The organism is Burkholderia contaminans (assembly GCF_029633825.1).
In the GTDB taxonomy this organism is placed as follows: Bacteria; Pseudomonadota; Gammaproteobacteria; order Burkholderiales; family Burkholderiaceae; genus Burkholderia; species Burkholderia contaminans.
In genome coordinates this window covers 113,059-227,045 of sequence record NZ_CP090640.1, presented here as the reverse complement: position 1 = coordinate 227,045, position 113,987 = coordinate 113,059, and the positions used below count along the sequence as shown (strand labels likewise).

Below are 113,987 nucleotides of genomic sequence, written 5' to 3'. Positions count from 1 at the left end.
CGAACGGCTGGAGCTTCGCGTCTCCGCACGGCGGCTGGGAATATCCGGCGTTCTGGGCTGTCACGCTCGCCGTGCAGGCGCTGCTGGGCGGCGGCGCGTTCGCGCTCGGCGCACGGGAGGCCGCGGTTCAGCGTGCGTAAGGGATAGGTAAGCGTACGCGGAGCGGCGCAACCCGTTCCGGTGACCCCCCGTTTGCCGATATCATCGCTCCCTGTATCCGCAATCGAGCGGCGCCTGCCATGCGGCGGGCGCCGCGCGGCTTTTTCGGGGGAATTCATGACGGTGATCGTGGTGGCGAATCCGAAGGGCGGCGTGGGGAAGAGCACGCTGTCCACCAATCTTGCCGGCTATTTCGCGGCGCAGGGCGCGTGGGTCGCGCTCGCCGACCTGGACCGGCAGCAGTCCGCGCATGCGTGGCTCGACCTGCGGCCGGCCGGATTGCCGCCGATCGAGGCATGGGAACTCGACCCGGACGCGCCGACGAAGCCGCCGCGCGGCCTCGAATACGCGGTGATCGATACGCCGGCCGGCCTGCATGGCAACCGGCTCAACGTCGCGCTGCAACTGGCCGACAAGGTGATCGTGCCGCTGCAGCCGTCGATGTTCGATATCCTGGCCACGCAGCAGTTTCTGGAGCGCCTCGCCGGCGAGAAGGCCGTGCGCAAGGGCAGCGTCGAGGTCGGGATCGTCGGGATGCGGGTCGATGCGCGCACGCGCTCGTCCGACCAGCTTCACCGGTTCGTCGAAGGGCTCGGCCTGCCGGTGCTCGGCTACGTGCGCGACACGCAGAACTACGTGCAGATCGCCGCGCACGGCCTGACGCTGTGGGACGTCGCGAAGAGCCGCGTCGAGAAGGATCTCGAACAGTGGCGGCCGATCGTCGAATGGGCCGAGCGCCGGGCGCCGAAAGCAGAGAAGGCGGAGAAGGCCGCCAAGGCGTCCTGATCCGCGCGGCCGCCGCCGGGGCGGCGCGCGATGAAACGATAAAGGGCCGGATGGCGTCGAGTACGCCATCCGGCCCTTCGGCCACGAGCGGCACGGCCGCTCCCGCGCGCCACGGCACGCGGGCAGGTGGTCAGGTCAGGTCCAGTTCTGCGTCGGCACGTGATCGCGGTGGCCCTTGATCTTGTTGCCGTCGTCGATGAACACGAGCTTCGGCTTCCAGCCGGCCTGCAGCTCGGCTTCGTCGACCATCGCGAAGGCTGCGATGATCACGAGGTCGCCCAGTTGCGCACGACGCGCGGCCGAGCCGTTCAGCGAGATCATCCCGCTGCCGCGCTCACCCTTGATCGCGTACGTCGAGAAGCGCTCGCCGTTGTTGATGTTCCAGATGTCGATCCGTTCGTTCTCGATGATGCCCGATGCTTCGAGCAGGTCTTCGTCGATCGCGCACGAGCCTTCGTAATGCAGCTCGCAGTGCGTGACGGCCGCACGGTGGATCTTCGATTTGAGCATGTGGCGCTGCATGGTGTCTCCGTGATGCGTGAGAGGCGCGGGCGGGGCGGCCCGTCAGATTTCCAGGTTGTCGATGAGGCGCGTCGCGCCGAGCTTCGCGGCGGCGACGACGACGAGCGGTTCGCCGGCTTCGAGCTGGGCCGCGTCCGGCGCGATCAGGTTCGCGCGGCGGCGGATCGAGATGTAGTCGGGCGCCCAGCCGCGGCCGGCCAGATGCGTGCGGGCCATTTCCTCGAGCTTGCCGAGGTCGCGCTCGCCGCCGAGCACGCTTTCGCGGATGCGTTGCAGCGTTTTCGCGAGTTCGGGCGCTTCGCTGCGCTCGTCGGCCGACAGGTAGCGATTGCGCGACGACAGCGCGAGGCCGTCCTCGTCGCGCACGGTTTCGGCGGCGATGATGTCGACCGGCAGCGCGAGCTGCTGGCACATGCGGCGCACGATCATCAGCTGCTGGTAGTCCTTCTTGCCGAACACGGCGACGCGCGGCTGCACGCAGGCCATCAGCTTCGCCACGACCGTGCACACGCCGGTGAAGAAGCCGGGCCGGAATTCCCCTTCGAGGATCCCGCCGAGATCGTCCGGCGGCAGCACGCGGTATTCCTGCGGTTCCGGGTACATGTCGCGCTCGGTCGGCGCGAACAGCACGTAGACGTTTTCCTTCTGCAGCTTCTCGATATCGTCCTGGAGCGTGCGCGGATACTTGTCGAAATCCTCGTTCGGGCCGAATTGCAGCCGGTTGACGAAGATGCTCGCCACGACCGGGTCGCCGTGCTGGCGCGCAAGGCGCATCAGCGACAGGTGCCCTTCGTGCAGGTTGCCCATCGTCGGCACGAACGCCGTGCGGTTCTGGCCGCGCAGCTGGTCGCGCAGTTCATGGATCGAGCTGATGACTTTCATGATCGGGTAGCGGGTTCCTCGCGCTGGCGCGCGTTGGCGCCGCAGCAGCGGCGTCGGGGTCGAAGCGGAGAACGCCGGCGCGCGGGCGGCGCATCGGGCGTCGGCGGATTGTAGAGGATTTGGCTGCCAAACGCATCGAAAAAAGAACGATCGTTCACTTTTTAATCGGGCGTGCCGGCAACCACGCGCGCGGCCGCGCCGGGCTGCGGCGTAGCGGCGAGCGTGCCGGGATGAATCGGGAGAACGGGAAGGGCGGTCGAGGGTGTTACGCGGGCAGGTACGCGAGACGCACGTAGATCGGCGCGAACGGCTCGGCCTGCGTGATCTCGAGGAGCGACTCGCGTGCGAGTTCGAGCATCGCGATGAAATTCACGACGACGACCGGCACGCCGCGCGACGTGTCGAACAGCTCGGCGAACTCCATGAAGCGCGCGTTCTGCAGCCGGCGCAGGATCAGGCTCATGTGCTCGCGCACCGACAGCTCCTCGCGGGAGATCTTGTGGTGCTGGACGAGCTTCGCGCGCTTGAGCACGTCGGCCCAGGCAGCGCGCAGGTCGTCCGAATTCACGTCGGGGAAGCGCGGCGTGACGCTCTGCTCGATGTAGACCTCGGCGCGCAGGAAGTCGCGGCCGAGCTGCGGCAACTGGTCGAGCCGCTGCGCGGCGAGCTTCATCTGCTCGTATTCGAGCAGGCGGCGCACGAGTTCGGCGCGCGGATCCTCGGCTTCCTCGCCGGTATCGGCCTTCTTGACCGGCAGCAGCATCCGCGACTTGATCTCGATCAGCATCGCGGCCATCAGCAGGTACTCGGCCGCCAGCTCGAGGTTCGACGTGCGGATCTGGTCGACGTAACCCAGGTATTGCGCGGTGACCTGCGCCATCGGGATGTCGAGCACGTTGAAGTTCTGCTTGCGGATCAGGTAGAGCAGCAGGTCGAGCGGACCTTCGAAGGTCTCGAGGAAGATCTCGAGCGCATCGGGCGGGATGTAGAGATCCTGCGGCAGCTTGAAGAGCGGCTCGCCGTACAGGCGCGCGAATGCCGCGACACCGTCGACCGTGTCGGGCGTCGAATCGGCGCCCGCGGGCGCGGCGATCGCGTCGTCCTGCCGGGCGGCGCTGGCCTCGTCGGCGGCGCTCACGTCGTCAGAAGTTCTGGTAGTAGACGTACGACGTTTGCTTCACGCGCGATTCCTGCTGCTCGGCGCGCTCTTCGAGGTCGATCGGCTGCTTGTCCCACAGCAGGGAGCGGCCCTTGCGCTGCTCTTCCTCGAGCGTCGGCTTCTGCTGCTTGAGCTGGTTCAGGAACTGCGTGACATCGGACTGGTACGGCATGGCTGGGTTTTCCGTTTCGGGCGGCGCACGATGCGCCGGATTCACGATGGCGGGATTTTACCGCATCGCGGGAACGGCCGGCGTCAATCGCGCGTCGAATCCGCGGGCCGGCATGGGGCCGGCGCCCGGAAGCGCACCGCCACGCATGGCGCTGTGGTTCAGGTGGTTTACAAACATTAAGCTTTGGTGCCGGCACCCTGTGGTCAAATACAGGGTTTTTCCACATCACCGTGACAACCGAGGGCGAGGTCATATTTGGCGGGGCAGTCGAACCAGCAAGCACACACGGCACATGACGCGCGCGCGCGCGTGGAACGCAATCGTGCCGGCGCCGCGGCTCGCGCCGCGCGGGTGGCCCTCGCGGGTTGCCTTGCCGCGTGCTTCGCGCTGCCGGCCCACGCGAAGTACGACGTCGACATCGACGCGCCGCGCTCGGTTCGCAAGCTGCTCAAGTCGCATCTCGATATCGCGCGCTTCGCGAAGCGCGACGACATCAGCGACGACCAGTTCGACTTCCTCGTGACCGCCACGCCGCAGCAGGTGCGCGACCTGACCGCGACGGCCGGCTATTTCTCGCCGGTCGTGCGCACCGACGTGCGCACGCGCGACGGCAAGCGCGACGTGCGCATCGCGGTCGATCCGGGGAAGCAGACCATCGTGTCGAGCGTCGACCTGACGTTCAAGGGGCCCATCGACACCGAGGATCCGAAGCAGGAAGCCGCGACCCGTTTCGCGTTCTCGCTGAAGCCGGGCGATCCGTTTACGCAGTCCGACTGGGATGGCGCGAAGGGCGCGGCGCTCAGGCAACTGCAAGCGCACCGCTATCTCGGCGGGAAGATCGCGTCGTCCGAAGCGCGCATCGACCCGCTCACGCAGCGCGCAATGCTCGCGGTCACGTTCGACAGCGGCCCGACGTTCACGATCGGCAAGGTCGACGTCGACGGCGTGCGGCGCTATCCGGAAAAAATCGTCACGAACGTCAATCCGCTGTCGGAAGGCGAAATCTACGACGTGCAGCGCATCACCGAACTGCAGCGGCAGTTGCAGAACACGCCGTATTACGCGAGCGTCGCGATCGACGTCGGCGACGATACGGCGAAGCCCGAGCGCACGCCCGTGCACGTGAAGGTCAGCGAATTCCCGTACAACAACATCCGCGGCGGCGTCGGCTTTGCCACCGACACCGGGCCGCACGTGCAGGGCTCCTATACGTATCTCGACACGTTCGGCGCGGCTTGGCCGCTGACCGTGTCGGGCCGGCTCGACCAGATCCAGCAATACGGGCAGGTCCAGCTGTCGATGCCGCCGGGCGAGAAGGGCTGGACCAACAGCGTGCTCGCGTCGTACACGAACACCAACGTGTCGGACACGCGCATCTACAGCGCGCGGGTCGGCGCGCAGCGCACGCGCACCGGCCAGTTCATCGACTATTCGTATTCGCTGATGTTCTACCAGGACCGGCTCGACCAGAACGGCGCGGGGCCGACCACGAGCCGCGCGCTCGTGCCGCAATGGGCGTGGACGCGCCGCAACGTCGACGATCCGCTGTTTCCGCGCTCGGGCAACCTGATCCACGCGGAGGCCGGCTTCGCGGTCAAGGGCGTGCTGACCGACCAGTCCTTCATCCGCGGCTACGCGCGCGGCCAGCAGTACCTGCCGATCGGCAAGCGCGACCTGTTCGTGTTCCGCGCGGAGCTCGGCGGCGTGTTCACGAGCGGCAGTTCGACCGGCGTGCCGGCTTCGCTGCTGTTCCGCGCGGGCGGCTCGAACTCGGTGCGCGGCTACGGCTACCAGAGCATCGGTAACAGCGTCGACGGTTCCGTGCTGCCGACCAAGTACCTGATGACGGGCACCGCTGAATACCAGCACTGGTTCAACCGCGACTGGGGCGCGGCGACGTTCTTCGACATCGGCACCGCCACCGATGCGTGGGGCGAGCGTGTGTTCTACCCGGGTGTCGGCATCGGCGCGCGCTGGCGCAGCCCCGTCGGACCCATCAACGTCGACGTCGCGTACGGGTTGCGCAACCATAGCGTGCGCCCGTACCTGACGCTCGGCATCGCTTTCTGACCGTACCGCTTCACCGACGACGAACCGCATGACGAAGGACCCGAACGACACGCCGCCGCCTCACGATCCGGACTCGCCCGACGGCGCGCCCGACACGCCGCCGCGCGCGCCGCGTCGCGGGCCCGTCGCGCGGATCGGGCGGTTCGTCGCGTGGACGCTCGCGACGGTCGTGCTGCTCGTCGTGCTGGCGGTCGGCCTCGTGCTGGCCGCGGTGACGACCGAGCACGGCACGCGGCTCGCGTGGCAGGTGGCCGAGCGTGTGCTCGGCGCGCGACTCGCGGGCACGCTCGACGGCGGCTCGCTCGCGACCGGCGTGCGGTTGCGCGGATTCGCGTGGACGAGCCCCGACGGCTCGGGCACGGAAATCCGCATCGACCGGCTCGACGGCCGCTGGGCGCTGACCCGCGCGCCGTGGCGGCTGTCCATCGCGTATCTGCGTGCCGGCACGATCGACGTGCGGATCGCGCCGGGGCCGTCGACGCCGAGTACGATGCCGCAGGACCTCAGCCTGCCGCTGCAGTTGCGGATCGACGACCTGCGCGTCGATCACCTCGCGATCCACGACGGCGGCTCGACGACGCAGCTCGACCATATCGCGCTGAACGGGCGCAGCGACGGCCGTCACCATGAACTCGTGCTCGACGGCGTCGATACGCCGTACGGCGCGCTGACCGCGCGCGCGAAGCTCGACGGTGTGAAGCCGTTCGCGCTGACGGGTGACGCCACGTATGCAGGCAAGCTGTCCGACGAGCCCGTCGATGCGCGTGCGCGCGTGTCGGGCTCGCTCGAGGCGCTCGTCGCCGAGGTCGACGCGAGCGGGATGAAGCTGAACGGGCGCGCGCACGTGGAGGCCGCGCCGTTCGGCGCGGTGCCGCTCACCCGCGCGTCGCTCGCGTTCGATCACGTGAATCCGCAGGCGCTCGCCCCCGGCGCACCGGCCGCCGATCTCGCGGTGCGCGCGGAACTCGCGCCCGTGACCGCGCCGGCCGGGGCCGAGCCCGCGAAGGGTTTCGCGGTGACGGGCCCGGTGTCGATCGTCAACGCGAAGCCCGGCACGCTCGGCGACCACCTGCTGCCGGTGATCGACGCGCACGCGAACGTGCATCTCGATGCGCACGCACAGCGGATCGACGATCTCGCGCTGAAGCTGATCCGCGACGGCAGCGTGACGGGCAACGGCACGCTGACGGGCGGCAAGGGCCGTTTCGCCCTGAAGGTCGCGAATCTCGACCTCAACGCGTTCGTCGCCGAGTTGCGGCCGATGCGTCTCGCCGGCCCGCTCGGCGTGACGCTCGCGGGCGACGTGACGACCGTCGATTTCAACCTGAACGATCCGAAGCTCGCGCTCGGCGCACGTGCGAAGGTCGCGCTGACGCCGCAGCAGACCGTGCTGACCGACGCGCGCGTGACGGCGGGCAAGGGCCGGATCGACCTGACCGGTGTGTTCCGCCACGATGCGCATTCGAGCTACGACGCGAAGGCGACGCTGACCGCATTCGATCCGCTGCTGCTCGCCGCGGCGAGCGCGCCGAAGGCGGGCGGCGGCAAGGCGCCCGCCAAGGCGGCGAAGGCACCGGCCCGGCGCGGCGAGACGCGCGTGTCGGGCACGCTGACGGCGTCGGGCGCATTCGCGCCGCAGGTATCGACGAAGGCGACCTTCAAGCTCGGCGACAGCCTGTACGACGGCGTGCCGCTGACCGGCGCCGGCGTCGTGCAGCTGGCCGGATCGCGCATCTTGCCGAGCAACGCGAACCTGTCGATCGCGGGCAACCATGTCGACCTGCGCGGCAGCTTCGGCGCGCCCGGCGACCGGCTGCGCTTCGTCGTCGACGCGCCGCAGCTCGACCGGCTCGGCTTCGGCGTGGAAGGGCTCGTGCAGGCGCAGGGCGACCTGACCGGCAGCTTCGCGCACCCGAACGTGACGGCCACCTACAAGGCCGAGCGCGTCGTCGTCGGCTCGAACCGGATCGGTGTCGCGCAGGGCCGCGCGGACATCCGCGACGGCGCGCACGGCGCGCTCGTGTTTACGGCCGACGCGTCCGACATCGCGCTCGGCTCGCTGAAGCTGAAATCGCTGCGCGCGAACCTCGACGGCACGCGCGCGAAGCACACGCTCGACGCGTCGGCGCTCGGGGTGGCCGGCGGCCGCGTGATCGACATGACGCTCGCGGCGAACGGCGGCGTGGTCGAGAATCGCGACGGGATGCGCTGGGACGGCACCGTCACGCGTCTTGCGAACCGCGGCACGCCGGCCATCGCGCTGCAGTCGCCGCTGACCGTGTCGGCCGGCACCGGCCGCGTGACGCTCGGCTCGACGCGGCTCACGCTCGAAGGCGCGGCGATCGACCTGAAATCGTTCGTGTTCGATCACGGCCAGATGCGCTCGGCGGGCTCGGTGACCGGAGCGTCGGTCGCGCGTTTCCTCGAGGTCCGCCAGGAGCTGACGGGCCAGCGGCCGCCGGTGCGCACCGACGTCGTGCTCGATGCCGACTGGGATTTCTCGCTCGGCGCGAACGCGACGGGCTATGTGCAGGTGAAGCGCCGCGGCGGCGACGTGACGATCGAGAGCGGGCGCGGCATCGCATCGCTGGGGCTGACCGACCTGTCCGCGCGCGCGAGCTTCACGCCCGGCAACCGGCTCAACGTGACGGCACTCGCGAAGGCGAACCGGATCGGCACGCTCGATGCGAACGTCGTCGTGCCGTTCGCGCTGCGAGACGGCATGTTCGGCGTGGTCGACGATGGCCCGCTGTCGGGCCGCATCGACGCCGACATCCCGGCGCTGAAGACGACCGGCAACTTGTTCGGGCCCAGCTACCTGCTCGGCGGGCGGGCTGCGCTGAAGCTGACGGTCGCGGGCACGCCGGCGAAGCCGAACCTGTCGGGGATGCTGACGGGCGACGACCTGTCCGCGACGCTCATCGACCAGGGCGTGCAGCTGAAGGACGGCATCGTGCGCGTGAAGTTGTCGGAAAACCTCGTCGAATTCCAGCAGGTCGAGTTCCACGGCGGCGACGGTACGCTGCGCGCACTCGGCCGCGTGCGCCTTGACGGCGAAGCCCCCGACCTGACTGCAAGCATCGTCGCGGACAAGCTCGAGCTGTTCGCGGCGCCGGATCGCAAGCTGTCGCTGTCGGGCAAGGCGACGGTCGCGAACGACGGGCCGCGCGGCGCGCTGTCGATCGACGGCAAGTTCGTCGTCGACCGCGCATTGTTCGACCTGCCCGAGGAATCGGCGCCGCACCTGTCGGACGACGTGGTGATCATGCAGCCGGGCGGCACGGTGCGCGGCGAGACGCCGACCGGTTCCGCGGTCGCGAAGCCGAAGCCGGTCGAGGACAAGCCCGCACCGTCGCTCGCGCCGCGCGCGAACATCGACGTCGGCCTCGGCAACAACTTCCGCTTCAAGGGCCACGGCGCGGATCTCGGGCTGCGCGGCACGATCACCGTGATGAGCGCGCCGGGCGTGCCGCTGCGCGCGGTCGGCAACGTGCGCGTGACGGAAGGGTCGACGTACACGTCGTTCGGCCGCAAGCTCGCGATCGAGAACGGCTTCTTCACGTTCAACGGCCCTGTGTCGAACCCGGGCGTCAACATCCTCGCGATGCGGCGCAACCAGGAGGTCGAGGCCGGCGTGCAGGTGACGGGCACGATCCAGTCGCTGACGGTCAAGCTCGTGTCGGAGCCGAACGTGACCGACAACGAAAAGCTGTCGTGGCTGCTGTTCGGGCACGGCACGGACCAGGGCAACAACGTCGGCCAGCAGGGGGCGATGACGGCGGCGCTCGGCCTGCTCGGCAGCGTGACCGGCAAGCGCGTCGCGCAGACCTTCGGTCTCGACGAAGTCTCGGTCGGCCGCAGCGAAGTCGGCCTGACCGATCCGCAGGTCGTGCTGGTGTCGAAGGCGATCAACGAGCGCTTCGTGCTCGGCTTCGAGCAGGGGCTGCAATCCGCGGCCAACGCGTTCAAGGCGACGATCAACCTGACGCGCTTCTGGTCGGTGTCCGCCTACGGCGGCACGTTCCAGGGCGTCGACCTGAACTACACGCGGCGTTTCGATCGTTGGTTCGGCAGTGACGGCGGACGCGGGCGGCGCGCCGAGCAGCCATGAAAATCTATGGTCAGCCCGATTTTTGCAAGCGAGGCAGTGTTGACCTAAAGTGGACTTGCTCGAATCTATCCGGGGTCGCGGATGGGAAAGATCCCGCCCCATGATGGGAGCCGCGCCGGGCAAACCTCAAAAAGCCCACAGCATTGAGGTGCTGTTTTTTGTGTCAGGTTACTTGCCCGGCCGTTGAGTCGTTTATGCCTTCACGTATCTCGCGTCGCAAAACCAGAGGTGACTACTGAAACTGAAGCCGTAAGCGATAGGAAGCGTCAGACTGAGGGAACAGCCTCGATGCTCCGGTAGTGTGTCCCTTTGGCGAGGATGGCCCAGGCGATCCTCGCCAGTTTGTTGGCCGGGCACAGGCCACCACGTTCGAGTGTCGCCGCGCCAACAGGCTGCGAATCCAGACGCCCAATGCATCCGTGCGGTGCTCGATGCGCTGCATGATGGCCCGCGCACATTGCACCAGCAATCGTCGCAGTTCCTTGTCGCCACGCTTGCTGATGCCCAGTAGCGTTGGTTTGCCGCCGGTGCTGTACTGCCGCGGCACCAGACCAACCGAAGCTGCAAACTGCCTTGCTGAGCCATATTGCTGGGCATCGCCCAACTCAGACATCAACACGCTGGCGGTCATCGGGCCAATGCCAGGAATCTCGAGCAGTCGTTCACTGCGTTCATCCTCGTGTAGCTGGGTAAGCAACTCACGTTCGAGCTGGTGGATCTGCTCGTCCAGATACTTGAAGTGCGCCTGCAAACGTTCGAGCACGACCACCAGCCTCGGCGGCAACGATTCTGCCTCGAGCACGGCAGGCAGTCGCCGGATCACTGCCATGCCGCGCGGCAAGCTGATACCGAACTCCAACAGAAACGCATGAATCTGATTGATCGTGCCGGTGCGGTCACGCACCAGCCGCTCGCGCACACGGTGCAAGGCTGAAACGATTTGCTGGGCTTCGTTGTGCGGGCTCACGAAACGCATGCTCGAACGAGCGGCTGCTTCGCAGATCGCCTGGGCGTCCGCGAAATCGTTCTTGTTGCCTTGCCGGAACGGTTTGACGAATTGCGGAGAAATCAGCTTGGCCTCATGGCCCAGCGCTTGAAGTCGACGTGCGATCCAGTGAGCACCGGCGCAGGCCTCCATGACCACAATGCAACGCGGAAAATTGCCCAGCAGCGTGAACATCTGGCTACGCGTGAGCTTTTTACGGAACACCATCCTGCCTGACGCATCCTGTCCATGCAGGTGGAAGCAGTGCTTGCCGAGATCGATTCCGATCAGCGATACCGTGTCCATGATGGCCCTCCAGAAGGACAAAATCCTCACTCAGCGTAGTCCACTGAGTGAGGATCGGGCTGACCATCCTATTAAGCCCCGCACATCGTGCGGGGCTTTTTTTCGCGCAAGCGGCAGCGCGTTCGGCTTACTTCACGCGCATGCCCGGTTTCGCGCCGCTGTGCGGCTCGAGGATGTAGAGGCCCGGCTCGGCCTTCTCGTCGGCGGCCGACGCGGCGAGCACCATCCCTTCGGACAGGCCGAACTTCATCTTGCGCGGCGCGAGATTCGCGACCATCACGGTCAGCTTGCCGACGAGCTGCTCGGGCTGGTATGCGGACTTGATGCCCGAGAACACGTTGCGGGTCTTTTCCTCGCCGACGTCGAGCGTGAGCTGCAGCAGCTTGTCCGAACCCTCGACGGCCTGGCACGCGACGATCTTCGCGATGCGCAGGTCGATCTTCGCGAAATCGTCGATCGAGATCGGTGCGTCGTCCGCGCCGTTCACGGCAGCCTGCTTCGCGTTCGCCTTGACGTTGCTCTTCGCCTCCTTCGCGGCGTTCGCGCTCGCGGCAGCCGCGCCGGTGGCTTCGGCCTGCAGCGAATCGCGGTTCGCGGCGAGCAGCGCTTCGATCTGCTTCGGGTCGACGCGCGTCATCAGGTGCTGGTACGCCTTGATCGGCTGTTCCGACGACAGCGGCTTCGCGGCATCGGCCCAGGCGAGCGGCGCGATGCCGAAGAACGACTCGACGGCTTCGGCCACGCGCGGCATCACCGGCTTCAGCGCGAGCGACAGCAGGCGGAACGACTCGAGGCTCACGCTGCAGGTTTCGTGCAGCGCGACCGCGTTGGCCGGATCCTTCGCGAGATCCCACGGCTTCGCACCGTCGACGTACGCGTTCACTTCGTCCGCGAGTTCCATCGTGTGGCGCAGCGCGCGGCCGTATTCACGGGCTTCGTAGCTTGCGGCGATCTGCGGAATCGCCTCGCGCAGCTTCGCGACGAGCGGATGGTTCATCGCGCTGTCCTGCACGCGGCCGTCGAAGCGCTTGATCAGGAAGCCTGCCGCGCGGCTCGCGATGTTCACGTACTTGCCGACGAGGTCGCTGTTCACGCGCGCCTGGAAGTCGTCGAGGTTCAGGTCGATGTCTTCCATCGTCGCGTTCAGCTTCGCGGCGAAGTAGTAGCGCAGCCATTCGGGGTTCAGGCCCGTGTCGATGTAGCTCTGCGCGGTGATGAACGTGCCGCGCGACTTCGACATCTTCGCGCCGTCGACGGTCAGGAACCCGTGCGCGAACACGTTGGTCGGCGTGCGGTGGCCCGAGAACTCGAGCATCGCCGGCCAGAACAGCGTGTGGAAGTACAGGATGTCCTTGCCGATGAAGTGATACTGCTCGGCCTTCGAGCCCGGGCGGATCCATGCATCGAAATCGATGCCGTTACGGTCGCACAGGTTCTTGAAGCTCGCGTAGTAGCCGACCGGCGCGTCGAGCCACACGTAGAAATACTTGCCGGGCGCGCCCGGGATCTCGAAGCCGAAGTACGGCGCGTCACGCGAGATGTCCCAGTCGGCGAGCTTGGCTTCGCCGGCATCGCCGAGCCACTCGCGCATCTTGTTGGTCGCTTCGGGCTGCGCGAGGCCGCTCACCCATTCGCGCAGGAACGATTCGCAGCGCGGGTCGGACAGGCGGAAGAAGTAGTGCTTCGAGGTCTTGCGCACCGGCGTCGCGCCCGACACGACCGAATACGGGTTCAGCAGTTCGGTCGGCAGGTACGTCGAGCCGCACACTTCGCAGCTGTCGCCGTACTGGTCCTTCGCGTGGCACTTCGGGCACTCGCCCTTGATGAACCGGTCCGGCAGGAACATTTCCTTGACCGGATCGTAGGCCTGCTCGATTTCGCGTTCGGCGATGAAGCCGGCTTCCTGCAGCGCGAGATAGATCTTCTCGCTCAGCACGCGGTTCTCGTCCGAATCGGTCGAGTAGAAGTTGTCGAACGACACGCCGAAGCTGTCGAAGTCGCGCTTGTGTTCGGTCCACACGCGATCGATCAGCTGCTTCGGCGTCAGGCCTTCCTTCTCCGCGCGCAGCATGACCGGCGTGCCGTGCGTGTCGTCGGCGCCGATGTAGTAGACCTCGTGGCCATGCATTCGCAGCGTCCGCACCCAGATGTCGGTCTGGATGTACTCGACCATGTGGCCGATGTGGATCTGCCCGTTGGCATAGGGCAGTGCGGACGTAACGAGGATCTGGCGGCTGCCTTGCGGCGCCGCAGCCTGCACGGAAGTGAGGTCGGATGCGGACATAGGGTCTGGAGAAGAACAGCGGGAAAAACGACGGGAAACTGCGATTCTAGCAGGGGCGCGGGCCGGCGCGGCGGGCAGGCGCCCCGGGCCGGGCGCCGCAAGGGGCGTGGCCGCACATGCGGCGTGCCCGGCAGCGTTGTGTTGCGGTGCAGCACGAATTCTGCGGGCAAAAAAAACCGGGGCGGATACGGCCCCGGAGCAACAACGACAAGAGGAGAATGGTGACGCGCCGGCAACACCAGCCGCGTACCGTAAATACTGACCACGGCCTGCGACAGAAGTTCGAAAAATTTTTCGATTTGTTACCGGCCCCGACGGAAGCCTTGTCCGGCGGGGCTGCGCGGGCTGAGGGCCCGCGCCTTCCCCTCGTCGAGCGCTTACTGCGCCTGCGCTGCGCGCAGGTAGATTTCGACGCGACGGTTCTGTGCGCGGCCGGCTTCGGTCGCGTTGTCCGCGATCGGGTTCGACGCGCCCATGCCTTGCGCCGACAGGCGGCCGCCGCTCACGCCGCGCTGCGTCAGTGCGTTCACGACGCTTTGCGCGCGGTTCTGCGACAGCGTCTGGTTCAGCTGGGCCGAGCCGGTGCTGTCCGTGTAGCCGACGATCGAGGCCGTCACTTGCGGGTTCTGGTTCAGCGTCGTCGCCAGGTCGTTCAGCAGCGGCGTGAAGGCCGGCGTGATCGCGTACTGGTTCGTCGCGAACGTCACCGAGCTCGGCACGTTCAGCTTCAGCGAGCCGTCCGGCTGCTCGGTCACTTGCGTGCCCGTCTGCGCGGCCGACGGTGCGAGCTTGTTCTTGATCGCCTGCCAGTTGTAACCCGTCACGCCGCCGACCAGTGCGCCGACGCCCGCGCCGATCGCCGCGCCCTTGCCGCCGCCCGCCAGTGCGCCGATGCCTGCGCCCAGCGCCGCACCCGTGCCGGTACCGACGGCCGTATTGTTGCCTTGCTGCGTGGCGCAGCCTGCCAGCAGTGCGCCGGCCAATGCGAAGACGGACAAGCGGGTCGCGATTTTCATGTTCATCTTGGATTCCTCTCTTGGTTGAACGAGTCGACAACGACGACAACAACAGTTACGGCTCCCTGCGCGGGCCGCCCGAAAAAGGAGGGCAGGCCCGTGCTCGCGGCAGCCGCCGAGGTGGCTGCATGCCCTGTCCGTCAGCGTGGCTGTTCGGACAGTGCGACGCGTCAGCCTCTACAATATAGGCGGTAAGTGGCCGATTTGGCCCCATAGCATGCCGCACGCGAAGAGTGCGCCGGGTCGCGCGTTCGCGCAATGGCGTGCAACAGATTCTTTCACTTTTCCCGATTTTCGCGCCTTAATTTGATATTTTTTGACGTTTGCGCGCGAGAAAAACGTTTTCACGGAGTTTCGATGAGCATTGACCGGGCACAAGTCGACGCCGCTTTGGCGGCTGTCGTCGACCCCAATACCGGCCGTCCGTACGCGGCGAACAAGGGCGTGCGCAACGTCGCGATCGACGGCGACGTCGTGGCGCTCGACGTGGTGCTCGGTTATCCGGCGCGCAGCCAGCACGACGACGTGCGCGCGCGCGTCGCCGCGGCGCTCCAGGCCGTGCCGGGCGTGCGCGACGCGCGCATCGCCGTGTCGCAGGAGATCGTCGCGCACACGGTGCAGCGCGGCGTGAAACTGCTGCCGAACGTGAAGAACATCGTCGCGGTTGCGTCGGGCAAGGGCGGCGTCGGCAAGAGCACGACGGCCGTGAACCTCGCGCTCGCGCTTGCCGCGGAAGGCGCGTCGGTCGGCATTCTCGACGCCGACATCTACGGCCCGTCGTTGCCGACGATGCTCGGCATCCACGGCCAGCGCCCCGAGTCGCCGGACAACCAGTCGATGAACCCGCTCGTCGGCCACGGGCTGCAGGCGAACTCGATCGGCTTCCTGATCGAGGAAGACAACCCGATGGTGTGGCGCGGCCCGATGGCGACTTCCGCGCTCGAGCAGTTGCTGCGCCAGACCAACTGGCGCGAGCTCGACTACCTGATCGTCGACATGCCGCCCGGCACGGGCGACATCCAGCTGACGCTCGCGCAGCGCGTGCCCGTGACGGGCGCGGTGATCGTCACGACGCCGCAGGACATCGCGCTGCTCGACGCGAAGAAGGGCCTGAAGATGTTCGAGAAGGTCGGGATTCCGATCCTCGGCATCGTCGAGAACATGAGCATCCATACCTGCTCGAACTGCGGCCACGAGGAGCACATCTTCGGCGCCGGCGGGGCCGAGCGGATGGCGAAGGAGTACGGCGTGAACGTGCTCGGCAGCCTGCCGCTCGACATCGCGATCCGTGAGCGCGCCGACAGCGGCACGCCGACGGTCGTGGCCGATTCCGACGGCGCGCTGGCGCGTCGCTATCGCGAGATTGCACGCGGCGTCGCGCTGGCGATTGCCGAGCGATCGCGCGACATGACGTCGAAGTTCCCGTCGATCGTTGTTCAAAATACGTAAAACCCTTGCGGGGCGGGGCCTCACGCTGTTTACGGCGCCGCGAGGCGCGGTATCATGGCGACTTTTCCCGGGTCCCTTTACCCGCCCGGCGCGGCCGTCGTGTCAAACGGCCGTCAGCCGGCATGAGGATCGAATGAAACAACGACATCACGGCGTGTACGCCGGCCGCGTGCGGTGCGCGCTGCTGGCCGCCGCCGCGCTGGGCCTGCTGGCCGGCTGTACCTCCTTTTCCTCGTCGCACGAAAAACGGGCCGACGCGCAGCTGCAGCCGACGGTCGGTTCGCAGGCGCGCGGCGCGGTGACGTTCGTCGAGCGTCCGGACGGCGTGCAGGTTACCTACAACCTGGCCGGGCTGCCGCCGAACAGCGATCACGCGTTGCAGGTACACGAACGCGGTGACTGCAACTCGGGCGACGGCTCGAGCGCCGGCCAGGTGTTCGCGCCGGCGGCCGACCGGCTGCGGGCGGGCGCCCGCGTCGCCGGCGATCTCGGCAACATTCACGCGGACGCGAATGGCGTCGCGGCCGGCTTCATCGTCGCCCCCGATCTGGCCCTCGATGGCGTGCGCTCGGCGATGAACCGCGCGGCGCTCGTGCATCGCGAGCCGAGCGATCCCGCATTTCCGCAGCATGGCGCGGGGCCTGCGCTTGCCTGCGGCGTGATCCGTTGACGGCTGCCGCATGCGGCGCCCGATGATCGCGTAAAATGGCGGCCTTTCCTGGCCGCTCCCTCGTGCGAGCGGCCCCTCCTGACTGTCACGCAGCGTTTCCTGGCGCCCTGATATGAGCATCAAGTCCGACAAATGGATTCGGCGCATGGCCGAAGAGCACAAGATGATCGAGCCGTTCGTGCCCGATCAGGTCCGCGCGTCCGAGGACGGCCGCCGGATCGTCAGCTACGGCACGTCGAGCTACGGCTACGACATCCGCTGCGCGGACGAATTCAAGATCTTCACGAACATCAACTCGACGATCGTCGATCCGAAGAACTTCGACGAAGGTTCGTTTGTCGATTTCAAGGGCGACGTGTGCATCATCCCGCCGAACTCGTTCGCGCTGGCCCGCACCGTCGAATATTTCCGCATCCCGCGCACCGTGCTGACCGTCTGCCTCGGCAAGTCGACCTACGCGCGCTGCGGGATCATCGTCAACGTGACGCCGTTCGAACCCGAGTGGGAAGGCTACGTCACGCTGGAATTCTCGAATACCACGCCGCTGCCCGCGAAGATCTACGCGAACGAAGGTGTCGCGCAGGTGCTGTTCTTCGAAAGCGACGAAGTGTGCGACGTGTCGTACGCCGATCGCGGCGGCAAGTATCAGGGTCAGCGCGGTGTCACGCTGCCGAAAACCTGATCTGGTTGCATAACGTCTCACCAGTTTCCGGGTGACCGCTGCGCGTGACGCGCCGCGGTCGTTCTTTTTGGAGAATCGCCCATGAAGTTTCGTTTCCCCGTCGTCATCATCGACGAAGATTTCCGCTCCGAGAACATCTCGGGCTCCGGCATCCGGGCGTTGGCCGAAGCGATCGAGAAGGAGGGCGTCGAAGTCCTCGGCCTCACGAGCTACGGCGATCTGACGTCGTTCGCGCAGCAGTCGAGCCGCGCGTCGTGTTTCATCCTGTCGATCGACGACGACGAACTCATGCTCGGCGAGACCGGCCAGGACGGCGATCTGCCCGAACTCGCGACCGCGATCATCGAGCTGCGCGCGTTCGTCACCGAAGTGCGCCGCCGCAACGCGGACATCCCGATCTTCCTGTACGGCGAGACGCGCACGTCGCGCCACCTGCCGAACGACATCCTGCGCGAGCTGCACGGCTTCATCCACATGTTCGAGGACACGCCGGAGTTCGTCGCGCGCCACATCATCCGCGAGGCGAAGGTCTATCTCGACTCGCTCGCGCCGCCGTTCTTCAAGGAGCTCGTGAAGTACGCGGACGAAGGCTCGTACTCGTGGCACTGCCCGGGCCACTCGGGCGGCGTCGCGTTCCTGAAGAACCCGCTCGGCCAGATGTTCCACCAGTTCTTCGGCGAGAACATGCTGCGCGCGGACGTCTGCAACGCGGTGGACGAACTCGGCCAGCTGCTCGACCACACGGGCCCGGTCGCGGCGTCCGAGCGCAACGCGGCGCGCATCTTCAGCGCGGATCACCTGTTCTTCGTGACCAACGGCACGTCGACGTCGAACAAGATCGTCTGGCACGCGACGGTCGCACCCGGCGACATCGTGCTGGTCGACCGCAACTGCCACAAGTCGATCCTGCACGCGATCACGATGACGGGCGCGATTCCCGTGTTCCTCACGCCGACGCGCAACCATTTCGGCATCATCGGGCCGATCCCGCGCGACGAATTCAAGCCGGAGAACATCCGCAAGAAGATCGAGGCGAACCCGTTCGCACGTGAAGCGATGCGCGAGAACCCGGACATGAAGCCGCGCATCCTGACGATCACGCAGAGCACGTACGACGGCGTCGTGTACAACGTCGAGATGATCAAGGACCTGCTCGGCGACCTGCTCGACACGCTGCACTTCGACGAAGCATGGCTGCCGCATGCGACGTTCCACGACTTCTACCGCGACATGCACGCGATCGGCGACGGCCGTCCGCGCACCGGCGCGCTCGTGTTCGCGACGCACTCGACGCACAAGCTGCTCGCGGGCATCTCGCAGGCATCGCAGATCGTCGTGCAGGATTCGGAGAACCGCACGTTCGACAAGCACCGCTTCAATGAGGCGTACCTGATGCACACGTCGACGAGCCCGCAGTACGCGATCATCGCGTCGTGCGACGTCGCGGCCGCGATGATGGAGCCGCCGGGCGGCACCGCGCTCGTCGAGGAATCGATCGCCGAGGCGATCGACTTCCGCCGCGCGATGCGCAAGGTCGACGCCGAATACGGCGACGACTGGTTCTTCAGCGTGTGGGGCCCGGACAACCTGTCGGAAGAGGGCATCGGCTCGCGCGAGGACTGGATGCTGAAGCCGAACGACCACTGGCACGGCTTCGGCCCGCTGGCGGAAGGCTTCAACATGCTCGACCCGATCAAGGCGACGATCATCACGCCGGGGCTCGACGTCGACGGCGAGTTCGGCGAAACCGGCATTCCGGCCGCGATCGTCACGAAGTACCTCGCCGAGCACGGGATCATCGTCGAGAAGACCGGCCTGTACTCGTTCTTCATCATGTTCACGATCGGCATCACGAAGGGCCGCTGGAACTCGATGGTGACCGAGCTGCAGCAGTTCAAGGACGACTACGACAACAACCAGCCGCTGTGGCGCGTGCTGCCGGAATTCGTCGCGCAGCATCCGCGCTACGAGCGTGTCGGCCTGCGCGACCTGTGCACGCAGATCCACGACGTGTACCGCGCGAACGACATCGCCCGCCTGACGACCGAGATGTACCTGTCGGACATGGAGCCGGCGATGAAGCCGTCGGACGCGTTCGCGAAGCTCGCGCACCGCAAGATCGACCGCGTGCCGCTCGACGAGCTCGAAGGCCGCGTGACGAGCATCCTGCTCACGCCGTACCCGCCGGGCATTCCGCTGCTGATCCCGGGCGAGCGCTTCAACAAGACGATCGTGAACTACCTGCGGTTCGCGCGCGACTTCAACGAACGCTTCCCGGGCTTCCACACCGACATCCACGGCCTCGTCGCGGAAGAGGTGAACGGCCGCGTCGAGTACTTCGTCGACTGCGTGCGCGACTGATGGCGACGCACGGACGAATCCAGGCGATGCGTGCGGCGCTGGCCGCGCTCGTCGTCTGGGCGGCAGGATTGACGGGGCTCGCGGGCGCGGGTGTCGCCTATGCGGAAGTCGCGGCGGCCGACCCGATCGACGTCGCGATGCGGCAATGCCTCGCGCGGCGCGACCGGTCGTCGCCGGCCGGCCAGATCCAGTGCATGGGCGAAGCGCAGCAGCAGTGGCAGGCAGTGATGGACGGCGCGTACCAGCGCCTGTTGAAGGACGCACCGGCCGATGCGAAGCGCGGCTGGCAGGACAGCCAGCGCCATTGGCTCACGTGGCGCAAGGATGAAGTGCATCTGCTGACGGCCGTGTACGACACCACGCGCGGCACGTCGTACGCGATGTCGAGTGCCGACCTGCAGCTGCAGCCCGTGCGCGATCGCGCGCTGGCGCTGCGCGCTGCGGCCGATCGCTATGCGCCGGCGCCCGCGGCCGTGCCGGTCGCGGCTACGAGCGGCGCGCAGGGCAGCGCGGGGATGCCCCGAGCGCGGCCCAGGGTGCGGCCAAGCCGAACGGCAAGCCGGCGAACGCGCCGCGCGATCCCGCCGTGCGCCGCGTGCGGCCGTGCGAACAGGACGCCGCGTGCGAACACGCGCTGTTCGACTTGAACCGCTATTACCAGAAGCTGCGCCGCAAGATGCCCGCGCATTCGGCCGCGACGCTCGTCCGCGCACAGCGCGCGTGGGTCGGGTTCCGCGATGCGACGGCGCCGCTCGTCGGCGAGGACGGCCGTGTCGACCTGATCGGCGCGCGCATCGCGACGATGAAGCGGCTGTCGGAGACGGCCGGCAACAAGTAAGCGCAATGGCGATGCCGACGGTTCGGCGAGACGGCAAAAAGCAAAACGGGCACCCAAGGTGCCCGTTTTTCATTTGGCGGCCGCGATTCACGCCGGCCGTTGCTTGTCGAGCTCGCCGAACCACGACGGCACGAGCGCGACCGCGTCGTCGAGCGACGCGAGCACGTGCAGGCTCAGCGCGACGATCTCGGGTGTCGGCGCCTTCAGGTCGGGCACGGTGACGACCGATGCGCCCGCGCCGGCGGCCGATTGTGCGCCGAAGTCGCTGTCCTCGAACGCGACGCAGGCGTGGGCCGGCACGCCGAGACGTTCGGCCGCGAGCCGGTAGACGGCCGGGTCGGGCTTGCCGCGCGAGACTTCGTCGCCGCCTGCGATCGCGCGGAAGAACGGCAGCACGCCGACCGCGTCGAGCCGCGCGCGGATGACCTCGCACGCGGACGACGACGCGACCGCGCACGGAATGCCGGCCTGCGCGAGCGCATCGAGCAGCGCGAACGCGCCGGGCTTCAGCGGAAACTTCGGATGCGGTTCGGGCGCCGCGAGCTGCTCGCGCACGCGGATGCGCACCGCGTCGAACGTATCGGGGTTGCCGATCAGCCGTGCCAGGATGACCTGGCCTTCGGCGAACGAGCGGCCGACGATCTGCAGGTAGTCGGTGGTGGTCAGCGTGACGCCGTGCGCATTCGACACGTCGATCCACGTGTTCATGATGGTCCGCTCGGAATCGACGAGCAGGCCATCCATGTCGAAGAGCGCGGCGGAAAAGGTCATCGGCGGCATTCGGGAAGCAGGGAAGGCGATGGGCAGCGCGACGGCCGCCCCAATGAAAAACGGACGCCGAAGGCGTCCGTCCGGAACAGCGGGCTTACTGGCCGAGCGCGGCGCGCGCAGCCTTGACCGCCGCACGCACCTGGTCGGGCGCGGTGCCGCCCGGGTGGTTGCGGCTCGCGACCGAGCCCTCGAGCGTCAGGTAGCCGAACACGTCTTCGCCGATCAGGTGCGCGACGTTCGGCAGTTCCTGCTTCATCTCGTCGAGCGTCAGGTCGGCCAGGTCGATGCCGCGGTCGTCGCAGATCTTCACCGCGTGCGCGACGGCTTCGTGCGCATCGCGGAACGGCAGGCCGCGCTTCACCAGGTAGTCGGCGAGGTCGGTGGCGGTCGAGAAGCCCTGCAGCGCGGCCGCACGCATCGCGTCCGGCTTCACGGTGATGCCGGCAACCATCTCGGCGAAGATCCGCAGCGTGTCGACAACGGTATCGACCGTGTCGAACAGCGGTTCCTTGTCTTCCTGGTTGTCCTTGTTGTACGCGAGCGGCTGGCCCTTCATCAGCGTCAGCAGCGCCATCAGGTGGCCGTTCACGCGGCCCGTCTTGCCGCGCGCGAGCTCGGGCACGTCCGGGTTCTTCTTCTGCGGCATGATCGAGCTGCCGGTGCAGAAGCGGTCGGCGATGTCGATGAAGCCGACGCGCGGGCTCATCCACAGCACGAGCTCTTCGGAGAAGCGCGACACGTGCGTCATCACGAGCGCGGAGGCGGCCGTGAATTCGATCGCGAAGTCGCGATCCGATACCGCGTCGAGCGAGTTCGCGCAGATGCCATCGAAGCCGAGCGTCTTCGCCACGGCGTGACGATCGATCGGGTAGCTCGTGCCGGCGAGCGCGGCCGCGCCGAGCGGCAGGCGGTTCACGCGGGTGCGGCAGTCGCGCATGCGCTCCGCGTCGCGCGAGAACATCTCGACGTACGCGAGCAGGTGGTGGCCGAACGTGACGGGCTGCGCGACCTGCAGGTGCGTGAAGCCCGGCATGATCGTGTCGGCATTCTGTTCCGCGAGATCGAGCAGCGCGCCGCGCAGGTCGTTCAGCAGGCCGCCGATGCGGTCGATCTCGCCGCGCAGCCACAGGCGGATGTCGGTCGCGACCTGGTCGTTGCGCGAGCGGCCCGTGTGCAGGCGCTTGCCGGCGTCGCCGATCAGTGCGGTCAGGCGCGCCTCGATGTTCAGGTGGACGTCTTCCAGGTCGAGCTGCCATTCGAATTCGCCGCGCTCGATTTCACCCTTGATCTGCGCCATCCCGCGTTCGATCGCAGCCAGGTCGTCGGCGCTGATGATCTTCTGCGCGGCGAGCATGTTCGCGTGCGCGAGCGAGCCGGCGATGTCGACGAGCGCGAGGCGCTTGTCGAAAAACACCGACGACGTGTAGCGCTTGACCAGCTCGGACATCGGTTCCGAGAAGCGGGCCGACCAGGCCTCGCCCTTTTTGTGCAGTTGGGACGTCATGGCGATTCTTCGAAGGGGATGTTTGGGCGGCGTGGGCCGCCGAGGGAATCCCGCGATTCTAACATTCGCGGGCCTGCCCGCCGCGGCGCGCGGCCGTTCGCAGCGGCCTGCCGGACGTAGCCTGCGCAGGCCGGCCCGTTCAGTCGCGCACCAGCACGACCAGCTTCAGGTCCTCGCGGTGCGCGGGCTTCAGCGTGATCTGCTGGTACACGAGGCGGCCGTCGGCCGGATGGTCGAATTCGCGCAGGCCGCCTTCGCGTTCGAACACGTCCTGCGATGCCCAGTACTGCGCGAACGCGTCGCTGCCGGCGGTCAGCGCGTCGATCAGCGCACGCGTGGGCGCATCGGTCAGGTGACGGATCGAATCGGCGCGGAATTCGGCCGCGAGCCGCCGCGCGCGGGTTTCCCAGTCGACGATCAGCGTGCGTGCCGCCGGCGACATGAACGTGAAGCGCAGCAGGTTGCGGTCGTGCTCGCCGTCGAGCCAGCCGGAAAAGAGCGCGGCGGCCGGCGCGTTCCATGCGAGCGCATTCCATTGCCGGTCGAGCACGTACGCGGGCGTCGCGATCGCCGCGACGGTCGCGGCGAGCGTCGGCGGCAGGTCGCCGCCCGCGACGTCGGGCTCGGCCGGGTCGCGTTGCGCGGCCAGCTCGAACAGGTAGGCGCGCTCGGCCTTCGACAGTTGCAGCGCGACGGCGATCCGCGCGAGCGCGTCGGCGGATGCCGAAACCGGGCGGCCCTGTTCGATCCACGTGTACCGAGTCGGGCTGACGCCGCACAGCTGCGCGACTTCCTCGCGTCGCAGCCCCGGCGTGCGGCGGCGCGGGCCGGGCGGCAGGCCGACGGCCTGCGGCGACAGCCGCTCGCGGTGGGCGCGGATGAATTCGCCGAGCGCACGGGCGGGCGTGGCGTCGAGCGGCGGGACGGGAGCGGAGGACGGATGGTTCATGCGGAGACGGCGAAATGGAAACGGGGGCGCGCAACGATCAGACGGGTGTATCGAATACCAGAATAACTGCTTAACTTGTACTGGTACAACCGCAGGCCTATTGTAGCGGCTCGCGCGCTGCCAGGGCAGCGGGCGTCCCACAAACGCGTGCATGGGGCCGGAGCAGATGCCGAGGCGTCTGTCGCACCGGCAACGGTACAAAGGAGCGAACGATGAAACACCACGACCAGGTCGCCGACGCATTCGGCACGACGGCCGCCGCCTATCTGACGAGCACGGTCCACGCGACGGGCGCGGATCTGCAGACGCTCGCGGACGCGGTGCGCGCAACGCCCGATGCCGCGGTGCTCGATCTCGGCTGCGGCGCCGGCCATGCAAGCTTCGCCGTCGCGCCGCACGTGCGCGACGTGGTCGCCTACGATCTCGCCGCGCAGATGCTCGCGACCGTCGACGCCGCCGCGCGCGAACGCGGGCTCGCGAACATCCGTACGCAGCAGGGGCCGGCCGAGCGACTGCCGTTCGAGACGGCGACGTTCGACTGGGTCGTGAGCCGGATGAGCGCGCACCACTGGCACGACATGCGCGCGGCGCTCGCCGAGGTGCGCCGCGTGCTGAAACCGGGCGGCCGCGTGTTGATGATCGATATCGCCGGCAACGACCATCCGCTTCTCGATACGTACCTGCAGGCCGCGGAAGTGCTGCGCGACGCGTCGCACGTGCGCGACTACCGGGCGGACGAATGGCTCGCGATGTTCCGTGAAGCCGGCTTCGACGCGCACGTGCACAGCCGCTGGCGGCTGCCGATCGATTTCGATACGTGGGTCGCGCGCATCCGCACGCCGGCCGACAGCGTCACCGGCATCCGCGCGCTGTGGGCGCATGCGCCGGACGAGGTGCGCGGCTACTACGCGGTGCAGCCGGACGGTTCGTTCGAACACGACGCGTTGCTGATCGACGCGCACTGAGCGCGAGGTGCACCGGCACGGTTTCGCCCGCGCATGAAAAAAGCCGCGATACGCACCATCGCGTATCGCGGCTTCTACGACGTCGGTCGGCGCGGAATCACACCGCGCCGCACGCGGATCAGCCGGTGTTGCGCAGGCCGGCCGCGATCCCGTTGATCGTCAGGTGAATCCCGCGGCGCAGCCGCGCGTTCGTGTCGCCTGCACGGTGGCGCTTGATCAGCTCGACCTGCAGGTGGTTCAGCGGATCGAGATACGGGAAGCGGTTCTTGATCGAGCGCGCGAGCAGCGGGTTGGTCGCGAGGCGGCCTTCGTGCCCGGTGATTTCCGCCAGCGCCTGCGACGTGCGCTCCCATTCCGCGACGATCCGCTCGAATACGTGCTTGCGCAGCTTGCGGTCGGAAACCAGCTGCGCGTAACGCGACGCCACTGCGAGGTCGGTCTTCGCGAGCACCATGTCCATGTTCGACAGCAGGTTCGAGAAGAACGGCCAGGTCTTGTTCATCTTCTTCAGCAGCGCGACGCGCTTCGTGCGTTCGGCGTCGTCCTGCGCGCCGTCGAGATACGCACTCACCGCGCTGCCGAAGCCGTACCAGCCCGTCAGCAGCAGCCGGCACTGGCCCCACGAGAAGCCCCACGGAATCGCGCGCAGGTCCTCGATCTTGCGCTGCTTCGGATCCTGCAGCTTGCGCGAGGCCGGGCGGCTGCCGATGTTCAGCTCGGCGATCTCGGTGATCGGCGTCGACGAGAAGAAGTAGTCGGTGAAGCCCGGGGTTTCATAGACGAGTGCGCGGTACGCGGCCATCGCCGAATCGGACAACGTCTGCATCGCGGCCTCGAACGCGGGCAGTTGCGCGGGCGCGTTGTTCTGCGGCAGAAGCGTTGCTTCGAGCGTCGCGGCAACGACCGTCTCGAGGTTCCGGCGGCCGATCTCCGGGTTCGCGAACTTGCTCGCGATCACCTCGCCCTGTTCGGTCAGGCGGATCTGGCCGTTCACGGTGCCCGGCGGCTGCGACAGAATTGCCTGGTAGGTCGGGCCGCCGCCGCGGCCGACCGTGCCGCCGCGGCCGTGGAACAGGCGCAGCGTGATCTTGCGGTCGCGGAACAGGTCGACGAGCGCGAGTTCCGCGCGATACAGCTCCCAGTTCGACGTGAGGAAGCCGCCGTCCTTGTTGCTGTCCGAATAGCCGAGCATCACTTCCTGCTCGGCGCCCTGGTGCGCGATCAGCGCGTCGATGCCCGGCAGTGCGAAGTATTCGCGCATGATGCGCGCGGCGTCGCGCAGATCGGGAATCGTCTCGAACAGCGGGATCACCATCAGGCTGTTCTTCGCATCGCCGCCCGGGACGCCGAGCGCGCCTTCGAGCAGGCCCGTCTCTTTCTGAAGCAGCAGCACCTCGACGAGGTCGCTGACGGTTTCCGTATGCGAAATGATGTAGTTGCGTACCGCACGTGCGCCGAATTGCGCGCGGACTTCGCGCGCCTTCTCGAACACGCCGAGCTCGCTCTGTGCGAGCGCCGAGTATTCGAAGTACGGCAGGCGCAGCGGACGCGGGTCGGCCAGGGCGGCGAGCAGCACGCGCAGCTTGTCTTCCTCGGCGAGCGCTGCGTAGTCGGCCTCGACGCCCGCGCGGGCGAACAGTTCGGCGACCACGGCTTCGTGGATGTCGGAGCTCTGGCGCAGGTCGATGCTCGCGAGATGGAAGCCGAACACTTCGGCCGCGCGCACCAGAGGCGCGAGGCGCGGTGCGGCGAGCGACGTGCCGTGGTGTTCGTCGAGCGACGCGGTCAGCACCTTCAGGTCGGCAACGAATGCTTCGGAATCCGCGTACGGGACCGCGCGCACGGGCGGCGCGCCGCGGCCCGCGCTGCGCACCGGCACCGTGCCTTCGCCGAGACGCACGCGCGCGCTTGCGGCGAGGCGCGTGTAGATGCCGATCAGCGCGCGGCGGTACGGCTCGTCGACGCGGTGCGGCGACTGGTCGGGCGAAGCTGCCGCGAGCGCCTTCACGGCGTCGTTCGCGCCGACCAGCAGGTTCGACACCGACAGCTCGGCGCCGAGCTTGTGCACCTGTTCCAGGTAGTGCTCGAGGATCACCGCGGCCTGGCGGTTGATCGCTTCGTCGAGCGTCGCCGCCGTCACGTTCGGGTTGCCGTCGCGGTCGCCGCCGATCCAGCTGCCCATCTGGAAGAACGCGGGTACGCGCGCGGACAGGCCGTGCTCGGCGAGCGCGGCCTCGATGTCGCCGTACAGCGCGGGCAGTTCGTCGAGGAACGTCGCGCGGTAGTACGACAGCGCGTTCTCGATCTCGTCGCCGACCGTCAGGCGCGAGTCGCGCAGCATGCGGGTCTGCCACAGCGCGGTCACGCGCGCGCGCAGCATCGATTCGTTGTACTGCCGCTCACGGCTCGTCAGCTCCTGGTCGCGCTCGGCGAGCAGGCGCGCGATGTCGTGCTGCGCGTCGAGGATGCTCTTGCGCTGCACTTCGGTCGGGTGCGCGGTCAGTACCGGCACGATCAGCGCATCGTCGAAGAAGCGCTGCAGCAGGCGCTTCGACGCGTTGCCGGTCGTCTTCAGCTGTTCGAGCGCGTACGCGACCGTGCCGGGCTGCGACGCCGAGCCGGCCAGCGCGTGGATGCGGCGGCGGCGGTTGTGGTGGCGGTCTTCCGCGATGTTCGCGAGGTGCGAGAAATAGCTGAACGCGCGCACGACGCTCACCGTCTGCTCCGGCGTCAGCTTGCGCAGCTTCTTCTCGAGTGTCTGCGCGGCTTCGTTGTCGTCCTCGCGGCGGAACTTGACCGCGGTCTGGCGAATCGTCTCGACGACGTCGAACACGGTGTCGCCTTCCTGCTCGCGCACCACGTCGCCGAGCAGGCGGCCGAGGAAGCGGATGTCGTCGAACAGCGGGCCGTCCTTGTCGTCGCGCGTGCGCGTGCCGGACTTCGGCGCGGCGGCCGGGCGGGTCGCGGTGCGGGCAGCCGGGCCGGCGGCTTTCGTCGTGCGTTTTGTCTGACGTATCGGGTCTTTCGGTTTCGTTGCCGTTTTCGCACGGCCGTTCGCGGCGGTGGCGACGGTGTCCGTCGAGGCGTCGGAGGAGGACAGGGCAGCATTGCGGCGCGCCGTACGCGCCGATCCGGAAGACTTCACGATGGGTTTCCTTGGGAAAGCTCGAGTCAAAAGGAACTGCGGAAACTGCGAAACTGCGGTCAAGCAACCAGCTACGTGCGGCACATCCGCGCATCGGCGCCGCGACCCGCTCGGCGGCAGGCCGGGCGCAGGCTCCGGGCCCGGGCGGGCAGGGGCGTGCGTGCTACCATTGTTCGATCCTCAATCCCGTCCTTCGATGTTCCAGCAATGAATTCCGAGACCCCTGCGGCCGGGCCGCAACAGGCACAGTCGCCCGCGACGTTGACGATTGCTTCGCGCGAGAGCCGCCTGGCGATGTGGCAAGCCGAACATGTGCGTGATGCGCTGCGCAAATTATATCCAGCTTGTGACGTGAAAATCCTCGGGATGACGACGCGCGGCGACCAGATTCTCGACCGTACGCTGTCGAAGGTCGGCGGCAAGGGCCTGTTCGTGAAGGAGCTGGAGGCCGCGCTGGCCGACGGCCGTGCCGATCTCGCCGTGCATTCGCTGAAGGACGTGCCGATGGCGCTGCCCGACGGCTTCTCGCTCGCCGCGATCATGGAGCGCGAAGATCCGCGCGATGCATTCGTGTCGAACGATTACGCGTCGCTCGACGCGCTGCCGGCCGGTGCCGTGGTCGGCACGTCGAGCCTGCGCCGCGAGGCGATGCTGCGCTCGCGCTACCCGCACCTCGACGTGCTGCCGCTGCGCGGCAATCTCGATACGCGCCTGGCGAAGCTCGATCGCGGCGACTACGCGGCGATCATCCTCGCGGCCGCCGGCCTGAAGCGCCTCGGCCTCGAAACGCGGATCCGCGCGCTGCTCGACGTCGAGGCGAGCCCGCCCGCCGCGGGCCAGGGCGCGCTCGGCATCGAGATCGCATCGCACCGCAACGACGTCGCCGCATGGCTCGCGCCGCTGCACGACCCGCAGACCGCGCTCGCGGTCGAGGCCGAGCGGATGGTGTCGCGCGCGCTCGGCGGCAGTTGCGAGGTGCCGCTCGCCGCGCACGCGGTGTGGCGCGCAGGCGAGCTGTACCTGACCGGCCGCGTGTCGACGACCGACGGCAAGCGCGTGCTGACGGCCGAGGAGTGCGGGGCTGTCGTGACCGTCGCCGATGCGCTCGCGCTCGGCCGCGCGGTGTCCGATGCGCTCGAGGCGCAAGGCGCACTCGACATCGTCCAGGCGCTGCTCGCGGGCTCGCCGGCCGCCGGCAAGGGCGACGCCTGATGGCGGGCGGCGCACGCACGTTCACCGCTGTCCTGACGCGCCCGGACGGCCAGTCCGGCGCGCTTGCGTCGCAACTGGCCGAGGCCGGCTGCGACGTACTTGAATTCCCGTTGATCGACATCGCACCGGTCGACGATCCGGCGCCGCTCGACGCGGCATTCGCGGCGCTCGCCGACTACGCGCTGGTGATTTTCGTGTCGCCGAACGCGATCGACCGCGCGCTCGCGCAGTACGGCGCGATCTGGCCGAACGCGCTGCCGGTCGGCGTGGTCGGGCCCGGCAGCGTCGCGGCGCTCGAGCGTCACGGCATCGCGGCGCCCGCGCATCGCGTGATCGCGCCGCAGGCGCCGGCCGACGGTGGCGTACCTCATTACGATTCGGAAAGCCTGTTCGCCTGCATCGACGCCGAGTTCGGCGGCGCGCAGGCGCTGGTGGGCAAGCGCGTGCTGATCGTGCGCGGCGACGGCGGGCGCGAATGGCTCGCCGAGCGATTGCGCGAGGCCGGCGCCGATGTCACGCTCGTCGCCGCGTACCGGCGCGTCGTGCCCGAGCCGCGCGTCGGCGCGTGGGAGCGCGTGCATGCGCTGCTCCACGGCGAACCGCATGCGTGGCTCGTTACGAGCTCGGAAGGCGTGCGCAACCTGCACGAACTCGCGCGGGCGCATCTGAACGATGCCGAGATCGACGCACTGAAGCACGCGCCGCTCGTGACACCGCATCCGCGGATCGAGCAGACCGCGCGTTCATTGGGTTTTGATAGGATTACGCTGACCGGCGCGGGCGATGAGCGCATCGTCCGCGCGTTTCGAACGATGGCCGACGAGGCCGTCCAACCGGCGACAGCCGCACCGGTGACTAAACGCATGACAGATACCAACGATTCCAATAGCGTCGCTTCCCAGCCGGCCGCTGCATCCGCACCGCCGTCCCGCCCCGCCTACATGGGCGCCGAACCGCCCGCGCGCCGCGGCGGCAGCGCGGTGCTGTGGTTCGTCGTCGTCGTGCTCGGCTGCGCGGCGGGTGTCGGCGGCTACGCGCTGAACCGCAAGATCGACCGGCTCGACGGCTCGTTCGTCGCACGCCAGAAGGCGCTCGACGCGCAAGCGGCTGAAACGCGCACGAAGACCGAGCAGGCGCTCGCCAGCACGCACCAGGTCGACACGCAGCTCGCGCAGCTCGACGGCAAGCTCGCCGACGCGCAGAGCGCACAGCAGGCGCTGCAGCAGCAATACCAGGACCTGTCGCGCAACCGCGATGCGTGGATGCTCGAGGAAGTCGACCAGATGCTGTCGAGCGCGAGCCAGCAGCTTCAACTGACCGGCAACACGCAGCTCGCGCTGATCGCGCTGCAGAACGCCGACGCGCGCCTCGCGACGTCGCAGAGCGCGCAGGCGGTCACGGTGCGCAAGGCGCTCGCGCTGGACATCGAGAAGCTGAAGGCCGCACCGGCCGCCGATCTCACGGGCCTCGCGATCAAGCTCGACGATGCGATCGCGAAGATCGACGCGCTGCCGCTGTCCGGCGAGGCGATCGTCCCGCACGAGGCGCCGAAGGCCGCACCGGCCGACGCCGCATCGTCGGCCGTGGCCGGCGAGCCGCGCTGGAAGGTGTGGTGGCATGACTTCTCGGCCGGCCTCGGCCAGCAGTTGAAGGGGCTCGTGCAGGTCCGCCGCATCGACAACGCGGACGCGATGCTCGCGTCGCCCGACCAGGGCTACTTCGTGCGCGAGAACGTGAAGCTGCGCTTGCTGACTGCCCGCCTGTCGCTGCTCGCGCGCAACGACAGCGCAATGAAGGCCGACCTGCACGCTGCGCAGGCGTCGCTCGGGAAGTATTTCGACCAGGCCTCGAAGGACACGCAGACCGTCGAGGATCTGCTCAAGCAGGTTGACGGCGCATCGCTGACGGTTGCGGTGCCGAACCTGAACACGAGCCTGAACGCCGTTCAGCAGTTCAAGAGCCGGGGGTAACGATGACGCTTCGAGGAATCGTCTGGCTCGCGGTCCTGTTCGCGATCGCCGCAGCGCTCGCCACTGTCGGCCGTTTCGACGCCGGGCAGGTGCTGCTCGTCTATCCGCCGTACCGGATCGACGTGTCGCTGAACCTGTTCGTGATCGCCATCGTTGTGCTGTTCATCGTCGTGTATGCGCTGCTGCGCATCGTGCGCAACATCTGGCGCATGCCGCAGCGGGTCGCCGCGTATCGGGCGCGCTCGCGCAACGAGAAGGCGCAGGCATCGCTGCGCGACGCGATCGCGAACCTGTACGCGGGCCGCTTCTCGCGCGCGGAGAAGGCCGCGCGTGAAGCGCTGTCGGTCGATGCGAACCTGGGCGCGGCGAGCCTCGTCGCGGCCACGGCCGCGCACCGGATGCACGAGTACACGCGCCGCGACGACTGGCTGTCGAAGGTCGACGCGCCGGAATGGCAGGACGCACGGCTGCTCGCCGCGGCCGACATGCGCGCGGATGCGCGTGATGCCGACGGCGCGCTTGCCGCGCTGGCCGACTTGCAGGCGGGCGGCAAGCGCATCCATGCGCAGCAGGTTGCACTGCGTGCGCAGCAGCAGCTGAAGAACTGGGCCGAGGTGCTGAAGCTTGCGAAGGCGCTCGAGAAGCGCGAGGCGCTGCATCCGGCTGCAGCCGTGCGGCTGCGCCAGCAGGCCGCGGAAAACCTGCTGCGCGAACGCCGGCACGACCCGGATGCGCTGCTCGAGGTGTGGCAGTCGCTGTCGCCGGTCGAGCGCCAGTCGCCGCGCCTGGCCGATCTCGCCGCGGAGCTGCTCGTGCCGCTCGAGCGCCGCAACGAAGCGCGCCGCATCGTCGAGGATGCGCTCGCGCACAACTGGGATGCCCGCTTGCTGCGCCGTTACCCGGATACGGCCGGCGCCGATGCGCTGCCGCTGATCCAGAAGGCCGAAGGCTGGAAGAAGGATCACCCGGAAGATGCCGACCTGCTGTTCGCGCTCGGTCGCCTCTGCCAGCAGCAGCAACTGTGGGGCAAGGCGCAGTCGTTCCTCGAATCGGCACTGAAGCTGGCCGACAACGAGGCGCTGAAGGTGCGTGCGCATCGCGCGCTCGCGCGGCTGTTCGAGCATCTCGGCGAAACCGACAAGGCCGCGAAGCATTACCGCGAAAGCGCGCTCGCGATCACAGTGGTCTGACGCGCTGCGGCGATTGCTTGCCGTGCGTAAAAAATGCCCCGAACGCCGTCAGGCATTCGGGGCATTTTTCGTTCCGTGTGCGGCGCGGCCGCGCGCGGTCACGGCGGTGCGTTACTTGTCGACCAGCCGCTTCGGCACCGACAGCGCCAGCAGTCCGCCGAGCACGAGGAACCCGGCGAGCATGTACATGCCCGAATCGTTGGCGCCCGTTGCCTGCTTGAGCCAGCCCATCATGTACGGGCTGAGGAAGCCGGCGAGGTTGCCGATCGAGTTGATCATCGCGATGCCGGCCGCGGCCGCCGTGCCGCCGAGGAATGCGGTCGGCAGGCTCCAGAACAGCGGCAGCGTCGTCAGGATGCCGATCGTCGCGAGCGTGAGGCCAAGCATCGCGAGCGCGGTCTGGTGCGCCCAGATCACCGACAGCACGAGCCCGAGCGCGCCGATCGCGGCCGGAATCGCGACGTGCCAGCGGCGTTCGCGGTGCCGGTCCGCGCTGCGTGCGATCAGGATCATCGCGACCACGGCGGCCGCATACGGAATCGCCGACAGCAGGCCGATCATGAACGTGTCGGTCACACCGGTGGCCTTGATGATGGTCGGCAGCCAGAAGCCGACGCCGTAGAGCCCCATCACGAACGAGAAGTAGATCAGCGCCATCAGCCATACGCGCGGGCTCGACATCACGGCGCCGAGCGGCGGGTCTTCCTTGGTGGCTTCCTCAGCATCGACATTGCGCGTGAGGAGCGCCTTTTCGTCGTCGGTCAGCCAGTTCGCCTTCTCGATCCGCTCGTCCAGCTTGAGGAACACGACCACGCCGACCAGCACCGACGGGATGCCCTCGAGCAGGAACAGCCATTGCCAGCCGTGCCATCCGCTGATGCCGTCGAACGCCTTCAGGATGAAGCCCGAAAGCGGTCCGCCGATCACGCCGGACAGCGCGACGGCCGTCATGAAGAACGTCGTCATCCGGCCGCGCCGGTGTGCGGGATACCAGTAGGTGAGGTAGAGGATCACGCCGGGGAAGAAGCCCGCTTCGGCGACGCCGAGCAGGAAGCGCATCACGTAGAACATCGCGGGCGTCGTGACGAACATCGTCAGGATCGAGATCACGCCCCACGTCGCCATGATCCGCGCGATCCACACGCGTGCGCCGACCCTGTGCAGGATGATGTTGCTCGGCACTTCGAAGAGGAAATAGCCGAAGAAGAAGATCCCGGCGCCGAGCCCGTAGACGGTGTCGCTGAGGTTCAGGTCGCTCGCCATCTGCAGCTTCGCGAACCCGACGTTCACGCGGTCGAGATACGCGACCACGTAGCACAGCAGCAGGAGCGGCACGAGCCGCCACGACACCTTGCGGTAGGTTGCTTCCTCGAATGCGCCGGACGAGCCCGGCAGCGACTGCGTCGATGTTGCCATGTTGTCTCCTGTCGATCAAAGTTAGCGCTTCAGCGCTTACTTGGGTCCCATGCTTTGCGGTCGATCAAAGTTAGCGCTTCAGCGCTTACTTGGGTCCCATGCTTCGCGGTCGATCAAAGTTAGCGCTTCAGCGCTTACTTGGGTCCCATGCGCCTCTGTCCTTGTTGTTGGCCGGAGAAGGCGCGGCGGCACCCGATCCGGTTTCGTGCGAAGCAATGCGTGGATGTTCCGGCCGGTGGAAACCGGCTCGGCACGCGAACAGCGCGATGCGGCTAGATGCAGCGTCCGCCGTCGACCTCGAGGCAAACGCCCGTGATGAATTCAGCTTCGTCGGAGGCAAGGTAAAGCGCGGCGTTCGCGATGTCCTGCGGCGTCGAGAAGCGGCCGAGCGGGATCGTCGCGAGGAACCGGCTGCGGTTCTCGGGGGTATCCTCGCAGCCCATGAATTCGGTCATCAGCGCCGTTTCGCCGAGCACCGGGTTGATGCAGTTCACGCGGATGCGATCGGCGCCGAGTTCGGCCGCGAGCGACTTGCTCGCGGTGATCATCGCGCCCTTCGTGCTGTTGTACCAGACGAGGCCGGGCCGCGGCCGCACGCCGGCCGTCGACGCGACGTTCACGAACACGCCGCCGCCCTGTTCGCGGAAGTACGGCACGAAGGTCTGCACGCACCAGAACAGGCTTTTCATGTTGACCGCATACACGCGGTCGAATTCGGCTTCCGTTACGTCGAGCACCGGCTTGTTGCGGTGCGTGGTGCCTGCGTTGTTCACGACGATCTGCACTGCGTGGAAATCGTCGAGCGAGGCCTGCAGCAGCGCGTGCCAGTCGTCCTGCTTCGACACGTCGCCGGCCACCGCGATGGCCTTGCCGCCCGCGAGCGCGATCTCGCTCGCGACGCGCTCGGCTGCCGCCCCGTTCAGGTCGTTGACGACGACGTTCGCGCCTTCGCGCGCATACGTCTTTGCGATGCCTTCGCCGAACCCCGAGCCGCCGCCCGTGACGATGGCCGTCTTGCCGCTCAACCGCATGGTGTGTCTCCTGTGCTGGATATGAGTGTCGTCGTGCTTCGGCACGCGGCCGGGTGCTGCCGGCCGCGTGACAGGTGCTGCGTGCCAAGTGCCGCGTGCGGCGCGGTCAGCCGTGCCGGATCGCGATCGTTTTCAGTGCGGTGAAGCCGTACAGCGCCTCGAAGCCTTTCTCGCGGCCATGCCCCGAGTGGCCGACACCGCCGAACGGCAGCTCGACGCCGCCGCCCGCGCCATAGTTGTTGATGAACACCTGGCCCGCCCGCAGGCGCCGTGCGAGCCGCATCTGGCGTGCGCCGTCGCGCGTCCAGATACCCGCGACGAGGCCGTACGGTGTGCCGTTCGCCAGCGCGACGGCTTCGTCCTCGTCGACGAAACGCATCGCGGCGAGCACGGGGCCGAACACTTCCTCCTGCGCGAGCCGGTGCGACGGCGGCACGTCGCGCAACAGCGCGGGCGCCTGGTAGAAGCCGCTTTCGGGCGCGTCGGCGACGACCTGCCCGTGTGCGGCCATCGGAATGCCGTCGTGCTGTGCGTCGGACAGGAAATCCCACACGCGCTGCTGCTGCTTCGCGTTGATCAGCGGGCCGCAGTCGAGGTCGGCGCGGCTCGGGCCGACGCGCAGCTCGCTGAATGCGGTGGCGAGGCGCTCGACGAGCGGCTCGTACACCGCGCGCTCGATCAGCACGCGGCTGCCGGCCGAGCAGGTCTGCCCGCCGTTCTGCACGATCGCGGACACGAGCACGGGCAGCGCCGCTTCGAGATCGGCGTCGGCGAACACGATCTGCGGCGACTTGCCGCCGAGTTCGAGCGTGACGGGTACGTGGTTCTCGGCCGCCATCTGCGTGACCAGCTTGCCGGTGGCCGGCGACCCCGTGAACGAGATGTGGTCGATGCCGGGATGGCGTGCGAGCGCGGCGCCGGCTTCATGGCCGTAGCCGGTGACGATGTTGAGCGCACCGGCCGGCAACCCGGCCTCGACGGCCAGCTCGGCGACGCGCAGCAACGACAGGCACGCATCCTCGGCCGGCTTGACGACACAGGCGTTGCCGGCCGCGAGCGCGGCGCCGACGCTGCGCCCGAAGATCTGCATCGGGTAGTTCCACGGCACGATGTGGCCCGTGACGCCGTGCGGCTCGCGCACCGTCAGCACCGTGTAGCCGGCTTGATAGGGGAGGGTTTCGCCGTGCAGCTTGTCGGCGGCGCCTGCATAAAACTCGAAGTAGCGCGCGAGCGCGGCCGCGTCGGCGCGTGCCTGTTTCAGCGGCTTGCCGGTATCGCGCGCTTCGATCGCGGCGAGCTCCTCGATCGAGGCGGCGACACGCGCCGACAGGCGCATCAGCACGCGGCCGCGCTCGGCGGCGCTGGCGGCGCCCCACGGGCCCGCGAATGCGTCGCGGGCCGCGGCGACCGCCCGCTCGATGTCGGGCGCCGTGCCGCGGGCGATCGACGCGAACGGCTGGCCGTCGGAGGGATCGACGACCGCGATGGTTTCCAGTTGCGCGGGCAACGCCCATTCGCCCGCGATGAAGTGCTTCGCCTCTTCCATGCCAGCTCCTGTCGACCCGAGTTAGCGCTTTAGCGCTTACTCGGGTCCCATGCTTCGCGGTCGACCCGAGTTAGCGCTTCAGCGCTTACTCGGGTCCCATGCTTCGCGGTCGACCCGGGTTGGCGCTTCAGCGCTTACTCGGGTCCCATGCTTCGCGGTCGACCCGAGTTGGCGCTTCAGCGCTCACCCGAGCCCCATGCTTCGCGGTCGGCCCGAGTTGGCGCTTCAGCGCCCACCCGAGCCCCATGCTTCGCGGTCGCCCCGAATTGGCGCTTCAGCGCTCCCCCAGGCCCCATGCTTTGCGGTCGGCCGGCGCCAGCGCTTCAACCGCCGACACCGATTCCATTTAACGCGGCCGGTGGTTCGATGGCCGGGCATCCGGAACGATTATCGGCCGATCGTCATCCGGACGCCACCGGTCGATTGGCTATAATGGCGCATTCCCTTGCGGGACGCCTGCGGCGATGCATCGGCCGCGGCGCCCTGTCCCGAATTCCCATCGACCTACAGAGAGTGCTCATGAGCTTCAATCATGTTCCGGCCGGCAAGGACCTGCCGCAAGATTTCAACGTGATCATCGAGATTCCCGCGCAAAGCGATCCGGTGAAGTACGAGGCGGACAAGGAGCTGGGCCTTCTCGTCGTCGACCGCTTCATCGGCACGGGCATGCGCTATCCGGTGAACTACGGCTACATTCCGCAGACGCTGTCGGGCGACGGCGATCCGGTCGACGTGCTCGTGATCACGCCGTTCCCGCTGCTGGCAGGCTCGATCGTGCGCTCGCGCGTGCTCGGCATGCTGCAGATGACCGACGAATCGGGTGTCGACGCGAAGCTGGTCGCCGTGCCGCACGACAAGGTGTGCCCGATGACGGCAAACCTGAAGTCGATCGACGACGTGCCCGAGTACCTGAAGGACCAGATCAAGCACTTCTTCGAGCAGTACAAGGCGCTCGAGAAGGGCAAGTGGGTGAAGGTCGAAGGCTGGGCAGGCATCGAAGCCGCGCACAAGGAAATCACCGACGGCGCAGCGAACTACAAGAAGTAAGCGGCGTACCGGCCGACGGCCGGTTCGTGCGAAACGCAAACCGCGCGTGTCTCCTCAGGAGGCCGCGCGGTTTTGTTTTGTGCGTTGGGAGCGCTTGCGTACGGCGGCGGGTACGGCCGCGGGCGACGTGGCGGTGGTCGGCGCGTCCTTCGTGCGCTTCGCGCGGCGAGGGGCGGCGGGAGCCGCGGGCGCTTCGGCGGCTTGGGTGGCAGGCGGGCGGCGGCGGGCCGATGCGGGCGTCGTGTTTTCGCGTCCGTTCGTAACGGGTTTGCCGCTGGCTGCCTGAGCGTTTCTTTTCGACGATGCGGGCGCGGCTGGTTTGTCCTTTTTTACCGGTGTGTCGCGCGATGAAGGCTTTCTTGCGACCGCATCGCTGTCGGGCTTCTTGCGTTTTGCGACCGGGGCAGCTTCTGTCGCCTTGGGAGGCTTGGCGGCTTTTGCGGGCTTGTCGACCTTTTCGGTTTTCCCGGTTTTCCCTGCCTTTCCGGCCTTCTTCGGGCTTTTGCCCGTCTCGACCGCCTTCTCCGCGCTATCGACGTTCTTCGCTTTCTTCCGCCCGCGCGCACCGGCCTTCAACCCGGCCACATCACCGCTCGTATCGACGGCCGCCACGGCCGGCAGCACCGACTCCAGCGTCCGCAACCCGGCCGCCAGTTCCCGCTTCTGCACCGCCGTGAGCCGCTTCACCCAGTACTCGGCGCGCGACGCGCTCGACCGGTCGGGCAGCGGAAACGACGCGAGCACCGCACGCGGCTTGCGCGAGCGCGTATAGCGCGCGCCCTTGCCGGATGCGTGCTCGTCGAAGCGCGCGGCAACGTCGGTCGTGATGCCCGTATAGACGCTGTCGTCGGCGCATTCGATCAGATACAGAAACCAGGACATGGCAGGGCGGCAGGATGCGAAGCCGCCAGTGTCTCAGAAAAAGCGCCCGTCAACGCCAGCGATCGCCGTGCCCGTCGCGGAAGCGGCTCGGCGCCGAGCCAAGTTCGCGCGTGAAGAAGCGCGTGAACGCGCTCGTCGAACGGAAGCCGACCCGCGCGCCGATCTCGCCGATCGGCAGTTGCGTGTTCAGCAGCAGGTCGCGTGCTTCACCGAGCCGCGCCTGCGCGACGAGCGCGTGAAACCCGACCGCTTCGCGATGCAGCCGCCGGCGCAGCGTCCAGCGCGACATCGCGAAGCGCGCGCAGACGTGCTCCATCAGCGTGTCGGACGGCACGTCGGCGTCGTCGGACGTGCGCAGCCAGTCGCGCACGCATTGCTCGACCGACGAGCCGAACGTCGAGCGGGCGCGCACGCGCTCGCGCGCGGCGTCGGCCGCATGACGCTGGATGTCCGCGAGCGGCGCGTTGTAGCGCTCGAACGGCGTGTCGAAGCGCGCTGAGCGCAGCACGACACGGTTGCATGCGGCATCGAACGACACCGTCGCGCCGAGGAGGTCGCGCAACGCGGCCGTCGGCGCGAATGCGCGGCCCGCGAACGCGGCTTCGTCGATCCGCACGTGCGGATCGTACAGGCGCGCAAGCGCGACGAGGATCGCGAAATTCGCGAACGCGCTGCTGGCGGGCCGGCCGTCACCCTCGTTCACGTACTCGAGTGCGATCGCGCCGCCCGTTTCATGCGCGAAAAGCCAGTCGACGTTGCCGATCAGTTCGCGGTAGCGCAGGTAGCCGTGCAGCGCGTCGCGCAGCGTCGCGGCGTTGCAGATGATGCCCGCGAGCTCCGGGAACGGTGCGAGCCACGGCACGACCTGCGGTGGCGGCCGACGCCATGACAATGGCCAGTCGCTCATCAGCCGCATGGCGGCGACGTGCCGATCGCCGGGGATGCGCCGTGCATCGTCGGCGAGATCGGCCGCGCCGATGCCGAGCGTCGCATACAGCGGCGCGACGTCGAAGCCGTTGCGCCGCATGTCGTCGAGCGCCTGTCGGTAGAGCCGGACGGATACCGATTTCTGTCGTAACTCCATGTCTCTCTCCATGACCTTCGGGTTGCCCCCGCTGCGAGAGGTCAGGTATGGCTCCTGCCGGTCTAGCATGGTGACCGGTCGATTTTTTGAACTGGGACGCTGGAGTGTGGTGACAAGTACAACAGATCGATTCAGGCGGATCAATGAAAACTTCGCTGCTCCGGCGTTCGACGATTGCGTCCGCGTGGGCGATCGAGGCGTTGCCGACGACGGTGACGCTCGCCGCGCACCGAGCCGAAGGGGGGATGTGGCATGCAGCGAAGCCGGCCGTGACTTCGTCGCATGCGGGGGCCCTTGATGGCGTTACTCGTGGCCGCGCCGGAACGGATCGTGTTCGCGCAGTTCGTCGACGTACGCGTGGATATGCTCGGTCTCTCGTTCGAGAAAGCGCGCGACTGCGTCCGAGAACGCCGGGTGCGCGAGCCAGTGCGCGGAGTGCGTGACGGTCGGCAGGAAGCCGCGCGCGAGCTTGTGTTCGCCTTGTGCGCCGCCTTCGAACGTATCGAGCCCGGCCTCGATGCAGAATTCGAGCAACTGGTAGTAGGCCGTTTCGAAATGCAGGCAGGGCACGTGTTCGAGCGCGCCCCAATAGCGGCCATACAGCGTGCCGCCGCCGTTTTCGCCGCGCCGGTAGACGGCGAGCGCACTCGCGATCGGCTGGCCGTCGGCTTCCGCGATCACGAGCAGCAGGTTCTCGGGCATCGTCGCGCCGATCGTGCGGAAGAAGTCGAGGTTCAGGTACGGGCTCGAATAGTGTTCGCGATAGGTCTGCCGGTAGCAGCGCGAGAAGAAACGCCAGTCGGCGTCGGTGATCCGGTCGCCGGTGAGCCGCCGGAACGTCACGCCCGCGTCGTGCACCTTGCGCCGCTCGGCACGGATGTTCTTGCGCTTCTTCTGTTCGAGCGTGCCGAGGAAGTCATCGAAGTGGCGGTAGCCGTCGTTGATCCAGTGGAACTGCACGCCTTCGCGCAGCATCATCCCCATCGATTCGAGGAGCGCCGCTTCGTCGGCGGTCGGGAACAGCACGTGCAGCGACGATACGTCGCTCTGCTCGGCGAACGCGAGCAGCGTGGCCGCGAGCCGGCGGCGCGCATCGTCGTCGGCCGCGAGCAGGCGGGTGCCCTGCACGGGCGTGAACGGCACCGCGCACAGCAGCTTCGGGTAGTAGGGCAGGTCGTTGCGCTGGTACGCGTCGGCCCAGGCCCAGTCGAACACGTATTCGCCGTACGAATGCTGTTTCGCGTAGACGGGCGCGGCGGCCGCGAGGCGGCCGGTGCGCGCGTCGGTCAGCGTGACGAAGTGCGGCGACCAGCCGGTATCGTCGACCGCGCAGCGCGCGACGTGCAGCGCGTCGAGGAATTCGTGGCGCAGAAAGGGTGTCGGCTGCGCGTCGCGGGCGAGCAGCGCGTTCCATTCGTCGGCCGGCACTTCCGCTGGGGACGACAGGATGCCCGTGCGATAATCGATGCGTTCGTGTTTCAAGCGTGAATCCGTACCGTTCTGTGTCGCCGGATGCGCGGGCCTGCGCGGCCCGCACCGGGACGATTTCGTCAGCCGTTCAGGGCGCGCCGCCGGGCTGCGCCGATCCCGCCATGAAGACCCGACTCGCTCTCGCCCAGATCAACGTCACCGTCGGCGACTTCGCCGGCAACGTCGCGCGGATCGTCGCGGCCGCACGCGCCGCGCACAACGATGGTGCGCAGCTGATGGTCGCGCCGGAACTCGCGCTGTCCGGCTATCCGCCGGAAGACCTGCTGCTGCGGCCCGCGTTCTACGCGGCGGCCGCCTCGGCACTCGACGCACTCGCCGACGCACTGAAGGCGTTCGACGGGCTCGCGGTGCTGGTCGGCCATCCGCTGCGTGGCGCGCACGAAGGCGCGCACGCGCCAGCCGTCGATGGTAATGCAAACCGCCCGATCGAGCGCGGCCTGCCACCCACCGATACCTATAACGCGGTTTCGCTGATCGTCGGCGGCGAGATCGTCGGCACCTACCGCAAGCAGGATCTGCCCAACACCGAGGTGTTCGACGAGAAGCGCTATTTCGCGACGGACGCCGAGCCGCTCGTGTTCGAGCTGAACGGCGTGAAATACGGCGTGATCATCTGCGAGGACGCGTGGCATGCATCGGCCGCGCAGATCGCGAAGGCGGCCGGGGCACAGGTGCTGCTGATCCCGAACGGTTCGCCGTACCACATGAACAAGGAAGCGGTGCGCATCGACATCCTGCGCGCGCGGATCCGCGAAACCGGGCTGCCGATGGTGTACGTGAACCTCGTCGGCGGCCAGGATGAGCTCGTGTTCGACGGCGGCTCGTTCGTGCTCGACGCGCAGGGCGCGCTCGTCGCGAAGATGCCGCAGTTCGTCGAAGGGCACGCGATCGTCGAATTCGACGGCGCACGGCCGCTGCCGGGCGCGATCGAGCCCGAGCTGCCGACGGACGCGCAGGTATATCGCGCGCTCGTGCTCGGCGTGCGCGACTACATCGGCAAGAACGGGTTTCCGGGCGTGCTGATCGGGCTGTCTGGCGGCGTCGATTCGGCGCTGGTGCTGGCCGTCGCCTGCGATGCACTCGGGCCGGAGCGCGTGCGCGCGGTGATGATGCCGTCGCGCTTCACGGCCGACATCTCGACCACCGATGCGGCGGAAATGGCGCGGCGCGTCGGCGTGCGCTACGACGAGATCGCGATCGCGCCGATGTTCGATGCGTTCCGCGCATCGCTCGCGGGCGAGTTCGCGGGGCGCGCGGAAGACGCGACGGAGGAAAACATCCAGGCGCGCATCCGCGGCACGTTGCTGATGGCGCTGTCGAACAAGTTCGGCTCGATCGTGCTGACGACCGGCAACAAGAGCGAGATGGCGGTCGGCTACTGCACGCTGTACGGCGACATGGCCGGCGGGTTCGCGGTGATCAAGGACATCGCGAAGACGCTCGTGTACCGGCTCTGCCGCTATCGCAACGCAACGGCCGACTACCCGCTGCGCGACGTGATCCCCGAGCGGATCCTCACGCGCGCGCCGTCGGCCGAGCTGCGCGAGAACCAGACCGACCAGGACAGCCTGCCGCCGTACGACGTGCTCGACGCGATCATGCGGATGTACATGGAAGAGGACCGGCCGCTCGCCGAGATCGTCGCGGCCGGTTATGCGCAGGCCGACGTCGAACGCGTGACGCGGCTCATCAAGATCAACGAATACAAGCGCCGCCAGGCGCCGATCGGCATTCGCGTCACGCATCGCGCATTCGGGCGCGACTGGCGCTACCCGATCACGTCACGGTTTACCGAACGCCTCGATTGAGCCGTGCTGGGCCGCATGCGGCTCGCAGGCTTACAATCGGGGTCGCGATTTTTCATCGAAACGAGCATTGGGGGACAACCACCATGAAACGCATTACTGCCATCATCAAGCCGTTCAAGCTGGACGAAGTCCGCGAAGCGCTCGCCGAGGTGGGTCTCACGGGCCTGACCGTGACGGAAGTGAAGGGCTTCGGCCGCCAGAAGGGCCATACCGAGCTGTATCGCGGCGCCGAATACGTCGTCGACTTCCTGCCGAAGATGAAGATCGAGGTGGTCGTCGCGGAAGCGCAGGTCGACCAGGTGATCGATGCGGTGATCGGCGCGGCGCGCACCGGCAAGATCGGCGACGGCAAGATCTTCGTGTCGGACGTCGAGCGCGTGATCCGCATCCGCACCGGCGAAGAGAACGAAGCGGCCGTCTGAGCGCCGTATTCGTGAGCGGGTCGCACAAAGCCGGCCCGCCAATAAAAAACGGTGCGATACCCGGTTGGGTACCGCACCGATACGCGCCTCTCGCAGCAGCGTGGAAAACGTCGTTGAATCGATTCTTTGAGAACGGCGCCTGATCAGAACAGGTGCTGGATACCGGCGTAGACGCCGGTCTGGCTGCCGCCCGGATGCGGGTTGCCGGTCGACACGGCGGTGCCTGCACCGTTCGCGTTCAGACCGAAGTTGGCCGACGAGCTGTTGCGCACCGTCGCGGCCTGCAGGTCGAACAGCGTGCGCTTCGAGATGTTGTACGAACCGCCGATCGTGTAGATGTTCGCGTTGCCGCCGCCGTGGTTCGCGTTCACGTGATACACGGCCGCGATCAGCGCCGCTGCCGGCGTTGCCTGCCACGTCACGCCGCCCCACACCTGCTGGGTGCCCGTCACGCCGGCGTTCACTGCCGGGCCGCCGCTGCCGTCGGCGCGCGATGCCTGGTAGGCTGCCTGCACCTTGAACTGGCCGAGGAACACGTTCACGCCCGCGAAGTATTCACGCGAGTAGTTGAACACGTCCGAGAAGCGGCCGTTGCTGTCGCGCGTTTCGTCGTAGATGCCGCGCAACTGGAACAGCGCGTTCGTGTAGGTGACCTGACCGCCCATTGCACGGCCCGGTTGGCCGGCCGTCGTGTTGCCGTTGAAGCTGGTCGAGTTCGAGAACGAGAACTGGCCGTAGAAGTCGAGGCCGTAGAGCGACGGCGACTGGTACGACACGTTGTTGCTGGTCTTGTTCCAGTTGCGGCCGCGCACCAGCGAGGCCGTCGACCAGGCCGACTGGCCGAACGGGTCGAAGTCCCACACGCCGTTGGCGATCGCGAGCTCGCGACCCAACAGCAGCGTACCGTAGCGGTCGTTCGAGATACCGACGGTCGCGAAACGATCCCAGATCGAGCCGCTGAAGCCGCCCGTCATCGTATTGAACGCGCCTTCGAGGTGGAACAGGACCTTGTTGCCGCCGCCGATGTCCTCGGTGCCCTTCAAGCCCCAGAGGCTCGTGCCCCAGTCGCCGCTTTCCGCGCGCACTTGGTGGCCGTTTTGCAGGCCGTTCAGGTACTCGATGCCGGCATCCAGGCGGCCATACAGCGTGACGCTGCTCTGCGCGTGCGCCGTCACCACCCCAGCAGCCATCAGCGCGGCCGCGACCAAAGCTTTCTTCATCATCTCCTCCATACCCTGTCAAAAAGTCAACCCAGACTGCACGAGATGCCCGGAGCGCGAGCGCCGGGCAAAAGCGGGATAACCAGGGAGACCTCGTGCAGGGCCGGTAAGCGCAGCACGCGGGCAAGCGGACGGAAGACCGTTGAGCATTCCCGCGCAGCCGGGTCGGCCTGCGGGGTCTCCTTGTAGTGTCGTGAAGCTAAACTACATTTCACGAACTTCGTTTTGCTACTTTGGTTACTAATTTAGCAAAAATACAATTTTGTGGCGATGGAAATCGTTGTTTGACTAACACGTGTCGCCAAATTGCCATGCAACACGGTGGGCAACAGGGGTGCCAAGGGTTTGCAATTAACGGAAAACCCTTGTCCCGCAAGGGAGACACGCGTTTTGCAAACGGGGGTCAAGGATTGCCACTATTGACGCTGCGGGGGGCGCAGGCGTAGGCGTCAATGACGAGAAACTGGTAAGTATTTCGTAATGAGCAGGCGACCGCCGGAGATGGCCGTACGCTGCCTGGAACGCTTGTCCGTCAAGGCCCGGCGCGATGTGCCAACGTGTGTCGGTCAGGCGGCGGCGGGCCTCGCGTCGAGCAACTGCGCACGAATCCAGCGATGCGCATCGGTGCGCGCATGCTTCGCATGCGAGTAGACCTTCACGGTGTAGCGCGGGATCTCGAACGGCGCCGGAAAGATGCGGATCGGCGCCGCGTGCCGCAGCGCCTGCGCGGCGCGGTTCGGCACCGTCATCAGCAGCGAGGATTCCGCGATCACGAACGGCGCGGCCAGCACGGTCGGCAACTGCACGGCAACCTGCCGCGCGAGGCCGAGCCGCTCGAGCACGTGGTCGACGACGCCGCGCGACTCGTTCCACGGCGTGACGACCACGTGGCGTGCCGCCAGGTACTGGTCGAGCGTCAGGCGCCGGCGAATCTCCGGGTGCGTGGCGCTCGCGATCACGACGTAGTCGTCGGAGAACCAGTCGAAGTCCTCGATGCCCGGCGCGTCGGCCGCCGATTCCTCGTGGTAGCCGAGCGCGAAATCGATGCGGCCGGCCGCGAGTTCGTCGACGGAAATCTTGCGGTCGGAATGCACGACGCGGATCCGCAACTGCGGCGCGACATGCTGGATGCGGGCGAGAAACGCTGGCAGCACGGCGAATGCCGTGTAGTCGGTCGCCGCGAACACGAACGTGCGGTCGCTTTGTGCGGGATCGAAGCGGCGTGCGCGGGCGAGCCCCTTCGACATCGTGTCGAGCGCGTCGCCGGCCCAGGTGGCGATGTCGTCGGCGCGCACGGTCGGCTGCATCTCGTTGCCGAGGCGCACGAACAGTGCGTCGCCGATCGCGTCGCGCAGCCGCGCGAGCGCGTGGCTCAACGCGGACGGGCTCAACGCGAGCTCGTGCGCGGCCGCGGCGACGGACCGGTGGCGGTACAGCGCATCGAACACGAGCAGCAGGTTCAGGTCGAGGCGGCGCAGATCAGGATGCATCATGTTCAGGTCCGGATGAAGAAACTGCACTTCCTGCAGGAGCTGCATGAACGTAGCATGTTGCTCTGACGGGTGCCAGCGCGGCTGCGCGGCGCCGTTTCCCGTTTCAAGTCCGGGCCGGAGGAGGGCCCCCACCCGTGCAAATCGATATCCGTTCCGCCACCGTCGCCGACGTGCCGCAAATCCTGCGTTTCATTACCGAGCTGGCCATCTACGAGAAGGCGGAACACGAAGTGGTCGCAACGCCCGCGTCGCTTGAGCGCAGCCTGTTCGGCGAGGGATCGCCGGCGCGCGCGCTGATGTGCGAGGTCGACGGCGAGCCGGCCGGCTTCGCCGTGTATTTCTTCTCGTATTCGACGTGGCTTGCCCGGCAGGGGCTGTATCTCGAGGATTTGTACGTGTCGCCGCGCTTTCGCGGCGCGGGTGCCGGGCTGCGGCTCCTGAAGGCGCTCGCGCGGATCGCGGTCGAGTCGGGCTGCGGGCGTTTCGAGTGGAGCGTGCTCGACTGGAACGAGCCGGCGATCCGCTTCTACGAGAGCGTCGGAGCGGCGCCGCAGAGCGAATGGGTGCGCTACCGGCTCGCGGGCGACGAACTGCGTGCGTTTGCCGACGGCGCGCCGGTGAGCGCCGCGTAAACGCAAAACGGGCGCCGCGCGGCGAACCGCGGGCGCCCGCTCGTACGGCGTGCGTTACTTGAGGCTGCCCGACAGGAACCCGCGCAGGCGTTCGCTCTTCGGGTTGGCGAACACCTCGGACGGCACGCCTTCTTCCTCGACGCGGCCCTGGTGCAGGAACATCACGTGGTTCGACACGTTGCGCGCAAAGCCCATCTCGTGCGTGACGACGATCATCGTGCGGCCTTCCTCGGCGAGCTTCTGCATCACCTTCAGCACTTCGCCCACCAGCTCCGGGTCGAGCGCCGACGTCGGCTCGTCGAACAGCATCACGTCCGGATGCATCGCGAGCGCGCGTGCAATCGCCACGCGCTGCTGCTGGCCGCCCGACAGGTGCGACGGATACTGCTTCTCGACGCGCGGCGCGAGGCCGACTTTCTCGAGATACTCGCGCGCGCGCTCCTCGGCTTCCTTCTTCGGGATGCCGAGCACGTTCACCGGCGCTTCCATCACGTTCTCGATCACGTTCATGTGCGACCAGAGGTTGAAGTGCTGGAACACCATCGACAGCTTGGTGCGCACGCGCTGCAGCTGCTTCGAATCGGCCGCGCGCAGCGCGCCCGTCTTGTCGAGCGCGGTGCGCACTTCCTCGCCGTCGACGAAGATGCGGCCCGCGTTCGGCTGCTCGAGGAAGTTGATGCAGCGGAGCATCGTGCTCTTGCCGGAGCCGGACGAGCCGATCACGCTGATCACGTCGCCCGAGTTCGCCTTCAGCGACACGCCCTTGAGCACCTCGTTGTCGCCGTACCGCTTGTGCAGATCGTCGACGAAAAGCTTCTGAGTCTGGGAGTTCATCAATAGTCCTGCGAAAACTTACTTGCCTTGCGGGCGCAGATACGCGAGCCAACGGCGCTCGGCCTGGCGGAACAGCCAGACGAGCGTGAACGAGATCGCGAGGTAGAGCAGGGCGGCGATGCCGAACGCATGGAACGACATGTAGGTCGCCGAGTTCACGTCGCGGGCGATCTTCAGGATGTCCGGCACGGTCGCCGTGAACGCGACGGTGGTCGCGTGCAGCATCAGGATCACTTCGTTGCTGTACAGCGGCAGCGCGCGGCGCAGCGCCGACGGCAGGATCACGCGGCGATACATCGTGAACGTCGACATCCCGTACGCGCGCGCGGCTTCGATCTCGCCGTACGACGTCGCCTTGATCGCACCCGCGAAGATCTCGGTGGTGTACGCGCAGGTGTTCAGCGTGAACGCGAGGAGCGTGCAGTGCATCCCGTCGCGGAAGAACGCGTCGAGCATCGGCGTGCCGCGCACCGCCTGCAGGCTGTAAAGGCCCGTGTAGCAGAGCAGCAGCTGCACGTAGAGCGGCGTGCCGCGGAACACGTACGTGTAGAGCCACACGGCGCCAGACAGCCACTTCTTCTTCGACACGCGCGCGACCGCGAGCGGTATCGACAGGCAGAAGCCGAGGCCGATCGACACGACCAGCAGCCACAACGTGATCGCGACACCGGTTATGCGATAGCCGTCGGTGTAGAGATAGTTGCGCCAGTATTCTTGGATGAGTTCGATCATAGGTCAGCCTTGCGGACGCCGGTCGAGTAGCGCTTTTCGAGCCACATCAGCACGAAGTTCGAGATCGTCGTGATCGCGAGGTAGACGGCACCTGCGATCAGCGTGAAGAAGAAGAACCGCAGCGTGCCCTTGCCGGCGTCCTGCGACGCCTTCACGACGTCGGCCAGGCCGATGATCGACACGAGCGCGGTCGACTTCACGAGCACCTGCCAGTTGTTGCCGATGCCCGGCAGCGCGAAGCGCATCATCTGCGGGAACATGATCCGCGTGAACACCTGCCAGTTCGTCATCCCGTACGCGCTGCCGGCCTCGAGCTGGCCGCGCGGCACCGACAGGAACGCGCCGCGGAACGTCTCGGTGAAGTACGCGCCGTAGATGAAGCCGAGCACGAGCACGCCGGCGAGGAACGGGTCGATGTCGATCTGGTCCCAGCCGAGTGCGTCGGTCGCCATGTTCAGCCAGATCTGCAGGCTGTAGAACAGCAGCAGCATCAGCACGAGGTCGGGCACGCCGCGGATCAGCGTCGTGTAGACGGTGCCGACGCCGTTCGTGAAGCGGTTGCGCGACAGCTTCGCGCCCGCGCCGAGCAGGCCCAGCAGGAACGACAGCGCAAGCGAAAGCACCGCCAGTTTGACGGTTTGCCAGGTGCCAGCGAGGATCAGCGGGCCGTAACCTTGTAGAAACATTGAGTGGTCCCTGGTGTGGTCCCTTAGGGCGCACGCGGTGCGCCGCGAAAGACGCGTTCCGCCCAAGCTGCGCGGAACGCCCCGTGCGTATCATGACCGTCCGCCCCGGCATCGGTGCCGGGCCCGCCCGTCGCGCGAACGGCGGGCAGGAGGCGGGCGGCGCGTGATTGACTGCCTGTACTGACCGGATGCAGGGCCGCCCCCGCATCCGTCGTTTCTTCTATTCGTCGCTCAGCGGGCCGAAGCCGAATAGACGCTGAACGCGAAATACTTGTGCGACAGCCGGTCGTACGTGCCGTCCTTGTGCATGTCGGCCAGCGCCTGGTTGATCTTGAGCTTCAGGTCCGTGTCTTCCTTGCGCAGGCCGATCGCGGTGCCGTCGCCGATCGTCTTCGGATCCTTCACTTCCGGCCCGGCAAACGCGAAGCCCTTGCCGCGCGGCGTGCGCAGGAAGCCGTAGTCGGCCTGCAGTTCGTCCTGCAGCGTCGCGTCGAGACGGCCCGAGCCGAGATCGGCATAGACCTGGTCCTGGTTCTGGTAAGGAATGATCGTCACGCCCTGCGGCTCCCAGTACGCCTTCGCATAGGTCTCCTGCGTCGAGCCCTGCTCGACGCCCACGCGCTTGCCCTTCAGCGACGCGACGGTAGGCAGCAGCGGCGAGCCGGTCTTCGCGATCATCCGCGCCGGTGCGTCATATACCTTGTCGGAGAAGTCGATCTGTTCGCGGCGCTTGTCCGTGACGGTCAGCGACGACACGATGACGTCGTACTTCTTCGCCTTCAGCGCCGGGATGATCCCGTCGAGATCCTGCGCCACCCACACGCATTTCACGTTGATTCGCTTGCAGATTTCCTTGGTGAGATCGACGTCGAAACCGACGATCTCGCCGCTCGGCGCGGTCGACTCGAACGGCGGGTAGCTGGCGTCGACGCCGATCCGCACGGTCTTCCACTCCTTCGCGAAGGCGCTGCCCGCCACGAGGGCGAGGGCGGCGCACAGGGCGGCCTTCTTCATTTCCATCCTTCTGTTGCTGACTTTCCGGGGAGCGCTCGCGGCCGGTCGGACCGGGCGCCGCGGCGTATTCTAGACGGCCAAAAATCGCCGATCGGCGCGTTGGCAATGACGGCCGCCGGAACGGCGAACGCCAAAAGGCCGGTATTTTACCCGAACGCGATACCCGGAAACCGGCAATCCTGGCCGACCGATCGATTCTTCGACGCATTGATCCGGCTGTTGCGATAATCGCCGTATTCACAATGGGTATTGCATCAATTGCATTCGCGGGTGCAACGATGCGGTGCGCAGGTGGCGGATTGTGGCGCGATTGGCACACTCATACAGTGACGGCATGCCAGAACCACGCATCTCATGGAGTGTCCGTCCCATGTTCCAGATCCGCCGCGCCGCCGATCGCGACCAGCGCAGCCAAGGGTGGCACGAATTCCTTCACAGCTTTCCTCGGGCGTCCGGCCGGAGCGGGCCGCCGGCGTTCGGCGCGTTGCGCGAACTGAACGAGGAATGCATCGCGCCGACCCGCGGCTACGGGATGCGGCCGTACCGCGACGCGGAAATCGTCACCTACGTGATCCACGGCGCGCTCGCGCATCGCGACAGCCTCGGCAACGGGGCGATCGTGCGCGCGGGCGGCGTGCAGTGCATGAGCGCCGGCACCGGCGTCATGCTGAGCGAAACCAACGCATCGTGTGACGCGCCGTTGCGCCTGCTGCGGATCTGGCTCGCGCCGGCCGGGGCGGGTGGCCGGCCCGGCTACGGGCAGACGCGCTTTGCCGACGGCGAGAGACGCGGGCGGCTGAGGCTGGTGGCGGCGCCGAACGGTGGCGACGGTGCGCTGCCGCTCGGTGCGGACGCCCGCATCTTCGCGGGGCTGATCGACGGCGACGAGGCGGCAGCGTTCGACGTGCCGGCCGGCCGCCGCGCGTACGTGCACGTGGTGCGCGGCGACCTCGAGGTGAACGGCTGTGCGCTGGCCGCGGGCGACGGCGTGCGGATCGGCGGCGTGGACGCGGTGGCGTTCGCGCGCGGCCGGGCGGCCGAGGTGCTGCTGTTCGACGTCGCCTGAAACGAAAAAAAGGGGACGCGGGCCGGTGCCCGCGTCCCCTTCGATGCCGCTCCGCGGAGCGGCCCGCCGGCTTACTGCGCCGGTGCCGACGCGGCCTTGGCCGCGCGATGCTGCTCCCAGCGCTCCTTCATCTTCTCGTGGCGCTGTTCCATCTTCGCGAACTGCTGCTTGAGCGCCGTGCTGACCATCGTCTTCTGCTGGTCGTTCAGCCCGTTGTAGAACGTGAGCCATGCGGCGGACGTCTGCTCGCGCAGTTGCGCGTTCTGCGCCTCGGCCTGCTGGCGTGCAGAGTGCAGTGCGCTCAGGTCGAGGATCGGCTGGTTCTGCTGCGCCTTGAACTGGTCGCGCATCTGCTCGTGGCTCTTGCGCATCGCGTCACGGTTCTGCTTCATCGTGTTGACGGCCGCCTGCCAATGCTGCTCCTGCGACGCATTGAGCTTCAGCTGGTCGTGCAGTTTCATGATCGCGCCGAACGGGCCGCCTTCATGCCCGCCGTGCATCTGGTGCATGCCGGGGCCGCCCGGAGGCGGCATGTCGTCGGGCTGCGCGGCATGCGCGGTGCCGAATGCGAGAGCGAGCACGGTGGCGGCCGCGATGGCCACGCGGGAAGTCTTCTTATACATTTCAGAAACTCCTTGTATCCAAAGGGTCCGGCGATGCGGTACCGGGAAAACGGGTGCCGCATCCGGTAAGACGCAGGTTAGCGATGCGGGCCGCGGCCGGTGTTACGTGGGGCGGTGGCCGGGTTACCGCGCATTACAGTTCCCTTGCGCGGTAACCCGCAGTAACCCTTTCGTCCCTTTGTTTCGTTCTTCGACTCCGCCCTCGCGCGGTAAACTTCGAGCCATGACTACCCAGATCCTCATCGTCGACGACGACCAAGAACTCCGAGACCTGCTGCGCGACTACCTCGTGCGCCAGGGGATGGAAGTGTCCGTGCTGCACGACGCGGCGACGCTCGAGAAGCGCCTCGAGCGCGAGCGGCCCGACCTGATCGTGCTGGACCTGATGATGCCGGGCGTCGACGGCCTGACCGCGCTGCGCCAGTTGCGCGCGGCCGGCGACGACATCCCCGTGATCATGCTGACCGCGCGTGCGGACGATGTCGACCGCATCGTCGGGCTCGAGCTCGGCGCGGACGACTACCTCGGCAAGCCGTTCAACCCGCGCGAGCTGCTCGCGCGCGTGCAGGCCGTGCTGCGCCGCCGCCGCGCGACGCCGTCGGCCGCGGCGCCCGAACAGCGCGAGCCGTTCGCGTTCGGCCGCTTCGTGCTCGATTTCCAGGCGCGCACGCTGTCGGTCGACGGCAAGCCGGCCACGCTGTCGAGCAGTGAATTCGCGCTGCTGAAGATCTTCGTGAACCATGCGCTGCGCACGCTCACGCGCGAGCGGCTGCTCGAGCTGCTGCACGGGCCCGAGTACGACGGCACCGACCGCGGCATCGACGTCCAGGTGTGGCGCCTGCGCCGCATCCTCGAAACGGATCCGTCGACGCCGCGCTTCATCCAGACGGTTCGCGGGCGCGGCTACGTGTTCGTGCCCGACGGCGAGGCCCATGCGCAAACCCATTGATTCACTGTTCGGGCGGCTGGCGCTACTCGTCATCGGTGTCCTGCTCCTGTCTCACTTCGCGTGGTTTTTCGCGATGCGGCTCGAGCGCAGCCAGATGCAGACGCGTTACGCGGTCGAAGAGGCCGCGTTTCTGGTCGACGCCGTGCGCCAGCACGTCGAGCGCACGCCCGACCAGCCGTTGCCGTCGCGCGTGCGGCTCGTGGCGCCGGACAGCGCCGACGTGCCGAACGGCGATCCGTCGAGCCTGCCGGCGCCGCTCAAGCGGTTCCGCGACGACGTGAGCGAGCGGATGCCGCCCGGCACGCGTGTCGAGATCGGCGCGCCCGGCCATCCGCCGGTGCTGTGGGTGAAGGAGCCGACCGACCGCAACTGGATCGTGGTGCCGGTGCAGCCGCTGCGGCCGCCGCGCTCGCTCGACCGGATGCTGTTGTGGCTCGGCACGATCTTCTCGGCCGGCGTGATCGCCGCGCTGTTCGCGGCCCGGCAGCTGCAGCAGCCGCTGCGTTCGCTGGCACGCGCGGTCGCGCGCTTCGGCCGCGGCCAGCCGGTGCCGCCGCTGCGTGAGCGCGGCCCGCGCGAGCTGCGCCAGCTCACGCATGGCTTCAACCAGATGGTGGAACAGGTGTCGCAGGCCGAGAGCGACCGGGCGGTGATGCTGGCGGGCGTGGCGCACGACCTGCGCACGCCGCTTGCGCGGATGCGGCTGCGGGCGGAAATGATGGACGACGCCCGGTTGCGCGATGGCGTCGTGCGCGACGTCGATTCGATGTCGCACATCGTCGATCAATTCCTGGTGTTTGCGCACGGCGGGTCCGATCGCAGCGAGCCGGTGCCCGTCGATCAGGCGTGCGAGCGGATCGCGCGCAGCTATCGCGCGGTCGCGCCGAACGCGCCGACGGTGCAGACTCGGCTCGAGGCCGATCCGGGCTTCCGGCTGCCGACGGCGACGCTCGACCGGATCCTGTCGAACCTGCTGGACAACGCGCATGCGTACGGTGCGCCGCCCGTGCTCGTCGAGACGGCGCGCACGCCGGCCGGCTATGTGCTGTCCGTCAGCGACAGCGGTGGCGGGATCGCGCCGCGCGACCTCGCTGCTGCCACGCGGCCGTTCGTGCGGCTCGACCCGGCGCGCGGCGGCAACGGCCACAGCGGGCTCGGGCTCGCGATCGTCGAGCGGCTCGTACTCAGGCTGGGCGGGGCGTGCGACATCGGCAACCGTCCCGAAGGCGGCCTGCGCGTCGCGATGACGTTCCCGTTCGAGGTCGTGCCGAAGGACGAACCCCACGCACAGGCCGCATGAGCGGCTGCGGCGCCAACCCGGCCGGGCTGGCGCCGCGCGGCATCATTCGCCGAACAGCGTGCCGAGCGTCTCGGCCGCGTTGCTGTCGATGGTGTTGTAGGTCACGGTGGTGGCCTCGAAGATGTAGACGGTCGTGTACCGGCCGAGGCGCTCCAGGATTTCCTCCTGCAGCGATTCCGGCACGACGTTCATGTTCAGGTACCACGCCGTCGACGACAGCCGCGTCTGGAACGACCCGTACTCCTGCATCAGTTCGTAGAACGCGTCGGCATCCTGATCGCGACAGACGATCACCAAGTTTCCTGCCATTCCCTTTCCTCCCGCTCGTCGATCGATCCCCAGGGCTTGCTGACAGAGGGCACACGCATGCGTGGCCATCGAAACGGCCGCCACAGACCCCAAGGGCCAGCCCTGATCATACCCGCATAGTCGTATCCGGCTGGTGACGTCCGACATGGTTTGCGTGCACGTGCGGCTGGCGGGTTCCCGGGCGGGCCGGATCACGGCATAATTCGGGCCTGCATGCCGGCCGAAAGATTGCGGCCGGGCTGCTCGACCCGCGCACCCGCCAGCCGCCCGCGCGCCAGGCACGATCCGTGCGCCGCCTGCGCCGCTCCCGGACGGTTGTACCTGAAATACAGGTTGGTGTAGTGTCGTGCCGTCGCGGGCCGGCTCGTCCGGCGCGCGGCAGCGCATGCACGCACGGCGCACCGCGCTTGCGCGCGATCGTCAGTCAATCGAATTACCGCACCCGTGCGCTTTGCCATGAATCAACATCGACTGCCGGCTTCGGCCGGCCTTACCGGGGAGGGCGCCTGATGGACGTCGGATTCTTCAATCCGAACCGGACCGCCAACGCGTCCGCGTGGCGCGTCCTGCCGAACCGGTGGGATTTCATCGCGTTTCCGCTGATCATCTGCCTGATCGCGATGGCGGTCGTCGGCTTCCACGAAACGATGGCGCCGATCGGCACCCTGCAGACGCAGAAGATTTCGCTCGACCCGGCGAACCTGCCCGAATACGCGTTGCGCACCACGCTGCGGATGCTCGCCGCGATGGTCGCGTCGCTCACGTTCACGCTGATCTACGGCACGCTCGCCGCGAAAAGCCGGCGTGCCGGCATGGTGCTGATCCCGATCCTCGACATCCTGCAGTCGGTGCCGGTGCTCGGCTTCATCTCGTTTACGGTCACGTTCTTCCTCGCGCTGTTCCCGAGCCGCGTGCTCGGCGCCGAGCTCGCGGCGATCTTCGCGATCTTCACGAGCCAGGCGTGGAACATGACGTTCAGCTTCTACCAGTCGCTGCGCACGGTGCCGCGCGATCTGGACGAAGTGTCGCGGGGCTTTCATCTGACCTCCTGGCAGCGCTTCTGGAAGCTCGAAGTGCCGTTCTCGATGCCGGGGCTGATCTGGAACATGATGATGTCGATGTCGGGCGGCTGGTTCTTCGTCGTCGCGTCGGAGGCCATCACCGTCGGCAACCAGACCATCACGCTGCCGGGAGTCGGCGCGTATCTCGCGCAGGCGATCGCGGACAAGAACCTCGGCGCGGTCGGCTGGGTGATCCTCACGATGTCGGTCGTGATCCTCGCGTACGATCAGTTCCTGTTCCGCCCGCTCGTCGCGTGGGCCGACAAGTTCCGGATGGAGAACACCAGCTCGGGCAACGCGCCGGAGTCGTGGCTGCTCGACCTCGTGCGTCGCACGCGCCTGATTCATCAGCTGCTCGTGCCGGCGGGCTGGTTCTTCGCGAAAGCCGCGCGGATTCCGCTGCGCCTGCCGCTGTCGGGCGCGATGCGTTTTTCGCTGCCGCGTGTCGAGAAGAAGGCGTCACGTACGGTCGACATTGCGTGGGCGATTCTCGTGTTGATCGGCACGGCCTATGTCGTGTGGCGCGTGGTCAGCTTCGTGTCGACCGGCGTGACGCTGGCCGAGGTCGGCCACGTGCTCGTGCTCGGGCTCATCACGCTGCTGCGCGTGGCCGTGCTGATCGCGATTGCGTCGCTGATCTGGGTGCCGGTCGGCGTGTGGATCGGGCTGCGCCCGAGGCTGGCCGAGAAGCTGCAGCCGCTCGCGCAGTTCCTCGCGGCGTTCCCGGCGAACCTGCTGTTCCCGGCGTTCGTGATCGTGATCGCGCGCTTCCACCTGAACGCCGACATCTGGCTGTCGCCGCTGATCGTGCTCGGCACGCAGTGGTATATCCTGTTCAACGTGATTGCTGGCGCGACGTCCTACCCGAACGACTATCGCGAAGCGGCGACGAACTTCCGTATCCGTGGCTGGCAGTGGTGGCGGCAGGCGATCCTGCCCGGCATCTTCCCGTACTACGTGACCGGCGCGATCACCGCCTCGGGCGGCGCTTGGAACGCGAGCATCGTGTCGGAAGCCGTGCAGTGGGGCAATACCAAGATCGAGGCGCACGGCCTCGGTGCCTATATCGCGCAGACCACCGCCGCCGGCGATTTTCCGAAGATCATCCTGGGCATCGCCGTGATGTCCCTGTTCGTCACCCTGTTCAACCGCCTGCTGTGGCGGCCGCTGTATGCCTTCGCCGAAGCGAAGCTGCGGCTCGACTGAGACCGATTGAGAGCGAAACGCGATGCACAATCCGAATGCTGTAAACGCCCCCGTCCAGACGAACCAACCGCCGCGCCTTGGTGAGGAAATCCTGCGCGTCGATCATGTCTGTCGCGGCTTCAACAAGACGCAGGGCGAATTGCTCGTGCTCGACGATGCGAACCTGTCGCTGCGCGAGGGCGAGATCGTCGGCCTGCTCGGCCGTTCCGGCTCGGGCAAGTCGACGCTGTTGCGCATCATCGCAGGGCTGATCGAGCCGACCGGCGGGGAAGTGACCTATCTCGGCAAGCCGCTGACCGGCCCCGCCGAAGGCGTCGCGATGGTGTTCCAGACCTTCGCGCTGTTCCCGTGGCTCACCGTGCTGCAGAACGTGGAAGCGGGCCTCGAGGCGCTCGGCGTCGGCGCGCGCGAGCGCCGCGAGCGCGCGCTGGCCGCGATCGACCTGATCGGTCTCGACGGTTTCGAGAACGCGTACCCGCGCGAGCTGTCGGGCGGCATGCGCCAGCGCGTCGGCTTCGCGCGTGCGCTCGTCGTCGACCCCACGATCCTGCTGATGGACGAGCCGTTCTCCGCACTCGACGTGCTGACGGCCGAGACGCTGCGTACCGACCTGCTCGATCTCTGGACGCAAGGCCGGATGCCGATCAAGTCGGTGCTGATCGTCACGCACAACATCGAGGAAGCGGTGTTCATGTGCGACCGGATTCTCGTGTTGTCGTCGAACCCGGGCCGCGTGATCGCCGAAATCAAGGTGCCGTTCAAGCATCCGCGCAACCGGCTCGACCCGGCGTTCCGCAAGCTCGTCGACGACATCTACGCGAAGATGACGGCCCGCCAGACCGGCGAAGCGACGAAGAAGGGGCTGGAGCTCGGCAGCTGGCTGCCGCAGGTGTCGACCAACCTGATGGCCGGCCTGATCGAGACGCTTGCGATGGCGCCGTACCACGGCCGTGCGGACATGCCGGAAATCGCGCGTACGCTGCATCTGGAAGTCGACGATCTGTTCCCGATCGCCGAAGTGCTGCAGTACCTCGGCTTCGCGGACGTGCGGGAAGGGGACGTGTTCCTGACGCCGCCGGGGCGCGTGTTTGCGGAATTCGGCACGCAGGAGCGCAAGCTGATGTTCGCGGATCACCTGCTGAAGCACGTGCCGCTCGCGGCGCGGATCAAGAAGGTGCTGAACGAGCGCCCGGGCCATCGCGCGCCGCGCGTGCGCTTCGAGCAGGAGCTGGAGGATTTCCTGTCGGACGGCGCCGCCGAGGAGACGCTCGACGCGGTGATCGACTGGGGCCGTTATGGCGAGATCTTCTCGTACAACGACCAGACCGAGATTTTCAGCCTCGAGGACGTCGAGTCCTGATCGACGTGCCGGGCTGTACAGCCCGGCTTGTGCGTATGCGCCGCGCGTCATGCGCGGCGTATCGCACGGTTACTGCAGATTCCCCCACCGGTCGACCGCCGGTTCCGCCGACGCCCACTTCCAGTGCGCGCCCTGCTGGCACGCATTCGCGAAATACCAGTCGGCCTTGTCGCCGTCTTTCACCGAGAACGCAAATTCCTTGCAGATCGCGAGCGCCGACGCGTACGCGCGCGTGACGCGAACTTCGCCTTCGCCGTTTTCCAGCGGCAGCGTGTTCTTCACCTTCCACGGCTTCACTTCGCCGACGGCCAGGCTGCCGGCCGTCTTCGCGATCGCGTCTTGCTGGTTCTGATGGAGCTGCTTCATCGTGCGGTTGACGGCTTCGTCGGTCGCGGCCTGCACGGCAATCCCGACACCCACGCCGACCGCCGGGTTCGCGGTGACGAGGCCCGTCGCCGCGCCGGCGAGCGCGCCGCTCGCCGCGCCGACCGACCCGCAGCCCGACAGCGTGGCCGTCGCCGCGCACAGCGCGCCGATGGCCGCGATACGGAGCGCGATGCTCATTGCAATGCGCCCCAGCGTTCGGTCGCCGGCTCGGCCGACGCCCATTTCCACACGGGGCCGTCGCGGCAGATCGTGGCGACGTAGAACGCCGATTGCGCCGGCTTGTCGGGCTTCGCGGCCGTATCGACCGCGAACACGATTTCCTTGCAGTCGAGCGGGCCGATGCTGATCATCCGGCTGACCGTCACGCGACCCTGCTCATCGTCCTCGATCGGGAACGAGTGGTGCGTCGACCACGGCGCGACGCCGCCCACGTCGAGCGGGCCCGCCGCCTTCGCGATCTGTTCCTGGGTGTAACGGTGCGCGACGCGCTGCGAGTACTGGACGCCCGCCCGCGCGCCGGCGACGGCGCCGAGGCCGATGCCCGTCGCAACGGCGGCGTTGTTGGTGACCTTGGAGGCGATCGCGGCGCCCGCGATACCGGCGCCGGCTGTCGCGCCCTCGCTGTACAGCGAGTTGCAGCCGGACAGCAGTGCGGCCGTGGCGATCACGGCCAGCACGACGCGCGCCGGCGTGGCCCGGCGCGGCGATTCGAAACGAATGTTCATCCCTGAGTGCAAGTCCTGTCTGGGTGAGCGGCGTCGCATGCACGCCGTCATGCCGCGTCATTGTTTCGCAATTGTCATAGGAAAATTGCAAAGCTTTGACAAATCGCCGTGCGGCAGGCCGCGTGCGCGCGGGCGGCGTTATTGTCGAATGGATGAGCGCCGAGGGGTCGAAACGTTACAAATTGAAGGTAATTGTTACCTTCGGATGCGATCAGGCGACCTAGACTGTTTTGCTATGGAATGTTTCTACGACGGCCTCGAGCCGCGCCGCATATGAGACACCCAGCCATGCGCCGTTCGAAACAGTTGTCACACCGGCCGCCTGACGCGGCGGCCGACCATCCGGAAGACCGCCCGCGTCCGCAGGCCGACGCGCCATCGGCACCGCCTGCGGGCGCGCCGGACGAGACGCCGTCGGACGGCGATCACAACCAGGGTGGCGCTCGCCCGGAAGGGCTCGACTATCAACGCGACCTCGGTCAGGAGCAGGACGCCTGATGCGGTCGTCGCCGCATTCCATCGCCGTATTTCATTGCAATTCTCGGAACTGAGTCGCCGCGCGGCCGCCTTCGGGCCGCCGCGCCTGCTTGGGCGCGCGTCGCGCGCCAGCCAATCGAATCGAGGAGGGGAAATCGCATGAGCAGATTGATCGTGGTATCGAATCGTGTCGCCGCCGGCGAGGACACGCGCCCGAGCGCGGGCGGCCTGGCCGTCGGCGTGATGGACGCACTGAAGGAAACGGGCGGCGTCTGGTTCGGCTGGAACGGCGAGATCGTCGACGCACCCGACACCGAGCCCGCAATCCAGCGGGACGGCAACGTCACCTACGCGACGGTCGGGCTGACCCGGCGCGACTACGACCAGTACTATCGCGGCTTCTCGAATGCGACGCTGTGGCCGGTGTTCCATTACCGCGGCGATCTCGCGCGCTTCGACCGCCAGGAGTACGCGGGCTATCTGCGCGTGAACGCGATGCTCGCAAAGCAGCTCGCCGCATTGCTGCGCCCCGACGACCTGATCTGGGTGCACGACTATCACCTGTTGCCGTTCGCGCATTACCTGCGCGAACTCGGCGTGAAGAACCCGATCGGTTTCTTCCTGCACATTCCGTTTCCGTCACCCGACATGCTGCGTCTCGTGCCGCCGCACGAGGAGCTCGTGAAGTTCATGTGCGCGTACGACGTCGCGGGCTTCCAGACCGAGGCCGACAAACAGGCGTTTACCGACTACATCGAGCGGCGCGGGATCGGCGCGGCGAGCGACGACGGGATGCTGCACGCGCATGGCCGCGTCGTGAAGGTCGCCGCTTATCCGATCGGCGTGCATCCCGACGCGATCGCGCAGGCGGCCGTCCAGTACGGCACGCGCAAGCCGGTGAAGATGCTGCGCGAGGCGCTCGACGGCCGCAAGCTGGTGATGAGCGTCGACCGCCTCGATTATTCGAAGGGGCTCGTCGAACGCTTCCAGTCGTTCGAGCGGATGCTCGCGAACGCGCCGGGCTGGCAGGGGCGCGTGTCGCTCCTGCAGATCGCACCGCCGACGCGTTCCGACGTGAAGACCTATCAGGACATTCGCGAAACGCTCGAGGGCGAGGCCGGTCGCATCAACGGCCGCTTCTCGCAGCTCGACTGGACGCCGATCCAGTACCTGAACCGCAAGTACGAGCGCAACCTGCTGATGGCGTTCTTCCGGATGTCGCAGGTGGGCTACGTGACGCCGCTGCGCGACGGGATGAATCTCGTCGCGAAGGAGTACGTCGCGTCGCAGGATCCGGCCGATCCGGGCGTGCTCGTGCTGTCGGAGTTCGCGGGCGCGGCAGCCGAGTTGACCGGCGCGCTCCTCGTCAATCCGTACGACCTGTCGCAGATGGCCGAGGCGCTCGAGCGCGCGCTGTCGATGCCGCTCGCCGAGCGGCAGGCGCGCCACGAGGAAAACCTCGCACGGCTGCGCGCGAACGACCTGTCGGTCTGGCGCGATACGTTCGTCGCCGATTTGCGCAGTGTCGCGGCGGCCGCGTCGGTCACGCGGCGCGCGGGCCGGCGGGTTGCGCATGCGTGAGTTGGGACCGGCGCCCGGCGTGGAGGACGACGCTACCCGCCGCTTCTTCGTCGTGACCGGTGGCCCGGGGTCGGGCAAGAGCACGTTGCTCGACGCGCTCGAGCGCGCCGGTTTCGCGCGCTCGCAGGAAGCAGGGCGCGGAGTGATCCGCGACCAGATGGCGATCGACGGCCAGGCGTTGCCGTGGCGGGACCCGGCGGCGTTCGCCGAGCTGATGCTGAGCTGGGAGATGCGCTCATACGATCTCGCACGCCGCGCGCGCGGGCCCGTGTTCTTCGATCGAGGCGTGCCGGACGTGATCGGCTATCTGCGCCTGACAGGGCTCGCGGTGCCCGCGCATGCGGAAGCCTCGGCTCGCCGTTTCCGCTACCACCGGCGCGTGTTCATCGCGCCGCCGTGGCCGGACATCTACGCGCAGGACACCGAGCGCCGGCAGGATTTCGCGGAAGCCGTGCGCACGTACGACGCGATGGTCGAGTGCTACACGTCATACGGCTATCGGCTGATCGAACTGCCGCGCGAGAGTGTGAAGACGCGCGTGCGCTTCGTGCTGGACGCGCTCGACGCGGCATGATGCCCGGCCACGCACGCGGTGCGCGGCGGCGTCAGGTCGCCGTGTCCGGCTGTGGCGACGTGATGCGCAGCATGCTGACGACCGCGGCCACCGCCGCGAATGCCGCCGCGACATAGAGTGCAATCGTCGGCCCGCGATCGGGCACGAGCCCGAAAATCAATGCGACGAGCGCGGCGCCGAGCGTCTGCCCGGTCAGCCGCGCGGTGCTCAGCATGCCGCCCGCGCCGCCGCTGCGTTCGCGCGGCGCCGACGACAGCATCGCGCGGTTGTTCGGCGACTGGAACAACCCGAAGCCCGCCCCGCACAGCGCCATCCGCCACACGATGTCGACGGTGCCTGGATGCGCGCCGATCGTCGCGAGCGACAGCAGCCCGGCCGCGAACAGCGCGAGCCCGATCCCGCCGAGGATGCCGGCCGAATAGCGATCCGACAGCACGCCCGCGAGCGGCGCGGCGAACACGATCACGAGCGGCCACGGCGTCATGTACAGGCCCGTCTCGACCTGCGAGAAGCCGAGCGAGTTCTGCAGCCAGAACGGCAGCGCGACGAACGCGAGCATCTGCGACGTGAACGACGCCGTCGACGTATAGACCGACAGCGCGAACATCGGGATGCGCATCAGGTCGACCGGCAAGAGCGGCGCCGGCTGCGACAGCTGGCGCTTCACGAAGAAGTAGCCGACGACTAACGCGACGGCCAGCTCGGCCGCGACGTACGCATGGGCCTCGCCGTGGCCGAGCCCGTCCACGGCCGTGATCAGCAGCCCGAACACGCATGCGTTCATCAGCGCGCTCGCGAAATCGTACGGCGCGTCGTGCAGCGGGTTGGCCGGCAGCGCACGCAGGCTGCCGAATACCGCGGCGATACCGATCGGCACGTTGACCGCGAACAGCCACGGCCACGAGGCGAACGACAGGATCGCGGACGCGACCGTCGGCCCGATCGCCGACGACAGCGCCACCACCATCGCATTGATCGACAGCCCGCGCCCGAGCATCGACGACGGGTAGATCATCCGCACGAGCGCCGCGTTGACGCTCATGATGCCGGCCGCGCCGAAGCCCTGGATCACGCGCATCACGGCCAGCATCGGCAGCGAGCCGGCGAGCGCGCAGCCGAGCGACGCCGCGGTGAACAGCGCGAGCCCGGCAATGTAGATGCGGCGATAGCCGATGCGCTCGCCGAGCGACGCGAGCGGCAGCAGCGTGATCGTGACCGCGAGCTGGTACGCGTTGACGATCCAGATCGACGCGGCGTCGGATGCGTGCAGGTCGCGTGCGATCGTCGGCAGCGCGACGTTCGCGATGGCGCCGTCGAGCACGGCGAGCGTGATGCCCAGTGCGACGCAGACGATCGCCCAGTAGCGTTGCGGAAGCGGCAGGCCGGTATCGGCGTTCATGGCGGGAGCAGAGGCGTGGTTGTCCGCGCGCCCGGTTGCCGGTTGCGTGCGCAACCATGCGCAAGGGTGGAGGCGGCGATGAGCGGCCCGGCCGGCGCAACTGCACCGGAGCGGGGCCGATCGAGTGTATCACCGGGCCGCGTCGCGCGATGCCGGCACTCAGCCTTCGAAGTCGAGGCCGCCGAGCCGCACGAGCGGGTCGGCCTGCGTGCGCGACAGGAGATCGATGTCGCGCGCGCTCTGCCATGCACCCAGCTTTTTCGGCAGCGCGGCGAGGTAGTGCTCGAAGCGCTGCGGGCCGTCCGGCTCCATCAGCCGCTCGATTTCGTCGGTGTCCCAGGTGAGCTCGAGGTTCAGCGGATGGTCGAAGCCGCTGACGTGCTCGTGCGGCGCGCTGCGGATCTGCACGCGCGTCGGGTGCCCGTGGCCGCCATACGGGACGACGTCGGTCAGCACGTGTTCGGCGAAGAAGGCGGCGATGGCCTGTGCGATGCGCGGGGCGAATTCGGTATCGAAACGGCGGGCGGTTTCGGGCTGCATGACGGCGTCTCCTGTATGCCGAAAATCGTAGCACGGCGACCGCGTATTTCGATGGGCGTGATGCCGGTAATCGCGCGTTACCACTTGCTGCATCTATTACGGCCGCAAGCCGCCACAATGCATCGCATCCAGTACCACTTCGCGTGGGAGTCCATCATGAAAAAAATTGCCGCAGTGTGTGTCCTTGCCGGTTCGCTTGCCGTGGCAGGCCCGGCGTCCGCGCATGGCCGCGACGGTGGCGCCGTCATCGGCGCCTTGATCGGCGGCGCGGTGCTCGGCGCGATCGTGACGTCCGCGATGAATCCGCCCGTCGCGTACCAGGCGCCCGCGTACCAGGCGCCGGCCTATCAGCCGCCGACGTACTACCAGGCGCCGGCATACCAGCAGCCTGCGTATCCGACCTATCAGCAGGCGCAGTACCAGGACGACGGCCCGAACTATTGCTACGACCGCTACCAGCGCGCGTATGTGTGCGGCGCTCCCGTGTCGGGTGGCTACGCTCAGCCTGCCGGCTGGTGAGCAGGCTGACCAGCGAAGCGTGAGCGGGCGGCGATGGCGCCGTTCGCTTCACCGCACCGAACGACAAAAGGCCCTCGCTTCGTGCGAGGGCCTTCGTCTTTTGTGCGGTCGTCCGTTTTTTTGCACGACGCGTCGGCCGTCGACGGGCACTACGCGGATACAAACGGTTGCAAATGCGCGTCAGTGACGATGGCCGCCGCCTCCGCCACCATCGTTCCAGTCGCCACCGCGGTGTCCGCCGCCGCGCCCCCAGCCGTTGCCGCGGTTGCCGCGGTCGCCGTCCCAGCGATGGTAGTCGCGCCGGCCGCGATCCCAGTCGCGCCCGCCGCCACCGCCCCAGATATTGACCGTGCCGTACACGGGCGATGGCGCGTACGCGTAGCCTGGATCGGAATAGTAGGGCTGCCCGTAACCGTAGCCGTATCCGGCGTCCGGGGCGACGACGCAGCCGGCCAGCAAGGTCGCGACGCCGGCGGCAGCAATGAGCTTCAGCATGATGTTCTCCTTGGTTCCCGTATAAGTACCGCGCAAGGGGATTGCCAGCTGTTTGCAATTGTGTCGTCAAATTACGGCGCCGTAAGCTCATGCGACGGAAGTGTTAGCATCCGGAGCTCATTTTGTTTTTCCAGGAGTACATCGATGAAATTCGCGATCCGGGCCGCACTGGCCGCCTTCTGCGTGACGACAGCCGCCGCCTGCGTGGCGGGGCCCGCTTCCGCGCCCGCCGTGACGGCCGAGTCGATCAAGATGTTTCCGCAGGCAGCGGCCGGCCAGCAGCGCGTCGTGATCGCGCTGCCCGCGCTCGAGAGCGAAGGCGATGCGCGCGTCGAACTGATGATCGGCAAGACGCTGCAGACCGACTGCAACCAGCAATGGTTCGGCGGCGAGCTGACTGCCGAGGACGTGAAGGGCTGGGGCTATACGTACTACCAGCTCACCGACGTGAAGGGGCCGGCATCGACGCTGATGGCATGCCCGGGCCAGGCGCCGCAGCAACGGTTCGTGCAGGTGCGCGGCGACGGCCAGCTGCTGCGCTACAACAGCCGCCTGCCGCTCGTCGTCTATGTGCCGGAAGGCTTCGAGGTGCGCTATCGCGTGTGGCATGCGTCGAAGGACGTGCAGCACGCGGCGAAGCAGTAACGTTGCGGCGCGGCCGCGCGTGGCGGCGTCCTGCCGCTACGCGCCGCTCGCGCCATTCTTGCCGACGAGCGCTGGCCACGCGGCCAGCGCGGCTTGCGCGACGGCCTCCAGATCGCGACGGCTCGCACCGTCGCGTGCCTGGATCGACATTCCCTGCTGGACCGTGACGTAGTACCGCGCGATTGCGTCGAGGTTCGCTTGCGCGGCGATCTCGCCGGTCGCGACCCCTTGCCTGAGGCGCGCGCGCAGGTTCTCCACCGTGCGCTCGCGCATCGCGATCAGCGTTTGCCGGACCGTATCGGAACGCTCGGCCGGATGCAGTGCCGACAGCACGATCAGGCAGCCGGCCGGCTTCGACCGCCGCGTGAACACACGGGCGGTATCCATCAGGTAGCTCCGTACGGCGTCGTGCGCGCTGCCGGCCTGTTCTACGCCCCCCCAGATTTCCCGTCCTTCCGTTGCGCTGTAATGCTCGAGCGCCAGCCGGAACAACGCTTCCTTGCTGCCGAACGCCGCATACAGGCTCGGCGACGCGATGCCCATCGCGGCCGTCAGGTCGGCCATCGACGCGCCTTCGTAGCCGAGGCGCCAGAACACCTCCATTGCGCGATCCAGCGCCGCTTCCTTGTCGAAGCTTCTCGGTCGGCCCCGTTCAGCCATTGCGTCCGTCCCTTCGTCGATTTCTGTATCGATCGATAAATTAAATCAATTGACTGTGTCGCGCAACTTGCCACATTCTGTGTCGGTCGTTACATAAATAAGGAAAGGAACCGACATGAACCGACTTCAGGGCAAGCGTGCACTCATCACGGGCGGCAGCCGCGGCATCGGTGCGGCGATCGCGAAACGGCTGGCGGCCGATGGCGCGGACGTCGCGATTACCTATGAGAAATCGGCGGAGCGGGCGCAGGCCGTCGTCGCCGGCATCGAGGCGCTCGGCCGTCGCGCCGTTGCGATCCAGGCCGACAGCGCCGATCCGGTGGCCGTACGCGACGCGGTCGATCGTGCGGCGGAGGCGTTCGGCGGCCTCGACATTCTCGTCAACAACGCGGGGATTTTCCGGGCCGGCGCGCTGGACGACCTCACGCTCGACGATATCGACGCGACGCTGAACGTGAACGTGCGCGCGGTGATCGTCGCGTCGCAGGCGGCGGCGCGGCATCTCGGGGAGGGCGGGCGCATCGTGTCGACCGGGAGTTGCCTTGCCACGCGCGTGCCCGATGCGGGGATGAGCCTCTATGCGGCGAGCAAGGCCGCGCTGATCGGCTGGACGCAGGGGCTCGCGCGCGATCTCGGTTCGCGCGGCATCACGGTCAATATCGTGCATCCGGGGTCGACGGATACCGACATGAACCCGGCCGACGGCGAACACGCCGGTGCGCAGCGTTCGCGGATGGCGATCCCGCAGTACGGCAAGGCCGAGGACGTCGCGGCGCTCGTCGCGTTCGTCGTCGGGCCGGAAGGGCGGTCGATCAATGGCACCGGGTTGACGATCGATGGTGGTGCGAACGCGTGAGTGCGTGAATGCCGACGCCCGGCGTGATTTCTCGACCGGGCGGTGTTGCGTTCGTTATCGGCAGCCGAGCCGGTGATGTTCGGTTTCGAGATCGGCGCGCTTGTCGTAAGCGCGCAGTTCGTTGCGTGGCTTGCCGTCCGGGCCCATCCCGCGCACGATCTTCTGGCCGCGGTCGGGGGCGTGCTTGACGGCGTCGATCCCGGCGGTCAGTTCACGGCAGTGTGAATCGGGCGAGGGGGGGGCCGCGTGCGGCGCTGCTGCGTTCGTGATGTTGGCGATGCCAGGGCTGACGTAGCGCTGCTTCGCGGGGGCGGTGAGGGTGTCGGCGGCGTTTGCCGAGCCGGTCATGGCTGAAAGCGCGGCGAGTGCCGCGATCGCTCGAATCATTGCGGGAGTCCGGATGCTGAAGAAGGTTCGGAATTCTACGCAATGGGTGGCGCGGGGCCGCGGCGATCGGGCGGGATGCGATCGTGTGTCGCAGGGGGCGTCGGAGGCTGAATGTTCGTCGCTCGGGATGTGATGCTGGCAGGCTTCGAGCACGCAGTAGTGCGTGCGCAAAGCTAGAAGCCCGCTTGCTTTCGCAGAGCGGGCTTCGGTATTGGTTGCGGGGGTAGGATTTGAACCTACGACCTTCGGGTTATGAGCCCGACGAGCTGCCAGACTGCTCCACCCCGCGGCGCGAAGTGTACTAGGGCTGATGTGGAGAGTCAATCGATTGGTGATTTACGTCGAATGGAGTCGGCGGCTCACCGGCAGGCTCGGCACGCTTCGAGAAGGGTGAACTGCCCACGAAAGCCCAAACTTGGCCGATCGACAACGGTGGGTAGATCGTCAACAATCACGAATCGCTCACCACGCCGTGAAGAGCCAGTGTTTGAATGAGAAAAATAACGGAGTAAGTTCGAATGAGTTTTCACACCCAGGTTTGGGTTCATCCGTTCGATGGCGAGCCGTTGAATGTTGCCAGTGTCCGCGAGGAACTCTTGAAGTTTCTTGACGAATATTCGCTAAGCCACGACGTATTGACCAACCTCACCGAAGCATGTGGTTCGGCTCTCCCAACTTCAACTCTGTTCTATCTGAACAGTATGGCGATCGTCATGCTGTTCGACAAATTGGCTTCATGCCTACCGAATGCGTCGTTCGCAGTAAAGGGTTCTGGCGAGGATCACCGCGATATATGGGTGCGAGAGTATGCCGACGGAGTAGCCAATTTTGAAGCCGGACCGTTCGACGAGTAGGCCGGCGGCGGTCCAACATCGTCGCGCTTGGGGCTTGGCTGGTCCCCCCGACAGGAATCGAACCTGTATCTAGCGCTTAGGAGGCGCTTGTTCTATCCATTGAACTACGGGGAGAGCCATGTCCGGGCGACACGCGCGAAAAAACGCGAACCGGACGGCAGTGTGGACAGCGCGCAGAGTATAGCAAACGCGCGGCGCGTCGGCGGGGCGGAATACGCGCCGACGCGCGTGATCGCGCAATCAGCCGCGATCGGAAATCAGCGCGTCAGCGAATCAGAAATCGACGACGACGAAATCTTCCTTGCCCACGTCGCACAACGGGCAGCGCCAGTCGGCGGGAATGTCGGCGAAACGGGTGCCGGGCGCGATGCCTTCGTCGGGCAGCCCTTCCGCTTCGTTGTAGACCCACCCGCAAATCAGGCAGACCCAGCTCTGGTATTCGGTTACTTCGCTCATGTAGCGCTCGGGAAAATGGAAATTCGGTAATGCCGTCCGCAGCCTGGCCGGCGAACGAAAGGCGCAATGGTACCGGAATTTCGTCGAACGGCTCTGCAACGTCGTTTTAAACGTACGCATCGCGAACAACGCAACCGAAACGCGTATGCCGTTCGTGCGGTGTATGCTTCCGAGGCTGTCCAATCATAAGGAGAATGCGATGCTGAACAGAAAGTGGATCGCAGGTGCGCTGTGTGTGGCGGCGATGGCCGTGTCGACGATGGCGCGGGCCGAGGCGCGCGTGTATTTCGAAGCGCCGAGCGAAGGCGCGACGGTGTCGAACCCGGTGCATGTGAAGTTCGGGCTCGAAGGAATGGAGCTTCGACCGGCCGGCGACAACACGCCGAACACTGGCCATCATCACCTGCTGATCGACGGCCGGCCGATTCCGAAGGGCGACGTGATTCCCGCGAGCGAGCGTTCGCTGCACTTCGGCAAGGCGCAGACCGAAACCGACATCAATCTGCCGCCCGGCCAGCACACGCTGACGCTGCAGTTGGGCGACGGCATACACCGCTCGTACGGTCCCGAATTGAGCTCGACGATCACGATCAACGTGAAGTAACTGCGTGTGCCGCGTACGGGCGCCCGAGGCGTCCGGTGCGGGAGGGGCGATCGGCCGGTTGCAGGCATCCGGCCGACGTTGGCCCTTTCGCTCGGAATTCGCGGCCGGCGTCCGCTATCGGAAGCCGGCCGCACCCGGCGCGCCATCGCATCGCGTCGCTTCGCGTCGATGGCCGCCTGCCAGCCGTCAAATGCAGGTTCCAACCCGCCTCCCGACCCGTTTGCCGGCCTTGTCCGTCCGGCCATGCCGGTAACGCCGCCCGCGACCGGTACAATGGGCGCTTCCGATTCCTCTCTTCGCCGTCTCCCCATGTCGCTCTATTCCATATCCGGCGCGCAGCTCGCGTTCGGTCACGTCGCGTTGCTCGATCACGCGGATTTCTCGCTGGAAGCCGGCGAGCGCGTCGGCCTGATCGGCCGAAACGGCGCGGGCAAGTCGTCGCTGCTGAAGATCGTCGCCGGGCTCGCGAAGCCCGACGACGGGCTCGTCACGCGCCAGCAGGAACTCGTGACCGTCTACGTGCCGCAGGAGCCCGAATTCGAGCCGGGCGCGACGGTGTTCGATGCCGTCGCATCGGGGCTTGCGCACACGCGCGAACTGCTCGAAGAGTACGATTCGATCGCGCACCGCCTCGCGGATATCCCCGAAGGCGCCGAACACGATGCGCTGCTCGCGCGGATGAACGCGCTGCAGTCGTCGCTCGATGCGCACGACGCGTGGAGCTGGCGCACGCGCGTGTCGATGACGCTCGCGCAGATCGGCCTGGCGGACGTCGATGCACCCGTCGATGCGTTGTCGGGCGGGATGCAGAAGCGCGTCGCGCTGGCGCGCGCGCTGGTGCTGCAGCCCGACGTGCTGCTGCTCGACGAACCGACCAACCACCTCGACTTCGACGGCATCCGCTGGCTGGAAGAGCTGCTCGTCGCGCAGCGCGCGGGCCTGCTGTTCATCACGCACGATCGCGCGTTCCTCGACCGCGTCGCGACGCGCATCGTCGATCTCGATCGCGGCCGGCTGCTGTCGTACCCGGGCAATTTTTCCGCGTACCAGACGCGCAAGGCCCAGCAGCTCGAAATTGAGCGCGTGGAAAACGAGAAGTTCGACAAGCTGCTCGCGCAGGAAGAAGTGTGGATCCGCAAGGGCGTCGAGGCACGCCGCACGCGCAGCGTCGGCCGCATCGCGCGGCTCGTGCAGATGCGCAACGAACGCGCGGAGCGCCGCAACACGCTGGGCAACGTGAAGCTGGATGTCGCGCAGGGCGAGAAGTCCGGCAAGATCGTCGCGGAACTGACCGACGTGACGAAGCGCTACGGCGGCCGCGCGGTCGTCGATCGTTTCTCGACGACAGTGATGCGTGGCGACAAGATCGGCTTCATCGGCCCGAACGGCGCCGGCAAGACGACGCTGCTCAAGCTGATTCTCGGCGAACTGAAGCCCGACGAAGGCACGGTGCGCATCGGCACGAACCTGCAGGTCGCGTATTTCGACCAGATGCGTGCGCAGCTCGACCAGGAAAAGAGCCTCGCGGATACCATCAGCCCCGGCAGCGAATGGGTCGAGATCGGCGGCGTGCGCAAGCACGTGATGAGCTACCTCGGCGATTTCCTGTTCGCGCCGGAACGTGCGCGTTCGCCGGTGAAGTCGCTGTCGGGCGGCGAACGCAACCGGCTGCTGCTCGCGCGCCTGTTCGCGCGTCCGGCCAACGTGCTGGTGCTCGACGAACCGACCAACGACCTCGACATCCAGACGCTCGAACTGCTCGAGGAACTGCTGGCCGACTACGACGGCACGGTGCTGCTCGTCAGCCACGATCGTGCGTTCCTCGACAACGTCGTGACGTCGGTGATCGCGGCCGAGGGTGACGGCAAGTGGCGCGAATACGTCGGCGGCTTCACCGACTGGCAGATCCAGAGTGCGCGCGCCGATCAGCTCGCGCAGCAGGAAGCCGCGAAGCGCGCGGTCAAGGAAGCCGCGCCCGTCAAGGAAGATTCGGCGAAAAGCGCTGCGGGCCGCAACGCGCAACGCACGGTCAAGCTGTCGTTCAACGAGCAGCGCGAGCTCGATTCGCTGCCGGAGAAGATCGCCGCGCTCGAAGAGGAGCAGAAGACGATCAACGCGCGGCTCGAAGACGGTTCGATTTTCGCGAAGGATCCGCAGGAAGGCACGCGCCTGACCGAGCGGTTCGCGGCGATCGACGACGAATTGCTCGAAGCGCTCGAACGGTGGGAAACGCTCGAGGCGAAGCGCAAGCCCGCGTAAAACGCAGGCGCGTCGCGCGGCCGGCGGCCGCCGCGCGCGATTCCGCGATTGGCGTGCCACGCGGAACCAGTAAAATACCGCGCGTCCCGGGCAGCGCAGCGCACGCCGCGCGCCCGCTTTCGGAGCAGTCCAAGCACACCGTTGTTTCGATTCGCTTTTTTACGGAACTCAACGTTTTGTCCACGACGTTATCCACACCAGGTGTGGACAACGTCCCGATGAATGACGAAATTCAGCGCCTATGTCAACGAAGAAACCCAGCGCGGCCTATAGCGAAGCATCGATCAAGGTGCTAAAGGGTCTCGAGCCGGTCAAGCAGCGCCCCGGCATGTACACCCGTACCGAGAATCCGCTGCACATCATCCAGGAAGTCATCGACAACGCGTCCGACGAGGCGCTCGGCGGCTACGGCAAGCAGATCACGGTCACGCTGCACGCCGACCAGTCGGTCTCGGTCGAGGACGACGGCCGCGGCATCCCGTTCGGCATGCACCCGGAAGAGGGCGTGCCGGTCGTCGAGATCGTATTCACGCGCCTGCACGCGGGCGGCAAGTTCGACAAGGCCGCGGGCGGCGCCTACACGTTCTCGGGCGGCCTGCACGGCGTCGGCGTGTCGGTGACGAACGCGCTCGCGACGCGCCTCGACGTGACGGTCTGGCGCGACGGCAAGATCGCGGAGCTCGGCTTCGCCGAAGGCGATGTCGTCAAGCCGCTCACGACGCAGGGCGCGGGCCGCGGCGAGAAGAAATCCGGCACGCGCGTGCAGGTGTGGCCGAATCCGAAGTATTTCGATTCGCCGAACCTGCCGCTCGGCGAACTGCAGCGCCTGCTGCGCTCGAAGGCCGTGCTGCTGCCGGGCGTCGAGGTCGTGCTCGTCAACGAGAAGTCGGGCGAGCGCCAGACGTGGAAATATGAAGACGGCCTGCGCGGCTACCTGCTCGACGAGATGAACGGCAGCGAGTTGCTGATCCCGCTGTTCGAAGGCGAGCGCTTCGCCGATTCGCGTTCGGGCGACGACACCTTTGCCGAAGGCGAGGGTGCGTCGTGGGTCGTCGCATGGAGCGAGGAAGGCTCGCTCGTGCGCGAGTCGTACGTGAACCTGATCCCGACGCCGGCCGGCGGCACGCACGAATCCGGCCTGCGCGACGGTCTCTACCAGGCGGTGAAAAGCTTCGTCGAACTGCACAACCTGCAGCCGAAGGGCGTGAAGCTGCTCGCGGAAGACGTGTTCGCGCGCGTGTCGTTCGTGCTGTCCGCGAAGGTGCTCGATCCGCAGTTCCAGGGGCAGATCAAGGAACGCCTGAACAGCCGCGACGCGGTGAAGCTCGTGTCGTCGTTCTCGCGCCCTGCGCTCGAGCTGTGGCTGAACCAGCACGTCGAGCACGGCAAGAAGCTCGCCGAGCTCGTGATCAAGCAGGCGCAGGCGCGCACGCGAGCGGGCCAGAAGGTCGAGAAGCGCAAGAGCTCGGGCGTCGCGGTGCTGCCCGGCAAGCTGACCGACTGCGAGACGGAAGATATCGCGCGCAACGAGCTGTTCCTGGTCGAGGGCGACTCGGCAGGCGGCTCCGCGAAGATGGGCCGCGACAAGGAGTACCAGGCGATCCTGCCGCTGCGCGGCAAGGTGCTGAACACGTGGGAAACCGAGCGCGACCGCCTGTTCGCGAACAACGAGGTGCACGACATCTCGGTCGCGATCGGCGTCGATCCGCACAGCCCGGATGAAAGCGTCGACCTGTCGAACCTGCGCTACGGCAAGATCTGCATCCTGTCGGATGCGGACGTCGACGGCTCGCACATCCAGGTGCTGCTGCTCACGCTGTTCTTCAAGCACTTCCCGCAACTGATCGAGCGTGGCCATGTGTGCGTCGCGCGCCCGCCGTTGTTCCGCGTCGACGCGCCCGCGCGCGGCAAGAAGGCCGCGCAGAAGCTCTATGCACTCGACGAAGGCGAACTCGAGGCGATCCTCGACAAGCTGCGCAAGGAAGGCGTGCGCGAGACGCAATGGAGCATCAGCCGCTTCAAGGGTCTCGGCGAAATGAGCGCCGAGCAGCTGTGGGATACGACGATGAACCCCGACACGCGCCGCCTGATGCCGGTGAAGCTCGGCGAGCTCGACTACGAGGCGACCGTCGCACGGATGACGATGCTGATGGGCAAGGGCGAGGCAGCCGCGCGGCGCGGCTGGCTCGAGGAAAAGGGCAACGACGTCGAAGCGGACATCTAAGCCGAACACCTGCGCGGCCGGGCATGACTCCCGGCCCGGCCTCACGCCACTTACGAATACGGATTTCAGATGGACGACAACACTTCCGATCTCTTCGCCAGCTCCGATGCACCGGACGCCGAAGCGCTGACGCTCGGCAACTACGCGGAGCAGGCGTATCTCAGCTACGCGGTCAGCGTCGTGAAGAGCCGCGCGCTGCCCGACGTGTGCGACGGCCAGAAGCCGGTGCAGCGCCGGATTCTCTACGCGATGAACGAAATGGGCCTCGGCCCGGACGCCAAGCCGGTGAAGTCGGCGCGCGTGGTCGGCGACGTGCTCGGTAAATACCACCCGCACGGCGACCAGTCGGCGTACGACGCGCTGGTGCGTCTCGCGCAGGATTTCTCGCTGCGCTACCCGTTGATCGACGGGCAGGGCAACTTCGGCTCGCGCGACGGCGACGGCGCGGCGGCGATGCGATACACCGAAGCCCGCCTCACGCCGATCGCGAAGCTGCTGCTCGACGAGATCGACCAGGGCACGGTCGACTTCATGCCGAACTACGACGGCTCGTTCGAGGAGCCGAAGACGCTGCCGAGCCGCATGCCGTTCGTGCTGCTGAACGGCGCGTCGGGCATCGCGGTCGGCCTCGCGACCGAAATCCCGTCGCACAACCTGCGTGAAGTCGCGGCGGCGGCGGTCGCGCTGATCCGCAATCCGAAGCTCTCGCACGCGGAGCTGATGAACCTGATTCCCGGCCCGGATTTCCCGGGCGGCGGGCAGATCATCTCGAGCGACACCGAAATCGCGACGGCCTATGAAACCGGCCGCGGCAGCCTGAAGGTGCGCGCGCGCTGGAAGATCGAGGATCTCGCGCGCGGCCAGTGGCAGCTCGTCGTGACCGAGCTGCCGCCGAGCACGTCGGGCCAGAAGGTGCTCGAGGAAATCGAGGAACTGACGAACCCGAAGCTCAAGCTCGGCAAGAAGACGCTCACGCCCGAGCAGCTCAACACGAAGAAGGCGATGCTCGACCTGCTCGACGCGGTGCGCGACGAGTCGGGCAAGGAGGCGGCGGTGCGGCTCGTGTTCGAGCCGAAGTCGCGCACGATCGACCAGACGGAATTCGTGAACACACTGCTCGCGTACACGAGCCTCGAATCGAACGCGACGCTGAACCTCGTGATGATCGGCGCCGACGGCCGGCCGGGCCAGAAGGGCCTGCTGACGATCCTCGACGAATGGGTGAAGTTCCGCCAGCTGACGATGACGCGCCGCTGCCGCCATCGTCTCGCGAAGGTCGACGACCGCATCCACATCCTCGAAGGGCGGATGATCGTCTTCCTGAACATCGACGAGGTGATTCGCATCATCCGCGAGTCGGACGAGCCGAAGGCCGCGCTGATGAGCGCGTTCGGCCTCAGTGAACGGCAGGCGGAAGACATCCTCGAAATCCGGCTGCGCCAGCTTGCGCGTCTCGAGAAGATCAAGATCGAGAAGGAACTCGAAGCGCTGCGCGACGAGAAGGCGAAGCTCGAGGAACTGCTCGCGAACGAAAGCGCGATGAAGCGGCTGATGATCAAGGAGATCGAGGCCGATGCGAAGCAGTACGGCGACGATCGCCGCACGCTGATCCAGCAGGAAAAGCGCGCGACGTTCGAGGCGAAGGTGGTCGACGAGCCGGTCACGGTCGTCGTGTCGCAGAAGGGCTGGGTGCGTGCGCTGAAGGGCCACGGGCTCGATCCGGCCAGCTTCTCGTTCAAGGCCGGCGACAGCCTGTACGCGGCGTTCCAGTGCCGCACGCCGGACCGCCTGATCGCGTGGGGCAGCAGCGGCCGCGTGTACTCGGTCGACGTGTCGGTGCTGCCGGGCGGGCGCGGCGACGGCGTGCCCGTCACGTCGCTGATCGAGCTCGAATCGGGCTCGCACCTGATGCATTACTTCGCGGCGCCGGCCGACCAGCAACTGCTGCTCGCGTCGAGCAACGGCTTCGGCTTCCTCGCGAAGGTCGGCGACATGGTGAGCCGCGTGAAGGCCGGCAAGGCGTTCATGACGATCGATGCGGGCGCGGTGCCGCTCGCGCCGATGCCCGTGCTGCCGAACGCGACGCAGGTCGCGTGCCTGTCGAGCGGCGGCCGCCTGCTCGTGTTCGGCATGGACGAGATGAAGACGCTCTCAGGCGGCGGTCGCGGCGTGATCCTGATGGCGCTCGACGACAAGGAAACGCTCGTTCAGGCACTCGCGATCGATCCGGCCGGCGTCGTGCTGATCGGCACCGGCCGCGGCGGCAAGGCGATGGACGAGACGCTGTCGTATGCAGGGCTGGCGCCGCACGTCGGCAAGCGCGCACGCAAGGGCCGAGCGCCCGAGACGAAGCTCAAGGTCGTCAGCGAACTGCGTCCGCTGCTCGGCTGACGCTGCGCACGATCGATCGTCCGGTTCGGCCGCGATCGAAGGCCGCACCTCCGCTTCGGCGGACGTGCGGCCTTTTTCTCTTGGAGGGGGATTCGGGTAAGCAAGCGTGGCGTTGTCACGCGGAACTTGCAAAATAGTGTGAAATCGCGCCTGGGGTCTGAACCGCTCGGCGACAATCCGGTCGAACGTCGCTCGATGCCGCGTGCGACGCGGCCGTTCGCCGCACCCCACTCCTCACAGGATTGCCGTCATGTCCCATGCTGTCTCCGTCGCGCTGTTTCTTCATCTGCTGGCCGTCGCCGTGTGGGTGGGCGGGATGGTCTTCGCCAACTTCTGCCTGCGTCCGGCGCTGTCCGACCTGTCGCCGCAGCTGCGGTTGCCGCTGATCGAAGGCGTGTTCGGCCGCTTCTTCAACTGGGTCTCGGGTTCCGTGATCGTGATCCTGCTGACCGGCGGCTTCCTGTTGGTGGAATTCGGCGGCGCGCACGCAACGTGGTCGCTGCACGCGATGGCGGGGCTCGGCGTCGTGATGATGCTGATCTTCGGGCATATCCGGTTCGCGCTGTTCCCGCGCATCCGCCGTGCGGTGCAGGCGCAGAAGTGGCCGGACGGCGCGCGCGCGGTGAATACGGTGCGCCTGCTCGTCCTCGTGAACCTGGTACTCGGCGTCGTCACGATCGGCGCGGCGGTGTTGTCGCGCGGCTTCTGATTGACCGCGGCCGGCCGGCCCGCGCGCAGCCGCGGGTGCGCCGGCAAGCGCCGCTACGCGGCCAGCATCGCATCGAGCAGCCATGAGCCGACCGGGCCCAGCGGCCGGTTGCGCGACCAGACCGCATCGACCCGCACGCGGCGTGGCCAGCCGCGCGCACGCAGTTCGCACAGGCGATCGCGCGCGAAGTGGTCGACCATCCAGCGCGGCAGTTCCGCCCAGCCGAACCCCAGCACGGCCATCTCCAGCAGCATCAGGTAGCTCGGCGCCAGCCAGTGCTGCGTGCCGACGACGATCCGGTCGTCGGCGCCGCGGCCTTCCGTTTTCACATAGGTATTGAGGCGCAGTTCGCGCACGTCGCGCAGCGCGGCGTGCGGCACGTCGGCATCGCCGTATTCGGCGAGCGCGTGCGTGCGGCCGACGAACAGCCCGATTTCCGACTCCTCCGCAATCGTCGCCGCGCCGATATCGGCCGGGTAGGCCGCGCGCGCGGCCATCAGCCCGAGCTGCGCGCGCCCCTGCTGGATCAGGTCGAGCACGTCTTCGTGCTCGGCGATCTGGCATTCGAGCTCGAGCGCCGGGAAGCGCCGTTCGAGCGCCATCAACGTTTCCTCGTAGCGCTTCGACTGGTAGGTATCGGACACGACGAGCGTCAGCCGCGCTTCCTCGCCACGCGCGAGCCGCGCGGCCGTGCGGTCGATCGCCGCGCCGGCTTCGAGCGCGCGCTGCACCTGCGGCAGCAGCGCGCGCCCGGCGTCGGTCAGCGTCGGTGCGCGTGTCGAGCGGTCGAACAACTGCACGCCGAGATCGATCTCGAGATTCGCGATCGCCTCCGACACGGTCGACTGGCGTTTGCCGAGCTTGCGCGCGGCGGCCGTGAACGAGCCGAGCAACGCGGCTTCGGCGAAGGCGAGCAGGGCTTCGGGGGCGTGGCGCATGCGGCGCTCCTGGTGGCGATATATCGGTGAAACCGATGATATCAAACTGGATTCATACGGTTGCGCCGATCAAAATGGCGGCCATGAATGAAGTGGACGAATCGGAGGGAAACATGAAACAGGTCAACAAAACGGTGACGGAACGGCTGCTGCATGCACTGACGTTCGAACTGGTCGCGATCGCGCTGTGCGCGCCGATCGGCGCGTGGCTGCTCGACATGCCGGTGTCGCACGTCGGCGTGCTGACGGTGATGGTGTCGCTGATCGCGATGGCATGGAACATGGCGTTCAATACGCTGTTCGACCGCTTCGAGCGTCGCGCGGGGCTGACCCGCACGCTCGGGATGCGGATCGCGCATGCGGTCACGTTCGAGCTGGGCCTCGTCGCGATGGTGGTGCCGGTGGCCGCATGGTGGCTGAACGTGAGCCTCGTCGAGGCGCTGCTGCTCGACCTCGGCATCGTGCTGTTCTTCCTGCCTTACACGTTCTGCTTCAACCTCGCTTACGACGCGCTGCGCGCCCGCTGGATCGCGCGCCGGGTCGCGGTGCAGGCAGGTTGAGGACGGGCTGGACGGGAGAGTGCCGGTCGAACCCGGCGGAGCGGCGGCCGCCGCCCGTCAGCGCGCGGCGGCCAGCAGCCACACGCCGCACGCAACCGCGACCGTGCCGTACACGGCATAGACGGGCACCTTGAAGCGCGCAAAGCACAGCGTCGCGAAGGCGCCCGTCAGCCAGTAAACGGGGTCGACCGGTTCCCGGTGCAGGATTCTCACGACGGCGACGACGAGAAAACCCGTGGTCGCCGCACGTAGCAGCCGCATCCCGTGCTCGAAGCGTGAATGGCGCTTGAGTCGGAACAGATGGTTCTGCGCAAACACGACGAGGCATCCCGACGGAATGAACAGTGCGGCCGTCGCGAGCAGCGCGCCGACCCAGCCGTCGGTCAGGTAGCCGAGAAACGGGACGACGTTCAGCAGCGGCCCCGGCGCGACCGGGGACAGCGCGAACGCAAGCGTGAAGTCGTGGTCGGAGATGCCCGTTGCGGGCGTGACGAACAGCGTCTTGAGCACGGGCAGTGCGGAAAAGCCGCCGCCGAACAGCGTCATGCCGGCGCCGGCGAGACGCGGCCACAGCAGCGTCGCCTGGTAGTCGCCGGGCAGCGGCACCGCAAACAGCGTGACGAGCACGCCGAGCAGCACGAGCAGGTTGCGGTCGCGGGTCGACAGCGTGAAATCGACCGCGTCGCGTTGCGGCGGCCCCGTCAGCCAGCCGGCCGCGAATGCGGCGAACAGAATCCCGACGAAGGCGGCCGGATTATGCGCGAATCCGAGCAGAATCGTCGACAACGCGGCGATCAGCTGTTCGTGCCGCGTGCGCGCGAGCGAGCGCAGCTGCTTGACCCACGTGACGCCGATCAGCGCGGCGAGCACCATCCCGAAGTGGTTGATCAGCATCGGCGCGGCCAGCGAGCGCACGAACGGCGTGCGATAGAAGATCGCGAACAGCGTCATCAGCAGGGAGAAGGGCAGCACGCTCGCGATGCCGGCCACCCATGCGCCGACGCGGCCGTGCAGTATCTGGCCGACCTGTATCGCGACATTGCAGCCCACGGGGCCCGGCACCAGCCAGGCAAGTGCGACGAGGTCGCCGAAGACGTTGGGCTCGATGCGCTTCAGCCGCTCCACGTAGTGGCGTTCGAGCTGCGCCATCATCGACAGCCCGCCCCACGAGACCGCCGAAATGCTGGCGACGACCTTGAACAGGTCCCACAGGGACGCCTGCGCCTGTTCGATATCAGCGGTCGCTTCGATTTCGACGGTAGTCATGTTGGTGGTGTGAGCGCGGGGCCCGATCTCTCGCGTGTAGCCATGCCGGCGGCCCGCCGACACGTTGGCCCTCCCGATTGTCCGCCGCGCATCGTGACACTGCCATGCGCGAAAACGCTAGTTCATGAACTAAACGATCGGATCGGAAAACGAAACAATGACGGCGCGCGCAATCGCCGCCCAGGCCGCGGCCGCAGCGTGCTTACGCGCCCGTGCTGCCGGTCGCGCGGTGCGCGATTACGTTCGGCGCGTCGCCACGCACGCCGAAGCGTGCGATCAGCGCGGGAATCGCGTCGGCCGGCACCGGTCGCGAGAACAGGAAGCCTTGCGCCTCGATCTCGCCGAGCGCGGCCAGCCATGTGATCTGCTCCTCGGTTTCCGTGCCTTCGACGACGACGGTCAGGCCGAGCGAACGCGCGAGATGCACGATCGACGACACCATCACGCACACGCTGCGATCGTTCGGGATCGCCTGCACGAACGAGCGGTCGACCTTCAGCGTGTCGACCGAGAAGCGGTGCAGGTACGACAGCGACGAGTAGCCGGTGCCGAAATCGTCGAGCGCGATGCGGATGCCGAGCTTCTTCAACGCGACGATCTTCTCCGACACGAGCTCCGGATATTCCATCATCGCGGTCTCGGTGATCTCGATCTCGAGCCGGTTCGCGTCGATGCCGGTGTCCTGTAGCGCCTGCGAGATCGTCTCGATCAGGTCGCCGCGCCAGAACTGCACGGGCGAAATGTTCACCGCGAGCGTCAGCGTGTCGTGGCCGTCGTCGCGCCAGCGCGCGATCTGCTCGCACGCGGTGCGGATCACGAAGTCGCCGATCGGCACGATCAGGCCGGTGGATTCGGCAATCGAAATGAATTCGTTCGCGGAGATGATCCCGTGCTCGGGGTGATCCCAGCGCGCGAGCGCCTCGAAGCCGGTGATGTGGCGGTGCGTGAGGTCGATCTTCGGCTGGTACGCGAGGAACAGCTGCCCCTCGGCGAGCGCGACGCGCAGTTGCTGCTCCCAGCGCATCAGGTGGTCGGCGCGGTGCGACAGGTGCGGCGCATAGAACTGGTAGCAGTTCTTGCCGGCATCCTTCGCGCTGTACATCGCGAGATCGGCTTTCTTCAGCAGGTCGATCTCGCTCTCGTTCGCGACCGTGTGCAGCGCGATGCCGATGCTCGCATGCAGCACGAACGAGCTGCCGCGCACGTCGAACGGTTCGCCGAACATCCGGATGATCGCTTCCGCGAGCCGCACCGCGCGCCGCTCGACGTCGTCGCCCTTCATCACCACGACGAACTCGTCGCCGCCGATGCGCGCGAGCGAGCCTTCGTCGCCGACCGCATCGGACAGGCGCGACGCGGTCATCTGCAGCACGATGTCGCCGGCGTTGTGGCCGAGCGTGTCGTTGACGGTCTTGAAGTTGTCGAGGTCGATGAACAGCAGCCCGAGCCGCGACAGGCTCGCCGGCATCGACACGTCGTTGCGCAGCCCGCGCAGCGTCGCATAGCGGTTCGCGAGGCCGGTGAGCAGGTCGTATTCGGCGAGCTGCGTCATTTCGCGCTCACGGCCGAGCAGCTTCCCGATCAGGCCCGTCGCGACGCCGAAGAACGCGAGCATCGCGAGCGTGATGAAGCTCGTCATCAGCAGGTAGACGTTACGCGTATGGTAGTAGTCCGCGAATTCCTCGGTTTGCGACAGCCCGACCATCACCGCGAGCGGGTAGCCGTCGAGGTGGCGGTACGACACGATGCGCGTCACGCCGTCGATCGGGTCGATGATCGTGCCCGTCACGCGCTCGGCGATCGGGTAAACACCCGACGCGGAAAACGCGCCGGGCGCGTTGCTGACCGAGCCCGTGCGCCGCGCGAGCACCGTGCCGGTATCCGACACGACCGCGATCACGCCTTCCTTGCCGATCGCCGCGTTGTTGTAGAAGTCGTTGGTGAAGTAGCTCGGGTCTTCCGACACGACGACGATGCCCGCGAAGCTGCCGTCCGGATTGTTCAGGCGCCGCGTCATCTGCAGCGTCCAGTGGCTAGACACGCGGCCGAGTACGGGCTTGCTGATGAACAGGCGGTCGTCGTTGTGCGCGAGGTGGACCTTGAAGTGCTCGCGGTCGGACAGGTTGATCGGCTGCGGATGCAGCTCGGCCGTGTTCGCGAACAGGATGCCCTTCGCGTTGACGAGCGACACCTGGATCAGCGTGTCGCTCGGCACGACGCCTTTCTCGACGGCGCTGGCGAGGTTGAAGCGGGCGGGCGCTTTCTCGAATTCGAACTTGACGAAGCGGGTGATCTGGTCGACCTGGTGGATCGCCTTGACCGTATGCTGCTCGAGCGCGGAGGACAGGATCGCGGCGGAAGCCGCTGCTTCCTTGTACGCGCTGTCCTTTTCCACCGACAGACGCGCGATGATCACGGCCCACAGCAGCGCGAGCGCCAGCATCCCGAGCAGCGGGATCGCAAATAGCGCACGCCGGCGCGATTTGCGCGGCGCGCGTAGCGGCCGGGTCGGCGGCGTGTGGTTGGACCGGGCGGAGCTCATCGAAGAGGGTGGCGTCCTGCTCGCGTGCGTCATCCGTCTGGATGGCTGACTATGGTTGGGATTGTCCCGACGTCTGTTCGTTCGCGGGACACGCAACCATGGACAGACCTCCGAAACAACGGATTAGGCCCGATATTACTGGCTGGAACGTTTTTGCGATAGTTGGGCGAATCGTAGGGGCGCCGGGCGGCCCGGCGCCATCGCACATCGCGAAATGTCAGGCGGGTGACAGGAAGGTGCCGTCGACGACGGTGACGACATGGCCGCCGATCCACGTGGTGCCGTCTTCGTCATAGCTGACGAAGATGCGGCCGTCGCGGCCGATCGCCGTACCCTGGCGGGCCGTGTACGACCGACCGGGGCGGCGCTCCTGCCGCGTCAGCAGCCCGGCGAGCGCGGCGTTTGCGCTGCCGGTGACGGGATCTTCGCCGAAGCCGAAATTGCCGCCCGTCATCAGGCAGCGGATCTCGAACGTCGCGGGGCCGCCTTCGGCGTGCGGCGCGTAGACCGCGACGCCGTCCGTGCCGTAGCGGCGCGTGAGTGCCGCCAGTGCGGCCGGATCGGGCGTCAGGCCGATGCAGGCATCGGCCGACTTCAGCCGCACGACCAGCCATGGCGCGCCGTTGTCGACCGCGCACGGCTCGGCATCGAGATCGAGCGTGTCGCTGCGCAATGCGGCAGCCAGCGCCGCATAGTCCGAACGGTCGAGCGGTGTGACGCGAGCCGGCGGCGCGGCGAACGCCCAGCCGTCGGCCTGCTCGCGCAGCGCGACCCGGCCGACCCCGCACTGCTGGATCAGCCGGCCCGGCGTACGCGGCTGTGCGCCGCTTTCCAGGAACGCATGCGCGGTGCCTAGCGTCGGGTGGCCGGCGAACGGCAGTTCGCCCTCCGTCGTGAAGATCCGGACGCGGTAGTCGGCTTCCGGATCGGTCGGCGTGCAGAGGAACGTCGTTTCCGACAGGTTCGTCCAGCGGGCGATCGCGAGCATGTCGTCGTCGCCGAGCGAATCGGCGTCGAACACCACGGCGAGCGCGTTGCCCTTGAACGGCACCGACGTGAACACGTCGACCTGCCTGAAACGGACGAGACGCCCGGGCATCGTGCTGCGTTCGTTACGCAACTTCGGCGATCAGCTCGATCTCGACGCACGCGCCGAGCGGGATCTGCGCCACGCCGAATGCCGAGCGCGCGTGCTTGCCGGCGTCGCCGAACACTTCCGCGATCAGTTCCGACGCGCCGTTCGTCACGACGTGCTGTTCGGTGAAGTCGAGCGTCGAGTTGACGAGGCTCATCAGCTTGACGATGCGCGTGACCTTGTTCAGGTCGCCGGTGTGCGCGTGCAGCGTCGCGAGCAGGTCGATCGCGATCGAGCGGGCGGCGGCCTTGCCGTCTTCCGTCTGCAGATCCGCGCCGAGCTTGCCGGCCCAGACCTTGCCGTCCTTCTTCGCGATGTGGCCCGACAGGAAGACCGTGTTGCCGGTCTGCGCGCTCATCACGTAGGCGGCGGCCGGTGCGCCGGCGGTCGGGAGCTCGATGCCGAGCGACTTCAGCTTGTCGTAGACGTTAGCCATGGATTCGATTCCTCGTAGAGAGTCGTGACAGGAAAAAGGGGATCAGAGACGTTCGCGCAGCAGCTTGCCGAGGCGCGCGACGCCTTCCTCGATCTTCTCGGGCGGCACCGTCACGAACGACAGGCGCAGCGTGTTCTGCTGTGCGTTGTCCGCGAAGAATGGTGCGCCCGGCACGAACGCGACGTGATTGTCGACGGCCGCGGCGAGCAGCTTCATGCTGTCGATCTGCGCGGGCAGGTTCACCCAGATGAACATCCCGCCTTCCGGGCGGTTCCACGTGACGCCTTCCGGCATGTGGCGCTCGAGCGCGCCGAGCATCGCGTCGCACTGCGCGCTGTACAGCTCGCGGATCGTCGGGATGTGCTCGTCGAGGAAGCCGTCCTTGATCACTTCGTGCGCGATGCGCTGCGTGAGCGTCGGCGTGTGCAGGTCGGTGGCCTGCTTGGCCTGCACGAGCTTGAAGTGGAGTTCCTCGGGCGCAATGATGTAGCCGATCCGCAGGCCCGGTGCGAGCACCTTCGAGAACGTGCCGAGGTGCACGATGTGATCGGGCGCCATCGACAGCATCGTCGGCAGCGGCTCGCCGCGGTAGTTCAGCGCGCCGTACGGATCGTCTTCCAGCACCGGGAACGGGCTCGACTGCGCGAACGCGGCGAGCGCGCGGCGGCGCTCGACGGGCAGGCGGCGGCCGGTCGGGTTCTGGAAGTTCGGCTGTGCGTACAGCAGGCGCGCGCCTTGCGTGAGTTCGGGCGTCAGACCGGCCGGCAGCAGGCCCTGCTCGTCGGTCGGCACCTGCACATAGCGCGGCTCGTACAGCGAGAACGACTGCAGCGCGCCGAGGTAGGTCGGGGTTTCGACGAGGATCGGGCTGCCCGGATCGACGAGCGCCTTGCCGAGCAGGTCGAGCGCCTGCTGCGAACCGGTCGTGATCAGCACCTGCGACACGCGCACGCTGTAGCGTTCGGCGATCCATTCGCGCAGCGGCAGGTAGCCTTCGGTCGCGCTGTACTGGAGCGCGGCGGCCGGCGCGTCGCGCAGCACGCGATCGGCGGCGGCGCGCATGCGTTCGGCCGGGAACGTGGCAGGGGCGGGCAGGCCGCCGGCGAACGAGATGACCTCGGGGCGCTCCGTGACCTTCAGGATTTCGCGGATCGCAGAGCTCGTCAGCTTGCGTGCGCGTTCGGAAAGCTGCCAGTGCGGCGGATGCAGGTCGCTCGGATTCATAGTCTCCTCGTTCGGATATCGTGGTCAGTCAAGAAAGGTCGCTCGGGCAAATCGCTTCGACGCCGCCGGGTGGGCGGGCGCGAGCGCGATCGAGCCTTCGCGGCTGGGTGGGCACGGCCAGTCAGGCAAACCGATCAGGCAAAACGCCCATTATGGCGCAGCTGTTCAGCCGGCGCGAGCCGGTTGCGCGGCGGTGGCGACCGCCGAGCGGCGCCCGAGCACCACGGTGGCGATCACCGCGGCTGCGAACAGCCACGTCGACGGCGTCACCGTTTCGCCGAACAGCAGCGCGGAAAAGGCGATCGTGAAGAAAATCTGCAGCAATTGCACCTGGCCGACGCGCGCGATGCCGCCCATCGCGAGCCCCGCATACCACGCGAAAAAGCCGATGAATTGCGAAAAGAGGGTCACGTAGCCGAAGGCGAGCCACGTGCGCAACGCGAGCGGGCCCGGATGCGCGGCATGCTGCATCCACGCGAGCCAGCCGACCGGCAGCACGAGGAACGGCGCGGACACGACGAGCGCCCAGCAGATCACCTGCCAGCCGCCGATCTGGCGCGCGAGGCGCGCGCCTTCCGCATAGCCCAACGCGCCGATGCCGACCGCGACGAGCATCAGCGCGTCGCCGGCCTGCACGGTGCCGCCGCCGTCGCGCAGCGCAAACGCGATCACGAGCGCGCTGCCGGCCACCGCGCTGGCCCAGAACGCCTTCGACGGCCGCTCGTGCGACAGCCAGGCCGCATACAGCGCGACGAACAGCGGTTGCAGCCCGTTGACCACCGCGCCGTGCGAGGCCGGGACCGATTTCATCGCCCACGCGGAGAACACCGGGTACGCGATGATCACGCCGAGCGACGTGATCGCGAGGCTTTTCAGTTGCGCGCGGGTCGGCAGCGGCTCGCGGCGCCACCACAGCAGCAGGCCGGCCGGTACCGCGGCGGCAAGCGCGCGGCCGAGCCCGTTGAGCAGCGGATGGAGTTCGGAGACGACGATCCGCGTCATCGGCAGCGTCAGGCTGAAGATCATCACGCCGATGAGGCCGAGCAGCATGCCCCGGGTTTCGCGCGAATTCATGTGAGGGTTGTCTCCGTGTTGCCGGTATTGGTGTCGTTCAGGGGGGGGCGGGGTGTTCAGCGCAGCGTGTGCGCGCCCTGCGGCGTGTCGAATTCGGCAACCAGCGCGGGCGGGCCGTCGGCGGTGTCGAGGTCGAGCAGGTGGGCGGCGCCGAGCCAGTCGAGCTGCTCACGGATCGTGTCCGCACGCGGGTGGGTGCCCTTGAGTGCCTTCAGCGCGACGCCGTCGCCCGGCAGCGATTCGGCCGGATGGCGCGCGCTGTCCCACTGGATCAGCGACGGCAGGAGGCCGTCGCCCGCGCCTTGCCATGCGGGGAACGTGCCGTCGTCCGGCACCGTGAGGCCCCAACTCAGGTCGCCGCGCCGCATTGCGACGATCGGCGGGATGCGCGCCGGGTATTGGCGCTGCCACAGCGCGAGCTGGCGCGGACGGTCGACGCGCGCGACCCAGTGCGCGAGAAACGGGCCCTGCGCGAGCCGCGCGTGCATGGCCGGGTCGTCGAGCCCGAACAGGCGCGCGCGCGGCGGCTGCGCGCCGTCGTTCGGCACCGGCGCGTCGGGATCGACCGCGATCACTTCGAGGTAGAGCCCGCCCCACGCGCCGAACAGCGCATTGTGGGTCCGCATCAGCGGATGGCGGCCGCCGCCGGCCGGTTCGATGCCGAGGGCGTCGGCGACATGGCGGACGCCTTCGTCGAGGGTGCGCGCGGCGATCACGAGATGGTCGAGTGTCAGGGAGCGGGCTGGCATGAACGTCGGTCGGGAAGCGAAAGTGTCATGGTGGGCAGGCGATGCGCCCGGGGTAGCCGGACCGGCCGGCGTACCGGCCGCGATGCGGGGCGGCGGGCACGGAGCCAGGTGCGGCGGAGCCGGAACGGTGGCCGCACGGCCGCCATTCCGGTCAACTGTAATCGTCGCTACCGGCACAGTAACGGTACAATCGGCGCGATAGCCTTCGGTACAGTTGGAGCTGCCGCCCATGTCCACCGTTCCACTCGCCCAGATTCCCGCGCCGCACGACACGGCCACGCTCACGCTCGTCGACCAGCTTGTCCAGTGGGCGCGACGGCGTATCGACGAGCGCGTGTTCCGGCCCGGCATGCGGATGCCGTCGATCCGCAAGCTCGCGCTCGACAAGAGCGTGTCGCGCTTCACCGTCGTCGAGGCGTACGAGCGTCTCGTCGCGCAGGGCTACCTCGACTCGCGGCGCGGCTCCGGCTTCTACGTGCGCGAGCGCACGGCCGCCGGCCCGCAGCCGGCCGACAGCGTCGCCCGTGTGGCCGAGGCCGCGCCCGTGCACAACACGATCGACGTCGTCTGGCTGCTGCGCAACATGCTGCACACCGTCAGCCCGGAGAAGGGCCCGGGCCTCGGCTACCTGCCGGGCCGCTGGCTCGACGGCGAGCTGATCACCGGCGCGCTGCGCGCGCTCGGGCGCCAGTCGGGCGCACAGATGCTCGGCTTCGGCACCGCGCAGGGCTTCCTGCCGCTGCGTCAGCAACTGCAGACGCGCCTCGCCGAAGTCGAGATCGGCGCGAAGCCCGAACAGATCGTGCTGGTGTCCGGCATCACGCAGGCGATCGACCTGATCTCGCGGATCTACATGCGGCCGGGCGATGCGGTGATCGTCGGCGATCCCGCGTGGTTCCAGATGTTCGGCCGCTTTGCGGCGCAGGGCGCGCAGCTGGTCGGGATGCCGTACACGCCCGACGGCCCCGACCTCGACGCGCTCGAAACCCTGGTGCAGATGTGGCGGCCGAAGATGCTCGTGATCAATTCGGTGCTGCAGAACCCGACCGGCACGTCGCTGTCGGCCGCGCAGGCGTTCCGGATCCTGAAGCTCGCGGAGGCCTACGATTTCCTCGTCGTCGAGGACGACGTGTACGGCGACCTGTGCCCGCCCAGCTATCCGGCCACGCGCCTCGCAAGCCTCGACCAGTTGAAGCGCGTGATCTATCTCGGCAGCTATTCGAAGACGCTCGCGGCGAACCTGCGGGTCGGCTACGTGGCCTGCGCGCCGGAGATCGCGAAGGCGGTCACCGACCAGAAGATGCTGGTCGGGATGACGACACCCGAGCTCAACGAGCGCGTGCTGTACAAGATCCTGACCGAAGGGCATTACCGGCGCCACGTCGAGCGGCTGCGCGCGCGGCTCGACGGCGTGCGCGACAAGACCGCGCGGATGCTCGAGCGCACGGGGCTCGGGCTCTTCACGATGCCGGCGGCCGGGATGTTCCTGTGGGCCGACACGGGCGTCGATTCGGACGCGCTCGCGGCGGTCGCGCACGAAGCCGGCTTCCTGCTGACGCCGGGCAGCCTGTTCTCGCCGCAGCAATCGCCGTCCACGTGGATGCGCTTCAACGTCGCGAATTGCGGCGATCCGGCGCTCCCCGGGCTGCTCGCGCGCTATATCGATTCGGCGGTGCGGCGCGCGTCGTGACGCGGCGCGGCAGGCCGGCTCTTGAAATGCCGCGCGCCGTCCCCAGATACGCGCGCAAACCGCTGGCGCCAGGCGGTCGTCCTTCATGGGTCCGCCGGCATCGCGCGCCGGGCGCCGGCGTCACCCCTTTCCAGTTCAAGTAAGAGGAAACAGCATCCATGGCACACGAAACGATGAGCTTTCAGGCAGAGGTCAAGCAACTCCTCCACCTGATGATCCATTCGCTCTACAGCAACAAGGAAATTTTCCTGCGCGAACTGGTGTCGAATGCGTCCGACGCGGCCGACAAGCTGCGTTTCGAAGGGCTCGCGGACAACGCGCTGTACGAGAACGATCCGAACCTGCGCATCCGCATCGGCTACGACAAGGCCGCGCGCACGATCACGATCGACGACAACGGCATCGGCATGAGCCGCGACGAGGCGATCGCGAACCTCGGCACAATCGCGCGTTCGGGCACCAAGGAATTCTTCACGAAGCTGTCCGGCGACCAGCAGAAGGATGCGGCGCTGATCGGCCAGTTCGGCGTCGGCTTCTACTCGGGCTTCATCGTCGCGGACAAGATCACCGTCGAGACGCGCCGCGCCGGCCTGCCGGCGAGCGAAGCCGTGCGCTGGGAAAGCGCGGGCGAGGGCGATTTCACGATCGACGCGATCGAGCGCGCGCAGCGCGGCACCACGATCACGCTGCACCTGCGCGAAGGCGAGGACGAACTGCTGTCGTCGCATCGCCTTAAGTCGATCATCCAGAAGTATTCCGACCACATCGCGCTGCCGATCCTGATGCAGAAGGAAGAATGGGATCAGGAAAAGGGCGAGATGGTGCTGAAGGACGAGGACGAGACCGTCAACCAGGCGAGCGCGCTGTGGACGCGTTCGAAGAGCGACGTCACCGACGAGCAGTACACGCAGTTCTACCAGCACATCGCGCACGATCACCAGGATCCGCTCACGTGGACGCATAACCGTGTCGAAGGTCGCAGCGAATACACGCAGCTGCTGTTCGTCCCGGCGCACGCGCCGTTCGACCTGTGGAACCGCGACTACCGCGGCGGCCTGAAGCTGTACGTGAAGCGCGTGTTCATCATGGACGACGCCGAGCAGCTGCTGCCGCAGTACCTGCGTTTCGTGAAGGGCGTCGTCGACTCGGCCGACCTGCCGCTGAACGTGTCGCGTGAAATCCTGCAGGAAAGCCGCGACGTGAAGGCGATCCGCGAAGGCGTGACGAAGCGCGCGCTGTCGATGCTCGAAGAGCTCGCGAACGCGGAAGACGATGCCGGCAAGGAGAAGTACAAGACGTTCTGGGGTGCGTTCGGCCAGGTGCTGAAGGAAGGCCTCGGCGAGGATCACGCGAACCGCGAGCGCATCGCGAAGCTGCTGCGCTTCGCATCGACGCACGGCGACACCGACGCGCAGGACGTGTCGCTCGCCGACTACGTGTCGCGCATGAAGCCCGAGCAGAGCAAGATCTACTACGTGACCGCCGATACGTGGCAGGCCGCGAAGAACAGCCCGCACCTGGAAGTGTTCCGCAAGAAGGGCGTCGAGGTGCTGCTGCTGACCGATCGCGTCGACGAATGGATGCTGTCGTTCCTGCACGAATTCGTCGGCAAGCCGCTCGCGAGCGTGGCGCGTGGCGATCTCGATCTCGGCGAGCTGAACGACGAAGAGAAGAAGGCGCAGGAACAGGCGGGCGAGGCGATCAAGCCGGTCGTCGAGAAGATGAAGGAAGCGCTCGGCGACAAGGTGAAGGAAGTGCGTGTCACGTTCCGCCTGACCGATTCGCCGTCGTGCCTCGTTGCCGACGACAACGACATGAGCGGCTACCTGCAGCGCATGCTGAAGGCGGCCGGCCAGAACGCGCCGGCGATGCAGCCGATCCTCGAGATCAACCCGGAGCACGCGCTCGTGAAGCAACTGAACGCCGACAGCGCCGATTTCGGCGACTGGTGCCACCTGCTGTTCGATCAGGCACTGCTCGCCGAAGGCGGCATGCTCGACGATCCGGCAAGCTTCGTGAAGCGGACCAACGCGCTGCTGCTGTCGCGCGCCGCGTGAACGCGCGGATGCGATTCGACGGCGGTCAGGCCGGCTGGCGCGAGACGCCGCGGCCTGGCTGCACGCTCGACCAGCGCGACTGGCTGACGCGCGGCGGATCGCTCACCGCGCACCTCGCGCGGCTCGGCCGCGTGAATGTGCGTGTGACGCGCGAGGCCGTCGACTGCCCGTGGTTCGACGAGCCGGACGCGCTCGCCAGTGCGCCGCGCGCACCGATGTGGGTGCGCGAGGTGATCCTGTCGGTCGACGGCACGCCGTTCGTCGCCGCGCACAGCATCGCGCCGCTCGCGGCGAGCAAAGGCGTGTGGCAGGCGATGCGGCGGCTGCGCACGCGGCCGCTGGCGGAATTGTTGTACAGCGATCCGCAGGTCGAGCGTTCGGCGCTCGTCAGCCGGCGCGTGATCGCCGGCCATCCGCTGTATGCGCTGGCGACCCATGCGCTTGGCGGGGCGCGCGCGCCGCATTCGTTCGCCGCGCGGCGCTCGGTGTTCCAGCGTCACGGCAAGCCGTTGATGGTCACCGAGTGCATGCTGCCGGCGCTGTGGCGCCATCTCGATGCGCACGGCGACGGGCCGGGATCCGTCGGGCCGCGCGGAGCAGTGTGATGCTGCAAGGCTTTCCGCCGGTCGTCGCGCCGAATACGCACACGATGATCCTCGGCAGTTTTCCGGGCGAGGCGTCGCTCGATGCCGCGCAGTATTACGCGCATCCGCGCAACCAGTTCTGGCGATTGTTGGGTGCGGTGCTCGGCGAGCACGGGCTGCACGAGTTCGCGTACGACGCGCGGCTCGAGCGTGTGCTGTCGCACGGGATCGGGATCTGGGATGTATTGGCCGCGTGCCATCGCGAGGGCAGCCTCGATTCGGCGATCCGGCATGCGAAGCCGAACGATTTCGCGTCGTTGCGCGAGCATGCACCGTTGCTCAAGCGCGTGTGTTTCAACGGCAAGAGGGCGGGGCGGTTTGCGGAGGTGATCGGCGCGGCGGGGTACGACACGCTCGTGCTGCCTTCGTCGAGCCCGGCGAATGCCATGCTGACGTTCGAGCAGAAGCTCGCGCAGTGGCGAGCGATTCCTTTCTGACCGCAATTCTTCGAAGCGACATGATCCGAAGGGGGCGCACCGGGGCCCCACTTTGCCCGCTGGTGCCGCGTCACGCCGGTGCGCCACTTCATTCACGGTGACACGACCTTCGACCAAGGTTGCGATACCGAATTCTTCTGCGGCGCGAACATCACGGAGCCGTTGTCGCCGTCGCGGAAGGCATACAGGCACCCGTCCCCCGAGTTTCCTTTCCACGTCAGGCAGAGCTCGCCCTGCGGACTCAGTTGCCAGCGTGCGTTGTCGCTCTGCCCCTTGCTGTTGTGTGCGTAAAGCATGCCGCTATCGTCGAGCTGCCAGGTCACCTCGGTACCATCGCGAAGGCGTACGAAGGTCACGCGCTTGCCGATCAGCATGGCCGCGACTTCGTCATGACTCAGCCAATGGCGAGCCGTATTCGCCATGACGATCGTCAGCGGCTTGCTGATGCCGTTCTTGTACGTGATCGTGCCGGAGAATGCCTTTTGGTCGGAGGATTCGGCGGATATTGCCGCACTGATCTGAGTCGTGATGGCGATCGTCCATTTGCCGTCGGCTCGATGCAGTTCGGCAGCGATCGGCTGCAATTGAGTATCCGTCACGCCGTACGTCGCATCGAGCGTGTACGTCAAACCGTCTTTTGCCTGAAGGTTGGCAACGTCGAGCGTGCGCACCGTCGCCTCGCCCGCGACGCTGACCTGCCATTTGCCCTTGATCCAGCCCGCATCGACGCCTGTCGCGGAAGCAGCCTGCATGGTCGATGATGTTGCCTGGGCCCGTGCGCTGCCCGGCAGCAAGAATGCCGCGACACTGATCGTTGCCACAAGCGCCGCGCTGAATGCGTATGTCATGGCAAGACCTCGCTTGTCTCTATTGCACTATGGATCGTGGGCCGTACCGACGTGGGCCGTTGCGTGATTTGATTATGCGCAATCAGATGGAGACAGTACAGGATCGGCCGATCCGGGGAATCACGGATCGTGCCGCCGGAAACGCCTGGGCAGGCGGCGAATGCGACTCTGATGTGCCACTCGGAATTGGACGGACCGATGGGCCCGAGGCGCAATTTGCATAATGCGCCCGCATCGCGTGATGCTTATTCGTTCTTGCCCCGTCTCCACACGGGCTTCTCGCCCTTGAGCCAGCAAACGACCGTCAGCAGCACGATCAACACCGCGATACAGGCGCCGAATGCAAGCGGCGATCGGTGCGGCGGCACCAGCCGCGCAGTTGCAACTACCCCGATCGCAAACAGCAGCAGCACGACCCAGCCTTGCCAAGCGACGGGCAATCCCCATCCCCAGCCGGAGCGTTTCGCCGGAAACCAGATCTTCCTGTCGTTCGGTGTCATGTTTTCTCCTTCGAGCAATGAATGCCATGTATCGCCAGGGGGATTCGGAGTTGGGTGCAGTCGGGCGCGTCTCGCGGCCGCCATCCTCCGCCAATGCTATCCTCTCGTCCGCTAAAACCAGCTTCACCCAGCGAGATTCACACATGACCCGACTGATCAAGCGCGCGTCCGCCGAGGCGCGCGCGTCCAAGCGCAGCAAGCCGTCCGCGTACAACGGCTCCGAAAAACTCCACCCGCCGCGCGTGAAGCGCCGTCCGGAGATCGACGAACACGACGACGTGCCGGTGCTCGAAGCGCCGCGCAAGCCGCGCTTCGCACCCGTCACGTTCTCGGAAGAGGGCGGCGTGCGCTTCCTGCACTTCGGCACCGAGTGGGTACAGGGCGCGATGCGGATCTCGAAGCCGCTGCATATCGAGCTCGAGTACGCACAGCAGATGATGGCGTGGCTGCTGTTCCTCGAAACGCCCGAGCGGATCGTCCAGCTCGGGCTCGGCACCGGCGCGCTGACCAAGTTTGCGCACCGCTTCCTGTCGCACGCGAAGGTCGAGGCCGTCGAGCTGAACCCGGCCGTGATCGTCGCCGCGCGCACGATGTTCGCGCTGCCGCCCGACGATGCACGTCTCGCCGTGCATGAAGCCGACGCGTGGGATTTCGTCAACGATCCGGCCAACCGCGGCACGACGGGCGCGATCCAGATCGACCTGTACGACGCGACCGCGCGCGGCCCCGTGCTCGACAGTGTCACGTTCTACCGCGCGGTGCGCGGCTGCCTCGCCGACGCGGGCATCGCGACGATCAACCTGTTCGGCGATCATCCGAGCTTCGTGCGCAACATGAAGCACCTGAACGCGGCGTTCGATCACCGCGTGATCGCGCTGCCGGAAGTGCATGACGGCAACCGGATCGCGATCGCGTTCTCGGGCCCCGCGCTCGACGTGTCGTTCGCGCAGCTCGACGAACGCGCGAAGCTGATCGAGGACACGTTGAAGCTGCCCGCGCGCAAGTGGGTGAAAGCCTTGAAAGAAACGACCGGCGCACGCGACACCTCGTTCGCGATCTGACGCTTCATGCACCGGCGGCATGCCGGTGCAACCACGCGACAAGGGGCGGATCACCTCGGGTTCGCCCCTGCTTGACCGCGTGCCCGCGGCTCCTATACTGGCGCGAAGCCAGGGGAGCCGCAGCCTACCCGTTTTGCGCTCCTCTCGGCGCCGTACCCGCTCAACAAGATCGATAACCGGGAAAGATGAGGAGACGTCATGGCTCACGATGCCGACGCCAACCGGGCCGCGAAGCGCTGGCTCTGGCTGCTGGTACTGCCGCTGATTGCGATGGTCTGGGTACCGTCGTACAGCAAGATCGAACCGCAATGGCTGGGTTTTCCGTTTTTCTACTGGTACCAGCTGCTTTGGGTCTTCATTAGCGCGGTGATCACAGCGTTCGTGTACTTCAAGACCAAGAACGCGTGGAAGGCGAGCGGCCCGCAGGGAGGTGCGCGATGAATCTCGGCGCAACCTTCGTCTTCGTCCTGCTGTTCATCGGCGTCACGATCATCGGTTTCCTGGCCGCGAACTGGCGGCGCGGCGATCTCGCCCATCTCGACGAATGGGGCCTCGGCGGCCGCCGCTTCGGCACGATCGTCACGTGGTTCCTGCTCGGCGGCGACCTCTACACCGCCTACACGTTCGTTGCCGTGCCCGCGCTCGTGTTCGGCGCCGGCGCGATGGGCTTCTTCGCGTTGCCGTACACGATCCTGATCTATCCGTTCGCGTTCGTCGTGTTTCCGAAGCTGTGGAGCATCGCGAAGCGGCACGGCTACGTGACGGCCGCCGACTTCGTCAACGCACGCTACGGCAGCCGGATGCTCGCGTTGGCGATCGCGGTGACGGGCATCGTCGCGACGATGCCGTACATCGCGCTGCAGCTCGTCGGCATCGAGGTGGTGATCGGCGCGCTCGGCTTCGACACGACCGGCTTCGTCGGCGACCTGCCGCTCATCATCGCGTTCGCGATCCTCGCCGCGTACACGTACACGTCGGGCCTGCGCGCGCCTGCGATGATCGCGATCGTCAAGGACATCCTGATCTACATCACGATCGCCGCGGCGGTCATCGTGATTCCCGCGAAGCTCGGCGGCTTCGGGCACATCTTCGCGAGCGTGCCGCCTGCGAAGCTGCTGCTGAAGGCGCCCGACGCGATGAGCCTGAACGGCTACAGCGCGTACGCGACGCTCGCGATCGGCTCCGCGCTCGCGCTGTTCCTGTATCCGCACTCAGTGACGGCGATCCTGTCGTCGTCGTCCGGCAACTCGATCCGCCGCAACATGGCGATGCTGCCCGCGTATTCGTTCGTGCTCGGCCTGCTCGCGCTGCTCGGCTACATGGCGCTCGCGTCGGGCGTGAAGGACATGCCGCAGTACGCGCCGTACTTCAAGGCGTTCGGCCCGAACTTCGCGGTGCCCGCGCTGTTCCTCCAGTATTTCCCGTCGTGGTTCGTCGGCGTCGCGTTCGCGGCGATCGGCATCGGCGCGCTGGTGCCGGCGGCCATCATGTCGATCGCGGCCGCGAACCTGTACACACGCAACATTCACCGCGAGTTCGTGAACCGCAACATGTCGCACGATCAGGAAACGCACGTCGCGAAGCTCGTGTCGCTGATCGTGAAGGTCGGTGCGGTCGCGTTCATCCTCGGGCTGCCGCTGACCTATGCGATCCAGCTGCAGCTGCTCGGCGGGATCTGGATCATCCAGACGCTGCCCGCGATCGTGCTCGGCCTGTACACGCGCGTGCTCGACCATCGCGGCCTGCTGGCCGGCTGGGCGGCCGGCATCGTGTGCGGCACGTGGATGGCGATCTCGCTGAAGCTGGCCAGCTCGATCTTCACGATTCACCTGTTCGGCCTCGCGATTCCCGGCTATGCGGCCGTGTGGTCGCTGGTCGTGAACCTGGTGGTGGCGGTGGTGGTGAGCGTGCTGGTGCGCGTGATGGGCATCGCGCATGCGGAGGATCGCACGCGGCCGGAGGACTATCTCGACGTGGTGGAAGGCTGACGCTGCCTGCACGGCCACGCAATGACAAAGCCCGCCACCGGCAAGGTGGCGGGCTTTGTCTTTCGTGTTATCCCTGCGCGCGCTCCGCGAGGTTCTCGCGCTGCGAGAGATCCTCGACGTTGACCATCCAGTGCACGCCGAAACGATCCTTCGCCATCCCGAAGCCGAGCGCCCAGAACGTCTTGCCGAACGGCATCGTCACTTCGCCGCCGTCGGCGAGCGCATTGAACAGCTTCTGGCCTTCCTCGACCGTCGCCGGGTTCAGCGACAGCGAATAGCCGGCGTGCATGCCGCCGCCGGGCTGGCTGCAGTCGCCATCCGAGCACATGATCATCGAGTCGCCGATCGTGAAGCTCGCGTGCATCACCTTGTCGGCCATCTCCGGCGTAATCGTGTAGTCGGGATTCGGCGGCGCATCCTTGAAGTGCATCTTGAACATCGTCTTCGCACCGAGCGCCTTTTCGTAGAACTGAAGGGCTTCGTCGGCGCGACCGTAGAACGTCAGGTACGGTTGGACTTGCATCGTTGTCTCCTGTATTGAGGGCGCCGCCCTGCGCATCCGCGCGGATTCGGCGTCGAGCAAGACTGACTGGAAAAGGGCGCGTCGGGAAGCGGCCGACGCACCCGTGACGTGGATTGTAGTGCGCGTGCTTGACGATGGAATGAAAATAAAAAACGGCCGCGAACATGACGTTCGCGGCCGTGTGCGGCGTGCGTGCTGACGGCTGTTGCCAGTGTTGCTGACAGCCGCTGACGCTTGTCGTGGCTCAGCGGCTCAGCGGCTCAGCGCAGCGAGTCGATCAGCTTCTCGAGCTTCACCGCATCGGCAGCGAATACGCGGATGCCTTCGGCGAGCTTTTCGGTTGCCATCGCGTCGTCGTTCAGCTGGAAGCGGAACGCGGCCTCGTCGATCGCGACGCGCGAGGCGGGCTTGTCCTGCAGCGCTTCCGGCGACAGCTTGCGCGTGACGGTCTCGTTGCTGTCCTGCAGCTTCTGCAGCAAATCGGGACTGATCGTCAGCAGGTCGCAGCCGGCGAGTTCGGTGATCTGGCTGGTCGTGCGGAAGCTCGCGCCCATCACTTCGGTCGTGTAGCCGAACGTCTTGTAGTACGTGTAGATGCGGCGCACCGACTGCACGCCCGGATCGTTCGCGCCACCGTCCTTCTCTTCATTCCACTCGGCGCCGGCCTGCTTCTTGTACCAGTCGTAGATGCGGCCGACGAACGGCGAGATCAGCTGTGCGCCGGCTTCCGCGCATGCAGCGGCCTGCACGAGCGAGAAAAGCAGGGTCATGTTGCACTTGATCCCTTCCTTCTGCAGCACTTCGGCCGCGCGGATGCCTTCCCACGTGGAGGCGAGCTTGATCAGGATGCGCTCGCGGCCGATACCGGCTGCTTCGTACAGCTTGATGAGTTCGCGGCCCTTGTCGATCGAGCGCTGCGTGTCGAACGACAGGCGCGCGTCGACCTCGGTCGACACGCGGCCCGGGATCAGCTTCAGGATCTCGGTGCCGAATGCGATCAGCAGGCGGTCGATGATGAAATCGGTGCTTTCGTTGCGATGATCGCGGACGGTTTTCTCGAGGATCGGCTTGTACGCATCCTTCTGGACGGCCTTCAGGATCAGCGACGGATTCGTGGTCGCGTCCTGCGGCTGGTATTGCGCAAGCTGCTGGAAATCGCCCGTGTCGGCGACGACGGTCGTGTACTGCTTCAGCTGGTCGAGTGCGGTAGTCATGGCGATTCGGAAGAAGGGCGCAAGGCGCCGGGTTCTCACGGGCCGCGCGAACGCGGCGGCGAAGCGAGGCGGCGCCGGGCACCGCCTCCGATCCGCTATTCTAGGCCGGATTCGTGTCGGGCACGTTCCGGCGTGTCCGATGGCCGCAGCGGCGGCCGCCGCGCTGCGTCACGCGGGGCGGCGCGCGTTCAGGATCACCTGCGTGACGATCCCCGCCACGAGCCCCCAGAATGCCGGGCCGATCGACAGCAGCGTCAGGCCCGACGCGGTGACCATGAACGTGACGAGTGCTGCTTCGCGCTGCTTCACGTCCTGCATTGCGTTCGCGAGGCCGCTCATGATCGAGCCGAACAGCGCGAGTGCGGCGACCGACACGACGAGCGCTTTCGGCAGCGCCGCGAACAGCGCGGCGATCGTCGCGCCGAAGATCCCCGCGACCAGGTAGAACGTGCCGCACCACACGGCGGCCGTGTAGCGCTTCTCGCGATCCTCGTGCGCTTCCGGGCCCGTGCAGATCGCGGCCGTGATCGCCGCGAGGTTGACGCCGTGCGAGCCGAACGGCGCGAGCAGCAGCGACGCGAGGCCGGTGGTGGCGATCAGCGGCGACGACGGGGTCCGATAGCCGTCCGCGCGCAGCACCGCGATGCCCGGCACGTTCTGGGACGCCATCGCGACGACGAACAGCGGGATGCCGATGCTGACGATCGACGCGATCGAGAACGCGGGCATCGTGAACACGGGTTTCGCGAACGCGATGTGAAAGCCGCTGAAGTCGAGCAGGCCGAGACCGCCGGCCGCCGCCGTGCCGACGATCAGCGTCGTGACGATCGCATAGCGCGGCGCGAGCCGCTTGATGATCAGGTACGTGAAGAACATCGCGAGCACGAGCGCCGTCTGGAACTGCGCGGCGCGGAAGATCTCGATGCCGATCTCGAACAGGATGCCCGCGAGCAGGGCGGCGGCGATGCCGGCCGGAATCTTGCGCATCAGCGTGTCGAACAACCCGCTCACGCCGACGGCCGTCAGCAGCACCGCGCAGACGACGAACGCGCCGATCGCCTCGGGGTAGGGCACGCCGGGCAGCGACGCGATCAGCAGCGCGGCGCCGGGTGTCGACCACGCGACGACGACGGGCGCGCGAAAGCGCAGCGACAGGCCGATCGTCGTCAGCGCCATGCCGATCGACAGCGCCCAGATCCACGACGAGATCTGCGCATCGGTGAGGTGGGCGGCGCGGCCGGCCTGGAACATCAGCACGAGCGAGCTCGTGTAGCCCGTCATCATCGCGACGAAGCCGGCGACGAGTGCCGACACGGAGGTATCGGCGAAAAAGCGGCGGCCGCCGGCGCGGCTGGCGCTCGCGGTGGGCGAGGGGTTCATGCAATCTCCGGGGGGGGGCCGCTCGGACGCGGCCTTCGTGCTTGGTGGGTGTCGTTACTTGCTGAGTGCGCGCATCGCGGTTTCGAGGCCCGCGAGCGTGAGTGGATACATGCGATGGCCGAGCAGGTCGCGGATCACCGCGACCGATTGCCGGTATTCCCATAGCCGCTCGGGCTCGGGATTCAGCCACGCATGATGGGGGAACTGGTCGGCGAGGCGGCGCAGCCATACGGCGCCAGCTTCCGGGTTGTTGTATTCGACCGAGCCGCCGGGCTGCAGCACTTCGTACGGGCTCATCGTGGCATCGCCGACGAAGATCAGCTTGTAGTCGGGCGTGAACTTGTGCAGCACGTCCCACGTCGCGGTGCGCTCCGAGTGACGACGGCGGTTGTTCTTCCACAGGTGGTCGTACACGCAGTTGTGGAAGTAGAAGAATTCGAGGTGCTTGAACTCGGCCTTCGCGGCGGAGAACAGCTCTTCGGTGCGCTTGATGTGATCATCCATCGAGCCGCCGACGTCGAGCAGCATCAGCACCTTCACGTTGTTGTGGCGCTCGGGCACCATGCGCAGGTCGAGCCAGCCCGCGTTCGCGGCGGTGCTGCGGATCGTGCCGGGCAGGTCGAGCTCCTCGGCGGCGCCTTCGCGCGCGAAGCGGCGCAGCCGCCGCAGCGCGACCTTGATGTTGCGCGTGCCGATCTCGACGGAATCGTCGTAGTCGCGAAACGCGCGCGCCTCCCACACCTTCACCGCGGTGCGGTTGCCGTTCGACGGGCCGCCGATGCGCACGCCTTCCGGGTTGTAGCCGCCGTGCCCGAACGGCGACGTGCCGCCGGTGCCGATCCACTTGTTGCCGCCTTCGTGGCGCTCCTTCTGCTCGTCGAGCAGTGCCTTCAGGCGCTCCATCAGCTTGTCGAGCCCGCCCATCGCCTCGATCTGCGCCTTTTCCTCGGGTGACAGCTCGCGCTCGAGGCGCTTCTCGAGCCAGTCGAGCGGAATGTCGAATGCTTCGGACGGCAGCGCGGACACGCCGTGGAAATACGCGCCGAACGCCTGGTCGAACTTGTCGAAGTACTGCTCGTCCTTGACGAGCGTCATCCGCGCGAGGAAGTAGAACGCGTCGATCGACGGCGAGATCAGGCCGGCCTTCAGCGATTCGAGCAGCGTCAGGTATTCCTTCACCGAGACGGGCAGCTTGGCTGCGCGCAGCGCGTAGAAGAAATTGAGCAGCATGGCCGGGCCTTCGCGGGTGAGGGAGGATTACCGGTTGTGCCGGTTCATGTAGACGAGCCGTTCGAGCAGGCTCAGGTCCTGCTCGTTCTTCAGCAGCGCGCCCGCGAGCGGCGGCACGATCTGCTTCGCATCCACGCCGCGCAGCTGGTCGGCCGGGATGTTCTCGGCGAGCAGCAGCTTCAGCCAGTCGAGCAGCTCGGACGTCGACGGCTTCTTCTTCAGGCCCGACACCCCGCGCAATTCGAAGAAGCTCTCGAGCGCCGCGCGCAGCAGTTCCTCGCGGATGTCCGGGAAATGGACCGCGACGATCTTCTGCATCGTCGCCGGGTCGGGAAACTGGATGTAGTGGAAGAAGCAGCGGCGCAGGAACGCGTCGGGCAGCTCCTTCTCGTTGTTCGACGTGATGATGACGAGCGGGCGGTGCTTCGCGCGGACCGTTTCCCGTGTTTCGTACACGTGAAACTCCATCCGGTCGAGCTCGCGCAACAGGTCGTTCGGGAATTCGATGTCGGCCTTGTCGATCTCGTCGATCAGCAGCACGCTCGGGTGCTCGGCATCGAACGCCTGCCACAGCACGCCCTTGACGATGTAGTTCGAGATGTCCTTCACGCGCTCGTCGCCGAGCTGCGAATCGCGCAGCCGCGATACGGCGTCGTATTCGTACAGGCCCTGCTGCGCTTTCGTGGTCGACTTGATGTGCCACTGCAGCAGCGGCATGTCGAGCGCGGCGGCCACTTCCTCGGCGAGCATGGTCTTGCCGGTGCCGGGCTCGCCCTTGATCAGCAGCGGGCGTTGCAGCGTCAGCGCGGCATTGACCGCGAGCTTCAGATCGTCGGTGGCGACGTAGTGCGAGGACCCTTCGAAACGCATGGCGGCGCTCTTCTCAATCGGGGGAAAAAACCCAGTATAAGTCAGAAGGGCTGTCCGGTTGGGCCGCGCCCGCGTATCGTTGCGGGGCTGTGGCGGGGAGAACCGGGGCGCCTTGTGGACGGGTTCCCCGCCGACGCGGTACAATCTGGCCGTTTTTTTTGGCCTGCGTGGCGACCTGACAAGCATAACGGCGCGGGCCGTTGCCGCTTCGGCGCCAGTTTCCCCTCAAGCTAGGTTACAAGAGCTATGAACAAATTCGTCGGCAAACACGTCGTTGTCGCAGCGCTCGTGGCGCTCGCGGGCAGCGCGCAGGCGGCCGGTGTGGTCGGCAACCCGAAGGACGGGGCGAGCAAGGCCGCCATGTGCATCGGTTGCCACGGCATCCAGGACTACCGCGCGGCGTACCCGGAGGTCTACCGGGTGCCTGTCCTCGGCGGCCAGAACCAGCAATACCTCGAGAACGCGCTGAAGGCCTATCGCAAGAAGGATCGTCACTTCCCGTCGATGAATGCGATCGCCGGTTCGCTGACGGACCAGGACATCGCGGATCTGGCGGCGTACTACGCCGTCCAGAAGGCCGACACGAAGGACAATCCCTACAAGTAAAGCGCGCGCCGCCGATTCTTACCGGCGGGACAGGAGCATTCATGAACAACGCATTCAAGACGGCGGCGGTTGCACTGGCGGCCGGCCTCGCGATCGGTACCGCACACGCGGCGGACATCACGAAGGGCAAGGAACTGGTCGAATCGCACAACTGCGCCGCCTGCCACGGCGCGCAGATGAACAAGCCGATCAACGCCGAATATCCGCGCCTCGCCGGCCAGCACGCCGACTACCTCGTGTGGGCGATGCGCCAGTACCAGATGGGCCTGACGAATCCGCTGCTCGGTCGCAACAACGCGATCATGCAGGCGCAGGTGCAGAGCCTGTCGGTCAGCGACATGAAGGACATCGCGGCCTACATCGAGTCGCTGAAAGAAACCGACCTCGTGTTCAAGAAGTAAGCGCGCCGGGCCCGACGGGCTCGCGCAGTAAAAATACCCCGCCGAGGCGGGGTATTTTTTTATCCGCGCGCCGGCGCCGCGGCCCTCAGTCGCGCGATGCGCGACGCAGGATGCGCTGCAGGTACGCGTCGGTATCGGGCGGCGTGCTGGTGCGCTGCGCTTCCCAGATCGTCTCGCCGAGGCATTCCATGATCACGTGCTGCGCGTCGTGGGTCGAGTCGAGCTTGGCCGCCAGCTTGTCGTGCGCGGCGCGGATGCCGGGCGGCTGGTCGATCGACAGCTGCTCGCTGATCGCGAGGTGCATCGACAGGTGCAGGAACGGGTTCGTGCGGCCTTCCTCGGGCGTGTACTCGCGCGCGGTCGCGCCATCGGCGTCGGCGAGTTCGTCGTGGTATTCGGGATGCTCGACGATCCAGTCGGCTGCCATCGCTTCCAGCGGCGTCAGGATCTCGCCGGCGCGCTGCTTGCGCCAGGTCTCGGTGAAAAAGCGACGCACTTCGTCGCGGCTTGGATTGAACATGGTGGGGAAACGTCGTGATTCGGACGGCGTGATGCCGCGTCGCGCATTGTACGCCGGGTCGGCGCACGGCGCTGGCGGCGGGCGGGAGCGGGTGCGGGGTGGCCGTGCCGGTCGCCCGCGAGCCGCTCCGGTATGCCGTGCCGGCCGGTTTCCACGGTGCCCGGCCAGCGCCCGGGAACGGGTAAGCGCGGGCTAGGCTCGCCGCCGCCGCACCGTTAAACTCCGACGATTTCCGGCGCCACGCCGATCGTCCCCATTCCACCATGACCGACACCGCCCGCCCGTCGTCCGCCGCCCTGCAGGGCACGCTCTATGTCGCGCTGTCCGCCGCCGCATTCGGCGCGATGGCGATCTTCGGCCGCTACGCATACGCGGCCGGCGTCGACGTGCTCGGGCTGCTGATCGTGCGCTTCGCGATCGGCGGCGCGGTGCTCGCCGCGATCGCACGGCATCGCCGCGTCGCATGGCCGCGCGGGCGTGCGCTCGTGCCGCTCGTGGCGATGGGCGCGCTCGGCTACGTCGGGCAGTCGTTCTGCTATTTCAGCGCGCTGCAGCACGCGCAGGCGAGCCTCGTCGCGCTGTTGCTTTACCTGTATCCGGCCTTCGTCACGCTGCTGGCCGCATGGTGGCTCGGCGAGCGCCTCACGCGCGCGAAGGCCGTTGCGCTCGTGCTGTGCGTCGCGGGTTCGGCGCTGATGGTCGGCGGCGGGCATGGCGAGCCGCTCGGGATCGCGCTCGCGCTGGCCGCCGCGGTGATCTATTCGCTGTACATCGTCGGCGGGACGAAGGCCACGCGCGGCGTCGATCCGCTCGCGACCACCGCGATCATCTGCCTGTCGGCAACCGCGACGCTCGTGGCGATCGCCGTGGTGCGGACCGTCGCGTTCGGCGCGCCGCCGCGCTGGCCCGCGACGGCCGGCGGCTGGGCGTCGATGCTCGCGATCGCGCTCGTGTCGACGGTCGCGGCGATGCTCGCGTTCTTTGCCGGGCTCGAACGGCTTGGGGCCGCGCGCACGTCGATGCTGTCGACGCTCGAACCGGTCGTGACGGTCGCGCTTGCGGCGCTGCTGTTCGGCGAAGCGCTGTCGCCGCTGCAGTGGGCGGGCGGCGTGGCGATTCTGGCTGCCGTGCTGGCGCTGGTGCGTGCGGGCGGCGCGGCGGCAGACGACGCGACGGCGACGTCCAACGCGTAGTCCGGACGGGGAAAGCGGGGCGATGGCGCGGGTGGCGACGCGCTATCGCGGTTGCGGCTGCGGTTGGACGGCCGACCGACGGGCTACGGCCGGCGCGGCGCGCATCGTGCGCCCGGCCGCCCGGCGCCGGGCGGCCGGCGGCACGTCAGCGGTGGCGCGTCACTCGTTGGGCGGCGGCGTCTTCGGCCGGAATTCGCACAGCGGCTCGATCGCGCAGTGCCAGCACTCGGGCTTGCGGGCCTTGCACACGTAGCGCCCGTGCAGGATCAGCCAGTGATGCGCGTCCTGCAGGAATTCCTTCGGCGTGAACTTCTCGAGCGCGGACTCGACGGCGCGCACGTCCTTGCCCGGCGCGAGGCCGGTGCGGTTCGCGACGCGGAAGATATGCGTGTCGACCGCGATCGTCGGCTGGCCGAACGCGGTGTTCAGCACGACGTTCGCGGTCTTGCGGCCGACGCCCGGCAGCCCTTCGAGCGCTTCGCGATCGGCCGGCACCTCGCCGTCGTAGCGGTCCAGCAGGATCCGGCACGTCGCGACCACGTTTTTCGCCTTGGTCCGGTACAGGCCGATCGTCTTGATGTACTCGGTGACGCCTTCTTCGCCGAGTGCGACGATTTGTCGCGGGGTGTTCGCGACCGGAAACATCTTCCGCATCGCCTTGTTGACCGATACGTCGGTCGCCTGCGCGGACAGCATCACGGCGATCAGCAACTCGAACGGCGTCGAGTATTCGAGCTCGGTGGTCGGATGCGGATTGAGGCTCTGCAGCGTTTCGTAGATCGCGCGTCGTTTGCTGGCGTTCATGGAGCGTTCTGGTCGGGCGGTGCGGACGGCCCGCCCGGGCCGTCGTTGCCTGCGTCGTTCTCGTCGTCGTTGCCGCTCGCGGCCGCCGCTTCGGCGTCGCGCCGGGCCTGTTGTTCGGCGAGCCGCTTGCGGCGCGCCTCGGCAGCGTCGATCTGCGCCTGGACGGCCGCGCTCACGCCTTCGGTGTTCTTCGGTCCGGCGCCTTGCCCGGACAGCTCTTCCTTCTTCTTGCGCGCCCGTTCGAGCGCGGCGGCGATGATCGCGCGCTTCTTCGCTTCGGCGTCGTCCGCGGCCGGTGCGGCGGATTGGGTTTCCGCTTGTGCCGCAGCCGGCTTCGCGGCACTGGCCGCGCGGCGAGCGGCCGCGCGCGCTTCGGCGGCCTCGCGTTCGCGGCGCTGGCGCGCGAGCCGCAGGTCATGGTGCGCGCGTGCGGCATCGGCCTGCTCCTGCGACCACGCATCCCAGCCGGTGCGTTCGCCGGTCACCGGCAGCATCGCGATACAGTCGACCGGGCAGGGCGGCACGCACAGGTCGCAACCGGTGCACTGCGACTCGATGATCGTGTGCATCTGCTTCGGCGCGCCGACGATCGCGTCGACCGGGCACACCTGCATGCACAGCGTGCAGCCGATGCACAGGCTTTCGTCGATGAAGGCGACCGCACGCGGATGCTCGCTGCCGTTGACGGGGTTCAGCGGAATCACCGGTTTGCCGAGCAGGCTCGACAGGCGCGCGATGCCTTCGGCGCCGCCGGGCGGGCACTGATTGTAGTTCGCGTCGCCGGCGGCGATCGCCTCGGCGTACGGGCGGCAGCCGTTATAGCCGCACTTCGTGCATTGCGTCTGGGGAAGCAGATCTTCGATGCGATCTGCGAGTGTTCTGGAATCGGTCACGGTGACAACGGGCGCTGCGGCGCCGAATGGCTCTCGGCCGCGTGAGGCGCGGCCGGAAAGGTTTGCCAAAGCTCGATTATCGCCGATTTCCCGCATTGCGCTGGACGCCGTCTGTGCGCATAATCGAACCGCTTTTTTGCAGGGGCTCAGCAGGAGGGCGGCCGCCCGCGGCGCGCTCGTTCCAGGGTGCGCCGGCGCCGAGGCGGTGGGGGTGCCGGTCCGGATCACGCGGCTCACATAGCAAAACGCCACCATGAATCAGCCAAAAATCAAAAGAGATCCTGAAGGTACGCGCCGCCGCATCCTGATGGCGGCAGCCGAAGAGTTCGCGAGTGGAGGGCTGTTCGGCGCGCGCGTCGATCAGATCGCGCGCCGGGCCGAAACCAACGAGCGCATGCTCTATTACTATTTCGGCAGCAAGGAGCAGTTGTTCACGGCCGTGCTGGAACACGCGTTCTCCGCGCTGACCGAGGCCGAGCGCGAGCTCGATCTCGACGGCGTCGCGCCGGTCGAAGCCGTCACGCGGCTCGCGCATTTCGTTTGGGACTACTACCGCGACCATCCGGAACTGCTCAGGCTCATCAACAACGAGAACCTGCACGAAGCGCGCTACCTGCACAAGTCGACGCGGATCCGCGAGATGATGTCGCCGATCGTCGCGAAGCTCGGCAACGTGCTGACGCGCGGCCAGAAGGCCGGGTTGTTCCGCACCGACGTCGATCCGCTGCGCTTCTACGTGACGCTGTCGGGGCTCGGCTACTACATCGTGTCGAACCGCTTCACGCTCGCCGCGACGCTCGGCCGCGACTTCACCGACGCCGACGAGCGCGCGGAGATGGTCAGGATGAACACCGAAGTGCTGCTCGCGTATCTGCTGCGGCGCTGATGCGCTGACCGCGCCGAAGCGGCCGCCGGATGCAAAAACGCCGCCGTGCGCAGGCAACGGCGGCGTTTTTTCGTCGGAACGCGGTGCGTCAGGCGGCCTTGCGCGTGCGCACGGCCTTTGCGCGCGGGCTGCCGGCGGCGGCGCGTTTCGCGGCCGGAGCAGCCTTGACGGGAGCCGGTGCGGCGGCCTTCGCCGGCGCCTTCGCGCGCGTGCGCTTCGCTGCCGTGGCGCGCGTCGTTTCGGCCGGTGCGTCGCCTGCCGGCACGGCGGAGAGCGTCTTGGCGGCCCGCGCTTCCGTGGCATCCTTCGTCGCACCGTGCTTCGGCTCCGGTGCATGCTCGCGGATGAAATCGCGCAGTTGCGGATAGATGATCGTGCGCCAGCGGCGGCCCGAGAAAATCCCGTAGTGACCGCACTTCTCGGCGGTCAGGCTGCGGCGCTGGTCCTGCGGGATGCCCGTGCACAGCTCGTGCGCGACGTGCGTCTGGCCGCTGCCCGAGATGTCGTCGAGTTCGCCCTCGATCGTCATCAGCGCGGTGTGCCGGATGTCCTGCGGACGCACGCGCTCGCCTTCGACGTCCCACGTGCCTTCGGCCAGGCGGAATTCCTGGAACACGACGCGGATCGTCTCGAGGTAATACTCGGCGGCCATGTCGAGCACCGCGTTGTATTCGTCATAGAAGCGGCGGTGCGCTTCGGCGTCGTCCTCGTCGCCGCGCAGCAGGCTCTGGTAGAAATCCCAGTGCGATTGCGCGTGCCGTTCCGGGTTCATCGCGACGAAGCCCGTGTGCTGCAGGAAGCCCGGATACACCTGGCGGCCTTCGCCCGGATAGTTCGCCGGCACCGTGTGGATCACGTTGTTCTCGAACCACGCGGTCGAGTGCTGCGTGGCGAGCGAATTCACCGACGTCGGGCTGCGGCGCGCATCGATCGGGCCGCCCATCATCGTCATCGTGAGCGGCGTGTCCTCGCCGCGGCTCGCCATCAGCGAGATCGCCGCGAGCACCGGCACCGTCGGCTGGCACACGGAGATCACGTGCAGGTTGCGCGCGCCGATGTGGCGGATGAATTCCTGGATGTACGCGATGTAGTCGTGCAGGTGGAACGGGCCGGTCTCGACCGGCACCATCCGCGCGTCGATCCAGTCGGTGATGTAGACCTTGTGATCCTGCAGCAGCGTGCGCACGGTGTCGCGCAGCAGCGTCGAGTGGTGGCCCGACAGCGGCGCGCAGACCAGCACGACCGGTTCGTCCTTCAGTTGCGTGACGGCGTCGGCGTCGTCCGAATAACGCTTGAAGCGCAGCAGCCGGCAGAACGGCTTCTCGACGATCGTCTGCTCGACGATCGGGATGTTGTGGCCGTCCTTGACGATCTGATGAATGTTGAATTCGGGCTTTTCGTAATCCTTGCCGAGCCGGTACATCAGCTCGTACGCGGCGGCCATCCGCGTCGCGCCCGGCATCAGCGAGAACGGGCTGGACGGATTGGCGAACGATTTGGAAGCGGCCTGGGCCCAGGCCGTCAGCGGGCTCAGCATGGCGCGCTGGAATTCGTGCAGTTGGTAAAGCATGCAGACTACTCCCGCGTGGGGGACGGTGCGCAAGGGCGGCGTGGGGCGTCGCGGCGTGCCGTGTGGGTCAGCGACCGGCCATGTTGCACTGCAGCCGGACAATCGCGTCGATCATATCGGACAACGATGGGTGGTGCAATGCAACATTTCCCCGATTTTTCATCAAAATTTTGCGATTTGACGATCTCTGACCAAGCCGCTCGCGCCCCCGTTCAGCGCCCCGTCGCCACGGCCGGCGCGGGCTGGCCGGCTGCGCGCGCCATCGCGTCCTCGTGGTGCATCAGGTTCATCGCGGTATGCACGAGCGCCACGTGCGAGAACGCCTGCGGGAAGTTGCCGACGAGCCGCCCGGCCACCGGGTCGTACTCCTCCGCGAGCAGCCCGAGGTCGTTCGACAGCGCGAGCAGCCGGCTGAACAGGCGATGCGCGTCGTCGATCCGGCCCAGCAGCGCATAGTTGTCGACCAGCCAGAAGCTGCACGCGAGAAACGTGCCTTCGCCGGGCGGCAGGCCGTCGTCGTAGTCGGTCGTGCGGTAGCGCATCACGAGCCCGTCGTGCAGCAATTCCCGCTCGATCGCCTCGACCGTGCCGACGATGCGCGGATCTTCCGGCGGCAGGAAGCCGAGCAGCGGCATCAGCAGCACGCTGGCGTCGAGCTCGTCGCTGCCGTAGCTCTGCGCAAACGCCTGTTTGCTTTCATGCCATGCGTTGTTGCACACGTCGGCATGGATCTGGTCGCGCAGCGCGCGCCAGCGGTCGAGCGAGCCGGGCAGCCGGAACATCTCCGCCGACTTGATCGCGCGGTCGAATGCGACCCACGCCATCACCTTCGAGAACGTGAAATGGCGGCGGCCGCCGCGCGTTTCCCAGATCCCTTCGTCGGGTTCCTGCCAGATCTTCTCGAGATGGTCGAGGAGCGCACACTGCACGGACCAGACCGTGTCGTCGGCCTGCAGGCCGCCCACCCGGGCGAGGTGCAGCGCGGCCATCACCTCGCCGAACACGTCGAGCTGGAGCTGGTTCGCGGCGCCGTTGCCGATGCGCACCGGCTTCGAGTCCTGGTAGCCGGGCAGCCAGTCGAGCTCCATTTCCGGCAGCCGGCGTTCGCCGGCGATCCCGTACATAATCTGGATCTGTTCGGGCGAGCCGGCCATCACGCGGCCGAGCCACGTGCGCCACGCGCGCGCCTCGTCGTAGTAGCCGCCGCGCATCAGCGCGAGCAGCGTGATCGTCGCGTCGCGCAGCCAGCAGTAGCGGTAGTCCCAGTTGCGGTTGCCGCCGATCTTCTCGGGCAGCGACGTGGTCGGTGCCGCGACGATGCCGCCGGTCGGCTCGTATGCGAGCGCCTTCAGCGTGATCAGCGAGCGGCGCACGGCGGCCGCGTAGCGGCCCTGCACCTGGCAGCGTCCCGACCATTCGAGCCAGTAGTTCTCGGTGCGCGCGAGCATCGACAGCGGATCGCGCGCGGGCGGCAGCCGCAGGTGCGAGGCCGCATAGCTGAGCGAGAACGGCACGCGCTCGTCGGCGCTCACCGTGAATTCCGCGAGCGTGTGGAGATTCTTGCCGGTGAGCGGCACCGGCGTGCGCAGCACGACGGTGTCGGGGCCCGCGATCGCCTTCATGCCGTCCTCGCGGGTCAGCTGCGTGACCCACGGGATCGAGAATCCGTAGTCGAAGCGCAACACGAGCTCCATGCGCATCTTCATCGTGCCGTGGCGGCCGACGACGATCCGCACCAGTTCGGACCAGCCGTTGCCGGGCGGCATGAAGTCGACCACGGTGACGGCGCCGTCGGCGCTTTCGTAGTCGGTTTCGAGAATCAGCGTGTCGCCGCGGTAGCGGCGCGTCGTGTGCGTGATCGCGGCGTCGGCGGCCGGTGCGAGCAGCCAGCGGCCGTGCTCGGGGGTGCCGAGAAGCGCCGCGAAGCAGGCGCCCGAATCGAAGCGGGGCCAGCACAGCCAGTCGACGGAGCCGTCTTTAGCGATCAGCGCGGCGGTGTGGCCGTCGCCGACGAGGGCGTAGTCTTCGATCAGGGCAGGCATGGGCAGGCGATCCTTGGGTATTCGAGTTCACAATGCGGACGGCGGCGGCCAAGGCTTCACGCGCTGGCACCGCGCCCCGTATACTCGGCCGGGCGGCGGAGCGCATGAACGGCCGGCGTTTCGTCCTATCTCAACACTTGAAGCGACTCGATGCAAGGAGGATTCAATGCCCAACCGTTTACGCGAGCATGACGCACGCGCTTCGACACGAGGGTTCCCGCTTAGGCTCGCTCACTGGATGAAAGGTTTCGCGCTCGTGCTCTCCCTTTCCGCGACCCATGCATTTGCGCAGCAATCGCCCGCCCCGGCCGACGGCGTCTACAACCTGCTCGTCGGCACCTATACGGGAGGCGGCAGCGACGGCATCTATGTTTACCGCTTCGATACGAAAACCGGCAGCGTCGCGCCCGTGTCGTCGGCGAAGACCGTGAATCCGTCGTACCTGTTGCCGAGCCGCGACGGTCGCACCGTCTACGCGGTCAACGAACTGCCCGGCGACGACGGGCCGGCGACGACGCGCGGCGGTGTCAGCGCATTCCGCTTCGATGCGAAGACGGGCGCGCTGAGTTTCATCGACCGCGTGTCGTCGGAAGGGAACGATCCTTGCTATCTCGCGCTGTCGCCCGACGGCAAGTACCTCGTGACCGCCAACTACTCGGTCGCGAAGGATCCGGGCGGCAGCTTTTCGGTGTTTCCGCTGCGCGACGACGGCGCGGTCGGCCAGGCCGCGCTGACCGTGCACCATGAAGGCACGGGGCCCGTGAAGGGCCGCCAGGACGGCGCGCACGTGCATTCGACGGTATTTTCGCCGGACGGCCGTTATCTGTTCGTACAGGATCTCGGCGCGGACAAGCTCTACGGCTACCGCTACACGGTGGACGGCAGCCGCGGACTGATCAGCCCGACCGACACGCGCTACACGCCGGTGAAGGCGGGCTCGGGCCCGCGTCACATGGTGTTCGGCGCCGACGGCCGGTACGCGTACGTGACGAGCGAGCTCAACGCGTCGGTCGAGGTGTTCGGCTACCACGACGGCAAGCTGGCGCCGGTCGAGACGGTGCCGATGACCGCGCCGGGCTTCAAGGGCAAGGTCGGCGGCGGCGCGATCCACCTGTCGCCGGACGGCCGCTTCCTGTACGTGAGCAACCGCGGCGACGCGAACGAGCTGGTGATCTACGCGGTGAACCAGGCCGACGGCCGGCTGAAGCACGTCGGCCGCCAGTCGAGCCTCGGCAAGACGCCGCGCGAATTCCTGATCGATCCGACCGGCAAGTGGCTGATCGTCGGTAACCAGGACAGCGATACGTTCTACGTGTTCAGCCGTGATGTCGAAACGGGGCAGCTCGGCCCGAATCCGCAGAAGGTGGAGGTCGGCAAGCCGGTCGACTTCAAGCTGGTGCCGGTCGCGTTGTAAATCGCGGCCGATTTCCGGTCGATGCAAGAAGGGCGCTGCCGATGCAGCGCCCTTCGTTTGTCGGGCAGCCGCTTGCGCGGCGCGCCCGTATCAATGCCGGCAGCCATGCTGCCGCCTTGCTCAGTCGGCAGCGGCCGGCACGAGCACCTCGCGGCTGCCGTTGATGCCCATCGCCGACACGAGGCCCGCGGCTTCCATCTGCTCGACGAGCCGCGCCGCGCGGTTGTAACCGATGCGCAACTGCCGCTGCACCGACGAGATCGACGCGCGCCGGGTGCGCACGACGAACGCGACGGCTTCGTCGTACAGCGGATCGGCTTCCGCATCCGGTGCATCGCCGAACAGGTCCTGCGTCGCGCCGTCGGCGGCCGGGCCGTCGAGAATCCCTTCCTCGTACTGCGGCTCGCCGAACTGCTTCAGGTATTCGACGACCCGATGCACTTCTTCGTCCGCGACGAACGCGCCGTGCACGCGCTGCGGATAACCGGTGCCCGGCGGCAGGAACAGCATGTCGCCCATCCCGAGCAGCGATTCGGCGCCCATCTGGTCGAGGATCGTGCGCGAGTCGATCTTCGACGACACCTGGAACGCGACGCGCGTCGGGATGTTCGCCTTGATCAGGCCCGTGATCACGTCGACGGACGGACGCTGCGTCGCGAGGATCAGGTGGATGCCGGCCGCACGCGCCTTCTGCGCGAGGCGGGCGATCAGCTCTTCGATCTTCTTGCCGGCGACCATCATCAGGTCGGCCAGCTCGTCGATCACGACGACGATCAGCGGCAGCGTCGACAGCGGCTCCGGATCCTCGGGCGTCAGCGAGAACGGGTTGCCGATCTTCTTTTCCTTCGCCTCGGCATCGCGGATCTTCTGGTTGAAGCCCGCGAGGTTGCGCACGCCGACGGCCGACATCAGCCGATAGCGCTTTTCCATCTCGCCGACGCACCAGTTCAGTGCGTTCGCCGCGAGCTTCATGTCGGTGACGACGGGTGCGAGCAGGTGCGGGATGCCTTCGTAGACCGACAGTTCCAGCATCTTCGGGTCGATCATGATGAGCCGCACGTCCTCGGGTGTCGCCTTGTACAGCAGCGACAGGATCATCGCGTTGATCGCGACCGACTTGCCCGAGCCCGTCGTGCCCGCGACGAGCATGTGCGGCGCCTTCGCGAGATCGGTGACGACCGGGTGGCCGGTGATGTCCTTGCCCATCGCGATCGTCAGCTGCGAAGCCGAGTGCTGGTACTGGCGCGACTCGAGAATTTCCGACAGGCGGATCATCTGGCGCTTCGCGTTCGGCAGTTCGAGGCCCATGCAGGTCTTGCCGGGAATCGTCTCGACGACGCGGATCGACGTGAGGCCGAGGCCGCGCGACAGGTCCTTCATCAGCCCGACGATCTGGCTGCCGCGCACGCCGAGCGCGGGCTCGATCTCGAAGCGCGTGATCACGGGGCCGGCGGATGCGCCGACCACCGTCACCGGCACCTTGAATTCCTGCAGCCGCTGTTCGATCACCTGCGCTGTTTGCGCGAGGTGTTCGTCGGTGATCGTTTCGATGTCGCCGGACGCGGACGCGCGCTCGAGCAGGTCGAGCGTCGGCAGTTCGACGCTGAACGACGCGGGTGCGTGGAATTCGAATGCGTTCGGGCGCGGTTGGCGCGCGGGGGGCTCGGGGGCCGGGGAGCCGGCCGAGGCAGGTGCGGGCGGTTCGGTTGCCGGGGCGGTTGCTTCGGCCAGCGGCGCAGTGGGGATCGCCGGTGCGGACAGGCTCGCGCCGGGGATCGTTGCTGCGGGTTGCGGCGGCACCACGGGCGATGTGGCTGACGGTGCCGCGGAGACAGTCGACACGGACCAGCTTGCCGGCGACGAGGTCGGGGCGGCCGGGGGGGCGAACGTCGCGGCTTCGATGGCAGCAGGTGCGGAAGCGATCGACGGAGCCAGCGCCGCAGTGGTTGCGCCGAACGACGTCAGCGAGCCGAAGATCGGTTGTGCCGGAGTTGCCGCGGCGGTGGTGATCGGTGCGACTGCGCCGGAGGACGTTGCCGTCGTGGCGGCAGGGGCAGGCGGCACGGGCAGGCTCGCGGCCGGCTGCGATGCGGTTGTGCCGGACGGGCTGAATATGCCGAATGCCGTACCCGTCGACGGGGTTGCCGGGGTGGTCGGATACGTCGGGGCCGGCGCGGCGGACGGAGCAGCGACCGAGCCGGATGTGACATTCACGGGCGCCGAGGTAGAGGCGGCCGGCGTGCTCGAACCGGATGTCGAGGCCGTCGGGCTGGCCGCCGCCGGCGTCACGGCAGGCACGACGGGCGATGCGGGTGCTGATGCCCTGGAGAACGCACCGTCAGTCGTGTCCGCCACGGTCGATGCCGATGTCGATGTCGATGCGGTCGGCTGCGACAGCGGTGCCGACGTGGCGCCGGTCACGACGCGGGAAGACTCAACCGTGGATGCCGAAGCGGCCGGTTGCGACAGCGAAGCCGACGTAGTGCCGGTGACGCCGATCGGGGATGCCGGCGCGACGGATGCAGCGTTCGATGCCGAAGCGGCCGGCTGCGACAGCGAAGCCGACGCAGCGCCGGTTACGCCGATCGGAGATGCCGGCGGAACAACGGCAAAAGTCGGCGCAACCGGTTGAGCAAGCGAACCGGTTGCCGTGCCGATCACCCCATCCGACGAGGCGGAAACGGTGACTGGCGCAATGCCCGACGCGAATGCAGGCGCTTGCGTGGTCGAACCGTGGGCGGCGCCGACGAGCGGTGACGCAGTCCCTGCCGAAGCCGCTTGCGTGGCGGCAAACGGTTGGGCGGCAACCGGCGATTTCGGCAATTCCTCGGTGACAGGCGTCTTTGTCGTGGCCGGTTGTGTCGTCGAAGGCGTCCACGTCCATGCTGTCGCTGGTACGGTGCCTCGAGCGATTGCCGCCGGCGGCGCTGCAGGTTCCACCGTGTCCGGCTTGGCAGCTTCCTGTGCGGCGCTCGACGCGGCCGGTGCCGCCGCCGCAAACGGCCCGATTTCGGCACTTGCGCGCGGCGTCGTTTCGGCGATCGGCGAAGCGGGCAGGGCCGCGAACGGCGCGATGTTCCCGGCGGGCTTCACGTCGGCGTGCGCATCAGCGATGCCCTGCGGCACGCTGGCCGATGCGGTGCGATCGATTGCAGGAGCGGGTTGCGCGGTGGACTTGTC

At 67.3% G+C, this 113,987-nt stretch carries 98 protein-coding genes, 2 tRNA genes and 3 pseudogenes (2 of these 103 only partly in view); 47 read left to right on the top strand and 56 right to left on the bottom strand.

The genetic code is table 11. From position 1 onward, the window contains the following. Both LXE91_RS01070 and LXE91_RS01065 read left to right on the top strand, forming a co-directional pair. Window positions 1-140, top strand: partial view of a DoxX family protein gene (locus LXE91_RS01070; RefSeq protein WP_039368031.1) — the end only. Its footprint begins 274 nt before the window's first position; 140 of the gene's 414 nt are visible here — the last part of the coding sequence; its start codon lies beyond the left edge, outside the window; it ends in the stop codon at window positions 138-140. 136 nt (window positions 141-276) lie between these two features. Continuing rightward, window positions 277-945, top strand: a complete 669-nt coding sequence (locus tag LXE91_RS01065) for a ParA family protein (protein ID WP_039368028.1) — start codon at window positions 277-279, stop codon at window positions 943-945. Between the two features lie 135 nt (window positions 946-1,080). Here the strand turns inward: LXE91_RS01065 and panD are convergent, their stop codons facing one another. From panD to LXE91_RS01045, 4 genes are all read right to left on the bottom strand, one after another. Further along, window positions 1,081-1,467 (bottom strand): aspartate 1-decarboxylase, encoded by a 387-nt coding sequence (panD, locus tag LXE91_RS01060; RefSeq protein ID WP_039368025.1) that lies wholly within the window; start codon window positions 1,465-1,467, stop codon window positions 1,081-1,083. Between the two features lie 42 nt (window positions 1,468-1,509). Beyond that, a complete protein-coding gene (panC, locus tag LXE91_RS01055; RefSeq protein WP_039368022.1) occupies window positions 1,510-2,349 on the bottom strand; it encodes a pantoate--beta-alanine ligase in 840 nt (279 codons plus the stop codon). A 265-nt stretch (window positions 2,350-2,614) separates the two neighbouring features. Then, window positions 2,615-3,487, bottom strand: coding sequence for a segregation and condensation protein A (locus LXE91_RS01050; RefSeq protein ID WP_011352890.1), 873 nt, complete (start codon window positions 3,485-3,487; stop codon window positions 2,615-2,617). 4 nt (window positions 3,488-3,491) lie between these two features. Further along, complete coding sequence (locus LXE91_RS01045; RefSeq protein ID WP_006478107.1) at window positions 3,492-3,680, bottom strand: DUF3460 family protein; 189 nt, start codon at window positions 3,678-3,680, stop codon at window positions 3,492-3,494. 255 nt (window positions 3,681-3,935) lie between these two features. Between LXE91_RS01045 and LXE91_RS01040 the strand changes: the two genes are divergently transcribed. Continuing rightward, window positions 3,936-5,750, top strand: a complete 1,815-nt coding sequence (locus LXE91_RS01040) for an autotransporter assembly complex protein TamA (RefSeq protein ID WP_039368015.1) — start codon at window positions 3,936-3,938, stop codon at window positions 5,748-5,750. Window positions 5,751-5,778: 28 nt separating this feature from the next. Further along, window positions 5,779-9,861 (top strand): translocation/assembly module TamB domain-containing protein, encoded by a 4,083-nt coding sequence (locus LXE91_RS01035; RefSeq protein ID WP_039368012.1) that lies wholly within the window; start codon window positions 5,779-5,781, stop codon window positions 9,859-9,861. Between the two features lie 266 nt (window positions 9,862-10,127). Here LXE91_RS01035 and LXE91_RS01030 read toward each other — a convergent pair. From LXE91_RS01030 to LXE91_RS01020, 3 genes and pseudogenes are all read right to left on the bottom strand, one after another. Next, window positions 10,128-11,152: pseudogene (locus tag LXE91_RS01030) on the bottom strand (IS110 family RNA-guided transposase). A 127-nt stretch (window positions 11,153-11,279) separates the two neighbouring features. Beyond that, on the bottom strand, window positions 11,280-13,436 hold the full coding sequence (gene metG / locus LXE91_RS01025; RefSeq protein WP_039368601.1) for a methionine--tRNA ligase: 2,157 nt from the start codon (window positions 13,434-13,436) through the stop codon (window positions 11,280-11,282). A gap of 377 nt (window positions 13,437-13,813) precedes the next feature. Continuing rightward, window positions 13,814-14,458, bottom strand: a complete 645-nt coding sequence (locus tag LXE91_RS01020) for a YiaD family glycine zipper/OmpA-like lipoprotein (RefSeq protein ID WP_039368599.1) — start codon at window positions 14,456-14,458, stop codon at window positions 13,814-13,816. A gap of 351 nt (window positions 14,459-14,809) precedes the next feature. On the opposite strand from LXE91_RS01020, the gene apbC reads away from it, so the two are divergent. The 5 genes and pseudogenes from apbC to LXE91_RS00995 all read left to right on the top strand — a co-directional run bounded on the left by apbC (window position 14,810) and on the right by LXE91_RS00995 (window position 20,452). After that, window positions 14,810-15,901 (top strand): iron-sulfur cluster carrier protein ApbC, encoded by a 1,092-nt coding sequence (gene apbC, locus LXE91_RS01015; protein WP_039368595.1) that lies wholly within the window; start codon window positions 14,810-14,812, stop codon window positions 15,899-15,901. A gap of 133 nt (window positions 15,902-16,034) precedes the next feature. After that, window positions 16,035-16,571 carry a superoxide dismutase [Cu-Zn] gene (sodC, locus tag LXE91_RS01010; protein WP_039368592.1) on the top strand — a complete coding sequence of 179 codons (537 nt, stop codon included), beginning with the start codon at window positions 16,035-16,037 and terminating at the stop codon, window positions 16,569-16,571. Window positions 16,572-16,683: 112 nt separating this feature from the next. Then, complete coding sequence (dcd, locus tag LXE91_RS01005; protein ID WP_006398615.1) at window positions 16,684-17,253, top strand: dCTP deaminase; 570 nt, start codon at window positions 16,684-16,686, stop codon at window positions 17,251-17,253. A gap of 81 nt (window positions 17,254-17,334) precedes the next feature. Then, window positions 17,335-19,614 carry an arginine/lysine/ornithine decarboxylase gene (locus LXE91_RS01000; protein ID WP_039368586.1) on the top strand — a complete coding sequence of 760 codons (2,280 nt, stop codon included), beginning with the start codon at window positions 17,335-17,337 and terminating at the stop codon, window positions 19,612-19,614. After that, window positions 19,614-20,452 (top strand): annotated as a pseudogene (locus LXE91_RS00995) (lysozyme inhibitor LprI family protein). Before LXE91_RS01000 ends, LXE91_RS00995 begins: the two are co-directional and overlap by 1 nt. Before the next feature lie 87 nt (window positions 20,453-20,539). Here LXE91_RS00995 and LXE91_RS00990 read toward each other — a convergent pair. From LXE91_RS00990 to LXE91_RS00980, 3 genes are all read right to left on the bottom strand, one after another. Next, window positions 20,540-21,223 (bottom strand): HAD family hydrolase, encoded by a 684-nt coding sequence (locus LXE91_RS00990; protein WP_039368580.1) that lies wholly within the window; start codon window positions 21,221-21,223, stop codon window positions 20,540-20,542. A gap of 94 nt (window positions 21,224-21,317) precedes the next feature. Further along, window positions 21,318-22,727, bottom strand: a complete 1,410-nt coding sequence (argH, locus tag LXE91_RS00985) for an argininosuccinate lyase (RefSeq protein ID WP_039368578.1) — start codon at window positions 22,725-22,727, stop codon at window positions 21,318-21,320. Between the two features lie 139 nt (window positions 22,728-22,866). Beyond that, window positions 22,867-23,676 (bottom strand): helix-turn-helix transcriptional regulator, encoded by an 810-nt coding sequence (locus tag LXE91_RS00980; protein ID WP_278068105.1) that lies wholly within the window; start codon window positions 23,674-23,676, stop codon window positions 22,867-22,869. A gap of 212 nt (window positions 23,677-23,888) precedes the next feature. On the opposite strand from LXE91_RS00980, the gene LXE91_RS00975 reads away from it, so the two are divergent. Next, window positions 23,889-24,641, top strand: coding sequence for a class I SAM-dependent methyltransferase (locus LXE91_RS00975; RefSeq protein WP_039368573.1), 753 nt, complete (start codon window positions 23,889-23,891; stop codon window positions 24,639-24,641). Between the two features lie 118 nt (window positions 24,642-24,759). On the opposite strand, the gene ppc is transcribed toward LXE91_RS00975, so the two are convergent. Further along, entirely contained in the window at window positions 24,760-27,786 is a 3,027-nt protein-coding gene (ppc, locus tag LXE91_RS00970) for a phosphoenolpyruvate carboxylase (RefSeq protein WP_039368571.1), read from the bottom strand. 207 nt (window positions 27,787-27,993) lie between these two features. Here ppc and hemC point away from each other — a divergent pair, with 207 nt between their 5' ends. Genes hemC through LXE91_RS00955 form a run of 3 tightly spaced genes read left to right on the top strand, consistent with a single transcriptional unit; the run spans window position 27,994 to window position 32,158 of the window. Continuing rightward, the gene (hemC, locus tag LXE91_RS00965; protein ID WP_039368569.1) at window positions 27,994-28,998 is read left to right on the top strand and encodes a hydroxymethylbilane synthase; all 1,005 of its coding nucleotides are present in this window, start codon (window positions 27,994-27,996) and stop codon (window positions 28,996-28,998) included. Further along, window positions 28,998-30,968 (top strand): fused uroporphyrinogen-III synthase HemD/membrane protein HemX, encoded by a 1,971-nt coding sequence (hemDX, locus tag LXE91_RS00960; protein WP_039368566.1) that lies wholly within the window; start codon window positions 28,998-29,000, stop codon window positions 30,966-30,968. Before hemC ends, hemDX begins: the two co-directional genes overlap by 1 nt. Before the next feature lie 2 nt (window positions 30,969-30,970). Next, window positions 30,971-32,158: a heme biosynthesis protein HemY gene (locus LXE91_RS00955; RefSeq protein ID WP_039368564.1), complete on the top strand. Its 1,188-nt coding sequence runs from the start codon at window positions 30,971-30,973 to the stop codon at window positions 32,156-32,158. Between the two features lie 111 nt (window positions 32,159-32,269). On the opposite strand, the gene LXE91_RS00950 is transcribed toward LXE91_RS00955, so the two are convergent. From LXE91_RS00950 to LXE91_RS00940, 3 genes are all read right to left on the bottom strand, one after another. Next, window positions 32,270-33,574: an MFS transporter gene (locus LXE91_RS00950; protein ID WP_039368562.1), complete on the bottom strand. Its 1,305-nt coding sequence runs from the start codon at window positions 33,572-33,574 to the stop codon at window positions 32,270-32,272. A 272-nt stretch (window positions 33,575-33,846) separates the two neighbouring features. After that, a complete protein-coding gene (locus LXE91_RS00945; RefSeq protein ID WP_039368558.1) occupies window positions 33,847-34,605 on the bottom strand; it encodes an SDR family oxidoreductase in 759 nt (252 codons plus the stop codon). Between the two features lie 106 nt (window positions 34,606-34,711). Further along, entirely contained in the window at window positions 34,712-36,151 is a 1,440-nt protein-coding gene (locus tag LXE91_RS00940) for an aldehyde dehydrogenase family protein (protein WP_039368555.1), read from the bottom strand. 519 nt (window positions 36,152-36,670) lie between these two features. Between LXE91_RS00940 and ppa the strand changes: the two genes are divergently transcribed. Further along, window positions 36,671-37,198 (top strand): inorganic diphosphatase, encoded by a 528-nt coding sequence (gene ppa, locus LXE91_RS00935; protein ID WP_011352863.1) that lies wholly within the window; start codon window positions 36,671-36,673, stop codon window positions 37,196-37,198. Between the two features lie 54 nt (window positions 37,199-37,252). On the opposite strand, the gene LXE91_RS00930 is transcribed toward ppa, so the two are convergent. From LXE91_RS00930 to LXE91_RS00920, 3 genes are all read right to left on the bottom strand, one after another. Continuing rightward, window positions 37,253-38,080 (bottom strand): GIY-YIG nuclease family protein, encoded by an 828-nt coding sequence (locus tag LXE91_RS00930; RefSeq protein WP_039368551.1) that lies wholly within the window; start codon window positions 38,078-38,080, stop codon window positions 37,253-37,255. 49 nt (window positions 38,081-38,129) lie between these two features. Continuing rightward, the gene (locus LXE91_RS00925; protein WP_039368548.1) at window positions 38,130-39,164 is read right to left on the bottom strand and encodes a helix-turn-helix transcriptional regulator; all 1,035 of its coding nucleotides are present in this window, start codon (window positions 39,162-39,164) and stop codon (window positions 38,130-38,132) included. 303 nt (window positions 39,165-39,467) lie between these two features. Beyond that, the gene (locus tag LXE91_RS00920) at window positions 39,468-40,646 is read right to left on the bottom strand and encodes a GNAT family N-acetyltransferase (protein WP_039368545.1); all 1,179 of its coding nucleotides are present in this window, start codon (window positions 40,644-40,646) and stop codon (window positions 39,468-39,470) included. A 110-nt stretch (window positions 40,647-40,756) separates the two neighbouring features. Here LXE91_RS00920 and LXE91_RS00915 point away from each other — a divergent pair, with 110 nt between their 5' ends. After that, the gene (locus tag LXE91_RS00915) at window positions 40,757-42,463 is read left to right on the top strand and encodes an NAD+ synthase (RefSeq protein WP_039368619.1); all 1,707 of its coding nucleotides are present in this window, start codon (window positions 40,757-40,759) and stop codon (window positions 42,461-42,463) included. Window positions 42,464-42,546: 83 nt separating this feature from the next. Further along, on the top strand, window positions 42,547-42,885 hold the full coding sequence (locus LXE91_RS00910) for a P-II family nitrogen regulator (protein ID WP_006398637.1): 339 nt from the start codon (window positions 42,547-42,549) through the stop codon (window positions 42,883-42,885). A gap of 143 nt (window positions 42,886-43,028) precedes the next feature. Here LXE91_RS00910 and LXE91_RS00905 read toward each other — a convergent pair whose 3' ends face one another. Continuing rightward, window positions 43,029-44,108 (bottom strand): porin, encoded by a 1,080-nt coding sequence (locus LXE91_RS00905; RefSeq protein WP_039368615.1) that lies wholly within the window; start codon window positions 44,106-44,108, stop codon window positions 43,029-43,031. Window positions 44,109-44,671: 563 nt separating this feature from the next. Further along, the gene (locus LXE91_RS00900; protein WP_321200091.1) at window positions 44,672-45,643 is read right to left on the bottom strand and encodes a LysR family transcriptional regulator; all 972 of its coding nucleotides are present in this window, start codon (window positions 45,641-45,643) and stop codon (window positions 44,672-44,674) included. 89 nt (window positions 45,644-45,732) lie between these two features. Here LXE91_RS00900 and LXE91_RS00895 point away from each other — a divergent pair, with 89 nt between their 5' ends. Then, window positions 45,733-46,230: a GNAT family N-acetyltransferase gene (locus LXE91_RS00895; RefSeq protein ID WP_039368541.1), complete on the top strand. Its 498-nt coding sequence runs from the start codon at window positions 45,733-45,735 to the stop codon at window positions 46,228-46,230. Between the two features lie 54 nt (window positions 46,231-46,284). Here the strand turns inward: LXE91_RS00895 and LXE91_RS00890 are convergent, their stop codons facing one another. From LXE91_RS00890 to LXE91_RS00875, 4 genes are all read right to left on the bottom strand, one after another. Continuing rightward, window positions 46,285-47,064, bottom strand: coding sequence for an ABC transporter ATP-binding protein (locus LXE91_RS00890; RefSeq protein WP_039368539.1), 780 nt, complete (start codon window positions 47,062-47,064; stop codon window positions 46,285-46,287). A gap of 18 nt (window positions 47,065-47,082) precedes the next feature. After that, complete coding sequence (locus LXE91_RS00885) at window positions 47,083-47,796, bottom strand: ABC transporter permease (RefSeq protein ID WP_039368534.1); 714 nt, start codon at window positions 47,794-47,796, stop codon at window positions 47,083-47,085. After that, window positions 47,793-48,482 (bottom strand): ABC transporter permease, encoded by a 690-nt coding sequence (locus LXE91_RS00880; protein WP_021158491.1) that lies wholly within the window; start codon window positions 48,480-48,482, stop codon window positions 47,793-47,795. Before LXE91_RS00880 ends, LXE91_RS00885 begins: the two co-directional genes overlap by 4 nt. Before the next feature lie 231 nt (window positions 48,483-48,713). After that, window positions 48,714-49,496, bottom strand: coding sequence for an ABC transporter substrate-binding protein (locus LXE91_RS00875; protein WP_039368529.1), 783 nt, complete (start codon window positions 49,494-49,496; stop codon window positions 48,714-48,716). 370 nt (window positions 49,497-49,866) lie between these two features. On the opposite strand from LXE91_RS00875, the gene LXE91_RS00870 reads away from it, so the two are divergent. Next, the gene (locus LXE91_RS00870) at window positions 49,867-50,562 is read left to right on the top strand and encodes a pirin family protein (protein ID WP_039368526.1); all 696 of its coding nucleotides are present in this window, start codon (window positions 49,867-49,869) and stop codon (window positions 50,560-50,562) included. Between the two features lie 71 nt (window positions 50,563-50,633). Here the strand turns inward: LXE91_RS00870 and LXE91_RS00865 are convergent, their stop codons facing one another. Further along, window positions 50,634-51,185 carry a Spy/CpxP family protein refolding chaperone gene (locus LXE91_RS00865; protein ID WP_039368523.1) on the bottom strand — a complete coding sequence of 184 codons (552 nt, stop codon included), beginning with the start codon at window positions 51,183-51,185 and terminating at the stop codon, window positions 50,634-50,636. 223 nt (window positions 51,186-51,408) lie between these two features. Between LXE91_RS00865 and LXE91_RS00860 the strand changes: the two genes are divergently transcribed. Both LXE91_RS00860 and LXE91_RS00855 read left to right on the top strand, forming a co-directional pair. Further along, on the top strand, window positions 51,409-52,134 hold the full coding sequence (locus LXE91_RS00860; protein ID WP_009693256.1) for a response regulator: 726 nt from the start codon (window positions 51,409-51,411) through the stop codon (window positions 52,132-52,134). After that, on the top strand, window positions 52,118-53,434 hold the full coding sequence (locus tag LXE91_RS00855; RefSeq protein ID WP_278068104.1) for an ATP-binding protein: 1,317 nt from the start codon (window positions 52,118-52,120) through the stop codon (window positions 53,432-53,434). Before LXE91_RS00860 ends, LXE91_RS00855 begins: the two co-directional genes overlap by 17 nt. A gap of 42 nt (window positions 53,435-53,476) precedes the next feature. On the opposite strand, the gene LXE91_RS00850 is transcribed toward LXE91_RS00855, so the two are convergent. Next, complete coding sequence (locus LXE91_RS00850) at window positions 53,477-53,743, bottom strand: double-stranded DNA-specific endonuclease (RefSeq protein WP_011545926.1); 267 nt, start codon at window positions 53,741-53,743, stop codon at window positions 53,477-53,479. 509 nt (window positions 53,744-54,252) lie between these two features. Between LXE91_RS00850 and LXE91_RS00845 the strand changes: the two genes are divergently transcribed. Together LXE91_RS00845 and LXE91_RS00840 are read left to right on the top strand one after the other, a co-directional pair. Next, window positions 54,253-56,010, top strand: coding sequence for an ABC transporter permease (locus tag LXE91_RS00845; RefSeq protein WP_039368513.1), 1,758 nt, complete (start codon window positions 54,253-54,255; stop codon window positions 56,008-56,010). A 22-nt stretch (window positions 56,011-56,032) separates the two neighbouring features. After that, window positions 56,033-57,370, top strand: coding sequence for an ABC transporter ATP-binding protein (locus tag LXE91_RS00840; RefSeq protein ID WP_039368511.1), 1,338 nt, complete (start codon window positions 56,033-56,035; stop codon window positions 57,368-57,370). Window positions 57,371-57,439: 69 nt separating this feature from the next. On the opposite strand, the gene LXE91_RS00835 is transcribed toward LXE91_RS00840, so the two are convergent. Continuing rightward, window positions 57,440-57,934 (bottom strand): hypothetical protein, encoded by a 495-nt coding sequence (locus LXE91_RS00835; RefSeq protein ID WP_039368509.1) that lies wholly within the window; start codon window positions 57,932-57,934, stop codon window positions 57,440-57,442. Beyond that, a complete protein-coding gene (locus tag LXE91_RS00830) occupies window positions 57,931-58,482 on the bottom strand; it encodes a hypothetical protein (RefSeq protein ID WP_046196936.1) in 552 nt (183 codons plus the stop codon). The genes LXE91_RS00835 and LXE91_RS00830 overlap by 4 nt, the downstream gene beginning before the upstream one ends. Window positions 58,483-58,770: 288 nt before the next feature. Here LXE91_RS00830 and LXE91_RS00825 point away from each other — a divergent pair, with 288 nt between their 5' ends. From LXE91_RS00825 to LXE91_RS00815, 3 genes are all read left to right on the top strand, one after another. After that, entirely contained in the window at window positions 58,771-58,980 is a 210-nt protein-coding gene (locus LXE91_RS00825; RefSeq protein ID WP_039368505.1) for a hypothetical protein, read from the top strand. A 138-nt stretch (window positions 58,981-59,118) separates the two neighbouring features. Beyond that, a complete protein-coding gene (gene otsA, locus LXE91_RS00820) occupies window positions 59,119-60,540 on the top strand; it encodes an alpha,alpha-trehalose-phosphate synthase (UDP-forming) (protein WP_039368502.1) in 1,422 nt (473 codons plus the stop codon). Further along, window positions 60,533-61,114 (top strand): AAA family ATPase, encoded by a 582-nt coding sequence (locus tag LXE91_RS00815; protein WP_039368607.1) that lies wholly within the window; start codon window positions 60,533-60,535, stop codon window positions 61,112-61,114. Before otsA ends, LXE91_RS00815 begins: the two co-directional genes overlap by 8 nt. A gap of 31 nt (window positions 61,115-61,145) precedes the next feature. Here the strand turns inward: LXE91_RS00815 and LXE91_RS00810 are convergent, their stop codons facing one another. Together LXE91_RS00810 and LXE91_RS00805 are read right to left on the bottom strand one after the other, a co-directional pair. Further along, window positions 61,146-62,513, bottom strand: a complete 1,368-nt coding sequence (locus tag LXE91_RS00810) for an MFS transporter (protein ID WP_039368499.1) — start codon at window positions 62,511-62,513, stop codon at window positions 61,146-61,148. Between the two features lie 159 nt (window positions 62,514-62,672). Continuing rightward, window positions 62,673-63,053, bottom strand: coding sequence for a DUF5594 family protein (locus tag LXE91_RS00805; RefSeq protein ID WP_039368496.1), 381 nt, complete (start codon window positions 63,051-63,053; stop codon window positions 62,673-62,675). 117 nt (window positions 63,054-63,170) lie between these two features. On the opposite strand from LXE91_RS00805, the gene LXE91_RS00800 reads away from it, so the two are divergent. Next, window positions 63,171-63,572 (top strand): hypothetical protein, encoded by a 402-nt coding sequence (locus LXE91_RS00800; RefSeq protein ID WP_011352835.1) that lies wholly within the window; start codon window positions 63,171-63,173, stop codon window positions 63,570-63,572. 180 nt (window positions 63,573-63,752) lie between these two features. Here LXE91_RS00800 and LXE91_RS00795 read toward each other — a convergent pair whose 3' ends face one another. Then, the gene (locus LXE91_RS00795) at window positions 63,753-64,067 is read right to left on the bottom strand and encodes a hypothetical protein (RefSeq protein ID WP_039368492.1); all 315 of its coding nucleotides are present in this window, start codon (window positions 64,065-64,067) and stop codon (window positions 63,753-63,755) included. Window positions 64,068-64,211: 144 nt separating this feature from the next. Between LXE91_RS00795 and eco the strand changes: the two genes are divergently transcribed. Then, on the top strand, window positions 64,212-64,712 hold the full coding sequence (eco, locus tag LXE91_RS00790; protein WP_039368489.1) for a serine protease inhibitor ecotin: 501 nt from the start codon (window positions 64,212-64,214) through the stop codon (window positions 64,710-64,712). Between the two features lie 36 nt (window positions 64,713-64,748). On the opposite strand, the gene LXE91_RS00785 is transcribed toward eco, so the two are convergent. Beyond that, window positions 64,749-65,372, bottom strand: coding sequence for a TetR/AcrR family transcriptional regulator (locus LXE91_RS00785; RefSeq protein ID WP_039368486.1), 624 nt, complete (start codon window positions 65,370-65,372; stop codon window positions 64,749-64,751). A gap of 115 nt (window positions 65,373-65,487) precedes the next feature. Here LXE91_RS00785 and LXE91_RS00780 point away from each other — a divergent pair, with 115 nt between their 5' ends. After that, window positions 65,488-66,228, top strand: coding sequence for an SDR family NAD(P)-dependent oxidoreductase (locus tag LXE91_RS00780; RefSeq protein ID WP_046196935.1), 741 nt, complete (start codon window positions 65,488-65,490; stop codon window positions 66,226-66,228). Between the two features lie 54 nt (window positions 66,229-66,282). Here LXE91_RS00780 and LXE91_RS00775 read toward each other — a convergent pair whose 3' ends face one another. Then, complete coding sequence (locus LXE91_RS00775; protein ID WP_076841640.1) at window positions 66,283-66,576, bottom strand: hypothetical protein; 294 nt, start codon at window positions 66,574-66,576, stop codon at window positions 66,283-66,285. 251 nt (window positions 66,577-66,827) lie between these two features. Further along, window positions 66,828-66,904, bottom strand: a tRNA-Met gene (locus LXE91_RS00770). A 229-nt stretch (window positions 66,905-67,133) separates the two neighbouring features. Between LXE91_RS00770 and LXE91_RS00765 the strand changes: the two genes are divergently transcribed. Next, window positions 67,134-67,469, top strand: coding sequence for a hypothetical protein (locus tag LXE91_RS00765; protein WP_046196934.1), 336 nt, complete (start codon window positions 67,134-67,136; stop codon window positions 67,467-67,469). Window positions 67,470-67,508: 39 nt separating this feature from the next. Here LXE91_RS00765 and LXE91_RS00760 read toward each other — a convergent pair. Then, window positions 67,509-67,583 (bottom strand) — tRNA-Arg (locus tag LXE91_RS00760). Window positions 67,584-67,742: 159 nt separating this feature from the next. Then, window positions 67,743-67,925, bottom strand: a complete 183-nt coding sequence (locus tag LXE91_RS00755; RefSeq protein ID WP_006398668.1) for a rubredoxin — start codon at window positions 67,923-67,925, stop codon at window positions 67,743-67,745. Window positions 67,926-68,124: 199 nt separating this feature from the next. On the opposite strand from LXE91_RS00755, the gene LXE91_RS00750 reads away from it, so the two are divergent. The 5 genes from LXE91_RS00750 to LXE91_RS00730 all read left to right on the top strand — a co-directional run bounded on the left by LXE91_RS00750 (window position 68,125) and on the right by LXE91_RS00730 (window position 76,112). Next, window positions 68,125-68,529 (top strand): DUF4399 domain-containing protein, encoded by a 405-nt coding sequence (locus LXE91_RS00750; protein ID WP_039370331.1) that lies wholly within the window; start codon window positions 68,125-68,127, stop codon window positions 68,527-68,529. 309 nt (window positions 68,530-68,838) lie between these two features. Continuing rightward, complete coding sequence (locus LXE91_RS00745) at window positions 68,839-70,788, top strand: ATP-binding cassette domain-containing protein (protein ID WP_039370334.1); 1,950 nt, start codon at window positions 68,839-68,841, stop codon at window positions 70,786-70,788. 241 nt (window positions 70,789-71,029) lie between these two features. Then, complete coding sequence (parE, locus tag LXE91_RS00740) at window positions 71,030-73,012, top strand: DNA topoisomerase IV subunit B (RefSeq protein WP_039370338.1); 1,983 nt, start codon at window positions 71,030-71,032, stop codon at window positions 73,010-73,012. 69 nt (window positions 73,013-73,081) lie between these two features. Then, window positions 73,082-75,403, top strand: coding sequence for a DNA topoisomerase IV subunit A (gene parC / locus LXE91_RS00735; RefSeq protein ID WP_039370339.1), 2,322 nt, complete (start codon window positions 73,082-73,084; stop codon window positions 75,401-75,403). A gap of 250 nt (window positions 75,404-75,653) precedes the next feature. Continuing rightward, a complete protein-coding gene (locus LXE91_RS00730; protein WP_039370342.1) occupies window positions 75,654-76,112 on the top strand; it encodes a CopD family protein in 459 nt (152 codons plus the stop codon). A gap of 53 nt (window positions 76,113-76,165) precedes the next feature. Here LXE91_RS00730 and LXE91_RS00725 read toward each other — a convergent pair whose 3' ends face one another. After that, window positions 76,166-77,050: a LysR family transcriptional regulator gene (locus tag LXE91_RS00725; RefSeq protein WP_039370345.1), complete on the bottom strand. Its 885-nt coding sequence runs from the start codon at window positions 77,048-77,050 to the stop codon at window positions 76,166-76,168. A gap of 113 nt (window positions 77,051-77,163) precedes the next feature. On the opposite strand from LXE91_RS00725, the gene LXE91_RS00720 reads away from it, so the two are divergent. Next, on the top strand, window positions 77,164-77,610 hold the full coding sequence (locus tag LXE91_RS00720) for a multidrug/biocide efflux PACE transporter (protein ID WP_039370664.1): 447 nt from the start codon (window positions 77,164-77,166) through the stop codon (window positions 77,608-77,610). Between the two features lie 57 nt (window positions 77,611-77,667). Here LXE91_RS00720 and LXE91_RS00715 read toward each other — a convergent pair whose 3' ends face one another. The 7 genes from LXE91_RS00715 to LXE91_RS00685 all read right to left on the bottom strand — a co-directional run bounded on the left by LXE91_RS00715 (window position 77,668) and on the right by LXE91_RS00685 (window position 86,036). Further along, window positions 77,668-78,876: a chromate transporter gene (locus LXE91_RS00715; RefSeq protein WP_039370348.1), complete on the bottom strand. Its 1,209-nt coding sequence runs from the start codon at window positions 78,874-78,876 to the stop codon at window positions 77,668-77,670. A 202-nt stretch (window positions 78,877-79,078) separates the two neighbouring features. Continuing rightward, window positions 79,079-81,418, bottom strand: coding sequence for a bifunctional diguanylate cyclase/phosphodiesterase (locus tag LXE91_RS00710; protein ID WP_039370351.1), 2,340 nt, complete (start codon window positions 81,416-81,418; stop codon window positions 79,079-79,081). A 217-nt stretch (window positions 81,419-81,635) separates the two neighbouring features. Continuing rightward, window positions 81,636-82,517, bottom strand: coding sequence for a PhzF family phenazine biosynthesis protein (locus LXE91_RS00705; RefSeq protein WP_039370353.1), 882 nt, complete (start codon window positions 82,515-82,517; stop codon window positions 81,636-81,638). Between the two features lie 13 nt (window positions 82,518-82,530). Then, window positions 82,531-82,989, bottom strand: a complete 459-nt coding sequence (locus LXE91_RS00700; protein ID WP_011352811.1) for a RidA family protein — start codon at window positions 82,987-82,989, stop codon at window positions 82,531-82,533. Between the two features lie 42 nt (window positions 82,990-83,031). Next, a complete protein-coding gene (locus tag LXE91_RS00695) occupies window positions 83,032-84,213 on the bottom strand; it encodes an aminotransferase-like domain-containing protein (RefSeq protein ID WP_039370355.1) in 1,182 nt (393 codons plus the stop codon). 165 nt (window positions 84,214-84,378) lie between these two features. Beyond that, on the bottom strand, window positions 84,379-85,287 hold the full coding sequence (locus LXE91_RS00690) for a DMT family transporter (RefSeq protein WP_039370357.1): 909 nt from the start codon (window positions 85,285-85,287) through the stop codon (window positions 84,379-84,381). Window positions 85,288-85,343: 56 nt separating this feature from the next. Next, window positions 85,344-86,036, bottom strand: a complete 693-nt coding sequence (locus LXE91_RS00685; RefSeq protein WP_039370358.1) for a VOC family protein — start codon at window positions 86,034-86,036, stop codon at window positions 85,344-85,346. 229 nt (window positions 86,037-86,265) lie between these two features. Between LXE91_RS00685 and LXE91_RS00680 the strand changes: the two genes are divergently transcribed. The 4 genes from LXE91_RS00680 (at window position 86,266) to LXE91_RS00665 (ending at window position 90,864) form a co-directional block, all read left to right on the top strand. After that, window positions 86,266-87,726, top strand: a complete 1,461-nt coding sequence (locus tag LXE91_RS00680) for an aminotransferase-like domain-containing protein (RefSeq protein ID WP_039370360.1) — start codon at window positions 86,266-86,268, stop codon at window positions 87,724-87,726. A 158-nt stretch (window positions 87,727-87,884) separates the two neighbouring features. Beyond that, window positions 87,885-89,783 carry a molecular chaperone HtpG gene (gene htpG, locus LXE91_RS00675; protein ID WP_039370363.1) on the top strand — a complete coding sequence of 633 codons (1,899 nt, stop codon included), beginning with the start codon at window positions 87,885-87,887 and terminating at the stop codon, window positions 89,781-89,783. Window positions 89,784-89,791: 8 nt separating this feature from the next. Continuing rightward, complete coding sequence (locus LXE91_RS00670; RefSeq protein ID WP_039370667.1) at window positions 89,792-90,388, top strand: chorismate--pyruvate lyase family protein; 597 nt, start codon at window positions 89,792-89,794, stop codon at window positions 90,386-90,388. Next, window positions 90,388-90,864, top strand: a complete 477-nt coding sequence (locus tag LXE91_RS00665) for a DNA-deoxyinosine glycosylase (protein WP_039370365.1) — start codon at window positions 90,388-90,390, stop codon at window positions 90,862-90,864. The genes LXE91_RS00670 and LXE91_RS00665 overlap by 1 nt, the downstream gene beginning before the upstream one ends. A 92-nt stretch (window positions 90,865-90,956) precedes the next feature. On the opposite strand, the gene LXE91_RS00660 is transcribed toward LXE91_RS00665, so the two are convergent. Both LXE91_RS00660 and LXE91_RS00655 read right to left on the bottom strand, forming a co-directional pair. Then, window positions 90,957-91,658: a hypothetical protein gene (locus LXE91_RS00660; protein ID WP_141716936.1), complete on the bottom strand. Its 702-nt coding sequence runs from the start codon at window positions 91,656-91,658 to the stop codon at window positions 90,957-90,959. A 299-nt stretch (window positions 91,659-91,957) separates the two neighbouring features. Then, on the bottom strand, window positions 91,958-92,212 hold the full coding sequence (locus LXE91_RS00655) for a hypothetical protein (RefSeq protein WP_039370370.1): 255 nt from the start codon (window positions 92,210-92,212) through the stop codon (window positions 91,958-91,960). A 143-nt stretch (window positions 92,213-92,355) separates the two neighbouring features. Here LXE91_RS00655 and LXE91_RS00650 point away from each other — a divergent pair, with 143 nt between their 5' ends. From LXE91_RS00650 to mctP, 3 genes are all read left to right on the top strand, one after another. Further along, the gene (locus LXE91_RS00650; RefSeq protein WP_039370372.1) at window positions 92,356-93,273 is read left to right on the top strand and encodes a class I SAM-dependent methyltransferase; all 918 of its coding nucleotides are present in this window, start codon (window positions 92,356-92,358) and stop codon (window positions 93,271-93,273) included. Window positions 93,274-93,471: 198 nt separating this feature from the next. Continuing rightward, window positions 93,472-93,714, top strand: a complete 243-nt coding sequence (locus LXE91_RS00645) for a DUF3311 domain-containing protein (protein WP_011352801.1) — start codon at window positions 93,472-93,474, stop codon at window positions 93,712-93,714. Next, window positions 93,711-95,261, top strand: a complete 1,551-nt coding sequence (gene mctP, locus LXE91_RS00640; protein WP_039370375.1) for a monocarboxylate uptake permease MctP — start codon at window positions 93,711-93,713, stop codon at window positions 95,259-95,261. The genes LXE91_RS00645 and mctP overlap by 4 nt, the downstream gene beginning before the upstream one ends. Before the next feature lie 67 nt (window positions 95,262-95,328). Here the strand turns inward: mctP and LXE91_RS00635 are convergent, their stop codons facing one another. From LXE91_RS00635 to LXE91_RS00615, 5 genes are all read right to left on the bottom strand, one after another. Next, window positions 95,329-95,784 carry a VOC family protein gene (locus LXE91_RS00635; RefSeq protein ID WP_039370381.1) on the bottom strand — a complete coding sequence of 152 codons (456 nt, stop codon included), beginning with the start codon at window positions 95,782-95,784 and terminating at the stop codon, window positions 95,329-95,331. 260 nt (window positions 95,785-96,044) lie between these two features. Further along, complete coding sequence (tal, locus tag LXE91_RS00630; RefSeq protein ID WP_039370385.1) at window positions 96,045-96,998, bottom strand: transaldolase; 954 nt, start codon at window positions 96,996-96,998, stop codon at window positions 96,045-96,047. Window positions 96,999-97,166: 168 nt separating this feature from the next. Then, window positions 97,167-98,378: a benzoate/H(+) symporter BenE family transporter gene (locus tag LXE91_RS00625; RefSeq protein WP_039370387.1), complete on the bottom strand. Its 1,212-nt coding sequence runs from the start codon at window positions 98,376-98,378 to the stop codon at window positions 97,167-97,169. Between the two features lie 54 nt (window positions 98,379-98,432). After that, window positions 98,433-99,608, bottom strand: coding sequence for a vWA domain-containing protein (locus LXE91_RS00620; RefSeq protein ID WP_039370390.1), 1,176 nt, complete (start codon window positions 99,606-99,608; stop codon window positions 98,433-98,435). 27 nt (window positions 99,609-99,635) lie between these two features. Next, complete coding sequence (locus LXE91_RS00615) at window positions 99,636-100,478, bottom strand: AAA family ATPase (protein ID WP_011352794.1); 843 nt, start codon at window positions 100,476-100,478, stop codon at window positions 99,636-99,638. A gap of 246 nt (window positions 100,479-100,724) precedes the next feature. Here LXE91_RS00615 and LXE91_RS00610 point away from each other — a divergent pair, with 246 nt between their 5' ends. Both LXE91_RS00610 and LXE91_RS00605 read left to right on the top strand, forming a co-directional pair. Further along, on the top strand, window positions 100,725-101,084 hold the full coding sequence (locus LXE91_RS00610) for a c-type cytochrome (RefSeq protein WP_011352793.1): 360 nt from the start codon (window positions 100,725-100,727) through the stop codon (window positions 101,082-101,084). Window positions 101,085-101,125: 41 nt separating this feature from the next. Then, window positions 101,126-101,485, top strand: a complete 360-nt coding sequence (locus LXE91_RS00605; RefSeq protein ID WP_027786804.1) for a c-type cytochrome — start codon at window positions 101,126-101,128, stop codon at window positions 101,483-101,485. Between the two features lie 85 nt (window positions 101,486-101,570). Here the strand turns inward: LXE91_RS00605 and LXE91_RS00600 are convergent, their stop codons facing one another. After that, the gene (locus tag LXE91_RS00600) at window positions 101,571-102,005 is read right to left on the bottom strand and encodes a DUF1841 family protein (RefSeq protein ID WP_011352791.1); all 435 of its coding nucleotides are present in this window, start codon (window positions 102,003-102,005) and stop codon (window positions 101,571-101,573) included. Window positions 102,006-102,268: 263 nt separating this feature from the next. Between LXE91_RS00600 and LXE91_RS00595 the strand changes: the two genes are divergently transcribed. Continuing rightward, entirely contained in the window at window positions 102,269-103,198 is a 930-nt protein-coding gene (locus LXE91_RS00595) for a DMT family transporter (RefSeq protein WP_039370395.1), read from the top strand. 159 nt (window positions 103,199-103,357) lie between these two features. Here LXE91_RS00595 and nth read toward each other — a convergent pair whose 3' ends face one another. Continuing rightward, complete coding sequence (gene nth, locus LXE91_RS00590) at window positions 103,358-104,002, bottom strand: endonuclease III (RefSeq protein WP_039370399.1); 645 nt, start codon at window positions 104,000-104,002, stop codon at window positions 103,358-103,360. After that, window positions 103,999-104,991: an electron transport complex subunit RsxB gene (gene rsxB, locus LXE91_RS00585; RefSeq protein WP_039370401.1), complete on the bottom strand. Its 993-nt coding sequence runs from the start codon at window positions 104,989-104,991 to the stop codon at window positions 103,999-104,001. The genes nth and rsxB overlap by 4 nt, the downstream gene beginning before the upstream one ends. 157 nt (window positions 104,992-105,148) lie before the next feature. Here rsxB and LXE91_RS00580 point away from each other — a divergent pair, with 157 nt between their 5' ends. Continuing rightward, window positions 105,149-105,781, top strand: a complete 633-nt coding sequence (locus tag LXE91_RS00580) for a TetR family transcriptional regulator (RefSeq protein ID WP_039370405.1) — start codon at window positions 105,149-105,151, stop codon at window positions 105,779-105,781. A gap of 88 nt (window positions 105,782-105,869) precedes the next feature. Here LXE91_RS00580 and LXE91_RS00575 read toward each other — a convergent pair whose 3' ends face one another. Both LXE91_RS00575 and LXE91_RS00570 read right to left on the bottom strand, forming a co-directional pair. After that, window positions 105,870-107,351 (bottom strand): polyhydroxyalkanoate depolymerase, encoded by a 1,482-nt coding sequence (locus tag LXE91_RS00575; protein ID WP_039370408.1) that lies wholly within the window; start codon window positions 107,349-107,351, stop codon window positions 105,870-105,872. Between the two features lie 212 nt (window positions 107,352-107,563). Beyond that, window positions 107,564-109,393, bottom strand: a complete 1,830-nt coding sequence (locus LXE91_RS00570) for a glycoside hydrolase family 15 protein (RefSeq protein WP_039370411.1) — start codon at window positions 109,391-109,393, stop codon at window positions 107,564-107,566. Window positions 109,394-109,559: 166 nt separating this feature from the next. On the opposite strand from LXE91_RS00570, the gene LXE91_RS00565 reads away from it, so the two are divergent. Continuing rightward, complete coding sequence (locus tag LXE91_RS00565) at window positions 109,560-110,807, top strand: lactonase family protein (RefSeq protein WP_082139447.1); 1,248 nt, start codon at window positions 109,560-109,562, stop codon at window positions 110,805-110,807. Between the two features lie 120 nt (window positions 110,808-110,927). Here the strand turns inward: LXE91_RS00565 and LXE91_RS00560 are convergent. Then, window positions 110,928-113,987: pseudogene (locus LXE91_RS00560) on the bottom strand (DNA translocase FtsK); it runs 1,694 nt beyond the window's last position.

Coding starts and splice junctions, on each gene's coding strand:
- metG (WP_039368601.1), bottom strand. CDS start 13,436: ATGTCCGCATCCGACCTCACTTCCGTGCAGGCTGCGGCGCCGCAAGGC.
- LXE91_RS00750 (WP_039370331.1), top strand. CDS start 68,125: ATGCTGAACAGAAAGTGGATCGCAGGTGCGCTGTGTGTGGCGGCGATG.
- LXE91_RS00890 (WP_039368539.1), bottom strand. CDS start 47,064: ATGAACTCCCAGACTCAGAAGCTTTTCGTCGACGATCTGCACAAGCGG.
- LXE91_RS01020 (WP_039368599.1), bottom strand. CDS start 14,458: ATGAACATGAAAATCGCGACCCGCTTGTCCGTCTTCGCATTGGCCGGC.
- LXE91_RS00800 (WP_011352835.1), top strand. CDS start 63,171: ATGCATCGCATCCAGTACCACTTCGCGTGGGAGTCCATCATGAAAAAA.
- rsxB (WP_039370401.1), bottom strand. CDS start 104,991: ATGCGGGAAATCGGCGATAATCGAGCTTTGGCAAACCTTTCCGGCCGC.
- LXE91_RS00730 (WP_039370342.1), top strand. CDS start 75,654: ATGTCCCATGCTGTCTCCGTCGCGCTGTTTCTTCATCTGCTGGCCGTC.
- LXE91_RS00610 (WP_011352793.1), top strand. CDS start 100,725: ATGAACAAATTCGTCGGCAAACACGTCGTTGTCGCAGCGCTCGTGGCG.
- LXE91_RS00980 (WP_278068105.1), bottom strand. CDS start 23,676: ATGAACCATCCGTCCTCCGCTCCCGTCCCGCCGCTCGACGCCACGCCC.
- LXE91_RS00700 (WP_011352811.1), bottom strand. CDS start 82,989: ATGGCTAACGTCTACGACAAGCTGAAGTCGCTCGGCATCGAGCTCCCG.
- parE (WP_039370338.1), top strand. CDS start 71,030: ATGTCAACGAAGAAACCCAGCGCGGCCTATAGCGAAGCATCGATCAAG.
- LXE91_RS00795 (WP_039368492.1), bottom strand. CDS start 64,067: ATGCTGAAGCTCATTGCTGCCGCCGGCGTCGCGACCTTGCTGGCCGGC.
- LXE91_RS00850 (WP_011545926.1), bottom strand. CDS start 53,743: ATGGCAGGAAACTTGGTGATCGTCTGTCGCGATCAGGATGCCGACGCG.
- LXE91_RS01045 (WP_006478107.1), bottom strand. CDS start 3,680: ATGCCGTACCAGTCCGATGTCACGCAGTTCCTGAACCAGCTCAAGCAG.
- LXE91_RS00670 (WP_039370667.1), top strand. CDS start 89,792: ATGCGATTCGACGGCGGTCAGGCCGGCTGGCGCGAGACGCCGCGGCCT.
- LXE91_RS01000 (WP_039368586.1), top strand. CDS start 17,335: ATGAAGTTTCGTTTCCCCGTCGTCATCATCGACGAAGATTTCCGCTCC.
- LXE91_RS00765 (WP_046196934.1), top strand. CDS start 67,134: ATGAGTTTTCACACCCAGGTTTGGGTTCATCCGTTCGATGGCGAGCCG.
- LXE91_RS00940 (WP_039368555.1), bottom strand. CDS start 36,151: ATGGAAGAGGCGAAGCACTTCATCGCGGGCGAATGGGCGTTGCCCGCG.
- LXE91_RS00680 (WP_039370360.1), top strand. CDS start 86,266: ATGTCCACCGTTCCACTCGCCCAGATTCCCGCGCCGCACGACACGGCC.
- LXE91_RS00845 (WP_039368513.1), top strand. CDS start 54,253: ATGGACGTCGGATTCTTCAATCCGAACCGGACCGCCAACGCGTCCGCG.
- LXE91_RS00580 (WP_039370405.1), top strand. CDS start 105,149: ATGAATCAGCCAAAAATCAAAAGAGATCCTGAAGGTACGCGCCGCCGC.
- LXE91_RS00860 (WP_009693256.1), top strand. CDS start 51,409: ATGACTACCCAGATCCTCATCGTCGACGACGACCAAGAACTCCGAGAC.
- LXE91_RS00840 (WP_039368511.1), top strand. CDS start 56,033: ATGCACAATCCGAATGCTGTAAACGCCCCCGTCCAGACGAACCAACCG.
- hemDX (WP_039368566.1), top strand. CDS start 28,998: ATGGCGGGCGGCGCACGCACGTTCACCGCTGTCCTGACGCGCCCGGAC.
- LXE91_RS00655 (WP_039370370.1), bottom strand. CDS start 92,212: ATGACACCGAACGACAGGAAGATCTGGTTTCCGGCGAAACGCTCCGGC.
- LXE91_RS00930 (WP_039368551.1), bottom strand. CDS start 38,080: ATGTCCTGGTTTCTGTATCTGATCGAATGCGCCGACGACAGCGTCTAT.
- LXE91_RS00945 (WP_039368558.1), bottom strand. CDS start 34,605: ATGCGGTTGAGCGGCAAGACGGCCATCGTCACGGGCGGCGGCTCGGGG.
- mctP (WP_039370375.1), top strand. CDS start 93,711: ATGAATCTCGGCGCAACCTTCGTCTTCGTCCTGCTGTTCATCGGCGTC.
- LXE91_RS00650 (WP_039370372.1), top strand. CDS start 92,356: ATGACCCGACTGATCAAGCGCGCGTCCGCCGAGGCGCGCGCGTCCAAG.
- LXE91_RS00975 (WP_039368573.1), top strand. CDS start 23,889: ATGAAACACCACGACCAGGTCGCCGACGCATTCGGCACGACGGCCGCC.
- LXE91_RS00645 (WP_011352801.1), top strand. CDS start 93,472: ATGGCTCACGATGCCGACGCCAACCGGGCCGCGAAGCGCTGGCTCTGG.
- LXE91_RS00605 (WP_027786804.1), top strand. CDS start 101,126: ATGAACAACGCATTCAAGACGGCGGCGGTTGCACTGGCGGCCGGCCTC.
- LXE91_RS00855 (WP_278068104.1), top strand. CDS start 52,118: ATGCGCAAACCCATTGATTCACTGTTCGGGCGGCTGGCGCTACTCGTC.
- nth (WP_039370399.1), bottom strand. CDS start 104,002: ATGAACGCCAGCAAACGACGCGCGATCTACGAAACGCTGCAGAGCCTC.
- ppa (WP_011352863.1), top strand. CDS start 36,671: ATGAGCTTCAATCATGTTCCGGCCGGCAAGGACCTGCCGCAAGATTTC.
- hemC (WP_039368569.1), top strand. CDS start 27,994: ATGAATTCCGAGACCCCTGCGGCCGGGCCGCAACAGGCACAGTCGCCC.
- LXE91_RS00715 (WP_039370348.1), bottom strand. CDS start 78,876: ATGACTACCGTCGAAATCGAAGCGACCGCTGATATCGAACAGGCGCAG.
- otsA (WP_039368502.1), top strand. CDS start 59,119: ATGAGCAGATTGATCGTGGTATCGAATCGTGTCGCCGCCGGCGAGGAC.
- LXE91_RS00685 (WP_039370358.1), bottom strand. CDS start 86,036: ATGCCAGCCCGCTCCCTGACACTCGACCATCTCGTGATCGCCGCGCGC.
- LXE91_RS00780 (WP_046196935.1), top strand. CDS start 65,488: ATGAACCGACTTCAGGGCAAGCGTGCACTCATCACGGGCGGCAGCCGC.
- LXE91_RS00600 (WP_011352791.1), bottom strand. CDS start 102,005: ATGTTCAATCCAAGCCGCGACGAAGTGCGTCGCTTTTTCACCGAGACC.
- LXE91_RS00575 (WP_039370408.1), bottom strand. CDS start 107,351: ATGCTTTACCAACTGCACGAATTCCAGCGCGCCATGCTGAGCCCGCTG.
- LXE91_RS00870 (WP_039368526.1), top strand. CDS start 49,867: ATGTTCCAGATCCGCCGCGCCGCCGATCGCGACCAGCGCAGCCAAGGG.
- LXE91_RS00990 (WP_039368580.1), bottom strand. CDS start 21,223: ATGACCTTTTCCGCCGCGCTCTTCGACATGGATGGCCTGCTCGTCGAT.
- LXE91_RS00695 (WP_039370355.1), bottom strand. CDS start 84,213: ATGAATCCGAGCGACCTGCATCCGCCGCACTGGCAGCTTTCCGAACGC.
- LXE91_RS00835 (WP_039368509.1), bottom strand. CDS start 57,934: ATGAGCATCGCGCTCCGTATCGCGGCCATCGGCGCGCTGTGCGCGGCG.
- panC (WP_039368022.1), bottom strand. CDS start 2,349: ATGAAAGTCATCAGCTCGATCCATGAACTGCGCGACCAGCTGCGCGGC.
- LXE91_RS00620 (WP_039370390.1), bottom strand. CDS start 99,608: ATGCTGCTCAATTTCTTCTACGCGCTGCGCGCAGCCAAGCTGCCCGTC.
- LXE91_RS00635 (WP_039370381.1), bottom strand. CDS start 95,784: ATGCAAGTCCAACCGTACCTGACGTTCTACGGTCGCGCCGACGAAGCC.
- dcd (WP_006398615.1), top strand. CDS start 16,684: ATGAGCATCAAGTCCGACAAATGGATTCGGCGCATGGCCGAAGAGCAC.
- sodC (WP_039368592.1), top strand. CDS start 16,035: ATGAAACAACGACATCACGGCGTGTACGCCGGCCGCGTGCGGTGCGCG.
- LXE91_RS00595 (WP_039370395.1), top strand. CDS start 102,269: ATGACCGACACCGCCCGCCCGTCGTCCGCCGCCCTGCAGGGCACGCTC.
- LXE91_RS00810 (WP_039368499.1), bottom strand. CDS start 62,513: ATGAACGCCGATACCGGCCTGCCGCTTCCGCAACGCTACTGGGCGATC.
- LXE91_RS00775 (WP_076841640.1), bottom strand. CDS start 66,576: ATGACCGGCTCGGCAAACGCCGCCGACACCCTCACCGCCCCCGCGAAG.
- LXE91_RS00725 (WP_039370345.1), bottom strand. CDS start 77,050: ATGCGCCACGCCCCCGAAGCCCTGCTCGCCTTCGCCGAAGCCGCGTTG.
- LXE91_RS00830 (WP_046196936.1), bottom strand. CDS start 58,482: ATGAACATTCGTTTCGAATCGCCGCGCCGGGCCACGCCGGCGCGCGTC.
- htpG (WP_039370363.1), top strand. CDS start 87,885: ATGGCACACGAAACGATGAGCTTTCAGGCAGAGGTCAAGCAACTCCTC.
- tal (WP_039370385.1), bottom strand. CDS start 96,998: ATGACTACCGCACTCGACCAGCTGAAGCAGTACACGACCGTCGTCGCC.
- LXE91_RS00910 (WP_006398637.1), top strand. CDS start 42,547: ATGAAACGCATTACTGCCATCATCAAGCCGTTCAAGCTGGACGAAGTC.
- LXE91_RS00625 (WP_039370387.1), bottom strand. CDS start 98,378: ATGAACCCCTCGCCCACCGCGAGCGCCAGCCGCGCCGGCGGCCGCCGC.
- LXE91_RS00950 (WP_039368562.1), bottom strand. CDS start 33,574: ATGGCAACATCGACGCAGTCGCTGCCGGGCTCGTCCGGCGCATTCGAG.
- LXE91_RS00805 (WP_039368496.1), bottom strand. CDS start 63,053: ATGCAGCCCGAAACCGCCCGCCGTTTCGATACCGAATTCGCCCCGCGC.
- eco (WP_039368489.1), top strand. CDS start 64,212: ATGAAATTCGCGATCCGGGCCGCACTGGCCGCCTTCTGCGTGACGACA.
- LXE91_RS00755 (WP_006398668.1), bottom strand. CDS start 67,925: ATGAGCGAAGTAACCGAATACCAGAGCTGGGTCTGCCTGATTTGCGGG.
- LXE91_RS00865 (WP_039368523.1), bottom strand. CDS start 51,185: ATGTATAAGAAGACTTCCCGCGTGGCCATCGCGGCCGCCACCGTGCTC.
- LXE91_RS00815 (WP_039368607.1), top strand. CDS start 60,533: ATGCGTGAGTTGGGACCGGCGCCCGGCGTGGAGGACGACGCTACCCGC.
- LXE91_RS00665 (WP_039370365.1), top strand. CDS start 90,388: ATGCTGCAAGGCTTTCCGCCGGTCGTCGCGCCGAATACGCACACGATG.
- LXE91_RS00710 (WP_039370351.1), bottom strand. CDS start 81,418: ATGAGCTCCGCCCGGTCCAACCACACGCCGCCGACCCGGCCGCTACGC.
- LXE91_RS00785 (WP_039368486.1), bottom strand. CDS start 65,372: ATGGCTGAACGGGGCCGACCGAGAAGCTTCGACAAGGAAGCGGCGCTG.
- LXE91_RS00900 (WP_321200091.1), bottom strand. CDS start 45,643: ATGCAGCTCCTGCAGGAAGTGCAGTTTCTTCATCCGGACCTGAACATG.
- LXE91_RS00565 (WP_082139447.1), top strand. CDS start 109,560: ATGCCCAACCGTTTACGCGAGCATGACGCACGCGCTTCGACACGAGGG.
- parC (WP_039370339.1), top strand. CDS start 73,082: ATGGACGACAACACTTCCGATCTCTTCGCCAGCTCCGATGCACCGGAC.
- LXE91_RS01065 (WP_039368028.1), top strand. CDS start 277: ATGACGGTGATCGTGGTGGCGAATCCGAAGGGCGGCGTGGGGAAGAGC.
- LXE91_RS00905 (WP_039368615.1), bottom strand. CDS start 44,108: ATGATGAAGAAAGCTTTGGTCGCGGCCGCGCTGATGGCTGCTGGGGTG.
- LXE91_RS00915 (WP_039368619.1), top strand. CDS start 40,757: ATGAAGACCCGACTCGCTCTCGCCCAGATCAACGTCACCGTCGGCGAC.
- LXE91_RS00955 (WP_039368564.1), top strand. CDS start 30,971: ATGACGCTTCGAGGAATCGTCTGGCTCGCGGTCCTGTTCGCGATCGCC.
- apbC (WP_039368595.1), top strand. CDS start 14,810: ATGAGCATTGACCGGGCACAAGTCGACGCCGCTTTGGCGGCTGTCGTC.
- LXE91_RS00885 (WP_039368534.1), bottom strand. CDS start 47,796: ATGATCGAACTCATCCAAGAATACTGGCGCAACTATCTCTACACCGAC.
- argH (WP_039368578.1), bottom strand. CDS start 22,727: ATGACGTCCCAACTGCACAAAAAGGGCGAGGCCTGGTCGGCCCGCTTC.
- LXE91_RS00875 (WP_039368529.1), bottom strand. CDS start 49,496: ATGAAGAAGGCCGCCCTGTGCGCCGCCCTCGCCCTCGTGGCGGGCAGC.
- LXE91_RS00925 (WP_039368548.1), bottom strand. CDS start 39,164: ATGGAGTTACGACAGAAATCGGTATCCGTCCGGCTCTACCGACAGGCG.
- panD (WP_039368025.1), bottom strand. CDS start 1,467: ATGCAGCGCCACATGCTCAAATCGAAGATCCACCGTGCGGCCGTCACG.
- LXE91_RS00825 (WP_039368505.1), top strand. CDS start 58,771: ATGCGCCGTTCGAAACAGTTGTCACACCGGCCGCCTGACGCGGCGGCC.
- LXE91_RS00880 (WP_021158491.1), bottom strand. CDS start 48,482: ATGTTTCTACAAGGTTACGGCCCGCTGATCCTCGCTGGCACCTGGCAA.
- LXE91_RS00690 (WP_039370357.1), bottom strand. CDS start 85,287: ATGAATTCGCGCGAAACCCGGGGCATGCTGCTCGGCCTCATCGGCGTG.
- LXE91_RS00720 (WP_039370664.1), top strand. CDS start 77,164: ATGAAACAGGTCAACAAAACGGTGACGGAACGGCTGCTGCATGCACTG.
- LXE91_RS00745 (WP_039370334.1), top strand. CDS start 68,839: ATGTCGCTCTATTCCATATCCGGCGCGCAGCTCGCGTTCGGTCACGTC.
- LXE91_RS01035 (WP_039368012.1), top strand. CDS start 5,779: ATGACGAAGGACCCGAACGACACGCCGCCGCCTCACGATCCGGACTCG.
- LXE91_RS00570 (WP_039370411.1), bottom strand. CDS start 109,393: ATGCCTGCCCTGATCGAAGACTACGCCCTCGTCGGCGACGGCCACACC.
- LXE91_RS00615 (WP_011352794.1), bottom strand. CDS start 100,478: ATGCGTTTCGAAGGGTCCTCGCACTACGTCGCCACCGACGATCTGAAG.
- LXE91_RS00705 (WP_039370353.1), bottom strand. CDS start 82,517: ATGCCCGGGCGTCTCGTCCGTTTCAGGCAGGTCGACGTGTTCACGTCG.